Raw genomic sequence first — 114432 nt, forward strand, 5'->3', positions numbered from 1 at the left:
CGTCCACGGAGAGCACCGTGCCTTCGGCGAGCACGGTCCGGTCGGGTGCGGTGAGCGTCCGTGCCTCGACGTCCACCGTCAGTTCCTCGGCGCCGCACACGCACACCTTGCCCATGCCGCGCGCCACCACGGCCGCGTGGCTGGTCTTGCCGCCGCGACTGGTGAGAACGGCCTCGGCCGCGACCATCCCGGACAGATCGTCGGGGGTGGTCTCCCGGCGTACGAGGATCACCTTCTCCCCCGTCGCGGCGCGGCGCACCGCCTCGGCCGAGTCGAAGACGATCGCTCCGACGGCGGCGCCGGGAGAGGCCGGGACCCCGTGCGCCAGCGGCTTCGTCTCGGCGTGTGCCTCGAAGCGGGGGAACATCAGTCGGGCGAGCTGCGCCCCTCCGACGCGGGCGAGCGCTTCGTCCTCGCCGATCAGTTCCTCGTCGACGAGCGCCTCGGCGATACGGAAGGCCGCCTCGGCGGTGCGCTTGCCGACCCGGGTCTGGAGCATCCAGAGCGTGCCGCGCTCGATGGTGAACTCGATGTCGCACAGGTCGCGGTAGTGGTGCTCCAACGTGCCCATGTGGTCGATGAGTTGCCGGTACGAGGGCGGGTCGAGCCGCTCCAGCTCGGCAAGTGGCACGGCGTTGCGGATACCGGCGACGACGTCCTCGCCCTGGGCGTCCCGCAGGTAGTCGCCGTAGACACCCCGGGCGCCGGTGGCCGGGTCGCGGGTGAAGGCGACTCCCGTGCCGGAGTCCGGACCCCGGTTGCCGAAGACCATGACCTGGATGTTCACGGCGGTGCCCAGGTCGTCGGGGATGTGTTCACGACGGCGGTAGAGGCGGGCGCGCTCGCTGTTCCAGGAGCGGAAGACGGCCCGGATCGAGCGGTACAGCTGCGCGCCGGGGTCCTGCGGGAACTCCTCGCCCGTCGCGTCCCGGATCACCTGCTTGAAGTCCTCGACGAGCCGGGCGGGGTCGTCAGTGCTCCCGCGCCGGTCGAACAGTTCCGGGGCGATACCGAGGACCGTGCGGCCGTACATCTGGAGGAGACGACGGTAGGAGTCCCACGCGAAGTGCTCGCTGCCGGTGGCCTTGGCGAGCCCGAGGACGGATGCGTCACCGAGGCCGATGTCCAGGATCGTCTCCATCATCCCGGGCATCGAGAACTTGCTGCCCGAACGCACGGACAGCAGCAGGGGGTTGTCACGGCCGCCCAGCTCACGACCAGTGCGTCGTTCCAGCTCCACCAGCGCGTGGGCGACCTGGGCGGCCAGTTCTCCCGGCTCCTCGCCCGTTGCCAGGTATTCCCGGCAGGCGTCGGTGGTGACGGTGAAGCCGGGCGGTACCGGCAGTCCCAGGCGGGTCATCTCCGCCAGGTTGGCTCCCTTGCCGCCGAGCAGGTCCGCCATGTCACGGCCGCCCTCGGAGAATTCGTACACGTACCTGGTCATCTCTCTCATCCTCCGGGGCTGTTCAGGCGTGCGGGACGACGGCGACGGGGCAGGGTGCGTGGTGCAGTGCGGCGTGTACGACGGAGCCGAGGTGGTTGCCGAGGTGGTTGCCGAGGTGGTTGCCGCGCAGGGTCTCCCGCACCCGGCGGCCCACCACGAGGAGGGCCGCGCCGGCCGAGGCATGGATCAGCTCGCCGGCCGCGCGCCCTTCGGTGACGGTCTCGGTCACGGCGACCTCGGGGAACTTCTCGCACCAGGGGCGCAGCGTCGCGACCACGGCGCGCTCGTGCTCGGCGAGCAGCTCGGGGCCGTTCACCGGGGCGAGCCTGTCGATCGCCGCGTAGGCGGGCGGCGCGCTGAAGGCATGGACCACGCGAAGCGGGGTGGCACGGAGTCGGGCGGCGTCGAAGGCGAACTCGATGAGTTCGTCGCAGGGCCGGTCCGTGTCCAAGCCGAGCACGACATCGCGGTACGGGGTCTCGGGTATCTCGTCGGGGGAGATTCCGGGTACCGCCGAGAAGTGCTCGCGGGCGGTGCACTCCCCCGCCCGCACCAGCACCACGGGACGCGGTGACCTGGCGACCACCCGCTGTGACACCGACCCGGTCAGGAACCCCGTGACACCGCTGATCCAACGGGAGCCGAGGACCAGCAGATCGGCTTCCTCGGCCGCCGCGAGCAGGGCCCCGACCGGCGATTCGACGACCGACTGGGTAACGACCCGCAGGCCGGCGTGCGCAGCGCGCACGCTGTCCGACGCCTGCGCCAGCATGTCCTCGGCCCAGGACCGCTGCGACATGTCCGCGGGAACGGTCGGGGCGGGCCGCGGCTGCCACTCCCAGGCGTGCACCAGCCGCAGCGCCGTGCCTCGGCGCACGGCTTCCCCGGCCGCCCAGTGCGCGGCGGCCAGACCTTCGGGAGTCCCGTCGATCCCCGCGGCGACGTGTCGAAGCATGGTCCGCACCTCCTGCGTGCGTACCGGTGGATTCCTCTTCTCCCCATCGAGCCTGATACCGGGCTGGGCCCGGGTGCAGGGGCCGGGCAGGCCCTTCCGAAGGGCCCTATGGCCCCGGTGTCCTCCCGCCCCTCCACGCCCCGGGCAGCCTCGCTCCCGTGCGGCGCCACGAGCCACCGGACCGCATGCACCGGCCGATGCCGTACGGCCCGGCCCCGGGGCCGCTCGGCCCATGGTGAGGACGGGGTGTCAAGGAGAGATTGGAGGTGGCAGGATCGCGCTCCAGGAAGAGGACAGGATCATGAACGCTTCCCCCACTTCCAGCATGCTGCGGGCGTTGTCCGCCGAGCACGGCGAGCGCCTGATGCACGTAGCCCGGGAGGTGTCGTTCCCCCAGGGAACCCGCTTGTTCGAGGAGGGCCGGCGAGCCGACCGGTTCTGGATCATCCGTACCGGCACGGTGACCCTCGACATGCGCGTGCCCGGCCGCCGCGCGGCCGTCATCGAGACCGTCGGGCACAACGAACTCGTCGGCTGGTCCTGGCTGTTCGGACCGCACACCTGGCATCTGGGCGCCGAGGCCACGAGCCCGGTGCGCGCCTACGAGTTCGACGCCGACGTCGTACGCGGCATGTGCCGGGCCGATCCGGCGCTGGGCATGGCCGTGGGCCAGTGGGTGGGAGACATCGTCGCCCGCCGGCTGCGGTCGGCCAGGACCCGGCTGCTGGACATGTACGCGCCCTACGGCAGCGGAAGCCTTCGCTGACCGCGCCGCCATCCACCGAGGAGTCAGCATGCACGGCACCCCGCACATCGTCAGCGACGTGATGACCCACACCGTCGCCGCCGTCGGCCGCAAGGCCAACTTCAAGGAGATCGTGCGGTTGATGGAGCAGTGGAAAGTCAGTGCCCTGCCCGTCCTGGAGGGCGAGGACCGCGTGGTCGGCGTCGTCTCCGAGGCTGACCTGCTGCACAAGGAGGAGTTCCGGGACGGTGACCCGGACCGCAATACCCAGCTTCGGCGCCTTTCGGACCTCACCAAGGCCGGCGCGTTGACCGCCGAGGACCTGATGACGGTCCCGGTCGTCACCGTCCAGGCGGACGCGACCCTGGCGCAGGCCGCGCGGACCATGGCGCACGCCAAGGTCAAGCGGCTCCCCGTCGTCGACGACATGGGCAAACTCGAAGGCGTCGTCAGCCGCGGCGATCTCCTCAAGGTGTTCCTGCGGGACGACGAGGACATCGCCGAGGAGGTCCAACGGGAAATCGTGTCGTACCTGTTCCGTGCCCCCTTGTCCCCTGTCCGCGTACAGGTACGGGATGGTGTCGTCACACTCGCCGGTCAGATCCGGGACACCTCGTTGGTGCCTGTGGCAGCGCGCCTGGTGCGGGCCGTCGAAGGTGTGGTGGACGTGGAGTTCGAGCTGACGGGGCCGACCCGAGGACCGGAGCAGTGACCAGGGGCCGATTCGACGGCCGCACTCAAGTTGGGCCGGTCGGCCCTGGTGTGATGGACCCCTTCAGAGGCGAGGGGGAACGACGCGGTCGGCCCCCGTCCGTCCACGGCCGAAGAAGTCCGGACACCCGCGGCACCGACGGTCTCAGCCGTTCGGCGAGCCGCCGGCCGTCGCCGCGCCGGCCGGAACCACCGGTACCCACCACACCAGCCGCGTGCCACCGCCCTCGAGCCGTTCGGCGAGCGTCAGTGTTCCGCTGCCGTCACGGTACTGCCTGGGAGGCCTCGGCGGCACCACGCACCGCTCCGACGACGGGAATCCTGAACGCGGTTCAGACACCAGCCCCCGGTCGTCGGAGTCTCGTCCGGTCGCATCAGGCTTCAGGGCACGTCAGGGCGCAACGGGAAAGGTTCCGGTTGCCCCCGGTCCCGATACGGCGCGGGGTTCACTCCGCCGGTGCGCCGGACACCAGCTCGGTGCCGACGCGCGCGGCCCACGCCTCGATCTGCCCGAAGTCACGAAAGTCCCCGCCCTTCCCGGAGGAAACGATCTTCCGGGCGATGAATCCCTTGGCCCCTTCTTCCAGGCAGCCCCCGAACGTGACGTGTTCCCGGACGTTGAGCCGGGTCATGGCCCGCCGCACGCCAGGGACGGGTGGTATGTCCTTCTCCGTGGCCGAGGCGTCGAGGGGACCGCTGCTGAAGAACCACAGCGGTCGCCCGGCGAGTGCACGGCCGTGCCGACGGACGAAGCGGCGGGCGTCCTTGTGCCAGCGCCCCGCGTACAGCCCGCCGCCCACCACCAGGGCGTCGTACGACTCGATGTCCGTCACGAAGCGAGCGGGCACCGCTTCGGCGAGCACGCCCTCCTTGCGCAGGACTTCCGCGATGGTCTCCGCGATCCGCGCGGTCGATCCGTTCGTCGTCCCGTAGGCGACAACCACCTTGCTCAGCATGGCGGTACCCGTTCTCTCGCCTTGCTTCAGAGCTTTCGCAGCCATTCCTCGGTGACTCCGTGCAGGGCCGGCTCGTCCGGCCGCAGGTGCGAGTCGTCCATCCGGTAGGTGAGCTTGTCGGTCACGGCGACCACGCCGTCGATCCGGTCGGTCATGGAGACGGCGATCTCCGCCTCGCTCCGGCGCTCCACATGGCCGTCGAGGGTGACGACACCCTCGTGCACACCGACGTTGACGGCCGAGGGGGCCAGCCACAGCGTGCGGACCAGCACCTCGTCGATCACCTCGCGACGGATGACGTCGTCCGGTTGCAGAAAGACCTGTATCAGGTCGCGGCGGGTGACGATGCCGACCGGCCGGTCCTCCTCGTCGACCACTGGCAGCCGTTCCACGCAGCTGTGTGCCATGGTCCGGGCCGCCTCGGCGATGGTGTCGTCGGCATGCACGGTGACCGGCGGCACGGACATCAGCTGTCCGGCGGTACGGGCGTGCCCCTTCGCGGCCTGCCGACGGGCTCCGCGGGTCAATCCGGCGAACCGGGAGCTGCGCGGCGTCTCGTAGGGGTCGGGTACACCCGCCTGCCGGACCATGAGATCGGTCTCGGAAATCACACCGAGGACCTTGTCGTCCTCGTCGACCACCGGCAGCCCGCTGATGCGGTGCTCGGCAAGCAGCCGTGCCACTTCCTTGAACGGCGTGTCGTACCGGACCGTGACGACCACCGTCGCCATGACCGATCCAACCTTCTTCTGCCTCATGTCTGTTCCTCCTCAGCGCAGTCGGCGCAAATAGGGGTCCTGGGCCCGGCGCGGCAGCAGACGGACGCGTGCGTCCAGCACGGTGACCGCGGCCGGTGTCGCCAGGACTGGGTTGAAGTCGGCCTCGGCGAGCTGCGGCAGCTCGCCCGCCATACGGGACAGGCGCAGCAGAAGCTGTTCGAGGCCCTGGAGATCGGCCGGCCGGCTGCCGTGCGCGCCCAGCAGCAGCGGCGCACAGCGCGGCGCGGTGATCAGGTCGTGAACGTCGTGGTCGGTCAACGGGGCGAGCCGGGCGGCGTAGTCGGCCAGCACCTCGGTCGCCGTACCGCCGAGCCCGAACAGCACCAGGGGGCCGAAAACCTCGTCCTGCGTCACGCCGGCGAACAGCTCGGTGCCGCGCGCGGCCAGCGGCTGGACGACGACCCCGGTCATGAGTCCGGCGAAGCGGGTCTCGAAGTCCCGGAAGCCGGCGCGCACTTGGGCGTCGCCCTGGAGGTCGAGATGGACCGCGTGCTGTTCGGTCTTGTGGACCAGGCCGGGCCACTGTGCCTTCATGACCACGCGGCCGTCGGCACCGCGCAGTCGTTCGGCGGCGATGACGGCGTCGTCCTCGGTCTCGGCCCAGGCCCACGGGAGTTGCGGAATGCCGTAGCAGGCGAGGAGTCCGGCGCAGGTGCGCGGGTCGAGCCAGCCGCCGTCCGGATGGGCGGCGAGGTAGGTCTCGGCGACCGTGTGCGCTCGGGCCGTGTCGACCTCCGTCAGCTCCGGGATCGTGCCCGCGGGCCGGTTCAGCCAGGCCGTACGACGGGCGGCGTGCGCCAGGGCCCGCGCCACCGCGACCGGCTCGGCGTACGAGGGGATGGCACCACCCTCCGGCGTGGGCAGCAGCTTGACCGGCAGGTCCTGCTCAAGGCGTACGAGAGCGACCGGCCGTTCCCGCCGTCCGGGGCCGTCGGTGAGGGCGCGCACGAGGTCGTCGCCGGTCGCCTCGGCGACGGCTGTGGGGACAAGAGCCAGCAGCACGGCGTCGATACCCGGGTAGCGCAGAAGCCGGTCCACGCAGTCCCTGAGCTGGTCCTCCGTGACGGCCGCCGTGGCGTCGACGGGGTTGCCGACGGCGGCGCCCTCGGGCAGCACCGCGAGCAGATCGTCGATCAGTTCGGGGGTGGGGGCGGGCAGGGACAGCCCGGCCTCGGCGCAGGCGTCCGCCGCTAGGACACCCGCGCCGCCCGCGTTGGTGACGATCGCCACGCGGGTCCCGGCCGGTAGCGGCTGGGAGTGCAACAGGGCAGCGGTTTCGAGGAGTTCACCCACCGAGCCGGTGGCGGTGATGCCCGCCTGGGTGAACAGCGTCTGCCGGGTCACGGTCGGGGTCGCGGCGGCCGCGGTGTGCGAGGCGGCGGCACGGCGACCGGCCTCGGTACGGCCCGCGTCGACCGTCAGGACGGGCATACGGCGGGTCACGCGCCGGGCGGTGCGGGCGAACGCCCGCGGGTTGCCGAAGGACTCCAGGTGCAGCAGGGCGAGGTCGGTACGGCCGTCGCTCTCCCACCACTGGAGCATGTCGTTGCCGCTGACGTCGTACTTGTCGCCGAGCGACGCGAAGGACGAGACGCCGATGCCGAGCCGGGACAGCCCGTCGAGCAGGGCGATGCCCACTCCGCCGGACTGTACGGCGACGCCCGCCGTGCCGGGGCGCGGGTGGCCGGCGGCGAAGGTGGCGTCGAGGCGGAGCGTCGGGTCGGTGTTGGAGATGCCGAGGCAGTTGGGGCCGACCAGCCGCATGCCGTAAGTGCGGCACGCTGCCATGAGCGCTTCCGCCTGGTCGCTGTCGAGCCCGGCGGTCACCACGAGCAGCGCCCGGACACCGGCCTTGCCGCACTCTTCGGCCGTGGCGGGCAGGGCATCGGCCGGGATCGCGAGGACCGCGAGATCGGGGACCTTGGGCAGGGCACCGACCGACGCGTAGGACGGCACGCCGAGGATCGACGAGACGTGAGGGTTCACCGCGAAGAGCCGCCGGGTGAACCCGCCGGCGTGCAGATGGTGCAGGAGGGCCCGCCCCACCGATCCGGGCCTGCGGCCGGCGCCGACCACGGCGACCACGTCGGGGCGCAGCAGGGGTTCCAGGCTGGCGACGTCGGCGGCCCGGCCACGGGCCTCGACGGCCGAAAGATAGGTGTCGTCCTCGGCGAGTGCGATGGTGCAGCGCACTTCCGGGCCCTCGAACCGACGTGCGGCGCGCAGGCCCAGGTCGGTGAAGAGCCGGAGCACCTCGTAGTTCTCGCTGAGCGCGTCGGCGGTGAACGTGGTGACGTCGTCCGCACGGGCCGCGGAGACGAGGTGTTCGACAAGGAGGGTGCCGACGCCTCGGTGGTGCAGCCCGTCGGCCACGGCGATCGACATCTCGGCCGTGTGCGCGTCGTCGCCGGTCTCGTACTCGGCGAGGCCGATCACCCGGCCCTGGGTCTCGGCGAGCAGCGCGCGGTAACCGGGGCGTGCCGGCGCCGCGGCCCGTTCGGCGGCCAGGTCGGCGGAGCGGCGGCTCGCGGCGAAGAACCGCCGCCGGAGGTTCTCCGTCGACATCTCCTCGTAGAGTCCTCGCAGCTGCTCGTGGTCACCGGGCCGCACAGACCGTATGCACACAGTGGTGCCGTCCGCGAGCAGGGCGTGAACGGTCGGGCGGTCGCGCTCGTCGTCCATCATCTCGGGCCTCCTCGAAACCTCTTGGCCCTTCGAGCATCCAGCGCTGCGCGGCTCCGTCCCAGGGGCTGATCGGGTGCGCCGTATGGGCCGGTCGGCCCCTGCGTCAAAGGCCGGCCCACGGCGGATGGTGGACACCCTGGACTCCCGTACGCATGGAGGGACGAACTGTCATGACCGAGCCGATCGTTGTCGGGGTCGACGCCCGTGATCCGGTGAGCGCGGTCGTGGACTTCGCGTTCGACGTAGCCCGGCGCCGCGGTGGCCGACTGCACGCCGTGCACGCCTGGCGGCTCCCGTCCGCCGCCGAGCAGTGGATGCCCTACGTGGTGCCGGAGGAGGACCGTGGCGCGTGGGAGGACCAGGAGGTCCAACTGCAGTCGGACGCGCTGCGGCCGTGGCGGGAGAAGTATCCGCAGGTGAACGTCTACGAGGACGTCCGTCTGCAGAGCCCCTCGAACGCGCTGATCCAGGCGTCGGCCTCGGCGGGACTCCTGGTGGTCGGCCGCGCGGACCGTTCACTGGGGTCCACACTGCGGGCCGTGCTGGAACACGCCGAGTGCCCGGTGACCGTGGTTCCGCACTGACGCGGGACCGTCCGGTCACGGTCCGGCAGGGTGAGGGTCAGGGTGCAGGATTCGCCGGGCGCCACGGACATGGTGCGGTCCGCGCAGGCGACGTCGATCGGATCCCGGTCGGACGAGACACCGAGATCCTCAACTGTTCAGCAGTCAGGCGCAGTTGCACCCCGCGATGGCCTCGGTAGCGGATGGCGAAGCCGTACTCGGACAGCTCCGGCAGCGGCACCGGATGACGCCGTCGGTGTCGCGGACCACGGCCCGCACCCCCGCAGCAGACGGGGTACGCGGGCCGCGCCGCTCCGCTCTCAACGGTCGTCGGCCACCAGTGCGGTGAGATCGAGGAGCCGGTTGGTGTAGCCCCACTCGTTGTCGTACCAGCCGAAGACCTTCACCAGGGTGCCGTTGGCCTGGGTCAGGGCCGGGTCGAAGACGCAGGAGGCGGGGTCGCCGATGACGTCCCGGGAGACGATCGGCGCCTTCGAGACGCGGAGGATGCCGTTCAGTGGTCCCTCCGACGCCTCGGCGAAGGCGGCGTTGACCTCCTCTGCCGTCGCCGCCGTCCGCAGAACCACCGCGAGGTCGGTGAGCGAGCCGTCCTCGACGGGCACGCGCACCGCGATGCCGTCCAGGGCGCCGGCCAGTTCCGGTACCACCAGCCCGACGGCGCGGGCGGCTCCCGTGCTGGTCGGGATGATGCTGAGGGCCGCCGAGCGGGCCCGGCGCAGATCCTTGTGGGGGCCGTCCAGCAGGGACTGGTCGTTGGTGTAGCCGTGGATGGTGGTCATCACGCCGCGCTCGATGCCGAAGGCCTCGTGGAGCACCTTGACCATGGGCGCGACGCAGTTGGTGGTGCAGGAGGCGGCTGACACGATCCGGTCGCTGTGCCGGTCGTAGGTGTCGTCGTTGACACCCACCACGATGGTCGCGTCCGCGTTCCTGCCGGGCGCCGAGAGCAGCACCGTGTGAGCGCCGGCCTTCAGATGCAGGGCGGCGGCTTCCCGGTCACGGAAGCGGCCGGTGGACTCGATGACGATGTCGGCGCCATAGTCGGACCAGTGCAGGGCCCCCGGGTCACGCTCGGCGGAGACGGAGATGCGTCGCCCGTCGACGGTGATCGAGCTGTCGTCGTGCAGGACCTCGCGTCCGATGTGACCGAACGTCGAGTCGTACTCCAAGAGGTGGGCCAGGGTGGCGGGCGGCGCGATGTCGTTGACGGCGACCACCTCGACGTCCTGGGCACCCGCCTCCGCCCGGTCGAGTGCCGCGCGCAGATAGGTGCGGCCGATGCGGCCGAAGCCGTTGATGCCGACGCGTACGGTCATGGCGATGAACTCCTTCGCGGGGGTGGGGTTTTCAGCTGATGCGGGGTAGGGGTTTTCAGGCGGTCCAGGTCCAGCCGGTGACCTCGGGCAGGTCGGTGCCGTGTTCGCGGATCCAGGCGTGATGCCGGGTACGGTCGTCCGCCATCAGCTGACGTACGGCGGCAGCGCGGACGTCGAGGCCGGGGACGCGGTCGATGACGTCCATGACCAGGCGGTAGCGGTCCAGGTCGGTTGCTGCCAGGAACGTCCCACCGCCGCCCACCGCACGGGAAGTACCGACCGGACCCTCCCGCAGGGACCAGCAGGCCAGACTCCGGACCTGGAGGGGCCACTAGGCACTGCTGCCCGCTCTCGGTACCCACCCAGCCTCGGGTTGGGGCCGGACGGCCCCTTCGCCCCGCTCTTCTCACGGCAGCAGGCTCAGGGCATCGCACGCCCTGCAGCTCGCCTCGTCCGAGAGGAGGCCCCCATGTCTGCCAGATGTCTCGACTCATCAGCGTTGGAGAAGCTGATCTCGGCGGCCGTCGCCGCGCCCTCGATGCACAACACGCAGCCCTGGCGTTTCCGCCTCGACACCGACTCGACCACCATGGAGATCCACGCCGCCGCCGAGCGGGGGCTTCCGCACGAGGACCCGCACGGCCGGGCCCTGCACATCTCCGCCGGCGCGGCCCTGTTCAATCTGCGGGTCGCGGTGAGTCAGTTCGGCTGGAAGCCGGTCACTCGGCTGCTCCCGGATCCCCACCACCCCGGTCTGCTCGCCTCCATGCACATCACCATGCGCACCAGCCCGCGCACACTCCACGGCGACGATCTGTACGAGGCGATCTGGCACCGGCACAGCAGCCGCTTCCCCTTCGCCAACCAACCTGTTCCCGGAGCCGTGCTCCACGAACTTGCCGAAGCCGCCCACTCCGAAGGCGCGACGCTCGCGGTCACCGGACCGCGCGAGACGGCGCGGCTGCTACGGGTCACCGCCGAAGCGGAGCACCGCAACCACGCCGACCCGTCACGCAGCGCCGAAAGCCGCCGCTGGACGAACCGGGACGGAGCCGCGGACACAGGCATCCCGTCCACGGCGCTCGGACCCCAGGACACCTTTGAGCAGCTTCCCCTGCGTGACTTCAGCGCGCGGCGATCCCTGGAACAGCTACCGGCCCGGCCGTTCGAACGGACACCTACGCTCGTGTCGCTCAGCACCTGCCACGACCGGCGCATCGACTGGCTCCGGGCCGGACAGGCACTTGAGCGCGTCCTGCTCGTCGCAACAGCCCACGGAGTGCGCACCTCACTTCTGCACCAGGCACTGGAGTGGACCGACCTCCGCGACGAGCTGCGTTCCGCGACGTGTCCGTTCGACCACGTCCAGATGCTCATCCGACTCGGCTACGGCCCGGAAGGACCTCCCACTCCGCGCCGCACACCGCGCCTCTTCCTCGACCCGGACCCCTACCCCTACCTCGACCTCGACCTCGACGGCACTGGCCCTCAGCATCGACGTCTCGCGCCCACCGGGCCGGTCGGCCGTAGCCGGGGCCGACCGGCCCATGGGGCGACGGCCCAGGGCGCCGCACAGTGGAAAGGGGACACATGTGACGCAGGAGGCGGGAGTCATGCAGCACCGGATGGTGAGTGATCTGATGACGACATCGGTCGTACGAGTAAGCAAGAACGCCGGCTTCAAGGAGATCGCCAAGCTGCTCGCCGAGTACGACATCACGGCGGTACCGGTCGTGGACGACGACGACCGGCCCGTGGGTGTGGTCTCCGAGGCGGATCTACTGCGCAAGGAGGCGGGCCAGCTGGACCCCGCAGGGCTGCTGCCGGTCCTGCACTCGCGCCCCGTCGACCGGGCCAAGCGGGAGGCGACCACCGCTGAAGGCCTGATGAACAGCCCGGCCATCACGGCCCGGCCGCAATGGACGGTGGTGGAGGCCGCCCAGGTGATGGAGCGCTACCACATCAAGCGGCTGCCGGTGGTGGACGAGGCCGACCGGCTCATCGGACTGATCAGCCGCGCCGACCTGTTGCGGGTGTTCCTACGCGGTGACAGCGCCATCCGCGAGGAGATCTCCGGGAACGTACTGGTCCGCACGCTGGGCATCGCCCCCGACTCGGTGACCGTTCGTGTCGTGGACGGCCGGGTCTCCCTGAAGGGAACCGTCGAACGGAAATCCCTCATCCCCGTCGCCGTGCGGTTGTGCCAAGGTGTGGACGGAGTAGTGGATGTCACCGAACAGCTGAGCCACCGGACGGACGACACCGCCGAAACCCTGGACACCGGCTCACCACGCCGCGCTCAACTGGCACCTTGACGGGCAGCCGGATGCCGCCTCCCAATTGAAGCCGGCACGAGTACGGCACGACGTACTGGGCAGGTTGCTTGGTCTGCTCCGGCGGGCAGGCACAGGCGAAGTTCCGTGGCCGTCGGTACGCGCAGCAGGTCTTGCGCTGGACCTGGGTGACGCCGTCGCCGAGGGCGAGCAGGACCCGCAGATCAGTCTGGGCTCGCTCCAGAGCACCTGGGACACGACCGTGCCCCGAGCCGGTCGCGGACCAAGCCTCCCGACTCAGCCCGGTGGTCCATCGGCCACGACAGGTAGAACGGCCCCTGGTTGATGACACTCGTCGTCGTGTGGAACAGCTTCGGGCCCGCCTTCTCCTCCAGTTGACTTCCTGCTTCAGCGACCCTCGGTGACCGATCCCCAAGATCTGTGCCAGAACCGAGTTTTGATGTCACTGGGTGCCTATGACACGCGGAGTGGGCCGGGGACCAAGTCCCCGGCCCACGAAGCGTTTCTCGCCGAACGCGTCAGGAGTGCACCGACGTACGGTGGTCGTTCCGCTCCGGCCGGTACGGCGCCTGTGGCGGCGTCCTGTGTGCCCGACGGCGCAGGACCCGGACGGCGAGATCGTCGAAGACCGCGGCGAGGACACACGTCAGACCCGCCGCCAGCACGAGCAGCACCGCGAACCGCTCCCAAAACTCCGGTGTGAGACTGGTACCCACTGCCCTCGCCCTCCCTCGTCGACGTCCTTCTCTGTGCTTCCAGCCAACCCCGCCGCAGGCCGGGGGCACATGGGCCAAGACGGCCTGCCAGAGGTCCACAACGGCCCTTGCCCGCCGGGGCTCACTGGCCTTGGGCCGGCCCACCCGAGGGGGAAGAACGAGAGGGCCCAAGGTGGGCGGACGAGCGCGCGCTCCCCGGACCATGGCACCACCTCCGCCCAGCCCAGGATCCGATCGATCCGGTCGCAATCACCCGAGCCCACTCTCTCCAGAACCACGAACTGTTCGACGAACAGACCGTGTTCCCCACCCGACTCGCCCAGGTCGCGTAGCGCGGCCCGGAGGCTTCGGGGCCGGTCAGCCCGACAAAGGGACCAACGGGACCTGGGTCGGAGGACCGCGGACGAGAGACGGTGCTGGTGGGAGCGGTACCGGTCTTTCTCTCCGCCAGCCGTGCCGTTCCCTCCACGCGCCGCCGCCTCAGCGGCGGCGCCCTCTCGACAACGGAGGCTCGCCCCCATGACCCGCCACGACGGCCCAGGCGCGACCGCCGGCCCTGCCGCCACGCCGTCCGACATCGCCATCGCGGTGGACCGGCTGGTGACGAACGGGCTCAAGGCACTCGCCGACTATGAGGCGCTCGATCAGGAGCAGGTCGACCACATAGTGAAGACATCGAGGACATGATCGAGGTGGCTGAGCCCGTCGGCGTGGTGTGCGCCATCACTCCCGTGACCAACCCGACCTCCACCACGATCTTCAAGGCACTGATGGCGCTGAAGACACGCAACCCGGTCGTGTTCGCCTTCCACCCCTCCGCTCAGCGCTGCAGCGTGCAGGCGGCCCGCATCGTGCGCGACGCGGCGGTCGCAGCGGGTGCGCCCGAGTACTGCGTGCAGTGGATCGAGACCCCGTCCGTGGAGGCGGCCGGCGCCCTGATGCGACACCCGGGTGTCTCCCTGATCCTCGCCACCGGCGGCAACGCCATGGTCAAGGCCGCCTATTCGGCGGGCAAGCCCGCCCTGGGAGTGGGCGCGGGCAACGTCCCCGCCTATGTCCACCGGACCGCGAAGCTGCGCCGAGCCGTAAACGACCTGGTGCTGTCCAAGGCGTTCGACAACGGCATGATCTGCGCCTCCGAGCAGGCCGTCATCCTGGACGAGGAGATCTACGACTCGGCCCTCGCCGAATTCCTCACCCTGCACGCCCATCGGGCGACCGCCGAGGAGAAGGCGAAGCTGGAGGCGTTCCTGTTCCCCACAGGAGCCGCGGGCGCGGGCTGCGAGCCCAAGGTCAACTCCGCGGCCGTTGGCCAGAGCCCGGCCTGGATCGCCGAGCAGGCCGGATTCTCCGTGCCGGACGGCACGTCGCTCATCCTGGTCGAGGCCGACCGGGTCGGCGCGGACGAACCGCTCACCCGGGAGAAGCTCTGCCCGGTCCTCGCCGTGCTCCGCGCCGGCACCGAGCAGCAGGGCTTCGACCTGGCCGCCGACATGGTGGCCTTTCACGGGCAGGGGCACAGCGCCGTCATCCACACCGAGGACCTCGCGCTGGCGGAGGCGTACGGAAGGCGCATGAAGACCGTGCGGATCATCGTCAACGCCCCGTCCTCCCAGGGCGCGATCGGCGGCATCTACAACAGCCTGCTGCCGTCACTGACACTGGGGTGCGGCTCCTGGGGCAGCACGTCGGTGTCGAACAACGTGTCCGCCGCCCAGCTGCTGAACGTCAAGCGCGTCTCGGTGCGCCGCAACAACCTGCAGTGGTTCAAGGTCCCGCCGAAGATCTACTTCGAGCCACAGGCCATCCAGTACCTCGCCTCCATGCCGGAGGTTCACCGCGTCACCATCGTCACCGACGCGACGATGACCCGCCTCGGCCTCGTCGACCGGGTCCAGCGCGTGCTGCGGCGGCGCCGGGAACCGGTCACCATCCAGGTCATCGACAACGTCGAGCCCGAGCCCAGCATCGACTCCGTTCGGCGCGGCGCCCGGCTGATGGGCGACTTCCACCCGGACACGATCATCGCGCTCGGCGGCGGCTCTCCCATGGACGCGGCCAAGGTGATGTGGCTGCTGTACGAACAGCAGGCCGAGGGCAAGGACGTCGACTTCGCCGACATGCGGCACAAGTTCTCCGACATCCGCAAGCGCGCCTTCCGCTTCCCCGTCCTCGGCCGGCTCGCCCGCCTGGTGTGCATCCCCACCACCTCCGGCGCGGGTGCCGAGGTGACCCCGTTCGCCGTCATCTCCGACCCCGCCACCGGCAAGAAGTACCCGCTGGCCGACTACGCGCTCACTCCCAGTGTGGCCATCATCGACCCGCTCCTCACCACAGGGCTGCCCCGGGCGCTGGCCGCCGACAGCGGCTTCGATGCCCTCACTCACGCCATCGAGGCGTACGTGTCGGTCTACGCCAACGACTTCACCGACGGCCTCGCCCTGCACGCGATCCGGCTGATCTTCGACAACATCGAGGCAGCGGTGAACGACCGTGCGGCCCGGCCGGAGGCCCGGGAAAAGATGCACAACGCGGGCACCATCGCGGGCATGGCTTTCGGCAACGCCTTCCTCGGCATCGTCCACGCCATGTCCCACACCCTCGGCGCCACCTTCCACATCGCGCACGGCCGCACCAACGCCGTTCTGCTTCCGCACGTCATCCGCTACAACGGCACCGTCCCCACGAAGCTCACCGGCTGGCCCAAGTACGAGAACTACCGCGCCCCCGAACGCTTTCAGGACATCGCCCAGACCCTTGGACTGCCCGCCACCACCCCGGCCGAGGGCGTCGAGTCCCTCGCCTCAGCAGTGGAACACCTCCGCGACGCCTTGAGTATCGAGCCGACGTTCCAGGCTCTCGGCGTCGACGAGCAGTCCTTCCTGGACGCACTGCCCCAGCAGGCCCTGAACGCCTACGAGGACCAGTGCGCCCCGGCCAACCCGCGGATGCCCATGCTCGACGACATGCAGGAACTCATGCGTACGGCCTACTACGGCCGTGTGCAGGGCCCTCCGGACGACGAACCGGCGGACGGGCAGAACGACCGTAGCGTGCGCATCGCAGCCGCCGTTCCGATGAACTGACCAGGCCTGGCGTGTTCAGGCGGCCGTGTGGGCGGGCCTCGTGGCTCGTCGCCGCCCATACCGTCCGGGCGACGACTGCCTCGTAGGCGCCCCTCCACGAGGACCGCCGTGGCAGGGGCCGAGGGGGCAGCGCCACAGCGCCGTCCGACCCCGGCCGCACGGACCCGGTGGGGCCGATGCGCCCGAGGTGATAGGGCCTATCGGCCCCTCTTCGCCCACTGCCGCCAAACGGTTCCGAATCGCGGTCCGACGCCTGCTACACAGAAGACCGCCGCCCCAACGCGATGCGGCTCCTTTCCCCTTCATCCGCCCTGTCCGGGAGGCTCCATGCTGTCCTCAGAATCCGCCGCTCTCGTACGGGCCACCCTGCCCGCCGTGGCAGGGGCGCTCGACGAGATCACCACCCGCTTCTACGACACGATGTTCCACGACCGGCCGGAACTGCTCGACGGGATGTTCAACCGCGGAAACCAGGCCAGCGGCGCCCAGCGCCGCGCCTTGGCCGGCTCGATCGCCGCCTTCGCGACCGCGCTCCTCGACGATCCGGACACCCGCCCGGACGTACTGCTGGCCCGGATCGCGCACAAGCACACGGCCGTCGGCGTCACCGAGGACCAGTACACGATCGTGCACAAGTACCTGTTCGGCGCGATAGCCGAGGTCCTCGGCGGCGCGGTCACACCCGAGGTGGCGGCCGCCTGGGACGAGGTCTACTGGCTGATGGCCGGCGCCCTGATCAGCCAGGAAGCACGCCTCTACCAGGACGCCGGGGTGCAGCCCGGCAAGATCTGGCGGCAGTGGACGGTCGTCGAACGCCGCGCTGAGACCACCGACGTCGTGTCCTTCCTGCTCAGCCCGGCGGACGGCGAGCCGGCGCCGCGGGCCCGGGCGGGACAGTACGTGAGCGTACGCGTGCGGATGTCCGACGGAGTGCACCAGTTGCGTCAGTACAGCCTGTCCTCGGACCCGGGCGGAGAACTGCGGCGGATCACCGTGAAGCGAGTCACGGGCGACGCCGACGGTCCGGATGGTGAGGTCTCCAACCTGTTGCACGACCACATCCGTGAGGGGGACGAGCTGACGCTGTCCACGCCGTTCGGCGACGTCTTCCTCGACGACCAGGCCGACGCCAATGTCCCGCTCGTCCTGGTCTCGGCGGGAATCGGCTGCACTCCCATGGCCGGCATCCTGGCCCACCTCGCCGCTCACGGCTCGCCCCGCCCGGTACTGGTCCTGCACGCCGACCGCTCCCCCGCCGAACACGCCCTGCGCGCCGAGACACGCGACCTCGTCAGGCAGCTGCCGGGCGCCCAAGCCGTCTTCTGGTACGAGCGACCCGGACCGGAAGAACCCGCCTCCCGCACTGGCCTGATGGACCTGAGCGAGACCCAACTCCCTTACGGAGCCACGGTGTTCCTGTGCGGCCCGCTCCCCTTCATGCGCGAGGTACGCGGACAACTGCTGAGCACCGGGGTTCCCGCACGACGCATCCGTTACGAGGTCTTCGGGCCCGACCTCTGGCTGCCCGACACCGCGGCCTGAACCGCACCGAACGTTCCGATGTCCCCGAGGAGGAACCCGGCATGACCACCGACAACACCCAGGCGACACCCATGATTCAGCTGCGCTCCGATGGCGCCGTGGACGAGGAGACCCTGGCGTACGCCCGTACGAAGATCCACGCCGTCGTGAGCAGGCCGGGCCTGCCCGCCGTCACCGGCGAAGTGCGCATCGTGCGGGCAACCGCCCACCACGCCGACCGCCCGTGGTCGGCCACGGCCGACCTGCATGTCGGCGGTCACCAGGTGGTCGCCATGGCCGAAGACGCTACGGGCACGGGGGTCGTCGACCGGCTCCAGGACCGGCTGCGCCGCCAGACCGACAAGGCCACCCATGCCTGGGACAACGGCCACCGGACGACGGCCCCGCCGTGGCGCGGCGGAAGCCGGCGGTCGGGTCCCGCCACGGACTCCGGCAGCGCGGCAGAGGACTCCCGCACGGCATGAATCCGCGGTGAGAACAGGCCCGGTCCATGACGGTCCACCGACCGGGCCGCCGTCCTGCCCTCCACCTGCAAGGCGGACACCGCCGAAACCCACGTCGAGGGCCGTCCGGACCAATGAGGTGACCAACGGCCCACTGCGGAACCCCGGGCCGACGAAGACCGTGGGATGAGTGATTCCCGATCGACCTGCGAGAACGAGGAGTTGTGTGATGGCCAAGGCATATCTGGTGGGCAGCGGAATCGCGGCGCTGGCCGCTGCCACGTTCCTGATCCGCGACGGCGGCTTCAAAGGATCCGACATCCACCTCTTCGAGGAACAGCGGACCGTCGGCGGCAGCCTGGACGCGGCCGGCACGCCGGACGCCGGCTACACCATGCGCGGTGGGCGGATGTTCGAGGCCGAGTTCCGCTGCACGTACGACCTGCTGTCCGGCATCCCCACCCTCGACGACCCCTCCGTCTCCGTGACCGAGGAGATCCTGGCCGGACACGAGGAGTTCGCCTGGGACGACATCGCCCGTCTCGTCGACGGAGACGGCAAGATCCTCGACACGACCTCGATGGGATTCTCCGAGCGCGACCGGCTGGAGCTGATCCGCTGCCTGGCCACCCCCGAGGGGCGCCTGGACGGCAGGCGGATCACCGACTGCTTCGGCGAACACTTCTTCACCACCAACTTCTGGTTCATGTGGTGCACCACCTTCGCCTTCCAGCCCTGGCACAGCGCGATCGAGTTCCGCCGCTACCTGAGGCGCTTCATCCACCTCTTCCCCGGGTTCGCCACGATGTCGGGCATCCACCGGACCCGCTACCACCAGTACGACTCCATCGTGCGGCCGCTGACGACCTGGCTCCGCGAGCGCGGTGTCACCGTCCACACCGGCTGCCGTGTCATCGACCTCGGGTTCACTCCGGGAATCGACAGCGGCACAGTCGAGATTCTCTACCTGAGCCGGGGCGGCCACGACGAGAAGATCGCCGTCACTCCCGAGGACCTCGTCCTCGTCACCAACGGGTCCATGACCGATGCCTCCAGCCTCGGCTCGCACACCTCGGCACCCCCGCCGGCTCCGCATCGCTCGGACGCCTGGCTGCTGTGGCACCGGCTGGCCCGCGGACGCGACGACTTCGGCGACCCGGCCGTCTTCGACAAGGACGTCAAGGCGTCCCGCTGGGAGTCGTTCACGGTCACCGCGAAAGACCCCGCTTTCCTGAAGGCCCTCGAGGAGTTCAGCCGCCGTCCGGCCGGCAAGGGCGGCCTGATGACCTTCACCGAATCCAACTGGCTGCTCACCATCGTCGCCAACCGACAGCCCGTCTACCGGGACCAGCCCGAGGACGTCTCCGTCTGGTGGGGCTACGGCCTGTTCCCCGGCCGCGCAGGCAACCACACGCCCAAGCCGATGACCATGTGCTCCGGCCGGGAGATCCTCGAAGAGGTCCTGCACCACCTCCCGTTCGACGAGCGGACAGCGGCCCGGGTCCTGGAGACCTCCACCGTCGTGCCGTGCGTGATGCCGTACATCACCAGCCAGTTCCTGGCCCGTCGCGGCGGCGACCGGCCCCGGGTGGTGCCCGAGGGATCGGTGAACCTGGCCTTCATCGGGCAGTTCGCGGAGGTGCCCGACGATGTCGTCTTCACCGTCGAGTACTCCGTGCGAACCGCCTGGACGGCGGTGGCGCAGCTCCTGAACCTGGACAAGCGCCCCCCGGAGGTCTACAAGGGCCACCATGACCCCCACGTACTGACCGCCGCTCTGGAGACCATGCACCGCCGGTAGCCCAGAGCGAGATCACCGACGCGCTCCAGTCCGCCGGCAGGGAACACAGCCGCCGAGTCCGCTCGGACTCCAGGGAGGCCGGACAAGGCCCTGCGCATCCTGCCTGACTGCGAACCTGCGGGAATGAGGGCTCGTCCGGATCCGGGAGAAGGTCAGTGAGGCTTTCGACCGGCCGTGGCTCCGTCAGGTCGGCCGAGCCACCCCCCGGAGTGGCGGCGGGACCGGCGAGCCAACGCCCCAGCCAGGCCATGCATCCTCTGTCGATCCTTGGCGTGGCAGTCGGGGTTGGTGACCGGGTACAGGCTGGTGGTCGTCTGCTCCATGGGTTCCCGCGCAGGGTGACTCCGCCGTAGGGCGACGCGAACCCCGTCCCGCCCCGGCCGGCGGGCATCACACTCGTGATGATGGGCCGCGGCAACACCGGCCCGAGAACTGCGCACTGCTGCACCGCCTGTGGCACGAGAACGTCGTCGACTGGGAAGGCAAGTTCCGTACGCCGCTGCAGTCGTTCACGTCAACGCCCCGCCGCTGGACGGTGTACCACCGTTCGTCTGGCACGACTCCCTCCGCTCCCCCGAGATCGCCGAGCAGGCGGCCTACTACGGCGACGCCTTCTTCCACAGCAACGTCTTCTGGCCGGCCGACCACGTCAAGCGGCTGGTCGACCTGTACCGCACGCGGTACGCGCACCACGGGCACGGCACGCCCGAGCAGGCCATCGTCGGGCTCGCCGGGCGTGTGTTCATGCGGCGCAACTCGCGGGACGCGGTACGGGAGTTCCGGCCGTACTTCGACAACGCGCCGGTGTACGGACATGGGCCGTCCCTGGAGAACTACATGGACCAGACACCGCTGACCGTCGGCTCGCCTCAGCAGGTCATCGAGAAGACGCTGACCTTCCGCGAGTACGCCTGTGACTACCAGCGGCAGCTGTTCCTGGTGAACCACGCGGGGCTGCTGCTGAAGACCGTGCTCGAGCAGATCGACATGCTCGGCGAGGAGGTCGTACCGGTACTGCGCGAGGAGTTCGCGAAGGGCCGTCCGGCCGATGTGCCGGAGGCGCCGACCCATCGGTCCCTGGTCACGGCTGCTGTCCGGTAGGCGGCCGACGAACCAGGAGTTCACAGGCGTCCGAGCCGTCGGCAGTGCGGCGGCTCGGATGTCAGGCCGTGCGGCTGTCCGGCTCTATGCAGGGAGCAGTACGAGCTTGCCGCCCAGGTGCCCCGACTGGCTCACTGCCAGCGCGGCCGCCACCTCGTCGAGGGGGTACGTCCGCCAGATCGGCACCCGCAGCTGCCCTGCCTCGATGAGGGCGAGGATGTCCCGGAGCGCTTGGGGGCCGCCCGCTCCCGGCTCGGTCATGTGGATCTGGATACCGCTGTCGGCCGCGTCGAAGGCCACGAGAGAGAGGACGCGCGACGGGCCGCCGGCGAGTTCGATCGAGTCCGGGATCTCACCGCGGCCGGAGGCGTCGAGGACCGCGTCGACGCCCTGGGGGGAGATGGCCCGTACGCGCTCGACCAGCCCCTCGCCGTAGGTGACCGGTTCCGCGCCGAGGGAGCGGAGCTGCTCGTGGTTGCGCTCGCTCGCGGTGCCGATGACGCGCACCCCACGGGCGACGGCCAGCTGCGTGGCGAACGTGCCCACGCCACCGGCGGCGGCATGAATCAGCAGCGTCTCGCCCTTGGCGACCTTCAGCTTGTTCAGCACCTCCACGGCGGTGATGCCCGGGCCGGCCAGAGTCCCGGCCACCTCCCACGGAACGGGGGCCGGTTTGGCGACCAGCGCGGCGGGGTCGGCGAGCGCGGACTGGGCGTAGGACGGGGTGATGGAGGCCCCCAGCACCTCGTCACCGACGCTGAAGGCGGTCACGCCCTCGCCGACCTGGTCGACCACACCGGCCACGTCGGACCCGAGGCCGCCCGGAAGGTCGAGGGGCATCACCTGGCTCATGTAGCCATGCAGGATCTTCCAGTCGATCGGATTGACACCCGCGGCCCGCACCGCGAGCCGTACCTGGCCGGGGCCGGCGGTGGGCGGCGGAACATCGACGACACGCAGCACGTCGGTGCCGCCGTACTCGGAGAACTGCACTGCAAGGGACATCTGCTCGGCTCCAAGCTCTTGTGGTTTCTCGGGGACGACTACTTGCGAGCGGATGGAATGGGCGCACGGTCACGTCACTGACCGCAGGGCCCCGAGTGGTCGCAATACGGCTGAAGGCGGCTCTGCCCGCAGCCGCACAGCACGACCCTGGTCTCGGCGCGCAGGCCTTCCGGCGTGTCCACGCTCAACTCGCCGCGCATGGTCAGCTGTCCGGTGGAACCGCGCGTGATCCGCGTGGGCCGGTCCGGGGGTCTCCGTCCCGCCGTCCGCGAGTTGGTACTGCAGTGCGCCCGAGGGGCAGCGCCGCACCACTTCGGCCAGGCGATCGGCCGTGGCGTTGTCGGGCTGGATCCACGGTCGCTCGGCCGTGTCGAACACCTCGGGCAGACCACGGACACATTCGGCGGCGTGCAGGCAGCGCCCAGCCTCGAAGGTCACCGTGATCGACTGCCCCTCGTACGCCTTCTTCTAGGATCTGCCGCTCATACCGGTCTCCCTCACTGCCGTGCTCGGCCGTTCAGTCGCTGACCTTGCTGCGGGACTGGTACAGCAGGTCCTGGTACTCGGGGTGCCGGGCGATCCAGCCCGCAATGAAGGGGCAGGTGGCCAGCACTCGCAGGTTCGAGGCGCGCGCCTCGTCGAGGGCGGTGCGGGCCAGCGCGGACCCGACTCCCCTGCCCTCATACTCCGGGGGGACCTCGGTGTGTACGAACGCAACGAGTTCCGTCGTACGGATGTACTCCGCGACACCCGCGACCTTGGACTCCCCGTCGACCCGGGCCTCGTACCGCTTGGCCTCGGGAACGTTACTCACTTCCACTGCCATCTGTCCTCCTCGTGGACCTGATCCCGCTCGATCCGACGGGAGTCCGGCCGGTCTGAATCAAGACTAACCCCATCCAGTTGATGCATCAACTTATTCGCACTGCAAACGGGTTAATCGTGCTGGAGCACGATGCCTGAGCGAGCCGAAAACGGGTCGCCGGAAATCCGGCGACCCGTCTCGAAAGGCAGCGGTTGGCCTCCTTCACTCGGCAGTGAGAGCTTGCAACCATTGCCCGGGCTCAGTAGCCCACGGTGAAACGGCGGTTGAGGTGCTGGGGTTTGTCGATCTCGTCGACGAGGGCCACCGCATAGTCCTCGTAGGAGACACGGGCCTGGCCGTCGTCCCCGGTGACCGGATGGTCGAGGCCGGTGCGGTAGCAGCCGGTGCGCTCGCCGGGCGCGAAGTGCACCGGTGGCGGGGAGAGGTAGGTCCAGGTGCCGTCGTCGCCGAGGGCGAGGTAGGCGTCGAGCGCCTGGATCTGGCCGATCGCGTACGGCCTGAACTCCTCGGGGAAGCCCGGTGCGTCGTAGAAGCGGACGCCGTCCTCGTTCAGCAGGCTGGCGCCGCCGCCCATGTGAAGGATCCGGGGCCGCCCTGCCTGGCCGAGAGTACGGACCGCGGCGGCGACGGCGGCCACGGCGTCGGTGTACAGCTGGGCGTCAGGTCCGCCGACGGTCAGGACGAGAGCGTCGGCGCCCTTGGCCAGGGCGGCGACCGCGACGGGGTCGGTGACGTCCGCGGCCACCGCCCGCACGCCGTCGGGGAGTAGGCCGAGGCGGACGGTGTCGCGGGCGACGGCGGTGACTTCGTGGCCACGCGCGGCGGCCTCGGCGACGACTCGGGAGCCCGAGTTTCCGGCGGCTCCGAACACGACGATCCCGCTCATGGTTCTTCTCCTTACCGACTGACCGCCTACGGGAGTTCAGGCACCCTGCGCGCCGAAGAGGTACTGGTTGCCGATGTCGATCAGGAACGGGCCGCCGTAGGACGGGTAGCGCTCCAGGATCGCCTTCTTGTACGTCTCGCCGTCGTCGCCGAGCAGTTCGTGCGCGTCGGTGAGGTACTGGCGGAGTTCGGCGTACACCTCGGGCCCGGCGGGCAGCCCGTGTCCGGCCAGGATCGTGTCGTACGACGTGTCGGCGGCCAGGGTGTCCACGACACTGCGCCAGCCGGCGAGGTCGTTGTTGCCCAGGAACAGGTGGGTGCGGTGGTAGACGAGGTCCTGGGCGACCAGGACGCCCTGCTCGGGCAGCCTGACGACCAGCTCGTCGGCGGCCTCGCCGCCGGTGACGGCCTCGAAGACGAACGGCACACCGTCGATGACCTCGGTCCCCGGAATGATCTCGACCGTCGGGGTGATGTCCGCGGCCGGGATGACGGTGCCGGTCGGGTCCTGGCCATCGCCATGGGAGGCGATCTGGTCGCGGACCACGGGCAGCGCGTGCACGGGAGCGCCGAAGCGGGCGGCACCGTGGAAGTGGTCGGGGTGGGCGTGGGTGATGATCAGCCGGTCCAGCGGCTTGCCCAGGCCCTGGGCGTAGGCGACGACCTCGTCGGCGTAGCCAAGGGCGTACTGGGCATCGACGGCGATGATCCGGCCCGGGGTCTCGATCAGCTGGGTGGTGACGTTCAGGCTGTCGTCGGGGGCCATGTAGCTGTGGATGCGGACCGGGCCCTTGTCGATGACGGTGACGGTGCCGTGCATGGCGAGTGCTCCCTGTGGTGTTTCAACGTCCTGGTGTTTCCTGTCCCTTCCACTCTGGAGGCAAAGGCACAGGCAGGCGAGATACGCTGAAGACCCCTGATGGTCAGAAACGGACATGAGCGAGAACACCGTGGCGGTCACGCGCAACACGGCCGGTGTCGGCCGGGAGGGCGACGGGCCGATCCCCGGATTCGGCTTCAACCCGCCGGCTGCGCCCGTGACCGGCTTCGAGATCCTGGCATTGGCCGCGCTGCGCCACAGGATGCCGGACACCGTCCTGGAACGCGTCCACCGGGTCGACTTCCACACCCTCACACTGATCACCGAGGGCAGCGGGGAACACACCGTCGACTTCGTGACCCACCCCTGCCGCCCCGGAACGCTGCTGTGGGTGCGGCCGGGCCAGGTACAGCGCTTCGGCCCCGCCGGCACGATGAACGGCACGCATCTGCTCTTCACCCCCGCCTTCCCGCCCCGCTTCACCGGAGCCGAACGCCTGCTCACGGCCTGGCACGGCCCTGTCTGCCGACAGTTGGAAGCCGGCCGCGAGTACGCCACACTCTCCACGCTGCTCGCCCAGCTGACCGCCGAGTACACCCGCCCGGCCGGCACCGTCTCCCGCGAAATCCTGCAGTTCCTGATGGCCACGGTGCTGCTGCAGATCGACCGATTGCCGCACCCGGCGGGTACGGATCCCGGCGCGGGCGGCGGCGAGACCTACACCCGTTTCACTGCCGAACTGGAGCGGTCGTACGCCACCACACGCCGCGCCGAGGACTACGCCCACCGCCTCGGGTACACGGTCAAGACCCTCACCCGGGCCTGCCTCGCGGCCACCGGACAGTCCGTCAAACAGCTCATCGACGCCCGAGTCGCGCTGGAGGCCCAGCGCTTGCTGGCCCACACCGACGACCCGGTGGCCGTCATCGCCCACCGGCTGGGCTTCAGCGAACCCACCAACTTCGGCAAGTTCTTCACCCGCCTGACGGACACCACGCCCGGCGACTTCCGCCGCGAGCATCGCGACGGCGCGCCGCCCGGCGGGCACTGAGGGCGCCGGGCGGCGCGTCATCCTGCGTTGATGCAGCCGAATGACCTGGGCATCGAGCGGATCCACCACGTCAACGCAAGTAGATGAGCTGTCAACGATCTCGTTAGACTCGTTCCATGAACGCGACGCCGCGCTGGCTCACCCCGGAACAGAAGTCCGCCTGGGACGGCTTCATCCGCATGCAGGAGACGCTCATCGGCCGGCTGTCCCGGCGCGTTCAGGCCGACTCCAAAATGTCGGCTTCCGACTACATCGTGCTCGCGAATCTCACCGAGACAGGCGGCGGGCGCATGCGCTTCCTGGACCTGGCCAAGTTGGTGGAGTGGGAGAAGAGCCGGATGTCCCACCAGGTCACGCGGATGACGAAGCGCGGACTGGTGACCCGGGAGGAATGCCCCGACGACGGACGCGGAGCGTTCATCGTCGCCACCCCGGCCGGCTACAAGGCGATCGAAGAAGCCGCCCCCATACACGTCGAGCACGTCCGCCGACTGTTCATCGACGCCCTGACCCCGGAAGAGCTCAGCACACTCGCCCAGATCTCGAAACGGGTCCTGGACCACATGGAGAAGCAGCCCGACTGACCGACCGGGGGGGGCAGGAAGGGCATGACCTGAGGCTGTGGAGGCGCACCCCCGATGCCGTCGACGTGCGGAGCGGTCCACCGCGCGAGCGGCAACGGATGCTCGACGAGTGAGCGGCCGAGCAGGGTGAGGGAGCACTCCACGCGGGACGGGGCCTCGGGGCATGAGGCGCGCTCGACGAACCTGTCGACGCGAAGGAGCGCCGGTCCCGTTTGAGCGTCTCGCCGCACACGCCGTCGGCGCAGGAATACCCACACCCGGCGTGGGCGGGTGACGGCCGAAAGCCATCCCTGGAGGCATACGCCGAAGCGGCCGGACCGAGTGTCTCGGCCACCGGCGTCACGACCTGGATCCCTGCGGACTGAGTAAGCGAGCCGACGGGCACCGCAGCCAGCACACGGCGGAGCACCCGGGCAGCATCCTCCGTGGGCACAGTGGCTATGGCAGCGTCACCCAGCACCACCAAGCCGACCCATGAGGGTAGGCACAGACCTGATCCGGGCGAAGTCACCACGGTCAACCCCCCGGAGGGCGCGAACGACACAGGTACGGCGGCCAGCGTCTCCCACCGACCACGAGCACGGACCAGCAACGGATCAGCAGACATAACCCGATCCTGCCAGCCCAAGATCGCCTGATGCGGGGGAAATTGACCACCACAAGCGCGCCACAAGCACAGCACATCGGGCCTTGAGGTGCCCACCGGCACTGGCCGGAGAAACTGTCTGACAGATCAACAAATGGATCCTGGATCGGCAGTCGACTGGTTCCCGGCTCCGCCAACGAGGCCAGATGGGGCCAGTCAAGGGCTCTGGCTCAACCTCTGTGGTGTGGCATGAGTTGGCACGAGGTAAGCCGACGCAAGTCTGGCTATGGACTACTCGTAGATCTTCGCCGCTTGGAGCGCGCGGGCGATGAAGGTCCAGTCACCGCCTGCTGGTAGCTCTTTGCCGAAGTTCTGATACCAGCCTGGGGAGTCGTCCACCCACGCGGCGAGGGCTTCGAGGAAGTTGCCGAGTGTGTTGTTCTCCCACGCATCGCCTTGCTGCTGGAAGTCCTGGTGCAGCTTGCGAACGAAGACGACCAATTCCTCACGGCTGCGGATCTCATCGTCTGGAGTAAGAGACATGACGGCAAGGTATCCAATGAGCGTTTTCCAACGTCACGCTGACGTGATCAGGGGCCCATGGCGGGTTCTGGCAAGACCAGCGCAAGCAGTCGTGCGGTAGCACTGGTTGTGACGCAAGCTCCCTGTTGTCTAGGACAGGAGCTGACCTAACTCACGCCTATCGTCGCTGCCTGCCACCAACATCAGCGAAAGGACCGCGATGACTGAGCAGACCAACGTCGCGCCGGAGGGCTACACGACCGTTGCGCCCTGGGTCGTCACCGACGACACGGGGGCCTTCCTCGACTTCGTCACCCAGGCGTTCGGCGGCGAGGAACTCGGGCGGGTGCCGACCGAGGACGGCTTGATCGGTCACGGTGAGATCCGAGTCGGCGACACCATTGTGTTGGCCTTCGACCGGCACGCGGACTGGCCAACCATGCCGAGCCTGCTGCGCGTATTCGTCGCCGATGCGGACAAGACGTTCTCACAAGCCGTCGAAGCCGGCGGCCAAGTCGTCACCGCTCTGGCGAATGACGCCTTCGGACAGCGCGGAGGGCGCATCAAGGACCCCTTCGGCAACATCTGGTGGGTGGTCAGCCGCGTTGAGGACGTCTCTGAGGACGACATGTGGAAGCGGCTGCAGGACCCCGTGTACGCCGAGGCCATGCGCGTGGCTCAGGAGACACTCGACGCCGAGCTCAGCGGTCGACACCACGGGCGCAGCAGTGCACCCGTCAGGACAACCAACTGACCCATGACGTCGGGGTTCGCATGCGCCAGACCGGTAGCCAATGCGCGTTTCCAGCTTGCTTCGGCAGCTTGAAGTTGGAAAACGCTCAATGGCCCCGCCCTACTAGCGTGTGGCGAGCCGCTCCAGCAGGGCGGCGCTCCGTGCCAGCAACGCCCGCTCCTCATCCGTGAGTTCGGCCTCGATGGCCTGTGCGAGCCAGCCGACCCTGCGGCCGCGCTCCGCTTCGAGCGCGGCCCGGCCCGCGTCCGACAGCTCGACCAGCGACTTGCGGCCGTCCGTGGGGTGCGCCCGGCGCGTGATCAGGTTCTGTTCCATGAGCAGCCCCACCGCCCGGGCCATCGACTGAGGGCGTACGCGCTGATCGGCGGCGAGGTCGCTGGTGGTCATGGCGCCGTCGCGGTCGAGTGCACCGAGCACGGCGACCTGGCCCAGCGGGATGCGGTCCTCGTGTTTGACGCGTCGGGTGAGCTTGCCCATCGCAGTGCGCAGTTCGGCGGCGATGGCGGCGGCTTCCGAGGTGGGCATAGGGCACTTTAGCCCGTTGACCAGCATTGCTGTGCACCTGACCTGCACAGCAATGCTGTACAGCAAAACTGAGCAGCATTGCTGTAGAGTTTGGTGTTGTCGGGCTCAGCGCCAGCGTTGTCGCAGCCGGGGCCACGGCACACGACAACGGGAAGGGACTCCCATGTCCGTAAAGGCAGTCGGAACCGTCAACGCCGCCATCGAGACCGTCACCGCCCGCCGGATCATCGACAGCCGGGGCAACCCCACGGTCGAGGTCGACGTAGTCCTGGCGGACGGGTCCCTGGGGCGCGCGGCTGTCCCCTCCGGCGCCTCCACCGGTGCCCGGGAGGCGGTGGAACTGCGCGACGGAGACTCCGCGCGCTGGCACGGCAAGGGCGTCGACCGCGCGGTGGCCCACGTCAACGGGGAGATCGCGGCGTCCGTGTGCGGCCGGGACGCGGCGGACCAAGCGGGTCTCGACGCCGCGCTGGTCGCCCTCGACGGCACCGCCACGAAGTCCCGGCTCGGCGCCAACGCGATCCTCGGCGTCTCCCTCGCCGCCGCCAAGGCCGCCGCGGCGGCCCACCGCCAGCCCCTCTACCGCTACCTCGGCGGCGCCGACGCCCACCTCCTGCCGCTGCCGATGATGAACATCGTCAACGGCGGCGCCCACGCCGACAATCCGCTGGATTTCCAGGAGTTCATGATCGCGCCCGTGGGCGCGGACACCTTCGCCGAAGCCGTCCGCATGGGCAGCGAGGTCTTCCACACCCTGCGGCGCGATCTGCTGGCCGCCGGGCACTCCACGGGCGTCGGCGACGAGGGTGGCTTCGCGCCCGCGCTGCGTACCGCTGAGGAGGCGCTCGACTTCGTGATGACCGCCATCGAGCGCACCGGCTACCGCCCCGGCACGGACATCGGCCTGGTCATGGACCCGGCGTCGTCCGAGTTCTTCCGCGACGGGGTGTACGACTACGCGGGCGAGGGAGTGCGCCGCACCCCCGCCGAGAACGCCGACTACCTGGCCAAGCTCATCGACGCCTACCCGGTCGTCTCCATCGAGGACCCAATGGCGGAGAACGACCTGGACGGCTGGCGCGAGCTGACCGCCCGCGTCGGCGACCGCTGTCAGCTCACCGGCGACGACGTGTTCTGCACCAACGAGACGCTGCTGCGCGAGGGCATCCGCACCGGCGTCGGCAACTCGGTCCTGGTCAAGGTCAATCAGATCGGCACCCTGACCGAGGCGCTGGCCACGGTGGCCACGGCCCACCAGGCGGGCTGGACGGTTGTCATGTCGCACCGCTCGGGCGAGACGGAGGACACCACCATCGCGGATCTGGCGGTGGCGACCGGCTGCGGTCAGATCAAGACCGGCTCGCTCTCCCGCTCCGACCGCACGGCGAAGTACAACCAACTGATCCGGATCGAAGAGGAGTTGGGCGACTCGGCGCGCTTCGCGGGCCGCTCCGTACTGCGTCGGGCGTGATCAGCAGGCAGAGGTAGATTACGCGGGCCCCCGATCACGATCGGGGGCCCGCTCGCGTGCCGGGGAGACAAATCTTCCTGGGCTGATCACCCCCGTGTGACCTGCGCCTTCCCGGACCGGTCGGCATGGCCGGCCGAATGGAGCCAGCTAGCTACTTGCCCCTGAAGAAGTCGGGTTTGCCTCGACCGGCAGCTGCCGCGGCGCTCCAACAGCATCTCCCTCCAGGTGTCCTGCACCCCGCGCACCTAGCCAGGTTCGATGCGTTCTTGGACGACGAGCGGTGCATCGCCCCATGGCGGGCTGTGTTCGCCCAGCGGCCGGGCCGACTTTCGGTGCCGGTCGAGACACTGCTGCGATTGCTGTATCTCACGCTCGCTACGAGTGCTGTGCCGGGAGGTCGCGGACTCTTGAGCTGGCGGCGGTTCTGCTGTATTTCCCTGAGCTCCCCTGTGCCGTACCCAACGTTGTTGATCTAAATGATGCGCTGCGGCGGCTCGCAGACCGTGGAACAGCTCAACACTGTGGCCTTCGGGACAGCTGGCGCGAGTGGTCGGGGAGCTGCCGAGACGGCGGCTGGCCGGTCTTCACCTTCGCTGATCGGCCACACGACCGGCCCTCGCACCGCAAGCGGTCGAAGAAACCGGCCGCGCGGTAATGAGGGCGGGCCACAACGACGCCCGCGTCGTAGGAGCTCTGCCGTAGCTGTCAGAAGAGCTGGTCGAGCAGTTCCTGACGGTGTGCGGTGGCCCATGAGCCGAGGTGGATGGGCTCACGGCCGAGAAGGTCCTCGACCGTGCTGGTGGTGACCGCGGAGTAGTCGAAGCGGCCTTCGTAGGTCTGTCGCGCCCAGATCAGTGTGCTGGCCGCGTACGCGGCGTCCATGTTGGCGGGCGCGGTGTCCAGCCCGGAATCGATCATGCTCTGCAGATCGTCCGGGGTCAGGACCAGCGCGGGGATCTCTCGCCCGAGGGCGGCGGTGAGGACCTCGGCCACCTCGGCGCCGTTGAGGAGATCGGCGGACAGGTAGTAGTCCTTGCCCGCATGCGTGTCGGGGCCTTCGGCCAGGACCTTGGCCACGACCGCCGCGATGTCGTCGCCCGCGATCCAGCCGACCTGCTTGTCGCCCATCGGCCACACCATCTGGCCGTCCCGCAGCCGGTTGATGCCCAGCAGGTTCTCCATGAACACATGCGGATGCACATTCGCCCAGGCCACCTTGGAACCCGCGATGTAGCGCTCCACCAGTTCGTGCCACGCGAAGTGCGGGTCGGTGGAGCGTTTGTCGCTGAACACGCCCAGGTGCACCAGGAAGCTGACGCCGGCGTCCTCGGCGGCGTCCACCAGGGTCTTGGTCTGGTGGCTCATCGCCGAGGTGTAGCCGGTCATCAGGAATACCCGGTCGATGCCCTCCAGCGCGCCGGGGAAGGTGTCGGGGTCGTCGAGATCGATGCGGACCGCTTCCTTCCCCTCCTTGATCCACTGCTCGACGGTCGTCTCGCTGCGTGAAGCTCGCACGGGGACCGCTTGACCGGGTGTCGCCTCCAGTGCCTTCACGACCGCCGATCCGGTGCGGCCGGTGGCACCGAGGACCAGCACCCGCGGGGTGCCTGTATTCCGCATCTGTCGCTCCTTGCCTCATACGAAAGCAATCACTTTCGTATGACACGATAGTCATCGCTGTCGTATGCTCTGTCAAGTCGAACTGGAGACCGGAGGGAACCGTGCGGACCTGGGCCGAGAACGACCCCAAAGCGCGACTGATGACGCGCAAGCGCGAGGCGATCATCAACGCTGCACTCGCGGCCTTCCTCGAAGAGGGGTACGGCGGGAGCTCGGTCAACCGCATCGCCGCGAGCGCGGGCGTGTCCATCACCACCCTGTACCGGCACTTCGACAGCAAGGACGATCTCTTCGTCGCCGTCATCCAGGAGGCCTGCGACACCTCCGCGCAGACCGCAGACCCGCAATGGCTGAACCTGCCACCCCTGGAGGGCCTGACGGAAGCGGGCTGCGAGCTTCTCCAACACATCCTGTCCGAGCAGCAGTTGGCGCTGTTCAGGGTGGTGGCCCGGGATGCGCAGCGCTTCCCCGAGCTCGGCCGCCGCTACCAACAGGAGATCCTCGGAGACCGCATAGCCCTGTTCAAGCGCCACCTGTCCCACTGGCCGGAGGAGCTGCGTTCCAAGGTCAGCGACCCCACACGGGCCGCACACGTCTTCTCCGCCCTCCTCCAGGCGGAGATCGTGGACACCGCCCTGCTCGGCGGACCGCTCCCCGACCCGGCCGCCATCCGAATCCGCTCCCAGGAGGCTGCGAACGACCTGTTGGCCCTCGCCGAAGCCGGACGGCTCTAGCAACGTGCTCCTGAAGGAGTCGAGTCTGCCGCTGCGTTGACCTGTGGGGAGAGCTGGTGCGGGCCTGTCGGTGGCCGCGACAATCGACGCCTTCCTGGAAGACGAGCAGTTCATCGCTCCCTGGCGAGTGGTGTTCACCGAGCGGCTGGGCCGCCCGTCGGTACCGGTCGAGACGCTACTGCGGCTGCTGTATCTCAAGCACCGCTACCAGCTCGGGTACGAGACCCTGTGCCGCGAGGTCGCTGATTCGCTGAGCTGGCGCCCTCTGATCAAACTCATGCGCCGCAGCGGCCCGCAGACCGTGGAACAACGCAACGCCGCACTGCTGGGCAAGCTGGTCGAGGACAAGCTGCTGCGGTGCCGCAGACTGCGCATCGACACCACCGTGATCGAAGCCGACATCGACCACCCCACCGATGCCGATCTGCTGGAGCACGGGGTACGCAAGCTAGGCCGGCTGGTGCGCCGGATCAAGGCCGCCGGTGCTGCCAAGCGCACTCGTTTCCGAGACCGGCGCCGGTCGCCCGGGCGTCGGGCGAAGGAGATCTCGCGCACCCTGCGCCGACGCACAGGTCAGGCGCTGGGTGACATCGACCGGCTGACCGGCGAGGTCGCCGCCATCGCCCAGGCGACGCTGCGGAATGTGGCTGCGGTGGAGCGCAACGCGCTCCGGGCGTTGCGCACACGGCGCACCACGCTGCGTGGCGGCCACCAGTTCCTCACCCCGGCGGCTTGAACGGCGGAGACCGGCGGCTCGCTGTCGCAGATCAGGCACGTGATCCGCTGAGCGCTGACGCACCACCACAAGACTTGGGCCAAAACCATAGGACAGGTCTGACCAGGGGATCGTGACGACCGTCTTGACGTGCGAAAACCTCGGCGGAAGCAAAAGAAGTCAGTGGGCATGCGTTTCATGATCACCGGGTGAGGCGCGGAGTGATGAGGGGCCCTGTCACTCCCCGGCTCACTGCGGCCTGCCAGAAGGCAGACGGAGGCGCGAGGCTGGACGGCGTCACCCATTCCCACCCGAGGAGCGGAGCACCACTCCATGGCGGTCGAGCAGGACGTTGACGAGGTCGTCCGGGCCTTCCACGCGCACGTGCGGGCGCTGATCGAGGACGACACCGACGCTCCCGAAGACCTGCTCGACGAGGGCTTCACCCTCACCCACAGATCCGGGTACGTGCAGCCGAAGCAGGAATGGCTGGCGCTTCGCGCGGTCGGCACCAGCTGGTGACCGGGCCGCATCACCACCCGAACAGATCGAGACGGGTCCGAACAGCATGAGCGAGCAGAACAAGGAAATCGTCGTCGTCATCGGCCCTGGCAGCATCGGCCAGGCCATCGCCCGCCGGGTCGGATCCGGCCGTACGCTGCTGCTCGCCGCCCACAGCGAGGAGGCGACCAAGGCCGCCGCCGAACAGCTGCGCGGGGACGGATTCGAGGTGGCCACCCAGGCCACCGACATCTCCGATCCGGCCCAGGTCGAGGCGCTGGCGGCCACAGCCGCCGGGATGGGCGCGGTCACCCATGTGATCCAGGCCGCCGGCGTGTCGCCCACCCAGGCCGGCATCGAGCGGATTCTGCATGTGGACCTGCTGGGCACCGCCTACGTGCTCGACGCGTTCGCCCGGGTCGTCGCACCCGGCGGGGCCGGCATCGTCGTCGCCAGCATGGCCGGACACCGGGAGAGCCCCTACGAGCGCGAGATCGAGCACGCGCTCGCCACCACCCCGACCGACCAGCTGCTCGCCCTGCCCTTCCTGAAGTCCGACCAGATCGGCACCACCGTCCACGCCTACGCGCTGTCCAAGCGCGCCAACTCGTTGCGCGTGCAGACCGCCGCCGCTGCGTGGGGCAAGCGCGGGGGGCGCGTCAACGCCATCAGCCCGGGCGTGATCATCACTCCGCTGGCCCTGGACGAGCTGTCCGGCCCGCGCCGCGAGTGGTTCGAGCACGTGCGCGAGGTCTGCGCGGCCAAGAGGTTCGCCACCTCCGACGAGGTCGGCGACGCCGCGGCCTTCCTTCTTGGTCCGCAGGCCGGCTTCATCACCGGGACCGACCTCCTGATGGACGGCGGCGTGACCTCCGCCCTTCGTGTCGGGGAGCTGACGACCCCCTGATGGATGAAAGGTATCGACCGCGGATCGGCAAGGGCCGACCCGCATGGATGGGCGCGATGGCGCAGCTCACACAGATCACGAAGGAGGCAGAGGGGTGACCGAGTGGACCGACGGCGAGCTCGACCGGATCGGTTCGGCCGAGGAGCTGGACCTGGAGTCCGAGCGGGGCGACGGCACCCTGCGGGACCGGGTGACGATGTGGGTCGTACGCGACGGCGACAGCGTGTACGTACGCTCGGTCAAGGGCCGGGGCGGCCCCTGGTTCCGCGGCATCCAGACCCGCCACCAGGGCCGTATCCACGCGGGCGGGGTGAACAAGGACGTCACGTTCGAAGAGGCGGACCCAGGCGAGTACGCGGGGGTCGACGCCGCCTACCGCCGTAAGTACGGGCGCTACACCAGCATCGTCGAGCACGTCCTCACCGCGCAGTCGCGCGAGTCGACGCTCAAGCTCGTCCCCCGCTGAGACACACGACCGGCAGGCCTGGCCCGGGAAGTCCTCAAGTACCCGCTGACGGTCATGGCGCCGCGGACTTGTTCGGCGATGCCGGTGAGATGGGGGTGTCTGAGACCATTGGGCTCGGGCGTATGACCATCGGGAGGCACCATGACGCGGGAGACAGGGCGGGGCAGGAGTTCCACCCCGCCGCGCAGCGCGGACGTGGCCCAGTTGGCAGGGGTCTCCCAGAAGACGGTGTCGAGGGTCTTCAACGACGAGGCGTACGTCTCCGCGGACGTACGACGACGCGTACTCAAGGCCGCCGAGGAACTCGGCTACCGACGCAACAACGCGGCGCGCGCGCTCGCCTCGGGCCGGACACGTTCCATCGGTGTGGTGACGCTCGGCACCGCCTTGTACGGGCCCGCGTCGCTGCTCATGGGCGTCGAGCGGGCGGTCCGGGACACGGGATACGCGCTGCGTGTGGTCAACACCGTGGAAGGCGACCCGACGGGCATCGCCGGCGCCGTGGACTCGCTCCTGGACCAGGGTGTGGACGGCATCGTCATCTCCGAGCCGATCGACGAGGGCGGGGACGGGGACGGGACAGAGAGCTCCCTCCGCGTCGACGTGCCGGTCCTCGTCTGCGGCGCGCCACCGCCATTCGCCGCGCCCAGGGTGCTGGCCGCGGGGGTCGGCGCCGAGCAGATGGCGCGGACGGTCACCGAGCATCTGCTCGACCTGGGACATCTCACCGTCCACCACCTCGCCGGTCCTCAGCGGTGGTACGCCGCCCGGGACCGTCTCGACGGATGGCGGGCGGCACTCACGGCACACGGCCGGGACGAGCCGCCGGTCGTCGAGGGCGACTGGTCGGCCGCTTCCGGCTATGCGGCGGGCCGCGAACTGGCCTCCGACCCCGACGTGACGGCGGTCTTCGCAGCCAACGACGACATGGCCATCGGGCTGATCCGCGCGCTGACGGAAGCCGGCCGGCGGGTGCCCGAGGACGTGAGCGTCGTCGGTTTCGACGACATCCCGGTCGCCGCCTTTGTGACTCCTCCCCTGACCACGGTGCGTCAGCCGTTCGACGCCGTGGCCCAGGAAGGACTCAAACGTCTCGTGCACGCCATCGAGAACCCGCAGGCCGACCCCTTGGCGGCGAGTGACCCGCCGGTCGACCTCATCGTCCGCGCCTCGACGGCGCCTCCGTCGCCGTCGAACGGACGTACCTCCACCCAGCGCTGATCAGCTCAGCCGGAGGCAGCCATCTCCGGGTTCCCGTAGTACGCGTCGGGGCCGTGTTTGCGTGTGTAGTGCCGGTCCAGCAGGTGAGGGGGTGGCGGGCCTGCCGGGGCCAGCGCCAGGGTGTGGATGGCGATGTCGGCGACGGCTTCGCAGATGATGGCGTGTTCGAGGGACTTGCGGGCGGTGGCCCCCCAGGTGAAGGGGCCGTGGTTGGCGACGAGGGCGGCGGGGACCTCGGTGGCCTTCTGGTCGTCGCTCTTGAGCATGTCCACGATGACGCGACCGGTGTTGTACTCGTAGGCCTTGGCGCACTGCTCCGGCGTGAGGTCGGGGGTGCAGGGGATCGGGCCGTTGAAGGTGTCGGCGTGGGTGGTGCCCAGGACGGGGATGTCCCGGCGCGCCTGGGCGAAGGCGACGGCATGGGTGGAGTGGGTGTGAGTGACCCCGCCGATGGACGGGAAGGCGAGGTACAGGCAGCGGTGGGTCTCGGTGTCGGTGGAGGGGCGCAGGTCGCCCGCGACGACCGCTCCGTCGGACAGCCGTACCGTCACCAGGTGGTCGACGGTGAGGTCGTCGTACGGGACTCCGGAGGGCTTGATGACGAAGACCCCCGCCTCCCGGTCGATTCCGCTCACGTTGCCCCAGGTCAGGGTGGCGAGGCCGACCTGGGGAATCGCCAGGTTCGCGTCCAGTACCTCTTGCCGCAGGCCGTCGCGGACAGTGGCGGTCATCGGTCTTCTCCTTCAGCGCTGTTCATGGGTGTCACAGAGCCTGGGCGAGGCGGTGGTAGGCGGCGTTCCACCGCACCTCCTTGGCGAGCTGTCCGGACGTGGTGTGCTCGTCGATGGTGAGCAGTTCGACGCCGGTCATCGCCGCGAAGTCGGCCAGTGTCTCGATGTCCACGGCGGAGCTGAGCACGGTGTGGTGGGGGGCGCCGGCGAGCAGCCAGCCCTCGGCCGACTCGGCCAGCGAGGGACGTGGCTCCCATACGGCCCTGGCCACGGGGAGGCGGTGCAGCGGCTGGCTGGGAAGGACCACGTCTACGGTGTTGGCGGTCAGCCGGAACCGGTCGCCCAGGTCGGCGAGACCGACCACCAGGGCCGGGCCGGGGGCCGCGTCGAAGACCAGCCGGACAGGGTCCTCGCGGTCGCCGATCGACAGGGGGTGGATTTCACAACTGGGGCGGTCGGCCGCGATGGTGGGGCAGACCTCCAGCATGTGGGCGCCCAGGATGCGGGGGGTGCCCGGGCCGAGGTGGTAGGTGTAGTCCTCCATGAAACTGGTGCCGCCGGGCTGCCCGAGGCCCATGACCTTCATGGTGCGCAGCAGCGCGGAGGTCTTCCAGTCGCCTTCGCCGCCGAATCCGTAGCCGTCGGCCATCAGCCGCTGGACGGCCAGGCCGGGCAGTTGGCGCAGCCCGCCCAGGTCCTCGAAGTTGGTGGTGAACGCGGTGAATCCGCCGTCGGTGAGGAAGGCGCGCAGGCCCAACTCCTGGCGGGCCGCGTACAGGAGGGAGTCGTGGCGTATGCCGCCGGGGCGCAGGGCCGGGACCATGTCGTACGACTCGACGTAGGTGGCGGCGAGTTCGGCGGCTTCCTTGTCCTCGACGGCGTCGACGACGGCGACCAGGTCGTTGACTCCGTAGGTGTTCACGGAGTAGCCGAACCGCAGCTGTGCCTCGACCTTGTCGCCCTCGGTCACGGCGACATCGCGCATGTTGTCGCCGAACCGCGCGAGGCGCAGGGTGCGTGCCGCCTGGCGGCCGGCGGCGGCCCGGGACCAGGCGGCGACGCGCCCGATGACCCGGGGGTCGGTGGCGTGACCGGCGACGATCTTGCGCTGGACGCCGAGCCGCGCCTCGATGTGTCCGAACTCGCGGTCGCCGTGGGCGGCCTGGTTGAGGTTCATGAAGTCCATGTCGATGCTCGGCCAGGGCAGCGACAGGTTGTACTGGGTGTGCAGATGGAGCACCGGCCGGTCCAGTGTGCTGAGCCCGGCGATCCACATCTTCGCCGGTGAGAATGTGTGCATCCATACGATCACGCCCACGCACGCGTCGGAGGCTGTGGCTTGCAGGCACAGTCGCCGGATCGACTCGGCGTCGGTGAGGACCGGCTTCCAGACGACCCGCAGGGGAATCTCCGGGGCGGCGTCGAGTCTTTCGGCGATCTGCTGGGACTGGTGCGCGACCTGGCGCAGGGTGTCGTCGCCGTACATGCCTTGGCTGCCGGTGAGAAACCAGATCTCCTGGCCGGCGTGTGTCTGGGCTGGTGTCTGGGCTGGTGTCGTCATGACGGGGTTCCTTTCGGGCGTGAGCACACGTGGGTGGCTCAGGCGGATGCTGCTGCGCGGACGCGGCGCAGCCGGTGCATGACCTCGTTGGCCCCGCGGCCGAAGTAGTCGTGCAGGAGCCGGTATTCGGCGTACAGACGGTCGTAGGCGGCGGCGCGTTCGGGGTCGGGCTGGTAGGCCCCGCGGTGGACCTTGCCCATGGCGTGGGCCGCGGCCCGGATGTCGGGGTACGCTCCGGCGGCGACGGCGGCGTGCATCGCGGCGCCGAGTGCCGGGCCCTGGGCGGAGCCGATGACGCCGAGCGGACGGCGGGTGACGTCGGCGTAGATCTGCATCAGCAGCGCGTTCTTCGTCAGGCCACCGGCGACGATGACTTCCTGCACCGGTACGTCGGCTGCCTCGAAGGCGTCGATGATGGTGCGGGTGCCGAAGGCGGTGGCCTCCAGCAGGGCGCGGTAGATGTCCTCGGGCCGGGTGGAGAGCGTCAGTCCGACCAGCACACCGCTGAGGTCGTGGTCGACCAGGACGGAGCGGTTGCCGCTGTGCCAGTCCAGGGCGATCAGCCCGTGCTCCCCCACCTTCTGTTCGGCCGCCAGCGCGGTGAGGTGTTCGTGGGCGCTCCGTCCCAGGCTCGCGGCCCGCTCCGCGTACTCGGCCGGAAACCCGTTGCGGACGAACCAGGCGAAGATGTCGCCGACGCCGCTCTGTCCGGCCTCGTATCCCCAAAGACCCGGCAGGATGCCGCCGTCCACGACGCCGCACATGCCCGGCACGGTCGCCCGCTGGTCGGAGCTCATCACATGGCAGGTCGAGGTGCCCATGATGGCGACCATCTGTCCCGGCTCCACGGCTCCCGCCGCGGGCGCCGTCACATGGGCGTCGACATGGCCCACACACACGGTGATGCCCTCGGGCAGCCCCGTCCAGGCCGCGGCCTCGGCCGTCAACGTCCCGGCCGGAGCGCCCAGTTCGGCGATCGGCTGGTCCAGCTTGTCGGTCACGAAGTCGGCGAAGTCCGGGTTCAGCGCCGCGAGGTAGTCGCGGGAAGGATAGGCGCCGTCCTGGAGCTGGCCCTTGTAGCCGGCGGTGCAGGCGTTGCGGACGTACGTTCCGCACAGCCGCCACACGATCCAGTCCGCAGCCTCCACCCACCGCTCGGTCCGGCCGTAGACCTCCGGATCCTCCTCCAGCACCTGCAGCGCCTTGGCGAACTCCCACTCCGAGGAGATCTTCCCGCCGTACCGCGCCAGCCACGGCTCCCTGCGCTCCGCCGCGAGCGCGTTGATCCGGTCCGCGTGGCCCTGGGCGGCGTGGTGGCGCCACAGCTTGACGTAGGCGTGCGGGCGGCCGGTGAGGTCGGGCAGTTCGCACAGGGGGGTGCCGTCGGCCAGCACCGGCAGCACCGTGCAGGCGGTGAAGTCCGTGCCGACACCGATCACCTGCTCCGGGCGCACTCCGGCACGGAACAGCGCCTCGGGAACCGCGTGGCGCAGGACGTCGAGGTAGTCCGACGGAACCTGAAGGGCCCAGTCGGGCGGCAGCCTCGTACCGTCGGGCAGTTCGCGGTCCAGGACCGCGTGGGTGTACGCGTGTTCCGCCGTGCCCAGCTCCGCCCCGTCCCGGACGCGGACCACCACGGCCCGCCCGGACAGCGTGCCGAAGTCGACTCCGACGACGCAGGGTTCGAGGTTCGCGCGGTCATCGTGGTCTGTGTTCACGGCTGGCCGTCCTTTCGGTGAGGTGATCGTTGTGGCGGGCAATCTGGACTTGGCATTCGGGATGTCGGGCAACGTTCGATCTGGCGAATGAGGGTGGGGGGCCTGACAGCGAGTGCCAGGCCCCGGCTTCACGGTGACTACTGGACGAGTTCCCAGTCCTGCGAACCGTCGGTGGCCGTGGTCTGCAGGGTCAGCTGTGCCCCGGCGGACGCTCCTGTCAGGTAGAGGCTGGTGTTCTTGACGGACTGCAGTTTGTAGAACCCGTCGCTGGTCTTGACGAGGTTCCAGCTGCCGGTGTCGCTGTTGTCGACCCATTGGCCGATCTTCTGGCCTGCGGTCGCGCTGCCGGTCCAGATGGCCGCGGCCCGGCCGCCCGACTTGTTGAGCAGGGTCACGCCGCCGCTCGGCTCGGTCACCATGTGCCAGTACTGGGTGTCCGCGTTCGCCGCCGAGCCCGGGGCCTCCAGGCGGACGTCGGGGACGTCACCGTTGCCGATGTTCGCGTCGTTGGTCCTGTTGCCGGTGCCGATCACCTGGTCGGTCTTGTGGTTCACCAACTGGTAGTAGGCGCCGTCCGAGTGGCCGAGGTCGGTCTCGGCGTAGGCGATGGTGGAAGTGCCCTGGTTGTTGAGGATCGCGAGGCGGCCAGTGCCCTCCACGTACTGGAGGTTGCGGCTGTAGCCGGCCGGGGAGGTCGTCTGGTACTCCTTCCACGTGCCGTCGCTGCGCCCGCTGTCGTTGACCCAGACGTTGCCGCTGCCGGCCGCGTTGTAGACCAGGCGTCCCCCGGGAAGCCGGATGACGACCGGACTGCCGCCCGTCGCGAGCGCGTGGGAACCGGCGTCGAGAGACAGGGAGGTGACGCCCGTTCCCGTGGCGGAGCCGAGGAAGAACTTCAACGGGTTGTCGGCGAGCACGTACCGGGTGTTGACCCCTCCGCCCCAGTACTCGAAGGTCAGGAGCCACTTGCCGTCCGTGGTGCGGACGACGTTCGCCATGCCCGGCCGCCCGCCGCCGATCTCCGTCTTGCCGCCTCCCATGTCCTGGTTCAGTCCGGCGATGTCGACGACGGGGTCGCTCCACTGGGCGCTGGCGCCGTTCCAGGTCTTGTGGGCGAGGATCTGGCCGTGCGAGTCCGTGGCGGTGTCGTTGGCGGGGTCCAGTGTCGGGGCGCCGGTAGTCTCGTTGAAGCCGGTGTAGTCGTTCTCGTCGGAGTAGTAGCAGACGAGTTGGCCCTTGTAGACCATCAGGTACGGCTCCCAGACGGGGTCCACCTGCTTGTTCGTGTTGGCGGCCGCGATGTTCTGGCCGACCGCGCCCGCGCTGCCGCCCTGCCAGCCGCCGGTCGCGATGACGTTGACGACACTCCACGTCACACCGTCGTCGGTGCTGGAGTACAGAGCGATCGCCAGGTCCTTGCGGTCCCCGTCGTTGGACGGCGTCCAGTTGGGGTCGGCCGCCTTGTGCTCCTTGTAGTAGTAGTCGTCGCCCGAGACGACGCTGGCAAGGAGGAGCGTGCCCTGCTTCAGGTTCCCGACGTCCTGCGGAAGCGTGTAGAGGTACGGGTTGGTCCAGTTGCTCGTGTACTTGGCGTACTGGGGGTCGCTGGAAAGGTATGCCGGAGCCTTGACCTCGGACAGCGACTGCCAGGTCGTTCCATGGTCGTCGCTCTTGTAGACCGGGAGGGTCTGCTTGTCGGCGCTGCCCGTCGACGTCACGACGGTGGACTTCTCGAACGACGCGACCAGTCGCCCGCTGGGCAGCTCCGCCGACTTCGGGTAGACCGCGCAGTTGCCCCGGCCCTTCAGGCACGGCTCGCTGCCGAGCTGGTAGAGGATCCCGCCCGTCGGGTCGTAGGCCTGTGCACTGAACATGGGTGTCGCCAGGATCGCGGATGTCGCGGTGAAGATGCCGAGGGCTCGTCCAAGCCTTCTTCGCTGCATGGCCCCTCCTCAGGGGATGACTACGGTGAGGTGCTCACAAGGGGTGGATCAGGAGACGAACACGCGTACGTCCCAGGCGCCGAGGTCCAGCGGCGTGCCCGTGGGGTGGGACGTGCCGTTCAGGGCGTCGGAGAGGTCCGCCGGGGCGGGGACGCTCACCGGCTCCCAGCTCCAGTTGTGGACGATGTGGACGCGGCGGCCGTCGGGTGACGTGCCGGTGGTCGCGGTGACGGACCCGGGGAGGTCGCGCCACCCGCTGCTCGCGGCCGGGGCCAGCCACTCGGCCAGCGTCCGGGCGAGGTCGCGGCCCGGTATCGCGCCGACGCAGGTGACCCGGCCCTCGCCGTGGCGGCGGGTGGTGACGGCGGGCCAGCGGCCGTAGTGCGGGTGCTCGTACGTGGCGAGGACATCCGCGTCGACGACCGTGAGGCCCTCGATCCACTGCGTCGCCGTGGCGTCCGCGGACACGTCGAGCGGGCTGCCCGGCACGGCGCGGACCGGGACCTCGCGCGTGAGGTTGCTGAACTCGTCGTACCGGACGCCCGCGGCGGGGACGAGGCGTCCGGGGGTCGGCTCGTGGCGCGCCCGTGCCTCGTGGTCGGCGTAGGCGCTGCGCGGGCCGAGGACCAGGTGGCCGCCTGCTCGGGCGTAGGCCTCCAGCCAGTCGAGCGTGGTGTCGTCGACGACGTACAGGGCCGGGGCGACAAGGACGGGGTGACGCTGGACGGCCTCCTCCGGTGTCATCCCCTCCCGTTCACCGCGCGGGTCGTGCAGTTGGCGGGCGTGGACGATACGGACCTGGCGGCCGGCGTCGAAGGCGCCGCGGTAGAAGGGGTCGAAGAACCGGTGGTAGGCGGCGGCGTCCGGTTCGCCGTCGGCGGTCGCGAGCGGCGGGTACTTCTGCATCAGCCACTTGCTCGGCATCGAGTAGACCATCGTGATGTCGGCGTCCGGTTCCAGACCGGCGACCAGCGGGCCGGCCGCCTCGAACTCCGCGCCGAGACGGGCGACTTCGGCATAGGTACGGCCGGGCAGGCCGCTGTGCGGGAGGACTCCGCCCCAGTAGGTCTCCGCGCCGAAGCGCAGGGTCTGCCACTGCCAGTACTCGATCATGCGGGCACCGCGGCCGACGAGGGCCCAGGCGGCCTGGCGCCACTGGCCGTCGTAGCCGGGCCGGTTGTCCCACGGGAAACCGATGCTCTGGGCGTTGGTCTCGGTGACCAGGAACGGCTCCTGGCGCGAGGAGAACATCCAGTCGGCGGTCTGATACATCGACCACACCCCGGTGGTCTTCCACTGCTGCTCATGGGTGTCGGGAGTCGGATCGGGCAGCAGCAGGCCGTCCTGCATGTCGTAGTACGGGTTGCCCGACGCGATGTCGAGGCGGTCCGTCATCTCATCGTCCTCCACCCCTTGGCGGGTGTAGGAGATGCAGGTGGTGACGAAGTGGTCGGGGCGGGCGTACTCGCGGACGATGTCGGCCTGCCAGCCGATGAACTCGGTCACCTGCCGGGCCTGGAACTCCCGCCATGCGACGTCGTACTGGGGCTGTTCGTTGCCGTCCGGGGTCCACAGGTCGGCCCAGGTAGACAGCCGATGGGACCAATACACCAGGCCCCACTCGCGGTTCAGGGTCTCGACGTCCCCGTACTTCTCCCGCAGGTGGTCCACGAAGCGCTGGAAGACACCGTGGTTGTGGAAGAGGTGCAGGCCCGGCTCGTTGTCCACCTGCCATCCGATGACCGCCGGGTGGTCGGCGTACCGGGCCACCATCTTGCGGATCACCCGCTCGGCGTGGAACCGGAAGGCGGGGTGGGTGAAGTCGATCTCCTGGCGGGCGCCCCAGCCGAGGCGCTGCCCGGTGGCGTGCTCCGCGGTGATCTCCGGGTACTGACGGGCCAGCCACTGCGGCGCGGCGTACGTCGGGGTCCCGATGATGACGGAGATGCCGCGCTCGTGGGCGCCGTCCAGCACCGGCTGGAGCCAGTCGAGGTCGAAGCGACCGTTCTCCGGCTCCCAGGTCGACCACACCGACTCGCCGACCCGGATCACGGTGAAGTTCGCCTCGGCCATCAGGTCCAGGTCGGTCTTGAGGCGTTCGTCGGGCGGCAGTTGGGAGCCGTAGGCCGGCGTGTACTCGTGGTAGTACGCGGCGCCGAAGAGAACGCGGGCAGGCAGAGCCGCCATGAAGGGAAACCTCCGGGGATACGGGGAGTGGTGTGAGGAATGCGCGGGCTACTGCTTGACGCCGCCGGTGGCCAGGCCGCTCTGCCAGTACCGCTGGAGCAGCAGGAAGGCCAGGACGAGCGGGATGATCGAGATCAGGGAGCCGGTCACGACGAGCGCGAGCATGTCGCTGCTGGCTCCGGCGCCGCCGTTCTGCGCCTGGGCGGCCCAGGAGGAGAGCCCGACCGTGATGGGGTACAGGTTCGGGTCGTTGAGCATGATCAGCGGCAGGAAGTAGTTGTTCCAGGTGGCGACGAGCGTGAAGAGGATGACGGTCACCAGGCCGGGGGCAAGGAGTCGCAGCGCGATCGTGCAGAAGATCCTGAGTTCTCCGGCGCCGTCCATGCGGGCGGCCTCGATGAGGCTGTCGGGGATGGCGTCCTCGGCGTAGATCCGCATGAGGTAGAGGCCGAAGGGACTGATCAGGGACGGCAGGATGACGGCCCAAGGGGTGTTGACCAGGCCCGCCTTGGCGAACAGCAGGTAGGTGGGAATCGCCAGGGCGGTGGTCGGGATCATGATGGCGCCGAGGATGAGGTTGAAGGCGGCGCCATGGCCTCGGAAGCGGTACTTGGCGAAGCCGTAGCCGGCCGCCGCCGCGAGCAGTGCGGCGCCGAGCGCGCTCACCCCGGCGTAGAGGACCGTGTTGAGCAGCCAGCGCCCATAGACGCCGTCGTCCTGGGTGAAGGTGGCCTTGATGTTGGACAGCAGCTGCGGGGCGTGCGAGAACCACAGGCCGAAGCTGTTGAAGAGATCCTGGGTGCTCTTGGTCGAGGCGATCAGCAGCCAGAACAGCGGGAGCAGGAAGTACGCGAGGACGGCCAGCATGGCGATCGTCAGCGGGGTGCTGCGCCGGCGGGCCGACGACCGGCGCCGTGTGCGGGCCTCGGCGGGCAGCCGCTTACCCGTCGAAGCCGGCGAGTGTGCGGGGGTCACGGTGGTCATGAGGTCCTCCTGCGGTTCGCGGTGAGCAGGAAGGCGTACGACACGATCACGATGACAAGACCGAGGATGAAGGACACCGTGGCCGCGTAGTTGGTCTGCTGGCTGATGAAGGCGACGGAGTAGGCGTAGAGGTTGGCGGTGTAGGAACTGCTGATCACGTCCGGGGCGACGCTCATCAGCAGCTTCGGTTCGTTGAACAGCTGGAAGCTGCCGATCACCGAGAACAGCAGAGTGAGGGTCAACGCCGGGCGCAGCGCCGGGAGTTTGATGGACCAGGCGATCCGCCAGGCGCCTGCGCCGTCCATGGCGGCGGCCTCGTAGAGCTCGGCGGGGATCGTGCGCAGGGCGGCGTACAGGATGATCATGTTGTAGCCGACGAACTCCCAGGTCACGATGTTCGCGAGGCTGCCGAGCATCCAGCTGTCGCTGAGGAAGTGCGGGGCCGGCAGGTGGAGATGGCGGCTGATCTGGGCGAAGGGGCCGAAGTCGGGGCCGTAGAGGTAGCCCCACATGAGGGTGGCGATCACGCTCGGGACGGCGTACGGGACGAAGATGCCGAGACGGATCACGCGGGCGAGGCGGAGCAGACCGCTGTCCAGGGCGAGCGCGAAGAACAGGGCCAGCAGCAGCATCACCGGGACCTGGATGACGAAGAACAGGGCTACCCGGCCGATGCCCTTGAGGAGGAGCGGGTCCTTCAGCGCGGTGACGTAGTTGTCCAGGCCGACGAACGTCGAGCCGCCGATCAACTTCTCCTGGAACAAGCTCAGGTAGGCGGCGTAGCCGAGCGGAGCGAGGAAGAGCAGGAGGAACAGCACCATGAACGGTGCGACGAACAGTGGCCCTGCCGACCGGCGGCGGCGCGTGCCGCCGCGCCCGGGGCGTGTCGGCCCGTCTCGGCGCCGGCCCTTGGGGGAGGCCGCGGTTGTGGCAGTCATCATCGGGCCTTTCTGAGGGGTGGGATCGTGCGGGTGGAGGACGGCCGGGTCCCGCGCCGCGGCGCGGGACCCGACGAACCGTCAGGAGGTCTTGACCGTGAAGCCCTGGCTCTTGGCGTAGGTGGTGAGCCGTGTCTGCCATGCGCCGAGCGCGCGGACGGTGTCGGACTTGCCGGCGAGGGACTTGCCGACGGTCTCGGTCCAGTCCGTGGCCACCTGGTCGAGGAACGGCGGCCACTGGAAGGAGGGGTTGACCGTGCTGCTGACGTCGGCGAAGACCTGGTTGACCTTCTGGCCGCCGTAGAAGGACGGCGCGTCCCCGACGAAGTCGGCGTCCGCGAGCACGGCCTTCGTCGCCGGGAAGAAGAACTGCTCAGTGGCGAACATCTTGGCGCTGGCGGGGTCGCTGTTGAGGAACTGGGCGAACTGGGCCGCCGCGATCGGGTTCTTGGTGGAGCGGATGACCGCGGTCGTCGAGCCGCCCCAGTTGCCCGAGCTCGGCTTGGCGGCGTCCCACTGCGGCAGCGGGGCCGCGCGCCACTTGCCCGCGGTGGACTTGGCCGAGCCGGAGAGGAAGGCGGGCCCCCAGGCGGCGGTGAGCCAGGTGGCGTACTTGCCCTTGTTCAGTCCGGCGTACCAGGAGTCGGTGAAGTCCGGGTCGACGCCGATCACGCCTTCCTTCGCCAGTCCGCCCCAGTACGCGCCGAGCTTCCGGGAGACGGCGTCGTCGACGCTGATGGCGATGTCGCTCTTCCCCGAGGTCACGTACGGCTTGGCGCCCGCCTGCCAGAGCAGGCCGTGCCACGCGGCGGCCTGGTTCGCCGCCAGGTTGGTGAGGTACACGTCCGGGTCGGCCTTGTGGAGCTTGCGGGCCGCGGCGGCGAACTCGTCCCAGGTGGTGGGCACTTGGATGCCGTGCTTGTCGAAGATGTCCTTGCGGTACAGCATGCCCATGGGCCCGGTGTCCTGCGGGATCGCCCAGACCTCGCCCTTACTGCCGCTGACCTGGCCCCAGGTCCAGTCGACGAACCGGCTCTTCAGCGCGGAGGCGCCGTAGGGCCGCAGGTCCAGCAGGCTGTTGGTGATGGTGAAGGTCGGGATGGCCTGGTACTCGATCTGCACCATGTCCGGGGCGCCGCTGCCGGCTTTCAGGGCGGTACGCAGCTTGGTGTACTGCGGGGTTCCCTGGCCGGCGTTGACGACCTTGACCTTGATGGCCGGGTACTTCTTCTCGAAGAGCGCGACCTCCTGGGCGATGTTCGGGACCCAGGTCCAGAACGTCAGCTCGGTCGGGGTCTTCATGGCCTTGTCGATGTCGGCCTGGCTGACCGGCTTGGCGGACGTAGCGGACGAGCCGCCCGAGTCGCCGCCACCGCAGGCGGCCAGCGTGCTCGCCAGCGTCAGGGCTCCGGTCGCGGCGAGGAAGCCACGACGGTTCAGGGAGGCCGAGGAGGAGGCTGTGGAAGATCTGGACATGGTGAACTCCGCAGAGAGGCGTAAGGGATCCGCGCGCCGGGCGACGGCGTGCTGAAGGGATGCCGGGAGGTGCGTTCAGGCGTGAGGAGCGGGGCAAGGCCGGCGGGACGAACGCGTTCCTCGCGGATCCCGGGGCCGAGCACGTCACGCTCGTTGACCGAATGGGGGGCTCGCGCCGGTGAGGGCGTGAGACGGGGCGCCGGCCTGGGCGGCGATCGGCTCAAGGGGAGGTGCCCAGGCCGCGGCGCTGGTGAGTGGGAGGTGCGACGACCTGATGCAGGTGGGTCGGCTCGCTCACTCGAGTACGGGTGTCGCAGCAGGTGGGAGGGGTGGACGGGCTGTGGTTGGGCGGAACTCCCCTCGTGGTCGGGGTCGGAGAACAGGGTTCTGCGGAGTCAGTCGGTGGTCCGTCGGCGTTCCGTAGTCCCTTGGCGTCCCGGGGTCGTCCGGTTCGGCGGGGGTGCGGTCGACTCGCGGACGACGAGGTTGACCGGCGGGTTGTCCACCGTTACCGGGTCCGCGTCCGGGTTCTCGATGGCGTGCACGAGAAGCTTGAGGCCGTCCTGCGCCGTCGCGTCGAACGGCTGTCGGACCGTCGTCAGGGGCGGTGTCACATAGGCGGCGACCGGAATGTCGTCGAGACCGACAACACTGATGTCCTCCGGTACGCGCCGGCCGGCTTCCAGCAGTGCGCGGATCAGACCGATGGCCATGTCGTCGTTGGCGGCGAAGACGGCCGTCACGCTGTCGTCGGCGGCCAGCCGGCGACCGGCCGCGTAGCCGGAGGCAGCCGACCAGTCGCCCTCGATGACAGGCGGTTCCCGTCTGCCGTGCGCGGCCAGCGTCGCCCGCCATCCCTCAAGACGGTCCCGGGCGGCGTACCAGCGTTGGGGACCGGCGAGGTGATGGACGGTCGTGTGCCCCAGTTCGAGCAGGTGCTCGGTGACGGCCTGGGCCAGCTGGTGGGAGACGAGCCCCGCGGTCACCACCTGGGAGGCGGCGAACGGCGGTGGTGCGCCGAGGATCAGGACCGGGACCTCGACGCGGACGGAGAGGTTCGCGCCTCCCTCCTCGTCGATCGGCTCGGAGATGACGATGCCGTCCACGCCCTGATCGAGGAGCGAGTCGACGGCACCGGCGATGCCCGCGGCGTCGCCCTCCATCGTGTTGACCACGCGAAGCGCGTAACCGGTGTCCCGCACGGCACGTTCGACGCCCATCAGCAGTGAGGCGGGCCCGTACAGAGCCGTTCCGAGCGTCACCACACCGATGGTCTGGGTCCGTCCGGAGGCCAGCGCCCGGGCGGCATGGTTCAGCCGGTAACCGAGGGTGTCGGCGGCTTCCAGGACACGTCTGCGTACGTCGTCGGAGACGTACTGCTCACCGTTCATGACCCGGGACACCGTCTTCTGCGAGACACCCGCCAGACGCGCCACGTCGATACTGCGCGGCGCGGTGCCTGTGCTGCGGCCTGTCAGTCGTGCCATGGGGTGTCTCCTGATCTCCGGTGATCTCCGGCAGGTGACAACGTGGCCAGTTCCCGTCTGACTGCGCTGCCATGACTGCGCAGACATATCTACGCAACGGAACGAGACGCGTCAAGGGGTTGCGCAACATCTCTGCCATCGAGGCGCGCTGTCGAGTGGCGGCGGCCAGGATGCGAGGAGGCGTCCGCCGTGCACTGCCACGGCCGGACGGTGGGGAGTTGAGACGAGGGCCGGCTCGGGCACCGCCTCATGGCTGACGGCGCCTGCGAGAGCGGTTGCTAGCATCCCGCAACGTGAACGACAGCGTGTACGTAGGCAATGCGGGCAAGGACGCGCCACTGGACCGGGGGTGGCTTCTCGGCCACTTCAAGGACGTCGACGATCCGCGTCACAGCGAGGCCGTGGAGATCAAATGGGGCGTCCATCCTCGCGGCGACGAGCGATTGCAATGGGTCAGAGGCGAGGAACGCACGGCTCTCCTGGTTCTTGTCAGCGGCCGCTTCCGCGTTGAACTACCCGGCCGCAGCGTTGTTCTGCAGGAGCAGGGCGATTACGTCGTGTGGGGGCACGGAGTCGACCACTCATGGTTCGCGGAGGAGGAGTCGGTGGTGCTGACAGTCCGGTGGCCGTCCGTACCGGGCTACGCGGTGACGGAGACGGACCGGGCGCGACGGGAGAGCTGAGCACGGAGGTCGGTCTGCGCGGGTTCCAGTCCATGGACCTGCGACTCCATCGCCCTGCCTCAACCGGAGGCGCGGCCGGCTGCCGATGTGGCCGGCGGGAGTGGCGACGGCACTCAGCACGCAGACCCGGAGGGGTCACGGGGCTGCCGCGCTGAAAAGCATGGAACGTGAGCAGCACGGCGGTGGCAGCGGCGGTACCGAGCTGGGGCGTTTCCTGCGCGCCCGCCGCTCCCGGTGACACCCGACGACGTCGGTCTGCCGGTCAGCGGCGGGCCGCGCCGCACGCCCGGCCCGCGCCGCGAGGAAGTGGCCACCCTCGCCGGGATCAGCAATGACTACTACGCACGACTCGAACGCGGCACGGAGACCCGCCCCAGCCCCTCCGTCGTCGACGCCCTCGCCCGCGCTCTTCGCCCGGGCGAGGCCGAACACAAGCACCTGCGGGACCTCGCCACCTGTGCCGACGGGCAGCCGGCCGCACCAACGGCCGGATGCAGCCGGTCCGTGCCTGCCGGTACCGAGCTGCCGCCGGAGAGCCCGCGCCCCAACCCCCTGTACGTGGTCGGCCGCACGCGTCCACAGCGACAACTCGGACTGCACCGGAGACCGGTGGACCCTGCGGACTCAGGCGCCCACGGTCCCGTCGACACCCTCACGTAGAAAGTCCGCGTGCCCGTTGTGGCGGCCGTACTCCAGGAGCACGTGCACCATCACCATCCGCAGCGACACCTCCTCCTCCCATCTTGGCTGATATCCGGCCAGGTCCATGGACTCAGCCTCCCTCTCGATACGGCGCGAGTTCTCCACCTCGGCCTCCCAGGCTTCGAACGCCTCACTCCGGGTCGACGCGCTCGCGTCGTACGCCGCCTGGAAGTCGATCTTGTCGGACCAGACCATGGGCGCATCGTTGTCCTCGAACACCCGCCGGAACCAAGCACGCTCGACCTCCGCCATATGCCGCACCAGGCCCAGCAGCGAGAGCGTCGACGGCGGCATCGACTGCTGTCGCAACTCCTCGTCGGTAAGCCCTTCGCACTTCATGGCGAGGGTCGCGCGGTGATAGTCGAGAAAAGCCCGCAGCATGTCGCGTTCGCTGCCAAAATTGGGCGGTCCTATGCGGTTGTCGCTGGTCACTGACCGTGCTCCTCATTCGCGCCTGCATTCAGGGCCAGTATCCACTCCCGTTCGCCGTCCCCGTACGACGACCTGCTCCCAGAGTTGCGGCCAGTTGAACGACGCCCGCTCCCCCCGTCGGGGGTCGCCAGTCGGCCGGCAGGCCGGCCTCACCGCGTCAGCGCACGGACAACGTCCGCGCGCGTCAAGGGGCCCCTTGCTGAAGCTGACGGGTCGTCATACATTCTGTGGGCTCCTCTGGGGCAGGCGCGACTTCCTCCGCAGACTCATGGTGAGGTCATGTGAGCAGTCAACCGCCCACGCGACGCAGGCTCGTTGCCGCTGTCACCCTCGTCGCGGCCTTCATGGCGTTCCTGGACGCGACGATCGTGAACATCGCCATTCCGGACATCGCCCGGTCGTTTCCGGACGATTCCCTGGGCGACCTTTCGTGGGTGCTGAACGCCTACAACGTCGCTTTCGCCGCCTTCCTCATGCCGTTCGGGCGGCTGGCCGACCGTTGGGGTCGCAAACGCTCGTTCCTGCTGGGGCTGGCGCTGTTCACTCTGGCCTCGTGCTGGTGCGCGCTGGCGGGCAGTCTGCCGGTGCTCGTCGCGGCCCGGGTCGTCCAGGCGATGGGAGGGGCGCTGCTCGTACCGACGTCTCTGGCTCTGCTCATGGCCGTCTTCCCCGTCGAGCGCCGGGCCGCGGCCGTAGCCGCCTACGGTGCGACCTCTGCCGCCGCGGCCGGCATCGGCCCTTCGGTGGGCGGTGTGCTGGTCGACGTGAAGTGCTGGGAGCTGGTGTTCCTGGTCAATCTGCCGTTGGGCATCGTCGCGGCCGCCCTCGGGTGGCGGGTGCTCGGGGAGAGCCGGGAACCGCGCGGGCTGCCGTTCCCGGACCTCGTGGGCGCCGTCGCCCTCGGGGCCGGCGTCGGGGCCCTGGCCGTCGCCGCGGTCAAGGGCGGCGACTGGGGGTGGACCGGGGCGACGACACTCGGTGCGCTGGCACTGGCCGTCGTGGCGCTGGGCTTCGTGGTGTGGCGCTCCGCCCGGCATCCGGCTCCGGTGGTGGATCCGGCCCTGCTGCGGCTGCGCTCTTTCTCCGTGGCCAACGCCGCCTCGCTGGTCTTCGCGGTCGCCTTCTTCGCGACGCTGCTGTGCAACGTGCTGTACCTGACCTCCATATGGGGCTACTCACCCCTGCGTACGGGGCTGGCGGTCACCCCCGCCCCCATCGCCGCCACCCTGGTCGCGCTGCCCACCGAGCGGCTCGCACGCCGTTATGGAACCCGGGCGGTCTGCGCCGCCGGACTGATCGTCTTCGCGGTGGGCACCTGCCTGTACGCGACCTGGATCGGCCCGCACCCGCACTTCGTCACCCAGTGGCTGCCGGTCAGCGCGCTCACCGGCCTCGGCGCCGGAGCGGCCCTGCCCGCGCTGGGCGCCGCGGCGCTCGCCGAGGTTCCGGCGGCGCGCTTCGCCATCGGCACGGCCGGTAACTCCACGGCACGGCAGACCGGCGCGGTGTTCGGTGTCGCCCTGCTGGTGGCCGTGGTGGGAACGCCCGGGCCGCAGTCTCTGCGCCACGCCCTGCAGCAGGGCTGGCTGTTCGCCGCCGCCTGCACGGTGCCGGCGATCGCGCTCACCCTCTGCCTCGGGGCACGGACGGGCCGCCAGAGCCCCGAGCGGGCCGATGCCGTCAGCGCCCCTGGAAGTCGGGCCACTCTCCGTCGAGCAGGGCAGTGATCCCGTGCCGCATGTCCCGGGAGGCGACTCCGGCGGCGAAGTCCTGGCGCTCCGCTTCGAGACATTCTTCGAGACCGCTGGACAGGCTGCGGTCGAGCAGGCGCTTGGCACTGCGGATCGAGTGGGGCGCCGCGTCCGCCAGGTCGCGCAGCCTCTTCAGGCCCGTTTCGATCAGTTCCCCCGGCTCCACTATGGCGCTGACCAGTCCCTCCCGCTGCGCCTGCGCGGCCCGGAGTACGGGCTGCTCCAGGAGGAGTTCGAGGGCGCGCGGGTAGCCGACGATCCGCGGCAGGAACCAGGCCATCCCCGCATCGGTGGACGCGCCGATCGCGCCGTACGCAAAGTGGAACGAGGCCTTGCGGGTCGCCAGCCGGAAGTCGCAGGCGAGCGCCAGCGAGAAACCGGCCCCCGCCGCCTGCCCGTTGACCGCGGCGAGGACCGGGCAGCCGATGCCCCGCACCGAGCGGACGACCCCGGCGAGCAGTGACGTGAGCCGGTCGCCGTACGCGACGGAGTCGAAGTCGTCCGAGGACAGCATCCGCCGGTACTCGCGGATGTCGCCGCCGAGCGAGAAGGCCTTCCCCGCACCGGTGATCAGCACGCCGCGCAGCTCCGGATCGGCCGCCAACTTCTCGAGGGCGGCGAGGAGTTCCTCCAGCAGCCCGGTGTTCATCGCGTTGCCCGCCGCCGGGCGGTTCAGCGTCAGCACGGCGATACGATCCTGAGTTCGCACCCGCACACAGGGAAGCCCGTCGGGCATCTCCCCCTCCGACTGTGTCATGAAAGGGAGCGTAGGGAGCCCGCCCACGACTGACAAGCCGTCAGTTTGCTGATGACATTTCAAGATCCCTGGCCTACATTGCAGCGCTGTTCGCACCGACAGGCGCTATCGCACGGGGGAGATCGATGCCGAACGACGCCCTGCCACGGCCGTTACCGGACGGCTGTGCCCTGGTGACCGGTGCCTCACGCGGCATCGGCGCCGCCGTCGCCCGCGACCTGGCCGGCACGCACCGGCCGGTCGTCGTGGGCTACCGGCAGGACGAGACGGGCGCGAAGCAGACCGTGGCGGCCATCCAGGAGTCGGGCGGCACCGCCTTCGCGTTCCGGGCGGACGTCACCGACCCGGCAGCCGTGGAAGAGCTCTTCACGGCCGCCGAGGAGGCCTACGGGCCAGTGCTCGTCCTGGTGAACAACGCGGGCATCAGATCCGACCAGGTGTTCGCCGCCATGGACGACAGCGACTGGCACCCGGTGCTCGACACCAACCTGAGCGCGGTCTACCGCACCATGCGACGGGCGCTGTCCGGCATGTCCCGGGCCCGCTTCGGCCGCATCGTCAACATGGGCTCGGTACTCGGCCGGCAGTCCCTGCCAGGGGTCGCCAACTACGCCGCCGCCAAAGCGGGTCTGGAGGGTCTCACCCGGTCCGTCGCGGTGGAGGTCGCCCGCCGTGGCATCACGGTGAACGCTCTGGCACCCGGCCTGGTCGAGACGGATCTCGTACGTGACGTCGCATTCCTCGAACGCGCCGCCCGCACCGCGATCCCCGTACGCCGGGCCGCCCAGCCCGCCGAGATCGCCGCCTGCGTCCGCTTCCTGACCTCGCCCGAGGCCGGATACGTGACCGGCACCACGCTGACCGTCGACGGCGGCCTCTCCGCGGCCGCGTTCGTTCCCCAGGTGCCCCGGGACTGATCACCAGCGCCCACCAAGCCCGTACGCACCGCCACCACACCCCCCAACAGATCGGAGAGATTCCCATGACCACCACGACTGCCACGCGCGAGTCCCTCACCGCATTCGTCCTGGAGTCACTCGCGGACTTCGGCGCCGATCCCGACGCGATCACCCTGGACGCCGCCTTCGACGATCTGGAGATCGACTCCCTCGATCTCGTCGAACTCGGCCAGTCGGTGAAGAAGAGGTTCGGCGTCCATGTCCGTCCCAAGGACATGGACGACGTCAAGACGGTCGGTGAGGCGCTCGACGTCATGTTCGCTACTGCGGGTCTCTGATGCCACGATCCGTCGTCGTCACCGGCGTGGGCGCCGTCACCCCGCTCGGTACCGGCGCCGAAGCACTTCACCGGCGGGCCGTCGCCGGACAGAGCGGGCTGGTCGGGGGTGAGGGACGATGCCTGGACTTCGACCCCGCCGCGGCCCTCACCCGGCGTGAGGCGCGCAGAACCGACCGGTTCTCCCAGTTCGCGATCGTGGCCGCGCAGGAGGCGCTCGCCCAGGCGGGCTGGGCGGGCGGACTTCCGTACGCACCGGAGCGGGTGGCCTGCGTCATCGGCTCGGGCGTGGGCGGCCTGGGCACCTTCGAGGCCCAGCAGGATGTGCTCGCCGAGGAGGGTGCGGAGTCCGTGTCGCCGCTCATGGTCCCGATGATGATGGCCAACGCGGCGGCCGCCCAGATCGCCCTGCGATACGGGCTGCGCGGCGAGAGCCACTGCGTCATCTCCGCGTGCTCCGCCGCCGCCCAGGCCATCGGCGCCGGGCTGCGCCTGATCCGGTGCGGCGAGGCCGACGCCGTCGTGGTGGGCGGGTCGGAGGCCGCGACCTCGGCGATCGTGCGCGCCGCCTTCCTCAACGCGGGCGCGCTCTCGCCGTCGGGCACCTCCGTGCCGTTCGACCGCGACCGCGACGGGTTCCTGCTCGGTGAGGGCGCGGGGATCCTCGTACTGGAGGATGCCGGGGCGGCCCGGGCCCGTGGTGCGAGACCGCTCGTGGAGCTTGCCGGATACGGGGCCAGCAGCGACGCCCATCACCTGACTGCTCCGGAACCGACCGGCGAAGGAGCCGCGCGCGCCGTCGACCGTGCGCTCGCCGATGCCGGTACGGCCCCCGGCGATCTGCACTACATCAACGCCCACGGCACCGGGACCGCTCTCAACGACCACGCCGAGGTGGTGGCGCTGCGCCGCAGTCTCGGCCCGCTCATGGCGGACATCCCGCTGTCCTCGACCAAGTCGGCCATCGGTCATCTGCTCGGCGCCGCCGGCGCGGTGGAAGCGGTCGCCACGGTCATGGCGCTGCGCCACCGGCTCGCGCCGCCGACGGTCGGTCTGCGCACGCCGGATCCCGAACTGGGCGCGGTCGCGCACATCCGGACCGCCCGCCCTCTCGCCGCCGGCACGGCCGGACCACTGACCGCGCTCTCCACGTCCTTCGGCTTCGGCGGCCACAATGCGGCACTCGTGCTGCGCACGTGCCCGGAAGAGGGCTCACCATGATCCGTCTGTCCGGTCGTCGCTACCTGGTCACCGGCGTACTGAGCGGCGACTCCATCGCCTGGCACATCGCCCACGCCCTCCAACTGGCCGATGCCGAGGTCATGTTGACGAGCTATGGGCGCAGTCGGCGTATCACCGAACTCGCGGCCGCCGATCTGCCCCGGCCCGCGGAAGTCCTGGAACTGGACGCGTCCCGACCGGAGGACTTCCCGCTGCTCGCCTCGGCCGTGGGCGAGCGCTGGCAGTGCCTGGACGGTGTCGTCCATGCCATCGCGGGCGCCCCGCCCGACGCCATCGGCGGTACGTTCCTCACGGCGCCGGCACAGAGCGCCGAAGCGGCGTTCCGTACCAGCGCGGTGTCCCTGCACGCGCTGGCCACCGCTCTCTCGCCGCTCCTGGTGCGCAGCCCGGGGCGCGGCAGCGTCGTGGGCCTCGACTTCGACGCGTCGGTGGCCTGGCCGGGCTACGACTGGATGGGCGTGGCCAAGGCCGCCCTGGAGTCGGTCTGCCGCTATCTCGCCCTCTACCTGGGCCCGCAGGGGATCCGCGTCAACCTGGTGGCGACGGGCCCTGTCGAGACCGTCTCGGGGCGCGGCGTCTCCACGTTCGAAGCGCTCAACCGGCGGTGGGAGCATGACGCGCCCCTGGGCTGGAACAGCGCGGCCGCGGCGGCGGACGTCGTGGTGGGGCCCGTGCTGTTCCTGCTCTCCGAACTGGCGCGCGGCATCACCGGCGAAGTGATCCACGCGGATGGCGGCATGCGCGGCGCCGGTATGGGCCTGGCGGCGCGCGACGACCACGATCTGGCCACCGACCGTGCCACCAAGGGGAGTTGAGATGACCGCCCACACGGTGCAGGCGCCTGCTCCGGTCCTGTCCACCGACCGGACCGTACCGAAACAACTGGTCCACAAGCGGGCCGTCGAGCAGGTGCTCACCACCGCCGTGGCCCGGGCCGGTGACCGGCTGCTCGGCTCGGCCCAACTCCCCCGGCTGCACCGCCACTACAACGACACGACCGTCCCGTACTTCGACCTCCTGCTCGTCGGCGAGGCTGCCCGGCAGACCGTCGAGGCCATCGTCCACGAGTTGTTGGAGGTTCCGCTCGACAGCCGGTTCGTGCTCAGCGACCTGAGGATCGAGTTCACCGATCCGGAGGCGGTACGCATCCCCCGCGTCCCCGCCGACCTGCTGGTGGAGCTGCATGTCGCGCGACTGCGACGGCGACGCGACGGATCGGTGCGCACCCTGGAGGGGACCGCCCTCTGCCGGATCGGGGACCGGGAGGCCGCCCGGTTCTCCGGCACGCTGCTCTTCCTGGCCGCCGACGCGTACGAGATCCTGCGAACGGACGACGCCTTACCCGGGGAGCCCTTACCCAAGGAGCCCATGCCCGGGAAGCCCATGCCCGGGGAGCCAGTGCGCGCCACGAACCCGGCGCGCGCCGACCCGCCCTCGGTCGGCAGGAACGACCCCCGCAACGTCGTCATCGGCGGCCTGCGGACGAACGGGGCCGAAGCCGAGGCGGACCTCGTGTTCGATCCGGACGACCCCGTCTTCTTCGACCATCCGCTGGACCATCTGCCCGGCATGCTCCTGCTGGAGGCGGGCCGTCAACTCGCGCTGGCCACCTGGTCCCACATCCATCGGGTTCCGGCCACCCGCCTGCTCGCCACCTCCTGCCACGCCCGCTTCCAGGAGTTCGCGGATCTCGCGGACCCGGTGGTGTGCCGGGCCCGGCTCACACCGGATTCGACGGTCGAGGTCGTGGTGGAGCAACGCGGCACGACAGCGGCGCTGTTGGAGATCGCGGTTGTCTCCGTACCGGACCCGCCGGACGGTGCGGGCGAGCCAGAGCCGAAGGACACCTCATGACCGTGACCATCGCCGGTGTCGGGGCTGCCCTGCCCTCCGCCGTACTCGGCAACGACCACTTCGCCCCGCTCGACACCTCGCACGAGTGGATCGTCAAGCGCACCGGCATCCACACCCGCCACTGGCTGGGCCCCGGCGAGACCCTCGCCGACCTGGCCGAGCAGGCGTCACGAGAGGCCCTCGCCGACGCCGGGCGCAGCGCTCACGAGATCGACCACGTCGTGGTCTCCACCGTCACACCCGACCGCGTAACCCCCGGTATCGCGCCCGAACTCGCGACCCGTCTGGGTGCACCGGGGCCACCGGCACTCGACCTCAACGCGGCCTGCGCGGGCTTCCTCTACGCACTCGACTACGGCTGCGCACTGATCGAGACGGGCCGGGCCCACTGCGTCCTGGTGTGTGCGGCGGAAGCACTGTCCCGGATCACCGACCGCACCGACCGTTCGACGGCCGTGCTGTTCGGTGACGCGGCGGGAGCCGTGGTGCTCTCCTCGACCGGGGCGGACGGCAGCGAGCGGCCACGTTTCCTGCTCGGCTCGGACGGCAGGCACACCGACCTGCTGTACGCAGACCTGGAGGACCGGGTCCTGCGGATGAGCGGCCGCGAAGTGTACGAGTTCGCCGTGGACACCATGGCCGGGCAGACCCGCAAGGTGCTCGCCGAGTGCGGACTGACCACGGCCGACATCGACTGTTTCATCGGCCACCAGGCGAACGTGCGCATCCTGCGGGCGGTCGCCGCCGCACTCGACATTCCCCAGGCGCGCTCCCAGATCAGTATCGACAAGGTCGGCAACACCTCGTCGGCGTCCATTCCGTTCGCGCTGTGGCAGGCCCGCGGTGCCGGACGGCTGCGTCCCGGGGACCGGATCGTCATGGCGGCTTTCGGCGCCGGCTTCGTGTGGGGAGCCGGCGTCATCCGCTGGAAGGCAACGCCCAACACGGCAGTTCAGACCCAGGAGGAAACATGTCCGACGTGACCCGTGACTCCGAGAACTACTACCTCGGCGACAGTCCCTCACGCCCCGTTCCGTTCGACGGCGTCATGACCGTCTCGCACTACATCATGCCCAACTTCGCCACGATGGACTGGCATCAGGTCGCGCGCGAGCAGGTCGTGGAGAACATCAAGAGCCTTCAGGACCCGGGCGGCAATCTGAACGACCGGATCATGATGTACATCCATGTTCCGTACTGCAAGTCGTTCTGCCACTACTGCAACTTCAACCGGTTCCACTACCCGAAACAGGACTCCGAGCGCCTGGAGAAGTACACCGACTACCTGATCAAGGAAATCGACTGGTACATGCGCCAGCCGTACGTCCAGGCAAGGGAGTTCACCGGCATCTACATCGGCGGCGGCAGCCCGTCCACGCTGCCGGTGTCCGCCGTGGAGCGGCTGAGCGAGCATCTGCGCAAGGTCGTCCCGAACTTCGACTCGATCGAGAAGAGCTTCACCGGAGAGCCGCGCACCCTTCGCCGCCCCGGCCTGCTGGAGGTGCTCAAGGACCACGGCTGGGACCGCGTCACGTTCGGCATCGAGACCCTCAACGAGAAGATCCACCGCAAGATCGGACGGCTCGACACCCGGGACGACGTGGACGCGGTCTTCAACCGCATGCGCGACATCGGCTACACCGCGGACACCTGTGTCGACATGATGTACGACCTGCCGGGCCAGACCCTGGAAGGGTTCCAGGCCGAGCTCACCGAGCTGCTCGACTGCTACGACCCGACGGAGATCGACCTCTTCACCACGATCTACCTGCCCTACCGCCCGCTGCACAAGATGATCATGGACGGCCGCGTCGAACAGCCGGGCAGCCCCTGGCAGTTGCTGGCCATGCGCGAGCACCTGTACGACAGGCTCAGCGGCGCGGGCTACCACAACACCATCGCCGAGACCTGGTCCAAGCGTCCGGAGCGGTCCGTGTACCAGACGGCGCACTGCGCACGGCAGGACATCATCGGCGTGGGCTGCGCGGCGCGCGGCAACCTCCGCGACATGGTGTCGATCAACCCGGAGAAGGTCGACGACTGGCAGCGCAACGTCGACGAACAGGGCGCCTCCACCGAGACCCTCCAGTCGATCGGGTACGAAGGCGTGCTCGACCGGGTCATGGTCATGTTCCCCCGCTACAAGTCCCTGGACAAGGAACTCCTGGCCGACTTCGCCGCGGAGGTCGACGAGGACACCTTCGCGCGCGTGCGCGCCGTGCTCGACGGACACCTGGCCTCCGGGGTCATCGACGACGAGGGCGACCGGTTCACCGTCAACAAGCTCGGCGTGATCTGGCACGGCAACCTCCAGACCGACTATCTGCGCCACACGCTCAACACCAAGGGCGAGGTGCTGATGAACCACCTCACCGAGTCCCGGCAGGACTTCGACAACGAGGACCGCTTCGCGGTGACGACGGAGACCGTCTACATCAAGGAGCACGACGCGGAGTACCCCCGGCTGATGAAGTAGCGCCACCCGCTCCACGACGTGCCCCGACATCTTCCGAGAGGTGTGAGACATGAACGGCGAGACCCCGGACAGCGTCAGCGAGGAAGGGGCGGGCACCACCCCACAACCGCCGCCGGTGCTGACCCGGGTCCAGTCGTCGGACGGCGTGGTCCTCGTGGCCCGAGTGCTCCGCCATCCGGAACCCGGCCGCCCCGTCGCCGTACTGCTGCCCGCGATGGGCGCGGCCGCCCGGTTCTATCTGCCGCTGGCGCGGGCCCTGCTGCGCGAGGGCCTGACCGTGGTGACGGTGGACCTGCGCGGGCACGGCGAAGCCCTCCCCGCGGTGACCAGGGGCACCCGGTTCGGATACCGCGAGATGGTCGAGGAGGACCTGCCGGCGGTGCTCGCGGCGGTACGCTCCGCACTCCCCGGGGCGCCCGTGGTGCTGGTCGGCCACAGCCTCGGCGGCCAGCTCGCGCTGTTGCACGCGGCGACGGCCCCCGACGGGATCGATGCCCTGGCCCTGGTCGCCAGCGGCTCGGTCTGGTACCGCGGCTTCGGCGGACTGCGCGCCGTCCGCAACCTCGTGGCGAGCCAGATCTTCGCCACGCTCGCCACCCTGATCGGCTACTGGCCCGGCAAACGTTTCGGCTTCGGCGGCAACGAGGCGACCGGTGTCATGCGCGACTGGGCCCGGCAGGGCCGTACCGGCGTCTATCGCGTCAAGGGCAGCACCGTCGACTACGAGCGGGCGCTTGGTGAACTCGCCCTGCCGCTCCTCGCGATCGGCGTCGACAACGACGTGCTGGCCCCGGCCGGCGCCCGCGAGCATCTGCTCTCCAAGGTTCCCCGGACCGCACTCGACCGCTGGCAGTACACCGGGGAGGCCGCGGGCGGCAAACACATCGACCACTTCCGGTGGGTACGCCACAACGCCGCGCTGAGCGCCCACCTCGCCGAGTGGGTGCTGAAGACGACACACTCCGCCACGGACCGCCGGAACGGGGGCGCACCCGATGAACAGTGAACGCGACGTCGCCGATGTGATCGTCGTGGGCGGCGGGTGGTCAGGCATCGCCACCGCCTGGCGGCTGCACCGCCACGGTCTCCGGCCGGTCCTCATCGACGACCGGCCCACACTCGGCGGGCGGTCCGCCCAGACATCGCTGGGCTCGCGTACCGTCACGCTCGGCGGCAAGAACATCGGCCGCAAGTACACCCACTTCCGGGAGTTCGCCGCCGAACTCGGCCTCGGGGCATCCGACTTCGAGCACTTCGGCATCAACTCCTCCCGCATCGAGGACAGCCGTCTCCGGACCGTCGACAGCACCGGCAGAGCAGCGAGTGTCTACGGCCTGCTGCGCGGCATCCCCCCGCGCGACCTCGCCAGAATCCTGCGGCTGGCCTGGTACACCCGGCGGGAGCGGGCGAACGCCTTCTGCTCGGGCCCCGACTTCGACCGTCTCGCGGCCCGCACGGGCGACCCGTCGCTGGCCGAGTACTTCGGCACGACGCTGCGGCAGCGCCTGGTCCGCCCGGCCGTGGTGCGCATGAACGGCGCCGAACCCGACGAAACCCATCTGGGGAACTTCGGCACCAACCTCGGCATGCTGCTCGACAGCTTCGACCAGCTGACCCACGGCTTCACCCCGCTGCTCGACGGCTTCCGCGGGCAGATCGCCACCCATACCGCCACCCGCGTCACGGGCCTGACGGTGGACTCCGGCCGTGTCACCGGAGTGCGTGCCACCACCGAGGCCGGGGAGCAGCTCACGCTGACCGCCGACGCCGTCGTACTCGCCGTGCCGGCACCCGCAGCCGCCGCCCTGACAGCCGAACACCAGCCCGCGCTGGCTGAACAGCTGGGCGCCGTACGGTACTTCCCTGTCGCCGTCGTCATCGCGGAGTACGACCGCCCGGTGTTCGACGAACGGGTCCGGGCCCTCACGTTTCCGCCCGACTGCCCCCTGAGCAACGCCGGAGCGTACGGCGTGACCGACCGGCACATCGTGCGCTACACCTTCAGCGGCCGCGCCGCCCGCTCCCTGCCCCCCGGGAACGACGACCTGATCACGCTCGCCGAGAAGGAACTCGGCGCCCATCTCGACCTCACCACCCCACGGCGCACCGGGGCGGTGACCGCCCGCTGGGAGCACGGCCTGTGCGCCTACTCCCCCTTCCACTCCTCGACCCTGACGAAGATCAACACCCTGTCGAAGGAGCTCGCCGGGCTGACCCTGACCGGCGACTACGTCCGGGGAGCCTCCATCGAGGCCTGCTTCCGAGCGGCGTACGAGCGCACGGACGCCGTCATCCGCACTCTCACCCCCAGAATTCCCTGACCACCGGCCGGGCGGCGGCAGGAGCCCTCCAGGCCACTGCCCGGTTACCGTCCGACGCCGGCGGATCGTCCAGCACATGTCCGGCCCAGCCTGCCGTCACCCGTCCGGATCGGTGGTGCAGCACGTCGTTAAGCTCCCGGCCATGGCTAACGATCTCGGCTTCACCTGCTCCTGCTGCGGTGAATACCATGCAGAACTCCCGATGGGGTTCTCCACCATGGCGCCCGACGTCTGGTCCGAGAGCTTTGCAGAGGATTCCGCCAGCATGCTCTCCTCAGACCAGTGCATCATCAAGAACGCGCACTTTTTCATCAGAGGCCTGATCGAGATACCCGTGGTCGACAGCGATGACGTCTTCTCCTGGGGTGTCTGGGTCTCCCTCAGCAGGGACAACTTCGCCCGTACCCTCGACCTCTGGGAGGCACCCGGCCGAGAAGCCGAACCCCCCTATTTCGGCTGGCTGACCACCGAGTTGGGGCTCTACTCACCCAGCACCACCAACCTGAAAACGCACGCTCACACGCGTCCTGTCGGCCGCCGTCCGTTCATCGAGCTGGAGCCCACTGACCACCCCCTCGCGGTCGAACAGCGGACCGGCATCACCATGGACCGTGTCCGAGAGATCGCCGAGGCAGTCCTGCATCCGAAGAGCGGAAACGCCTGACCTGGCATCGCTCCGCCCTACTGCGGGCTGCCCGCCTGTCCGGCAAGTGTGAGGTTGTGCAGGCAGGCGATGTCGAGCGCACGGGCTGGAAGTAGGCTGCCCCAGGCTCGGCCTAGTCACTGGGGCAGGCGCGCCTGGGGGTGATCGACCTGATAATTCGTCATGGGTCCGCGGATGCGGCATCGGTGGCTCGCCGAGCCGGTAGAGCTCTGGGGCTGATCGCCGCCGCGGCGGCTGCGTTGACGGTGGTGCTGTTGTCGCCTTTCGCGCTGGAGGAGATGTCCGGCTCCAGGGGCGTGGACTGGAACAGGTTGAGCCAGATCGGCGCGGCGTACGGCTTCACGTCGGCGATCGTCTCGGCGCTGGCATTGGCCGGAGTCGCCATTTCCCTGATCGTTCAGAACCGGCAGGCCAGGGCGGACCAGGTCCAGGGGATCCGCAGCTACTACCTTGAGCTGGTCCGCCTGGAACTCGACGACATGGCGCTCTTCCAGCCCGTTTGGGGCGACACGGACATCATCGATCCTCACGAGCAGAAGCGGCATGTCTACGCCGACCTCATGATGAACTACGCGTGGATGGGCTTCGAGATCGGGACCATACGCGAGAGTCTGCTGCGGGACATGCTCGCCGGGATGTTCACCGGAGAGGCCGGGCGGCACTACTGGAGCAGGGCCCACACCTCGTGGATCGCCAGTTCGTCCGGAAGCCGTGTCGGTCGTCGCTTCCTGGCCGTTGTGGGCGAGGAGCATGCTCGGGCTGTCGCCTCCGGACCGCCGACTCGCTCGCCCCTTGCCTCCCGTCCGCCTGCCGTGCCCGGCGCGGGTGCGTCGCCCGCGTTGCGGACATCGGTGGGCGCGTTGATCGGCCTCGGCGCCGGCCTGGCGCTCGGATCGCTGGTGCGCAGGCGACGTTAGGGTGTCGGTCGCATGCGAGATGATCGCAGTGTGGCTGGTGTAGTTGCAGAACTCCTCAGTACTGCTGCACCACTTGGCGCATCTTGATCGCTTTCTGAGGTGCGTCTAGGCTCCCGGGCCATGGGGGAACCGGATCATGGGCGTCGGCCGTGGCGCGAGCGGCCGGTGGGTCGTCGTGCGGTCGTGGCACTGCTCGGGGCGGTGGGACTGACCGTTCTGGGAACCGTTTTCGTCGTTCTGCCGGGTGTGGTGGTCGACCACGATCTCGCCGGGGCTGTCGTCACGCCGCAGGATCGGCTGAAGGCCGTGAACGAAGTCCGGACAACTCTCCTGCAGGTGATCGGCGGCCTGGTGGTGCTCTTCGGCGCGTATGCCACCTGGCGGCAACTTCGGGTCAGCCAGGATGGCTTGCGTGCTACCCAGGAGGGCTACGTCACCGACCGGTTCAGCCGGGCCGTCGATCAGCTCGGCAGCGACAAACTGGATGTGCGCGTCGGCGGGCTCCACGCGCTGTGGCGGGTCGCGGAGCAGTCCGCTCGTGACCGCGAGGCCGTCATCTCCATCCAGGCCGCGTATCTGCGGACGCACCTGCCCTGGCCGCCCACCGGGCCGGAGGCGCCGGCTGCGGACGTGCCCATTAACGACATTGCACCGCTGGAGGCCCGTGCCGCCGACTCGCAGGTGGCACTGACCGGCCTCGGCGTGCTGTGCCAGCGCCGGGAGAAGTCCTGGGTCAATCTCAGCGCCACCGACTTGCGACGGGCCGACTGCGACGGGCTGTGGCTGCCGGAGGTCAATCTCGACCGCTCCTGCATGGAGGCAGCGGGCCTGTACCACGCCAACCTGACCCAGGCGTCCCTGGTCTCGGTCAACCTGCGGCACGCCGACCTCAAGACCGCGATCCTCCGCCGGGCCCGCTGTGCACTGGCCGACCTGCGCGGTGCGCGGCTGGCCGAGACGGATCTGCGGGACTCCGACTTCACCGGGGCCGACCTGCGCGAGGCGAACCTCCGCAAGGCTAACGCGCGCGGTGCGATCTTCCGCCGGGCCGACCTGCGCCTGGCCGACCTGCGCGGCACCGACTTGAGCACGGCCGACCTTCTCCAGGCCCGCCTGACCGGCGCCCGGGCCAGCGCTCACACCCGCTGGCCCGCCGACTTCGACCATGCGGCCGCCGGCATCGTCGTCACCGAGGACCCCGGCCCTGAGCCCCCGCCGCTGCTCCAGCCGCCTGGGATAACGGCGCAGCACCCCCCGCTGCGATCCATGCCGTGACGCACGGACAGAGGGGCACAACCGCTCGCACCGATGAGGCGTTGTGGTGGGACCAACTCATCCGGTGAGGGCTAGGAGCGTGTCTCAGTAACGGGCAAGCGGACCTGCTGTCCGTGATCGGTGGATCGGTCGCGGCCGCCGCGTCGGCATCTGTGAGGGTCTGGCGGGTCCTGACCCGCCCCCGGACACAGGCGGGTTGACACAAATCGCGTCGCTCCTCGCCGGAGAACCGCTCCTTCGCGGACTGGCGGGTGATCCCGAGAGCTTCCCCGATCCTGACCCAGGTGATGCTGCGCCGGCGCAGTTCCTGCGCCCACGCGCGGAGGTCAGCCTCGGCCTGGTCGATGTGCGCGGCGACGCGCGGAATGCGGCTAAGCATCTCCTCATCGGTCAGCGACTCCCACACGGGCACGTCCGATCCTGCGGGGGTATTGAGGCTCCCGTCGATGATCGACGCGGACAGAGCCACGCACTCGTTGCAGATGTACGCTCCAGCGCCGACGACCAGCTTGTCGACACCGGTGTTCGGCTTGCCGCAGAAGGAACACCGAGCCACCAGCGGGGACCGGGTCCGGGACGTGATCCACAACTTCAATGCCGACGGCTTCGATTCGCTCTACTCGAAGTACAAAGGCGGTCGGCCAAGGACATTCACCTTGCCCAAGCGGCGCGAGATCAAGAAGATCGCCAAGTCCAAGCCGGCCAAGCACGGCCTACCGTTTTCGACCTGGAGCCTGGCCGAACTGGCCGACTTCCTGGTCTCCGAGGGGGTGGTCGACGACATCAGCCACGAGGGTCTGCGCATCCTGCTCAGCGAGGAGAGCGTCTCGTTTCAACGCATAACGACCTGGAAGACCTCCCACGACCCCAACTATGCCGCCAAGAAGGCCCGAGCCGAGCACCTCTACGCCATCGCTGACGGCGAGGTCATACCCGAGGACGGCGAGCCCGAAGTCGTCTTCTGCCTGGACGAGTTCGGCCCGCTCAACCTCCAGCCCCACTCCGGTCGGCAGTGGGCCGAGATCGGCGGGTAGCACAAGGACCCCGACTGGGAGCCGAGGCCCCGACGCCGGGCGACCTACACCCGCCCGCACGGGGTCAGACACCTGCTTGGCCGCATACGACCTGGGCAAGGACAGGCTCTACGGGCACATCAAGCCGAAGAAGAACCCCACGAAATTCCTGGGGTTCTGCCGCTACTTGCGCAGCCTCTACCCGCCCAAGGTCCGGATCGCGATCGTGCTCGACAGCTTCTCCCCGCACTTGACCACGAAGAAGGACACCCGGGTCGGTGAATGGGCCGTAGCCAGCAACGTCGAGTTCGCCTACACGCCTACCGCCAGCTCGTGGCTGAACGGATCGAGGCCCAGTTCACCGCCCTGCGGTACTTCGCTCTGGACGGCACCGACCACGCCAGCCACAAGGAACACGGCAGCATGATCCGCCGCTACATCATCCGGCGGAACAAGCACACTGCCGATATTCGCTTGCGCGCCCTCGTCACTCGCGTCAACGTCGCCTGACACCTGACGAAGGCAGACAAGATGACCACGCAGACCCACCCCGTCGACCACGAACTCATCGAGGCCGCGGCGCACGTCGCTCGCACTCGCTGCCGGGGCGACAACCACACCATGGCAGCCGCGGCCCGCGCTCAGGACGGCCGGATCGTCACGGCGGTGAACGCCTACCACTTCACCGGAGGCCCCTGCGCCGAGCTGGTCCTCATCGGCGCGGCAGCCGCCCAGGGCGCCTATGAGCTGGACACGATCGTCGCCGTGGGCGACCGCGACCGGGGGGTTGTCCCCCCGTGCGGCCGGTGCCGTCAGGTCCTTCTCGACTACTTCCCCGCCCTCAAGGTCATCGTCGGCGAAGACGACCGCGTCCGAACCGTCCTTATCACCGACTTGCTCCCCGAAAGCTACGTCTGGGCCGACCACCAGCTCGACGCCGAATAAACCGCCACTCAACTCGAGCTGGCACCGCCGGCCGACAACAGGGCGAACGTTGTCTGATGCGGCACCAGGTTGTGCAGCCACGGCGTCGCCGCCCTGCGACGTCGTCGCGAACCAGATGCCCCTGCGCGTCGGAAAGCTCGTTTCCGGAAGCCTGTTCGTGAGGCATGCTCACCGGCATGGGCGAACCGAAGCCGGACCTGCTCTCACGGCTGTGGGACGAGTTCAGGATCATGCCGTTTCCTCGGGGCTCCTACCGTCGGGAATCCGACGGCGAGTCCGGGCGGGATGCGCGTCAGGCTTACCCCCGGCACGACTACGCGGCCGAACCCGTGCCGGGTCGGGCTTGGCCCAGGTGGTCAAGGGGCTGGGTGTCTGAGGCGAGGAAGAGGTCCCCCGGTGGTACGTCGGTGGTGAACAACGGCCGTATGTCCTGTCCAGACGGATCGGTCTGGACATACGCGTAAGGGCCGTGGTTGAAGCCCCGGTATACGACGATCCGGTCGTGCAGGGCGCCGGCTGTACCTCCGGAGGATTGGCCGGGATCCCAGGGAATCTCGATATTCCGCAGTGCGCCGGAACCCGTGTCGAGGACGGTCACCTCGGGGTCGAACGTCCAGGTGAGCAGGTCACGGTTGTTGAGCCAGCCCACGTGGCCGTGGAAGTCGAGCCGGTGCAGCGCGGCGCCTGTGGCGGCGTCGATGACGACGACCGTTTCCCAGTCATCGTCACTGGCCTTGTGGTCGAAGCACATATGCGTGATCGAGATCAGCTGCCCGTCCGGCGACCAGACGACGCCGCACTCCCAACTGCTCCATGATTGCGTCGGCGAGGTCCACAAGCGTTCACAGGTTCCCGAAGCGATGTCGACCACATCCAGGCATGCCCGCCCGGGGCCGTCTGCTTCCTCTCGCTCGGCGTCGGACAGGACAGCGATGCTGCCACCGTCCGGTGAAAGGGCGATCGCGGTATCGCGAGGCGTGTGCGCCGTGAGCTCACGCCACGTCTCATCTCCAGTGGGCAGATGCAGTAGGCACAACCGAGTGAGAGAAGTGTCGAACTCACGCGAGGAGTTGAACAGGATCTTCGTGCCGTCGGAACTCAGGCCGCACACTCTCGGATCGGGCATGTCCGGAAGCCCCTCGAGGCGTACGAACGCTCCATCGGCGTCGTCCACGCCGACGACTGCCACCCCCTCGACGGACTGGACGCAGTCGAACACCAGCCGCGTACGCTCGGCCCGCCGCTGAGGCAAGTCGCCCATCCGTACGTTGATTCCGTAGCCCACCAAGGCCCTGCCTCTCTCAAACCGAACCCTCTCTCCCTGGCGCCCCGCCTCAACGAAGTGCCGGCCTGCGAGGGAAGAACGTGGGCTGCTTCATGCCATTGCTCGGGAGCGCCCGAGGCTCCGAGGCCATGATCGCCTGGAACCCGGATATGAGGCTGCTGTGAATCTGTGAGGCGATTGAACGCGACCGGGCTCATCTACGTATGGGACGGGGGATTTTCATGCCTCGCCTGCTACGAAGCGTAGGAGCACACACGTGAGACGCAACACACGCAGACGCCCCACGGGTGCGCGTCGCGCGACATTTGCCGCAGCCGCGCTGATATTGGGCGGAGGTGGGCTGGTAGCGGTCAACGTCTACGCTTCAGCGACGGAAGGAGGCTGGGGCGGCGCGCCCAGTCAGGAGGGGAACCCGACTGGCAGTAACCAGACCCGGGCATCGGGAGCCGCCACGATCGACTGCCCCGACGTGGGCAGCCAACTCACGGAGGTGCCGCAGCAAGCGAGGGCGGACACCGACAAGCAACTCGCCCTCCTCGACGAGCAGATCTCCGAAGCGTATGCCCGACTGGCCTCGACGCAGCAGGCACAGGCGGAGGATGCGAACTTCGTGCAGAACTCGATCCTCGGCCCGCTGAACGAGAAGCGGGGCGCGGTCATCGACCGCATCAAAACCGGCTTCAAGGACGCGGGCGCCGAGGCGCCGAATTCCCTCGACGGTCTCGCCTCTTGCACCGCGATCCCCGCCGACCAGGCCCAGAACAACGCGGGTGGCCAGAGCGACAACGGCCAGCAGCAGAACAACAACGGCAATCAGAACAACGGGCAGCAGGGCGGCAACGCGAACGGCGTCAGCAGTCCCGTCGCCGCGGACTTCGTGGACATCACGACGGTTCAGCCGAACGTGCAGCAGAAGCCGCGCAGCGGCGGCGACGCCTCGACCGGCACGTTCACCAGTTCGTGTGGTGTGAACGCCAACAAGAAGTTCAACACCGACAACGTGATCGTGGCGCCCGGTGTCGCCAACGGCGCCCACCACCTGCACGACTACGTCGGCAACCAGTCGAACGACGCGTTCGCCAGCAACGACGATCTCGCCAACGCCTCGACCACGTGCCAGAACCAGGGCGACAAGTCCACGTACTACTGGCCGGTGGTCCGGCTGCAGGACGGTACGCAGGAGTTCGACGCCGACAAGAACGGTGGCGGCCTGGAGGGCAACGTCGGGAAGGTCCTGCAGGCAAAGCAGGCGCAGATCGAGTTCATCGGCAACCCGCAGAGCAAGGTCGTCGAGATGCCGACGTTCCTGCGCATCATCACCGGCGACGCGAAGGCGTTCATCAACGGCACCGCGAACGCCAACGCCCACTGGAGCTGCACCGGCTTCGAGGACAAGGTGCAGTTGACGGACAAGTATCCGATCTGTCCCCAGAGCAGCAGCGTGGTGCGGACGTTCGCCTTCCAGAGCTGCTGGGACGGTCAGAACATCGACAGCGCCAACCACCGTGCGCACGTTGCCTTCACCGACGCCGACGGCAACTGCTCAGGCGGCTTCAAGGCGATTCCGCAGCTGACCATGCGGCTGGTCTACGACGTTCCGGCGCCGACCATCGAGAACGGCCAAGTGAAGAACCCGTACGCCGTGGACGGGTTCCCCGAGCAGCTGCACAAGGCGATCACCGACCACGACGACTTCATCAACGTCTTCGACGCGTCCCTCATGCGGGAGATGGTGGACTGCATCAACTCCGGCCGACAGTGCGGCGACGGTGCCGGCGGTGGCGACGACGGTGACGGTGACGGTGCGGGCAACGGTGGCGGTGGCGGTGGCGGTTCTGCCACAGCTGAGCCGTCGCAGGACGAGCCGACGCCGAGTCCTGACGCCTCGTCCGGTGGCGACGAAGCGACGGACCCCGGCACCCCCGCGGGCACCCAGACTCCGCCGCCCCCGACCAGTACGCGCGGCACCGAACCGACAGGCGGCGGCTCGGCCACCGGCGACGGTGGCGTGGTACCCAAGGCGGACACGAAGCCCTCGGCCGCAGGAAGCGACGCGGCCGCCGCACCGCAGGGTGGCACGGACGACGACCACAGCAGCGAAGCGACCCACCGCGGGCAGACGCCGGCCGCGGGCGTAGACGCTCCGTCCGCGCAGGCGACGGCGCAGTCCACGTCGCAGGCGCAGACCGAACCGCAAGCGGTCACGGGCGATCTGGCCGACACCGGCACGAATCTGTGGCCGGCTGCGGCCGGAGGGATTCTCGTGATCGCGGGCTTGGTGCTCCTGCGCCGTATCAGGCGCGGCTCTGTGTGACCCATTGGCGGGTGGCCGGCCGCCACCCGCTGGATGGGCACTGGCTCGGGAGAGCTCATGCACTGATCCGCTCCGAGGCACAGGCCGGGTCTCCCCCGCGGCATGACCGTCAGGTCGTGATCGAACTGCATGAAGTTCCAGAGCTCGCCTGGGAGACGGGGAACAGCGCGCTCAGGGGAGGCAGCCGACGGCTTGCCTCCTCGTCGCGACGCCCGTCCCACCACTCCCCAGCCGGATCCCTGTGCTCGCGATCCTCTCTGGTCCGTTCCCCGCATCGTCCGCTTCAGGTGAGTGGCGGTGCCAGGGTTGCGGGGGTGGGCCCGTCGGGGCGGACGGTGATGCCGTACACCGCCTTCGTCGGGGTGGAGTGGAAGGCCACGCTGTGGACCGGCAGCAGGTGTTCGAGAAGGACCGTCGATTCACGGAGCGCGAATTGCAGACCGAGGCAGGCGCGGGGACCGATACCGAAGGGGAAATAGGCACCTGGGTGGGTGGGCCGGCCGGCCGGGGTGATGAAGCGCCGGGGGTCGAATTGCTCTGGGTCTGGCAACAGTTCGGGATCGCGGTGCGTGAGGTACGGGCAGACCAAGATGTCGGTGCCCGCCTCGACGGCGTAACCGGCAAGCATGTCGTCCTCGGTGGCGTGGCGGGGCAGGATCCAGGCGGACGGGTAGAGCCGGAGCGTCTCGTGGACCAGGGCCTGGATGGCCTGGCGGCGTTGCGCTGAGCCTTCGTCGCCGGCGGCGAGAGCTTGTTCGCGTGCGGCGGGGTTCCGGTCGAGGAGCAGGTAGAGCCAGGTCAGGGTGGTGGCGGTGGTCTCGTGCCCGGCCACGAGCAACGTGACCAGCTCGTCGCGGATCAGCCGGTCGGTGTACTCGGGGCGCTCGGTGGCGGCGTCGATCAGGACGTGCAGCAGGCCGGGGCCGTCGGGGCCGGCCGCCCCGTTGCGGGCGGCCTCGATGGCGTGCTGGGCAACCGCATCGATCCGGGCGAGATCGGCGGCAACGGCGTCCTGGGCGTCGGTGACATCAGCGGGCAGAGTCGGAAGGGCGGCCGCCACGGCTGCCACGGCCGCCAATTCGCGCTCGGTCTCTTCGTGGAGAGGGTGCCCGGTAAGGGAACGCCAGATGGCGTCCAGGGCGAAGCGGCGCATCTCCCGCCCGACATCGAGGGCCTGCCCGGTACGGGCGTACCCGTCCCAGCGCCCGGCGGTGGTCCGGGCAGCCTCGGTGATCCGCTGTTCGTAGCGGCGCATGCCGGTACCGGTGAACTGGGACTGCAACAAGCGGCGTTGCCGCTTCCACGCCGTACCCGTGGCGGCGAGGACGCCGTCGCCGATCAGCACACGGGCACGGTGTGAGCGCTTGACGTACCGCTCCGGGTGCCGGGCGAGTACGTGCTGGACCGCCCGCGGGTCGGTGACGAGAACGGTGGGGGCCGGCCCGAGGCGGAACGCGGCGATGCCGCCGACCCGCTCGCGCACCTGGGACAGCAGCTCAACCAGTTCGCCTCCCCCTGATCGCCACCGCTCCACGACTCCAGGCTCGGCTTCGGGAACCGGCCGCCCCGTTCCGGGAACGTACGGAGGGGAGCCGAGACTGGCTTCGGTGTCCATGTTTCCTCTCCTGGTCAACCGCTGGGCTTGGCCGTAACGGAGCTCTGGCACCACGGACTGTACGGGAGCAGGAACATCCGGTGACAGCCCGCCTCGGCGCGGGAACTGTCCGGGTATGGCTCCAACGGCGGGCGTACCCTTTCCACTTGGTCTCCTTGCACTGCTCCTGGGGCCTGTCCGGAGCTCTGGTCACGTGGCAGGAAAAAGGGTTGGGCGGGATAGGGGAAAAGGGTTGGGCGGGATGATGTTCGCGCTGGTAGCTTGCAGACGACCGAGACACCGCCCGAGGAGGTGAGACCCATGAACGCTGTATTCGTGTGGGTGCTCCCCCAGTTCGTCACGGTCGGGCGATTGACGTAGATGTCGCCGGGAGCGCCGCAACAACAAGGCACTCCCGAAAGGCAACAACCTATGCATTCTGTGCAGTTCACTGCGGAGACATCGTCGAACGGTGTCGTCGAACGCGACTTCACCGTGGGCGACATCCCCGGAGTCCTCTGGTCGCCCGCATCCGGCGCCGATCGCGCGCCCCTGGTGCTGATGGGCCACGGCGGCGGCACGCACAAAAAGGCACCGGCGATGACGGGCCGTGCACACCTCCTCGTGACCGGCTGCGGCTTCCACGTCGCCTGCATCGACGCGCCCGGGCACGGCGGCCGGCCGCGCACGGCGCACGACGAGCAGGAGATCGCCGTGATGCAGCGGGCGATGGCGGCGGGAGAGCCGGTCGGCCCGATCGTCGTCCGCTACAACGCCCACCTGGCAGAGCGCGCCGTGCCCGAGTGGCAGGCGACCCTGGACGCCCTCCAGGAACTGCCGGAGATCGGCACCGAAGGGCCGGTCGGCTACTTCGGCCTGAACATGGGCACAGCTATCGGAGTGCCGTTCACGGCGATCGAACCCAGGATCACCGCCGCGGTCTTCGGTCTCTTCTGGCCCGATCCCCTGGCCGAAACGGCGAAGCGGATCACCATCCCCATCCAGTTCGCGCTCCAGTGGGACGACGAGCACATCCCGCGCCAGTCCGGTCTCGCGCTGTTCGACGCCTTCGCCTCGAAGGACAAGACGTTGCACGCCAACGCGGGCCGGCACAAGGAACTGCCCAGGTTCGAGGCCGACAGCGCGGTCCGGTTCTTCGCCCGGCACCTCGGCCGAGCGGTCGCCGCGCCGGCCTGACGTGAGCGGTAGCGGCGTCCGGCCTGCCAGCCGGACGCCGCTACCGCGGCCCGGGTCGAGGCCGCGCATCCACCTGACGGATCCACGCAACTGAAGCCCCGCCAGGCCACCGTCTTCATCGCTGCCATCAACGAAGGGTTGTGATCGGCCGTGTTGTGGAGCAATCGTCAAGAGTTGTGGTTTCGGGCTCACGGGTGGATCCGGTGATCTCGGCTGCTGCGACTCCTGTTTCCTCGCGCACGTCCGAGTCGGGGTGGTTGAGGAACGGCTCGATCAGCGGGCTGGCCTGCGAATCGCGCGTGGCGCCGAGGATGTGGATCGTGTGAGAGAGGGGTTCGCTTCCCATCGTCGGCATGGCCACAGCCGGCGGTTCGACCAGGTTCAAAGGCAGGCGGTGGTGGTTGAACGCCTCGCCGATCGAGTGCAGGACGGACTCGCGCACCTTGGTCACCGGTTCGTCAACGCCATAGCAGGAGTTGGCTTTAGGCGCCGGGAAGCTCGCCCGGCGCCACTACTCGCCGTGGGTGGAGTCGGTCTCCCAGAAGTCGGGTTTGCCCTGCGACATGGGGGGGCCTGGGATGTGTGACTTGCACCGGCTATCAGTGCAGGTCACAGGGTATGCGGGTCACCTGCTGGTATCCAGCCTGAGGGCGAGGTCGTGGGCGGTGGCGCTGGTGAGGTCCCCGACGAAGGCCCCCACAATTTCGAGACGGCCGCCGGTGATCGAGGAGGTCACGTAGGGGTTGCCCCAGAGCTTGCCGTCGATGACGATGGCGAATCCGTTGCGCGGGGACGGGGCCGCGGCGATGGAGCCGGTGAGGGCGGCGAAACGGGTCCGGTCGGCGGAGCTGAGGGTCACCTCGACCTGCCAGGTGCCGTCGATGCTGCTTTTCTCAGCCTTCGCGGAGGTGACACGGACGTCGGCCATGCCCCTGGCCCGGTCGGCGCGGATGCAGAACGCCGGGTGGGCCGCGCTCGCGTGCACGGTGTAGCCGCCGCTGCCAGGGGTGCAGGCGTGCTCCGTGGACGAGGTGACCGGCAGGATGGAGATCAGGGCCACCTTCTCGGTGTTCCCAGTGCCCCCTGCGGCGGGCTGAACTACCTGCGCATGCTGGGTCGCGCCGTCCGCGACGGCCACCCAGGCGGTGGCGACCACGGCGGCGGCGGCGATGCCGACCGCAGCGCGGGCCAGCCGCTGCCGCCGCCGGGCGACCTGCAATGCGCCGTCGGCCAGGCCGACCAGATAGGGACCGGCGGCATTACCGCCGCTCTCCCGGACCTGGGCGTGCAAGGCATCGTGCAGCAACGTTTCGTGCAGCAGGTGTTCGGTCGAGTCGTTCATGCGATGACGCTTCTTCCTGAGGCAGTGGAGGAGGAGGCCGACGGCCCTGCCTCGGCCAAGGTGGTGCGGAGGGAGGCGAGGGCCTTGTGGGTCTGGCTGCGGACCGTCCCCTGGGCGACGCCCAGAATCGCGGCGATCTCGGTATCCGGCCTGTCCTCGAAGTAGCGCAGAACAATCACCGCGCGCTGGCGCTTGGGCAGCCGCCGCAGCGCGGCCATGATGTCCTGCCGCTGGACCACGGTGTCGGCCCAGTCGGCGACCTGCGCGGACGGCTGGTCCGGCAGGGTGTCGGTGACCGTCTCCCGTCCCCAGCTGAGTAGTCGGAAGCGGTCCACCTGGGCGTGGTAAATCGCCCGGCGCACATAGATCTCCGGCTGCTGCCGGTCGCGCAGCTGCGACCAACGCCGAGCGGTGGAGGCAAGCGCGGTCTGGAGCAGGTCACGGCCCTGCTCCCAGTCCCCGGTCAGCAGGTAGGCCGTGTGCAGCAGCGATCTCGACCGCGCCGCCACGAACTCGCGGAACTGGCGTTCCTCGTCGGCGTTCAATGCGCCCTCCCTCGTTCCCCGGTAAAGACGGGCACGGAAGGGGGTTCGACTGCCCTGCCGGTCAGACTTTCTCGACCACGACGCTGCCAGGCTCCTCGCGCGGAGCGTCGTGGCGGTTCATGCGGCCTGGTCCTGTCGCTCGACCAGGACACCGTTCTCGAACCTGGCGCCTGTCCGGACCAGCGGCACCAGGATCGGCGTGGGCGCGGTCCTCGGCGTTGTAGATCTCCTGCATGGCCTTGATCGCACCGGGCTACGCGGACTTCGGCAGGGCGTTCGAGACATTGCGGGCCTTGTGAACCCAGCAGCTCTGATGCCTCGCGGCGGGGAGCACCTCGGCCAAGGCCTTCCACAATCCCATCGCGCCGTCGCCGACGACCAGTTCGGGGTCGCGCATGCCGCGTCGGCGGCAGTCGCGCAGCAGGTCGGCCCACGACTCGGTGGACTCGCGCAGCCCCTCGGCCGACGCGATCAACTCTTTGGTGCCGCCCAGGCGGACGCCAAGCAGGACCAGCACGCACGAGTGTGCCTGGCCAAGCCGCACCTTGGAATGCACCCCGGCCGCCCACACGTAGACAAAGTCGCGGTCGGACAGGTCCCGGTCGCAGAAGGCGCCGCGGTCGTCCTGCCACTGCTTCGTCAGCCGGGTCACCGTCGCGTGGGACAGCCCGGCCGCGCTGCCAAGGAAGTGCTCCAACGCCGGGACGAAGTCGCCGCTGCACAGCCCGTGCAGGGAGAGCAGCGGCAGTACCTCGGAAACCTTCGGCGATGTGCGGCACCACGGCGGCACGATCTTCGGTGACTACGCTGAGCACGGGCGTGCCCTCCCAACCCGCGCTGTGAACGCGGGCCAACTCGGCGACCATCACAGGATCAATCGGGAAGGTACGCCCTCCGCGTGCCTCCCGGGCCGATCCACGGGTCTTGAGCATGGCTCCGTGTTGTGGCGGCGCATGGGCTTCCTCGAAGCGAAGCGTTCTGCTGTCGGCCAAGACTGTCGCGGCTCCGATGACACGGGCGACAGGATCGTCACATGCAGCCGACCTTCGTTCTCGTGCACAGTCCGTCCGTAGGACCCTCGACCTGGCACCCGGTGGCCGAACACCTGACGGCGGCGGGACACCGCGTACGGGTGCCGTCCCTGCTGCACATAGGCGCCGGTGCTCCGCCCTTCTGGCCCCGCATCGTCGATGCCGTCCGCGACGACCTCCGGCAGGTCCCGGCCGGCACCCCCGTCACGTTGGTGGCCCACAGCAACGCAGGCTTGTTCCTCCCGGCGATTCGCTCGGGCCTCGACCATCCGGTGACCAGCTCGGTCTTCGTCGACGCCGCGCTGCCGGCCCGGATCGGACCAACCCCTGTCGCCTCACCCGAGTTGCTGGCGTTCCTCGGCCCGATGGCTGTGAACGGCAGACTGCCACGCTGGACCGACTGGTGGGACGAGGCAGACGTCGCGCCCATGTTCTCTGATCCGATGGTGCGACAGACAGTCATTGAGGAGCAGCCCACCCTGCCGCTGTCCTACTACGAGCAGCACATTCCGGTCCCCGACGGATGGGACGACCATCCCTGCTCCTACCTGCTGTTCGGCCCTCCGTATGACGACTTCTCCGCCGAAGCGCGCGAACGCGGCTGGCGTGTGGCACACCTGCCCGGCGCGCACCTCCATCAGATCATCGATCCTGCCGGCACAGCCCGGCATCTCGTCGAACTCGCCACTGCGACTTGATCCACTTCCGATACGCGCCCCAACAGCAAAGCGGCGAGAATGCGATTCTTCTAATCCGGTAACCATCATTGCGGCTCCGCCGGGAAGTGTCCTAGCGTGGTATCAGAGGTACCCGCGCCGGCTGGTCCCGGACCATCCGGGTGTCCCCCGGCAAGTACTCACAGCCTCCTGACGAGGAACCGTGCCTCGCCCGAGGCCGCCGACCGGATCGTCTCGACCAGCTCGGCGAATGCCGTGGCGCCGACAACCTTTGTCGCATTGACGTCTGCATCTGCGCCGCGATTGTTGGAATGGTTTGCCGGCCGATGGCAACCATCCCTGCCTGGGCGGCCACTTGGGTCTGACATCCCGAGACCTTCCCGAAGGATCCACCTCATGAGACCGCCCCGTACGACCCACCGCCTGCGCAAACGCCTCATGCGCCCGATCCCTGTCGCGGTCGCCGCCACACTCGTGGCGGCGACCGGTGCTCTGGTGCCCATGCTGGCGAACGGCGCTGAGTCCAGTTGCAAGGTGGACTACCGCGTGACCGGCGAGTGGGCCGATGGCTTCCAGGGGGCCGTCGAGATCGCCAACTCCGGTAAGCCGCTCACCCGTTGGAAGCTCACCTTCGAACTCGCCGGCGGCGAGAAGATCACCCAGGGCTGGAACGGGTCCTGGACCCAGTCCGGTACGACCGTCACGGTGAAGAACGTGAGCTGGAACGGCTCGCTGGCCACCGGAGGCACGGTCTCCACCGGCTTCGTGGGATCGCGGTCCGGCGCCACCTCGGTGCCCGGGTCGTTCAAGCTCAATGGCAAGGCCTGCGACTCCGGCGTGGACTCGAGCCCAAGTGCCGGTTCGACCGTCGCCCCCAGTTTCAGTGAGTCCAGCTCCCCCACGGCCACCCCGACCGCCGCGGCCACGCCGTCGGTGACCGCCACCCCCAAGGCCAGTACTACGGCCACCGCCACCGCCACCGCCGCCCCCTCCGCGGCGGCCACGGCGACGGCGACGAGCGCGGCCGAGTGGAACCCGCCGTCCGGCCTCGTCACGCCGCTCGGCCAGGTCTGGGACCACATGGCGTCGACGTACCCCGACATCTACGGCTTCAAGAATTACGGCTTCGACCAGATCATGGCCAACAAGGGCAGCATCAACTACTGCGTCCGCTGGGACTCCGACAACCCGGTCACCGCCACCCTCCGCGACCGGATCGAGTCGACCCTGCAGAAGCAGTTCGGGAAGTGGATGGCCGCCCTCACCGAGGACGGCAAGGGCTACAACCAATGGCCGTACGCCAAGGTCTCGGTCAGGGTCGTCGGCTGGGCCGTCAAGGACCGCTCCACCCTGAAGTGGACCGACGACTCCGTCGACATCTACGCCGGCAACCTCGACGAGGGAGGCGCCCCCCAATGTGCCCCGCCCTGCGGCCGGTTCTTCCACCAGGACGGCGACTACTCCCAGTGCCCCGGCAAGGAAGAGCACCACTACGACCAGTCCCTCTGGCTCACCAAGGGGATGGGCTTCGGCGGCGCCGGCGGTGACTGGGGCCAGCGCGTCGACCAGGAGTATTTCACGGACGCCCTGGACGAGGAGAACCTGCACATCTATCTCCACGAGGTCGGCCACACCTTCGGCCTGGACGACTTCTACGACTGGACCCCGACAGGCGTCGGCGGCTTCATCATGAACGCAGGCAGCGCGACGGAGATCACCGAGTTCGACAAGTGGATGGTCCGCGACTTCTGGCGCCACATCAAGAGTCGTTACGGATACTGATCCACCCCCGTCCTCCGGGAGTGTGAGGGGTGGTGGTACGGGATTCGGACCCCGGACCGCCACCCCTGACGCGTGGGAGTCGGCCGCACCGAACAGCGGCCGGTGGTGCAGGCACAGTTGCTCTGCGACTGCACCTGCGACTGGAGTGCGCCTGTCGAACACCACCACCGGCGTGCCGAGCCCCCGGCGACAAGCGGCAGACGCTGGCCGAACTCGGGCTGGACTGGACTGGACGGAAACCGTGACGCCGTCACGTGCCTCAGTACGGGCCCCGATCCGGGTGGCTTCCGACGGAACCGCCCCCGGCACGAGCCGCTGCACAGCCGTCCCACGCCCGTACGGCAGGATGGGGCCATGAGCGTAGTCAAGATCAACGTACTGACCGTCCCCGCCGAGCAGCGAGAGACGCTGGAGAAGCGCTTCGCCTCTCGCGCCCATGCCGTGGAGAACTCCGACGGGTTCGAGTGGTTCGAACTCCTCCGCCCCGTCGAAGGCACCGACAGCTATCTCGTCTACACACGGTGGCGTGACGAGGAATCCTTCCAAGCGTGGATGGAAGGCCCCATGAAGGCAGCCCACCAGGGCGGTGACACGGCCGGCGGCGAACGTCCCAAGCCGGCCGCGAGCGGGTCCACACTGTGGTCCTTCGAGGTCGTGCAGCAGGCGGCGCCGACAAGCGCGTAGGGCGAATCTCGGGTCCGACGAGCCTAGGTCGGGCCATCAGATGATGCGTTCCGTAGGGGAACAGGGTGTCGCCCGCGAAGGCCTTTCCGTCGACCGGGTCGCTGACACCTCGTCGCTCCATGGTCCCGAGCGACACGACGCATGATCGACCCGGATCACGCGCCCACCTCCTCCGCCTCCTACCCTGGGGGGGCAACCATTCGAATCCAGAGGAGCAGAGCAATGAGCGACAACGTCTTTTTTGAGGTGTCCGCCAACGGCGAGCTGATCGGCCGTATCGAGTTCAAGCTGTTCGACGACGTCGTCCCGAAGACCGCGCAGAACTTCCGCGAACTGGCCACCGGCGTGCACGGCTACGGTTACAAGGGCTCGCCGTTCCACCGGGTCATCCCGAACTTCATGCTCCAGGGCGGCGACTTCACCAAGCAGAACGGCACGGGCGGCAAGAGCATCTACGGCGAGAAGTTCGCCGACGAGAACTTCCAGCTCAAGCACACCAAGCCGGGCCTGCTGTCCATGGCCAACGCGGGCCCGAACACCAACGGTTCGCAGTTCTTCATCACCACCATCGTCACCGACTGGCTGGACGGCAAGCACGTCGTCTTCGGTGAGGTAGTCGAGGGCATGGACGTCGTGAAGGCGATCGAGGGGCTCGGCAGCGGTTCCGGGACCACCTCCAAGAAGATCGTCATCTCGGACTGCGGCACCGTCTGAGGGGCCTGACGGCCCAGGATTTGTCCGGCCGACCATGTGCCTGCCCCCTGTCCGGGTCGTTGATGTGGACAGGGGGCTTCAACGCGCATGGTGGCCAGTGACGGGACCACCGGCAGGTGATCGACGGGATATTGCACCGGGTTCAGACCCGTGTGCAGTGGCGTGACCTGCCTGAACGGTTCGGGCCGTAGAAGACCGTAGCGGTGATGCGTCGAGATGCGCGGTTCGACGTGACGCTCACCGCTGCGGTGCGGTGTTGACGGTGACGGCGGGTGGATCACCAGGTCGTGGCGACTGAGCGGAGGGCGGTCCAGGTGTCGCTCTCGCGGGCGTAGTCCATGGCCAGTTGCAGTGGCCACGCCGCGTGCGCGCCGTAGACGGTCGCGTCGGTGACGATACGGCCGACGAGGTGGGCGGTGTCGCCGTCGACGCCGACGGTCACGCTCTTCTCATCGACCTTGTGGTAGACGAACCTCCCGGCTCGCATCTGTGACAGCCACTCGGCCTTCGGCTGCTGGTACCCGGTGATGTGGGTCAGGGTGAAGCCGTCGTCGAGCAGGTCGTCGAGAGTGTCGGTGTCGCCGTCTGCCATCGCTTGCAGGTGGGCGCGGTAGGCCTCGATGGCCTGATCTCGGGGGCTCTGGTCGGGTGATGTGGGCACGGTGGCTCCTGTCGTAGTGATGGTTGTCGGCCCTGTCCGGTGAGGTGGCCGTATCAAGTGGCTTGTCCGCGCACTCTTCGCCGCAGCTCCGCGTACCACCAGGTCTCTGCTGCCGCCACAGCGGCCAGGATCACGTCGACCCCAGCCAGCGCGGCGACCGGTGGCAGCCTGGAAGCCGCCGGCACTGCCGCGAGCAGGAGGCACAGTGCCGCCAGGCGGAATCCGCCCCACGCCCTCAGCATGATCCGGCCGAACAGCAGGAGTCCGGCCACGTACAGGGCCGCGCCGCCGCACAGGGCCCAGGCGTAGAAGTCGCCGAGCGCCTCGCCGTCGTCCGCGTGGGCGACGACGCCCTCCACGCCCAGGGCGGTCAGGACGACACCGGCGGTGATGGGGAAGTGGGCGTAGCCGTAGGCGTTGACCGCCAGGCTGAGGCGGGCCGGGCCGTGAGTCTTGCCCAGTTGGCGTTTGCCGATCAGGGTCGCCAGGTCGAAGTACAGCCACCACAAGCCCGTGGCAACGGCGACGCCCAGTACCGCGGCGGTGAGCTGCGGCGGTTGCCGACGCGCCGCTCGGTGCCGATGCCTGCTTCGCGGGCTGGTCCTGCCCGAGCAGGTCGAGGAGGATCATCGCGTCGTACTCAGGGGTGCCCGGTTCGGCGTAGTACGTGATCAGGCGGTGGCTGGGAGTGCCTTCCAGTTCCATGGACTCGTAGCCGAGGGTGAGGTCGGTGGCGTCGGGATCGGTGCCGCCAGGGTGCGATGGGGCCCCCAGCGGCAGTCTCACCCCGGGCCGCACGGTCCGGCTCGGCGCCGCCGGGGGCTCCGGCACGGTGCGGGCGCGCCCCGGAGCCGACTGTGAGACCGGCCTCGGCGGGGGGTCACCCCGGCCCGGCGGGCGCGTAGGAAGCGCCCCAGCTCGGTACCCCTGCCGGACTGGTGCTCACGTGTCATGTCTTCGAGTGTGCGGGCACCATTGACCTGCGCGGTAGGCGCGAAGGGGGCCGTGTCGCACCCCGGAACCGCGCTCCCCGGCACAACTCGGTCTGCCACGCGCAGGCCATCGCGGGCAGCGCTGAGGGCGGTGCCCACCCCACTCTCGGCTTCGCTCGAGCGGGGGGGGACCCCCATCGCGCTCCGCACCGGAGCCAACGCCGACAACGAGGAAGGCGTACGGGCCGGGCCGTCCACCGCGGTCTAGGGCTCGCTGGAGCGGCTCGGCACCGACGACGTCGACCTGTACCCACCGTCAACCGTCACCAGGCCGAGCCCACTGTGAAGGGTCTCTAGACCCAATGCCGTTGCGTTAGCTTGCGGGCGTACGCTGAAGTTCAGTGGTCCCGGGGGTGGTTCGGGTGGCTGCAAGCGTCTCTGAGTTATCGGGTTTAGGCCTGCTGACCTGGGTCTATCCGCCAGGTCTGGTGGATCGGGTGGTGGCTGCCTGTGGTCGTGTGGAGCAACGCAAGCGCCTGCTCCCGGCCCGGCTGGTGGTGTATTTCGTGCTGGGGCTGGCCCTGTTCTCGCCCGCTCCGTATCTGGACGTGATGCGGCATCTGGTCGAGGGACTGCGCGGTCTGCGCCTGCTGGGCACCTGGCATGTCCCGGCGAAGTCGTCGCTGTTTCGGGCCCGGCAGCGGCTGGGCCCGGAACCACTGCGGGTGCTGTTCACCACGACCGCGAAACCGATGGGCACCGAAGCCACCCCGGGCGCCTTCTGGCGCGGACTGCGGCTGCTGGCGGTGGACGGGACCTGCTGGGACGTCGCCGACAGCCCGGCCAATGAGGCTGCCTTCGCACGCCCCGGAAACACCCGCGGCCACGACAAAAGCGCCTTTCCCCAGGTGCGGATGGCCTGCCTGGTGGAGGTCGGCACGCACCTCGTACTGGACGCCGAACTCGCCGGCTGCCGCACCGGGGAAGTGACCTTGGTGAGCCGTCTGCCCCGTTCCTGCGGCCCCGGGCAACTGGTCCTGGCCGACCGCGAGTTCCTCGGTGTGCCGTTGTGGCGGTCCTTCACCGCCACCGGCGCTCAGCTGCTGTGGCGGGTGCCCGCCAACCGGGTCCTGCCCGTCGAGCGGCAGTTGCGGGACGGGTCCTGGCTTTCGCGCATCCACGCCCACACCGATCCGGCCCACACCGACCCGGTCACCGTGCGGGTAATGGCCTACCGGCTGAACGGCACCGGCCATGCTGCCGAGGGCTACCGGCTGGTGACCAGTCTGCTCGACGCCCGCCGCTATCCCGCCCGCCAGCTGGCCGCGCTCTACCAGGAGCGCTGGGAAGTAGAGAGCGTCTTCGCCGAGATCAAGACCCATCAACGCGGAGCCCACGTCGTCCTCAGCAGCAAAACCCCCGACGGCGCCCTGCAGCAGATCTGGGCACACCTGCTGGTCCACCACGCCCTGCGCGAACTGATGGTGAGAACGGCCGCGACCCGGGGCCTGGACCCCGACCGGATTTCCTTCACCGAAACTCTGCGCTCCGCCCGACGCAGTGTGACCGTCACGCCGGGCAGTTTTTCCCCCTGACCTCCTGGTCAGAACGCTCGTCCTGCTCCAGCACGACCTACTCGAACGACTCCTGCCGGCCAGACGCCTGCGCAGCCAGCCCCGCGTCATCAAACGCAAGATGTCCAACTACCGGCTCAAACGGGCCGAACACCACACCTGGCCCCAACCCACCCGAACCGGCACCCGAGCAATCACCATTCAACGACCCCAACCCGCAAACCCGTAACGCAACGGCATTGTCTCTAGACCACTGAGCTCAGCGGAGTCGCCGGGACCTCGGGAGCGTGAGGGTAGGCGGCTGACCGGTGCTGGAAAGAGAGGATCTTCGGGTTCTGGACGACGCCGTCGCGGATCTCGATGGCCTTTCTGACCGTGACGTCGGTGTCCCATGCCGCGGGGCCGCTCATGACCTTGCGCAGGTAGGGAAGGAGCGCCTCGCTGATTTCCCAAGTGGCGGAGTTCCACAGGTGGGACGGGCTGTGATCCACCGCGTAGTAGTGGCAGCCCGACCCCACCGCGGGCATGGGCTCGCCGAAGGTGGTCGGGCGGGCCCATTCGAAGCCCATGCCCTCGTCGCAGGCGACGTCGATGAAGAAGGTCCCCGGCCGGAACAGGGCGAGTTCCTCGTCGGTGACGAACATGAGCGGCGCGTCGGTGTCCTGCAGGACGCAGTTGACGATGATGTCGAACCCGGCCAGGTACTCCGCCAGCGGCATGGAACCGGCCGCGGTGACTGCACGCAGGCGCGTCGGATCGTCCTCCTGCTCCTCGAAGTGGGCCATCACGACCGAGGGCATCGGCGAGGCCACCGCTGCGGCGGCGCGCTGGGTGAGCACCGTGACGTCGGTGACCCCCATGGCGCCCAGGCCCGTGACCGCTCCGCGCGCCGTGGCGCCGAAGCTGATGACCACCGCGCGCAGGCGGCGCCCGTAGCTGCCGGTCAGCCCGCCGAGTTGCAGGGCGTGCAGCACCGAGCAGTAGCCGGCGAGTTCGTTGTTCTTGTGGAAGACATGGACGCTGAAGGCGCCCGTTGACGTCCAGTGGTTCATGGCTTCCCAGGCGATCAGGGTCAGCCGTCGGTCGATGCCGATCTGGGTCATCTTCTCGTCCTGCACGCAGTGCGGCCATCCCCACAGCACCTGGCCCTCGCGCAGCTCGGCGATGTCGTCGTGCATCGGTTTGGGCAGCAGCAGGACGTCGCACTCGGCGAGGAGCTGCTCGCGGGAGCGCAGGCCGGCCACGAGTGGTCGCAGCGCGTCGTCGGCGACGCCGAACCGTTGGCCGTAGCCCTGTTCGAGGAAGATCCTCTCGCGTACGTCCGGGGCGATACGGTCGAGGTGGCGGGGGTGCAGCGGCAGCCGGAACTCGTTCTCCTTGCGGGAGGAGGCGAGTACTCCGAGACTCATCAGGCTCATGTGGGGCGGCTCATTTCCGACCGGACGCTATGTGCTCCGGCCTTGCCGTTCCCCGAGGGCGACGCCGACATGGATGACGGCGTGCGAGGTGCGCTCGGTACCGCCACCGTACTCCCGCCCCGGCCGCGGACCGCCCACCGCTCGTTTGAGCTCGAAGGATCCGCAGGTCCAGGTCTGGAGATCATTCATGGTGGGCGTTCTCGGCCTAGTGACGGTTGACGGTGTGCTCGCTGTGCATGCGCGGTTCCGCCGCACCCATCTGCACGAAGACGGCTGATCAAGACCCGGCTCAAACGGATGCCGTAGCGACCCGCAGCCGGCAGGAAAGCACCGCTGCCGATGCATTCAGTCGCTGCGCTCAGTCGTCGTGCTCGCCCGCAGCGGCCGGGTCGATGTCATCACCGACGGAGTAGGTGTCTTTGACCTTCACTTGAGCGACACCGCGGCCTTCCGCGAAGACACCGCGCCAGTCACCGATGACGTGCAGTTCGTCGGTGCCCATCGCGCGGACGACGGTGAGGCCCTCGTCGTATGCCTTGTAGGCCTTCATCCAGAGATTGGCGAAGGCCTGGGAGCGGATGAGGTGCATCCAGTCGGGTCGGTACAACTCACGGTTGTAGTTCGACTCCCCCATCGTGGAGACGAACTTCGAGTACATCGCCTTCACGTACTCCAGCGTCACCTCGTCCTGCTCCGCGATCGCCGCGTCCCGGGCGTCTTTGAGGCTGATGCGGAACTTCTCCAGCAGGCCCTCGGTCGCTCCGGAGGTGAACGACTCGTGGATTTCGGGCGGGTCGCACAGTGCGTAGGCGGGTGAGGACAGGCGGAGCAGGAGGCGGAGGGTGGGTTCGGTGACCCACAACGGGCCGGGTTCGTCGCGGTTGCCGAGCGGGCTGGGAAGGACGGTGTCATGGTCCCAGGCCGGTGGGGTGATGAGGTGGACCCCGGCGCGGCGGCGGTCGTGGGTGGGGTCGGTGGAGTGTTCCAGCTGGCCGATGGGCAGGTGGGTCTTGAGTGCGGACAGGTAGGCGCCGTTGATGTCGAGTGCGGTCACCTCGTGGCGTCCGGAGGGGAGTTCGGGGCGGGTCCATTTCGGACGGGCCTCCCAGATCCGGTCGGCGCCGCGGGCGGTCTGTTTGCGCAGGATCTCCGGGATCCAGGGGTGGGCGACGATGTCGTAGCGGCCGCCCTTGCGGGTCTCGTCCAGCAGCGCCATCGCGTCCGGGATCGCCCGCTTCACCAGCGCCGCGGTCGCTTCCTCGACATCGCCGGCGTGCTGGGCGAGCGCGGCCACGACGGCCTCACCGATCAAGTCGGGAGTGTCGGAGGCGGCCTGGATGCGGCGTCCGACGGGGACGATTTTCACCTGCTTGCGCAGACCGGAGCCTTCCGGCTTCACGTGCGTGCGCGGACCCGGGCTTTCCGAATCGCCCTCACGCAGGGCCGGTTGGGACGGTCGCGGCGCCTGTGCGGGCTCTGCCGTGCCGCAGTCGGCGGGGTCCAGGTGCTGCGGGAAGCCGGCGACCTGGTCGTAGGCCGGACTGCCGCACAGCACGCAGGGCCGGGGCTCCGCGAGGGTCTCCACCTCGTCCGCGATGCCGTCGGCCGCCGCGGCCTCGGCTTCACCCTCGTCTTCGCCGGCATCGGAGCCGACGTCCGCGCCCTCGACCGCGACAACGACCGCTTCCGGGGCCAGGTCCTGGGCCTGGGCCTGGGCCTGCAGTTTGGCGTGTGCGCTCTCAAGGAAGTACGCGTACTTTTCCCGGACCTCGCCGCCCGGGTCCCGGCCCGACTCCCAGCCACCCACCGTGGAAGGGCTCACCCCGAGAGCCTGTGCCACCTGCGTGCGCGACAGGTTCAACTCCTCGCGCAGCCCTCGTCGTACCTCGACGGGCGGCAGCGGAACCTCCTGCTTGGCGGCTGCCAACAACGCGTCGATCGCGTCGAAGTTCGTCATCGGGCGACCCCCTCCTGCACAACCGAGCCATCGCCAGGGCCACGCCGGCCGAGCGCGCGGCGCCGGAGGTCCGGCAGGGATTCGGAGGCCCGGGTCGGCCCGGCCATCAGGTCCAGCACATCGATACCGAAGTGTTCGGCGACCGCCTCGCAGTCGTCCAGGCTCCATGCGGCCGCACCGGACTGACGGCGGCTCACCTGGCCCTGACTCACCCCCAGAGCGGCAGCGAGATCGGTCTGCGACTCGCCCGTGGCGTGCATGAGCGCCGCCACCGCCGAACGGACCCGGTCGGCCAGAGACATCCCCATGCCACCGAACCTACCACCCAAACCTCATGAACTATGCGAGTTGAGCATGACCCTGCGAGTTGGGCATGGCTTGATCACAGCTGCCGTGTGGACCATGCCCCATCCGGCGACACCGATGTTCGCGGGGGCGATACCTGCGGCCGGCAGGAAGAGAGGCAGGCCGACAGCCGGCACCACACTGCTCGCCCTCCCCGGGCAGGGCGAGCAGTGCCTAGGCGCAGGACGGGCACAGCCCTCGGTAGGTGACCTCGACCTCCGACACCGTGAAACCGAACCGCTCCTCCGCAGGGAGGTCGGACAGCGGATTGCCTGCCGGGTGGACGTCGCGGATGGTGCCGCAGCTGGAGCAGACTAGGTGTTGGTGCGGGTGGTGCGCGTTGGGGTCGTAGCGCTTGGCGCGGCCGTCGGTGGAGACCTCCGTGACCTCACCGAGCGACACCAGTTCGCCCAGGGCGTTGTAGACGGTCGCCCGCGAGATCTCGGGCAGCCGCTGTGCCGCGCGGGCGTGCACTTCGTCGGCCGTGAGATGCACGTGGTCGCCGTCGAGGACCTCCGCAACGACACGCCGCTGGGACGTCAACCGCCAGCCACGCGCTCGCAGCCGCTCCAGCAGGTCACTCATATCGGTTCACCTATTCAGGTTCGGTGGGATACCGGAAGTTTACCTATGGACATCCGGGTTCCGATTGGATATGGGTTTGGCGCGCTTCTTGACTTGGACTCTGTCCATCGTAGGATCAGTTCTGGCGATAGCCAAGGGACAGGAAGATTCCAGTACGGCAGGAGACAGAGACGTGACGGGACCACCGCCGAGCAGTCGCGGCGGTGCCGGCCTGCGGGTGACGGCCCCGCGCGTCGCGCTGCCCGGGACCGTCCGGGACCTCCACGCGCTCACCGCGGCGGGAACCGTACGCCGCGTCGAACAGGCCGGTAGCCCGGCCCGGTTCGAGGGACGCGCCGAGGACAACCACCATCACGTCGTGTACCGGTCGTACGGTGTCGTCGCTGACGTCGACCGCGCGGCCGGCGAAGCGCCCTGCCCCACCGCGTCCGAAGACCATGGCTTCTCGACCGACGAGGCCGGGGTCTTCCACGGGGGCCCCGCGCCCCGCCCGTTCCATCGCCCGCAGTTCTTGAGCACCGTGATCCGCCTGGTCCGGAAGGATTCCCATGTCTGACAACCAAGATGCAAACGTCGTAGACGCGAACACGGAGGGCGGAGGTGGTTGCCCGGTCGCGCACGGACGCGCCCCGCACCCGACCCAGGGCGGCGGAAACCGCCAGTGGTGGCCGGAGCAGCTCAACCTGAAGATCCTCGCCAAGAACCCCGCCGTGGCCAACCCCTTCGGCGAGGAGTTCGACTACGCCGCGGCGTTCAAGACCCTTGACCTCCCGGCCGTCAAGCAGGACATCGCGGAGGTGCTGACCACCTCGCAGGACTGGTGGCCGGCGGACTTCGGCCACTACGGCCCGCTGATGATCCGCATGGCGTGGCACAGCGCGGGCACCTACCGGATCAGCGACGGCCGCGGTGGCGGCGGCGCCGGTCAGCAGCGCTTCGCCCCCCTGAACAGCTGGCCGGACAACGGCAACCTCGACAAGGCCCGCCGTCTGCTGTGGCCGGTCAAGAAGAAGTACGGCCAGAGCCTGTCGTGGGCCGACCTCATGATCCTCGCCGGCAACGTCGCCCTGGAGTCGATGGGCTTCGAGACCTTCGGCTTCGCCGGCGGCCGCGCCGACGTGTGGGAGCCCGACGAGGACGTCTACTGGGGCCCGGAGCAGGTCTGGCTCGACGACCAGCGCTACACCGGCGACCGTGAGCTGGAGGACCCGCTCGGCGCGGTCCAGATGGGCCTCATCTACGTCAACCCGGAGGGCCCGAACGGGAACCCGGACCCGATCGCCGCGGCCCGCGACATCCGTGAGACGTTCCGCCGGATGGCGATGAACGACGAGGAGACGGTCGCCCTCATCGCCGGTGGCCACACCTTCGGCAAGACCCATGGCGCGGGCGACGCCGCGCTCGTCGGTGTCGAGCCCGAGGGCGCCCCGATCGAGCAGCAGGGCCTCGGCTGGAAGAGCACCTTCGGCACCGGCAAGGGCGGCGACGCCATCACCAGTGGCCTCGAGGTGACCTGGACCGCCACCCCGACCCAGTGGGGCAACGGGTTCTTCAAGAACCTCTTCGAGTACGAGTACGAGCTCACCCAGAGCCCGGCCGGTGCGAACCAGTGGGTGGCGACGAACGCCGAGGCGATCATCCCCGACGCTCACGACGCGTCGAAGACGAAGCTCCCGACGATGCTCACCACCGACCTCTCGCTGAAGTTCGACCCGATCTACGAGCCGATCTCGCGCCGCTTCTACGAGAACCCGGACCAGTTCGCGGACGCGTTCGCCCGCGCCTGGTACAAGCTGACGCACCGCGACATGGGCCCGATCCAGCGCTACCTCGGCCCGGAGGTCCCCTCCGAGGTGCTGCTGTGGCAGGACCCGCTGCCGGCGCGCGAGGGCGCGGTCATCGACGCCGCCGACATCGCCTCCCTCAAGGAGCAGATCCTCGGCTCGGACCTGACGATCGCGCAGCTCGTCTCCGCGGCCTGGGCCTCGGCGTCCTCCTTCCGCGGCAGCGACAAGCGCGGTGGCGCAAACGGCGCCCGCATCCGCCTCGAGCCGCAGCGCGGCTGGGAGGTCAACAACCCGGACGACCTCTCGCAGGTGCTCCGTACGCTGGAGGGCATCCAGGAGTCCTTCAACGCCGGCGGCAAGCAGGTCTCCCTCGCCGACCTGATCGTGCTCGCGGGCTCCGCGGCCGTCGAGCAGGCGGCCAAGGCCGCCGGCGTCGAGGTCGAGGTGCCGTTCACGCCGGGCCGTGTGGACGCTTCGCAGGAGCAGACGGACGTCGAGTCGTTCGCCGCGCTCGAGCCGAAGGCCGACGGCTTCCGGAACTATGTCGGCAAGGGCAACCGCCTGCCGGCCGAGTTCCTGCTGACGGACAAGGCGAACCTGCTGAACCTCAGCGCGCCCGAGATGACGGTCCTCGTCGGTGGTCTGCGCGTCCTCGGCGCCAACTCCGGCCAGTCCAAGCACGGCGTCTTCACGAACCGGCCGGGCACGCTGACCAATGACTTCTTCGTCAACCTGCTCGACCTGGGTACGGAGTGGACGTCGACGTCCGCCGCGCAGGACGAGTTCGAGAGCCGCGACGCCTCCGGCGCCGTCAAGTGGACCGGCACCCGTGCCGACCTCGTCTTCGGCTCGAACTCCGAGCTGCGCGCGCTCGCGGAGGTCTACGCGAGCGATGACGCGAAGGCGAAGTTCGTGAACGACTTCGTCGCGGCGTGGGGCAAGGTCATGAAGCTGGACCGGTTCGACCTCGTCTGACACGACGGTCTGATCAGGACCCTCTGATCAGACCGTCCCATCAGGTGCTCCTGATCACGAGCGCCTGATCAGGACGCCCAGGTCGGCCCGCGCGGGCCGACCTGGGCGTCCTCAGCCCGAAGAATCCCGACACCGTCCGCCCCCACTGCGAACCGGCTCCGCTCATCCCACAGATAGCCCTAAAGCCCGATATCTCGCCATTTCTGCGGTGAGCCCTTGAACGTCCTATGCTGATCTCGGGAGGGCTCGGGCATTTGTGACGGCCGGTCCTGGGCCGGCGGGAAGCGGGCTTCCATGGCTGAGCGTTTCAAAAACTCTGGGCTGATCGGCGAGCTGTCGGCTGAATTCGCCGGCACCATGATCCTCATCCTCTTCGGTGTCGGCGTGGTGGCCCAAGTGGTCGCCGGCGGAGGACTCACGACGCCACCGGGCGGCCTTGGAAACCACGACAGCATCGCCTGGGCGTGGGGTATCGGCGTCACCATGGGTGTCTATGTCGCAGCACGGCTGAGCGGCGCCCATCTCAACCCCGCGGTGACCCTCGGCCTGGCCGCATTCAAGGGTTTCCCTTGGAAAAAGGTGGCGCCCTACATGGTGGCCCAGACGATCGGCGCGTTCGTCGCGGCCCTCATCGTGCGCTGGAACTACACCGAAGCGCTGGGGACGTACGACCCCGGTCACACCATCAAGACGCAGGGTGTCTTCTCCACGCTGCCCGCCAACGGCAACCCGAACCTGCCGGTTCACGAGTGGGGCGCGTTCCGCGACCAGGTCATCGGCACCGCCATCCTGCTGCTGATGATCCTGGCCATCACGGACCTGCTCAACACACCTCCTGGCGCCAACATGGCCCCGTTCATCATCGGCCTGGTCGTGGTGGGCATCGGCATGGCCTGGGGTACCGACGCGGGCTACGCGATCAACCCGGCACGTGACTTCGGTCCCCGGCTGGCCAGCTTCCTCACGGGCTACGGCGGAGCATGGCGAGATCAGTACGGGAACTTCTACTTCTGGGTGCCGATCATCGGTCCGCTGATCGGCGGTCTGGTCGGCGCGGGCCTGTACAAGACCTTCATCGGTCGGTTCCTGCCGACAGCGGAGCCGGAGCCTCCCGGGCGCATCGCCGTCCCCGAGGACTGACACCGACAACAGAGGCGGTAACCCATGGCTGACTTCGTAGGCGCGGTGGACCAAGGCACCACCAGTACCCGATTCATGATCTTCGACCACGCCGGCAACGAGGTGGCGAAGCACCAGCTGGAACACGCCCAGATCCTTCCGCGCTCCGGGTGGGTCGAGCACGACCCGGTGGAGATCTGGGAGCGCACCAACTCGGTGATGCAGAACGCCCTGCGGCACGGGAACGTGGCCCCGACCGACCTGGCGGCGATCGGCATCACCAACCAGCGGGAGACCACCGTGGTCTGGGACCCGCGCAACGGCCGTCCCTACTACAACGCCATCGTCTGGCAGGACACCCGCACCGACTCCATAGCCGCGGCCCTGGAACGCTCGGGCCAGGGCGACGTCATCCGCCGTAAGGCGGGCCTGCCGCCGGCGACCTACTTCTCCGGCGGCAAGATCCAGTGGATCCTGGAGAACGTCGACGGTGTCCGTGAGGCGGCGGAGCAAGGACACGCCCTCTTCGGCAACACCGACTGCTGGGTCCTGTGGAACCTGACCGGCGGCCCCGACGGCGGCATCCACGCCACCGACGTGACCAACGCCAGCCGCACCATGCTCATGGACCTGGAGACCCTCGACTGGGACGACGAGTTGCTGGGCTTCTTCGGTGTCCCCCGGGCGATGCTGCCCAAAATCAACCCCTCGTCCCACCGGGAGGCGTTCGGGGTGACCCGCACCTCCCGGCCGCTGCGCGCCGCCATCCCCATCGCCGGGGTGCTCGGCGACCAGCAGGCGGCCACCGTCGGTCAGGTCTGCTACGCGCCCGGCGAGGCCAAGAACACCTACGGCACCGGCAACTTCCTGGTGCTCAACACCGGCACGGAGCTGGTCCGCTCGCAGCACGGCCTGCTCACCACCGTGGCGTACCAGTTCGGCGACAGCCCGGCGATCTACGCGCTGGAGGGCTCCATCGCGGTCACCGGATCCGCGGTGCAGTGGCTGCGCGACCAGATGAAGGTCATCAGCGACGCGGCCGAGAGCGAGACTCTCGCCCGCACCGTCGAGGACAACGGCGGCATGTACTTCGTCCCCGCGTTCTCGGGCCTGTTCGCCCCGTACTGGCGCTCCGACGCCCGCGGCGCGATCGTCGGCCTCGCCCGGTACAACGACAACGGCCACCTGGCCCGGGCGACCCTGGAAGCCATCTGCTACCAGAGCCGCGACGTCGTCGAGGCCATGGAGCAGGACTCCGGAGTCCACCTCGACGTGCTCAAGGTCGACGGCGGTGTGACCGCCAACGACCTGTGCATGCAGATCCAGGCCGACGTTCTCGGCGTACCGGTCAGCCGTCCGGTGGTCGCCGAGACCACCGCGCTCGGCGCCGCCTACGCGGCCGGTCTGGCCACCGGCTTCTGGCAGGACACTGACGAACTGCGCACCCACTGGCAGGAGTCCAAGCGCTGGGAGCCCCAATGGTCCGAAGACCAGCGCGCGGAGGGTTACGCGGGCTGGAAGAAGGCGGTGGAGCGCACGCTCGACTGGGCCAAGGTCGAATAGACCGGCCGCGCCACCAGCGCCCACTGCCGCGGCCCCGTCCCGCACCGCTATGCCCTGCCCGACGGGGGCGCGGCCGTCCCCGGCTCATCATTGCCGGCGGGCACGAGGGCTGTGATGCCGACATGAGAAATTCCCGCGCTGACGACGACCCTGCGAACCGCGCGTGCCGGAGAGGAGCCCGTCCCGGGACCTCGCGCGCTGCCCGGCGTACGGCTCTGCCCGCAGCGTGCGCGGCCCTGCTGATCGGCGGGTGCGCCCTGCCCCCGGGGGCGAGCGGCATGGCGCTCTCGGCCGCGTCGGCCACGCCATCGGCTACGGCGAGCGCCTCCGCCCCCACTCCGTCGGCGCTGAAGCCCATCGATCCGGCCGCGCTCCAGTCCGCCGTGGAGCGTGCGGCGAGGGAGCTCATGGTCCCCGGCGCGGTGGTCCTGCTCCGCACCCCGCAGGGAACCTTCCGGGCGATCGTCGGCACGACCGAGCTGGGCACGGCCACACCGCCCACCACGGGTGACCACTTCCGGATCGCCTCCAACACCAAGACCATGACCTCGGCGTTGATCACCCTCCTCGCCCAGGACGGCAAGCTCCGGCTGGACGACCCGGTGTCCGCCTACGTCGCGGGAGTGCCCAACGGCGACCACATCACCATCGCCGAGCTGCTGAAGATGCGCAGCGGGCTCTACAACTACACCAGCGCACCCGAACTGGCCGCGAGCATGGACGCCGACCCGGGGAAGGCCGAGACGCCGCAGGCGCTGCTGGACATCGCGTTCCGACGCCCGCCGGACTTCGCGCCCGACGCGTCCTACGAATACAACAACACCAACTACGTACTGCTGGGCCTGGTCGCCGAAAAGGCGGGTGGCCGCCCCCTGGCCGAGCAGTTCCGGGACCGGCTGTTCGCCCCGCTCGGACTGGAGGGTACGTCGCTGCCGGGCGCCGACGACCTGTCCCTCCCCGCCCCCTACTCACACGGCTACATGTACGGCGGATCGGCCTACGCGCTGGTCGACCAGCCCTACCCCGCCGACATGCAGGCGGCGGCACGGTCGGGAAAGCTCCGGCCCCTGGACTACACCCACCAGAACCCCTCCTACGCCACAGCCGCCGGAGGAGCCGTCTCCACCGCGGAGGACCTGGCCACATGGATCAAGGCCCTGGTGACGGGCAAGGTCTTGAACGCCGCATACCAGCAGCAATGGCTCCACAGCCCGCAAGCCGAGGACCCGGCCGCGCCCGACGGGAAGAAGTACGGCTACGGCATCGCCTACCAGCGCTTCGGTCCGAACGCCTCGATGTACTACCACGGCGGTGAACTCCCCGGCTTCAACTCCTTCATCGGCCACGACCCGGTCAACGACGTCACGCTCGTGATCTGGACGAACCTGACCCTGTCGCCCGACGGCCGGACCACGGCCCAAGCCCTGCTGCCCACCGTCCTCAACCAGATCTACGGCCTCTCTCTGCCCACCGGCATCGGCTAGTGCTGTTTGCTGCTTGTCCGGGGCAGCCTTACGCCTCCGCGGGGGTGGCCGGTCGTGTCGCGTAACGGTGACGCATGCCGTCGCTGGCCGCGGGACCTGCCGTGAAGACGTAGGTGTCGCTGTCGTCGAGTCGGCGGCCGGTCTTGGCGTCGACGACGACGGGCTCGACCTCCTCGCCGCTGTGTGCGTCGACGAGGATCATGCTGCGTTCGGCCGGTGTGAGGCGGGAGTTGCCCCAGGCGGCCAGGGCGACGATCACCGGTCGCAGGGAGCGCCCGAGTTCGGTGAGGACGTACTCGTGGCGTACCGGGTTGGTCTGGTAGGGCCGGCGCTCCAAGAGCCCGTCCGCGACGAGGGTCTTCAGCCGGGTGGTGAGCATGCTGGAGGAGATGCCCAGGCTCTCCTGGAACTGGTCGAAGCGGGTGTAGCCGTCAAAGGCGTCGTGGAGGATCAGCAGCGTCCACCACTCGCCCACGTGTTCCACCGTCGTGGACAGCGGGCACTCCCGGTCCTCCAGCCTGATCCGGCTCGCCATGGCGACCACCCCTCCAGTTACTGCTAAAGTCGAAGTTAGTAGCTTCTATTTTAGCAGTATTGACGGGAGCGGTGCCTTCCGCGCCCGCACCCGGGAACGGAGCACGCCGTGACCACATCCATCAGCGAATCCCTCGAAGGCCGACGCGCTCTGGTCACCGGCGGTACCAAGGGCACCGGAGCCGCCATCGCCCGACGTCTCGCCCAGGCCGGCGCAACCGTACTGGTCACCGCCCGCAGCCGCCCCGACGACGTCGAGGAGAAGGCGTTCATCACCGCCGACCTGTCCACCGCCCAGGGCGCGGCCCACGTGGCCGCCGAGGTGGACGCCCGCGTGGGAGGCGTCGACATCCTGGTCAACACCCTCGGCGGGTCCGAGGCACCGGCCGGGGGGTTCGGGGCGCTCGGTGAGGACGACTGGGCCAGGGAGCTGAACACCAACCTGCTGGCCGCCGTCCGCCTGGACCGCGCACTCCTGCCGCACATGATCGCCACGGGCAAGGGGGCCGTCGTGCACGTCACCTCGATCCAGCGCCGCATGCCGCTGTGGAACGGCACCCTGGCCTACGCCGCCGCCAAGGCCGCCCTGACCACCTACAGCAAGGGCCTGGCCAACGAGGTCGCCCCGCACGGCGTCCGAGTCAACACCGTCTCACCGGGCTTCGTGCAGACCTCGGCCGCCGACCACCTCGTCGCCCGGATCGCCCACGACGCGGACATCACCCAGGAAGCGGCACTGGGCCGGCTCATGGACTCGCTGGGAGGCATCCCGCTCGGTCGTCCCAACCGGCCCGAGGAAGTCGCCGAACTCGTCGCCTTCCTCGTCTCCGACCGCGCCTCGGCCATCGTCGGCGCCGAACACGTCATCGACGGCGGCACCACCCCCACCGTCTGAAGCCGCCACCACCCCAAGGAGCGTCATGCACGACAACCAGCCCCGAACCAGCACCCCGGACACCCTGCCCGAGGTGATCACCCGCTACCTGAAAGCGCACCGCGCCCACGACACCGCCACCGCCATCACGGCGTTCACCGGCGAAGCCACGGTGATCGACGACGGCAACACCTACGACGGCACCGAGGCGATCGAGGGATGGCTCGACCGGTCCGCCACCGAATTCACCTACACCATCCACCTCACCGACGCCCAGCAGACCGACGCAACCCGCTACATCGCCACGCATCACCTCGAAGGCAACTTCCCCGGCGGCACCATCGATCTGCGCTACCAGTTCACCCTCCGCGACGGCCTCATCGAACGCCTCGTCATCGAACCCTGAGTCCCCTCCCACGCCACGCGTTGCCGCCTCGCGCGAGAGGCCCCTCCGAGGCCATCAAATGGGGACTCCCCTCTCCCACTCCCTCCCGCCCGGCGGCTCGATGGGCGTGGTCGGCGAGTCCTGCTCGGGCAAGACCACGGTGGCCGGATGTTCGTCGGCCTGGAGACTGCGACGGCCGGCACGATCCGTATCGACGGCGAGGCGGTCACCACCGGCCGGGGCACGCGCCCCGACCGCCCTGTCCGCGCCGAACGGCTGCGTCACGGCCGCCGTAGCCAGCGCGTCTTCCAGGATCCGTACGCCTCCCTCGACCCGCGCCAGACCATCGGCGACGGCATCGACGAGCTCCTAGTGCGCTCTCCGGGGGGGCAGCGCCAGCGGGTGGCCATCGCCCGCGCCATGGTGTCCCGGCCTCGTTTGGGAACGCCCAGCGGAATGATCTGGAAGCAGGCACTCTCGCCCGCCGGTCCCCGGCTCGACGTGTCCGTGTGGTTCACACGGACACGGGCGGCCTTTCCCGGCCGACTCCCTCCAGGAGCAGTTTCGCGGCCACCGTCGCCCCGTCGGTGCGGATCGTGCCGGCCACGGCCCTCGCCCGTGCTCGGGTCTCGGGGGTCAGGGCCGTGGTGAGCACGGCGGACAAGGAGTCGAGGGTCGGCGTCGGTCCGTAGTGAGCCGAGCCGATGCCCAGCTCGGCCACCCGGCGGGCCCAGTACGGCTGGTCCGCGATCCGGGGGATCACCACCTGAGGCGCGCCGACCCGGGCCGCCGCCGTCGTGGTGCCCGCGCCGCCGTGGTGCACTACGACGGCCACGCGGCGGAACAGTGCCTGCTGGTTGACCTCGCCGACGACGAAGCAGTCGTCGGCGTCGTCGATCGGGGCCAGGTCCGCCCAGCCGCGGGCGAGGAGTACGCGGCGGCCTTGCGCACGGCTCGCTTCGATGGCCACTCGGGCGATGTCCTTCGGCGCGTGTGCGGCCATGCTGCCGAAGCCCACGTAGACCGGTGGTGCGCCCGCGTCCAGGAACGCCTCCAGCTCTTCCGGGAGCGAGCGGTCGTCGGGCAGGATCCACGCCCCGGTCTGCACAAGGTCGAGGTCCGTCATGCCCTGCGACGGACACAGCGTCGCGTCTGCCGCCAGCCACGGCCGGTCGGTGAGGACGTGGTCGCGGACGTTGTCCACCGGTGGCAGGCCGATCGCCGCCCGATGGCTGTTGAGCGCCTCGCCGTACAACGCGTTCACCCGCTGGGCGTCCTGCTCCCACAACACCCGGTTGTCGGTCTCGTCCTGCGGGGATGGCGTGCCCGGCCGCCTCCCCGGAGGGAAGTGCCGCGACGGCAGCCCGAGGGTGTGAAAGCACGCCAGCACGTAGCGGATGCCCAGCTTCTCGGCCACATCCCGTGCGCCGGCCGGCATCAGACCGGTTGCCACCAGCGCGTCACATCCCTCGGCCGCCGCGGTGAGCGTGTCGAACCGCGCGGCGACCAGCTCGGGGGCGAGCCGGAACGCGTCTTCGGCCGTCGGTGGTTTCGGGCCGGCGACCACCGAGTGCACCGTCGGGCCGAGCGGCACCAGCGGCACACCGGCACGCGCCAGCAGCGCCGCGAACTCCTCGTCCGGCGGCGCACACACCCGCGCCTCCGCACCGAGTTCCCGCAACGCCACCGCCAGTCCCGCCAGCGGTTCGACGTCCCCCCGCGACCCCCACGTCGTCAACAACACTCGCACTTCGCAACTCCCCGTCTGTTTCCGCAGGTTCTGGCTTTCGGCCGCCGATTCTGCGGGACAACCCGGGTCTTGCCGCAAGCCCCCCGGTGCGCTATAAGTTGAGAGAGGCAAGGAGAGGGATCTCCTTGCCTTTGCTTTTTGTCGTCCCTTGTGGACGGACAGACTCCTCGCGAAGCGGCGACCCGCCGCGTACGGCGGTACATCGGGCGGGAGGATCTCCGAAACCTCCACCACAGCTCGGTTGATCCACCAGACTTGCTCTTGTTTCCCAACGGGAAGGGACGGCAAGCATGGCGAACAGCGCCTTACTCGTGATGGATGTTCAACGGGACATCGTGGACATCGCCGACGACGGCTCCGGATACCTGCCGCGCCTGCGCAAGGCGATCGACGGTGCCCGCGCGGCGGGCATCCCCGTGATCTACGTGGTCATCGGGTTACGGCCGGGCGATCCAGAAGTCAGCCCTCGCAACAGGGTGATCACAAACGCCGTGCGGGCCGGCCTGTTCACCGAGGGTGCCCCTGGCACCGAGATCCATCACGACGTCGCGCCCCAGCAGGGCGACGTCGTGGTCACCAAGAGGCGGGGCAGCGCGTTCTCGGGCAGCGACCTCGACTTGGTACTCAGGGCTCGCGATATCGACAGCCTTGTTCTCACCGGCATCGCCACCAGCGCTGTAGTGCTGTCCACCCTGTGGCACGCCATCGACCTGGACTTCGGCCTCACCGTCCTGGCGGATGGCTGCCTCGACACCGACCCCGAGGTGCACCGGGTCCTCACCGAAAAGCTGTTCCCGCAGTGGGCAGATGTCCTTGCCGTCGAGGACTGGCTCAACGCCATCAGCCGCGGCAGCGCAGCCAAGCAGTGATGCGACACAACTCAAACCAGTTCGGGTTGCGGTTCCGGTTCCCGCGCCGGTGCGGGCTTCGGTTCCCACAGCTTGGTGGTCCGTACGTAGCGGTGGACCACTGAGGTCATCGCCAGGATGAGAAGTGGTCCAGCCACCCACGGATGTTGGGCCATCTCCATCGGCAGATAGCGATAGGACACCAAGAGCGCGGCGAAGACCGTTGCGCCGTAGGTGACCAGCTGGATTCCCGGCCGGTCCCAGCCGCGGTCGTGCGCGCGCAGAGCCGCCTCGATCGTGAGCGCGAAGACCACGCCGGCGATGAGATCCGCGCCGTAGTGGTAGCCGAATCCCAGCGTTGCGCTGAGCGTGGCGATCAGCCAGAACGCGCCTGCCCATTGCAGAATCCGTGGGCCTTTGCGGGAATGAACGAAGATCACGGTGGCCCACGCCGTGTGCAGGCTGGGCATGCAGTTGCGTGGGGTGATCTCGTCGAATCGCATCGGGTGCGGGGTAGTGATCGGCGGCGGCGTGTCCGGCCACAGGTTGGCCACCGGCCAGTGCCCGCCGCCGGTGCCGAAGGCGCCGTGGCCGTAGGCGAAGACCGGTCCGACCACTGGGAAGATCATGTAGATGGCCGGCCCGAGGAGGCCGATGACCAGAAAGGTGCGCACCAGATGGTGGCGCGGGAAGCGGCGCTCGACCGCCACGTTACGTAGCTGGTACAGCGCGACGACGACCGCGGCCACCGCGAGCTGAACGTAGACGTAGTCGAGAACATGGGCGCCGATCGGGCCGGTGGCCTCGACCATCCGGCCTGCCAGCCACGACGGGTTGCCCAGCGCGTGATCGGCGGTCGCCACGTACTGGTCGAGCACCGCCGGGCGGGTCTTCGAGGTGACGAGCAGCCAGGTGTCGCCGGTCTTGCGGCCGGCCACCAGCAGCAGGGCCAGCCCGACGCCCTTCAGCAGCAGGACACGTTCCCGGCCGGTGCGGCGCGTGACGGCGATGACCGCGTAGCCCAGAATCACCCACAACGCGCCGTTGCCGAAGGGCTGGCCGTCGGTCGTCCTGGCATCGACCGACCACCGCACCAGCGAGAGGACGACGTCGATGCCGATCGCGGCACCAGCGGCGATGAACCGTTGCCGCCAGGTGAGCACCACCATCATCAACGCCATACTGGCGTACAACAGCGGCCCCGATTTGGGGGCCAGCATCAGCTCTCGCACCTGGTTGGTGATCGGCCCGGGCAGGCCGTAGCGACGCGCGGCGATCTCCAGCATGATGAGGAATCCGAGGGCCGCCACACCCGCCGTGGCCCACAATATCGCCCGTGGTTGACGCCACGCGGCGAACGTATTTCTGCACTTTATTCGCGAAAACATCCGCGACGCTATAGATATCAATTGTTGTTTGGCCGATTTGTAGATGTTGGTCAAGACGCTCGCCGTGAGTTCGAACATGCTAGCGGAGCGGTGCGGGAGTGGGCGTACGTCCCGCCGACGTCAGGAGTTTGCGAGGATGACGAGTTGCTGGGTCGCCCGGGTCATCGCGACATAGCGGTCGACCGCTCCCTCGATGCCCTTGCCGAACGCCTCTGGGTCGATGAGGACGACCAGGTCGAACTCGAGCCCCTTCGACAGCTCCGGGGTCAGCGCCCGGACACGGGACGTCGTGCGGAATGTCGGATCGCCGATGACGCAGGCGATCCCGTCGGCATGTGCGGCGAGCCAGGTGTCGAGGATCGAGCTCAGATCCGAAGCGGATCCGTGGACGACGGGGACGCCGCCGCTGCGGATGGAGGTCGGCACGTTGGCGTCCGGGAGCACGGCCCGGATGACCGGCTCGGCTTCCGTCATGATTTCTTCCGGCGTCCGGTAGTTGATGCTCAGGGAGGCCAGGTTGATCCGGTCGAGCCCGATCCGTTCGAGCCGTTCCTGCCACGACTCCGTGAACCCGTGCCTCGCCTGGGCGCGGTCCCCGACGATGGTGAAGCTCCGGGACGGGCACCGGAGCAGTAGCATCTGCCACTCCGCGTCGGTCAGTTCCTGGGCCTCGTCCACGACGATGTGCGCGAACGGGCCGGCGAGCAGGTCCGGTTCGGTGCCGGGCAGTGCGCTCTCGTCGATCAGGGTGTCCTGCAGGTCCCTTCCGCGCAGCATCCCCACCGCGCCTTGGCTCTCGTCGATCTCGGTGTCCCGCAGCAGGATCTCGATGACATCGGCCCTGCCCGCGCGTTCGGCGGCGACAGCGGCCTCGTTCCGACGCTTGCGTCGGGACGCCTCCGGGTCGCCGAGCCGCTGCCGTGCCGCGTCCAGGAGCGGCAGGTCGGACACCGTCCAGGCCTGGGCTTCCCCGCGCTGCAGCAGCGACACGTCATCGGGGCTGAGCCAGGGAGCGCACATCCGCAGGTAGGCGGGTACCGACCACAGGTCTCCGACCAGGTCGGCCGCTTCGAGGAGCGGCCACGCGCGGTTGAAGACCGTGAGCAGCTCCCTGTTCCGCAGCAGCGACTTGCGGAGCAGGTCATCAGGGGCGTCGCCGTCGTGCTTGTCCACCAGGATGGTGAGCAGCTCCTCCAGGACCTGGTCGCGCGCCTCGTTGTGCGGAATGCCGGGTTCTGCCGCTTCGAACGCTGTGGCCCATTCAGCGGCGCTCAGCCAGATGTCGGACCAGTGGGTCGTGACCGTCATCCCCTTGGTGGGCGGCTCCTCGTAGAACCTGACGGCCGTCTCGATCGCTTTCACCATGTGCGCGGACGACTTGAGGAGGGCCACGTCCGGGTCGGCCTCGATCGCCGCTGCGGCTCCCTCGTCGACCAGGTCCCGCAGGGTGCAGGTCTGCACGCCCTCCTCTCCGAGGCTGGGGAGGACGTCGGCGACGTAGGCCAAGTAGGGCCGGTGCGGTCCGACGAACAGCACGCGGCCCCGGTGGTGACCGAGGCGAGGGTCGGAGTAGAGGAGGTAGGCGGAGCGGTGCAGGGCGACGACGGTCTTCCCGGTGCCCGGACCGCCGTCGACGACGAGAGCGCCGCGGGATCCCGCGCGGATGATGGCGTCCTGGTCGGCCTGGATGGTGCCGAGCACGTCTCGCATCCGTGGCGACCGGTTGCTGCCCAGGCTGGCGATGAAGGCGGACTGGTCGTCGAGCGCGGCGTGCCCGGCAATCCCGTCCGAGGTGAACACCTCGTCCCAGTAGTCGCTGATGCGGCCGCCGGTCCAGCGATACCTGCGGCGGCTTGCCAGACCCATCGGGTTGCCGTGGGTGGCTCCGAAGAACGGTTCGGCCGCGGGCGAGCGCCAGTCGACCAGCAGCCGACGACCCGCGCTGTCCGTGAGGCCAAGTCGTCCGACGTACACGGGCTCGAGGTCGTCCGCGTCGACCATGTGTCCGAGGCACAGGTCTAGACCGAAGCGGCGCAGTGCGCGCAGGCGAGCGGTCAGCCGATGGATCTCCATGTCCCGGTCCATCCCTTGCCGGCCCAGGCCTCCGGGCGCCTTGCGCGCGGCTTCGAGGCGGTCGGACAGCTCGGCGATCGACTGCTCGAGGCACTCCGCGATGGCAGCGAAGTGCTGGTCATCGCCGGCGATCAGCGTCGGGTCGGCCTTTGCGGAGAGGTGGTCGGGAAGGTCAAACGCCCTGGTGGTCAGGGGGTTCACGTGATGGGCTCCGATCTGAGGTCGCTTGCGACCATTGCGTGCGGCAGGGGGTCTGGGCAGGGCGTGTCGAACCTGGTGGCCATGACGAGCGACGCGCCGCCTGAGGTGGACTCCGTGGCCTTGCCTGGCCAGGTCGCCGGCGTTTGCAGGTTCTCGTGTTCTGGGTCCTGGCTCGACGATCCCGCGTGGTTCACGCGGGCACGGGCGGCCCTTCTCAGCTGACCGCGTCGAGCAGCAGCTTCGCGGCCACCGTCGCCCCGTCGGTGCGGACCGTGGCGGCCACGGCCCTCGCCCGTGCGCGGGTCTCGGGGGTGAGGGCGGTGGTGAGCGCGGCCGACAGGGACTCGAAGGTCGGAGTCGGACCGTCGTGTGCCGCGCCGATGCCCAGCTCGGCCACCCGTGCGGCCCAGTACGGCTGGTCCACGATCTGGGGTACCACCACCTGCGGCGCGCCGGTCCGGGCGGCCGTCGTCGTCGTACCCGCGCCGCCGTGGTGCACGACGGCGGCCACGCGGCCGAACAGTGCCTGGTGGTTGACGTCGCCGACGGCGAAGCAGTCGTCCCCCCTGTCGATCAGGCCGAGGTCGGCCCAGCCCTGGGCGACGATCGCGCGGCGGCCCTGCGCGCGCACCGCCTCGATGGCCACCTGGGCGACGTCCGGCGACTCGCGCATGGGCATGCTGCCGAAGCCCACGTACACCGGCGGTTCGCCGGCCTCCAGGAACGCCGACAACTCGGCCGGCAGCGGGCGTTCGTCCGGCAGGATCCACGCGCCGGTCTGTACGACGTCGAGGTCCGCCGGCTGCTGCCACGGGCTCAGGACCGGGTCCGCCGCCAGCCACGGCCGGTCGGTGTAGACGTGGCTGCGGACGTCGTCCACCGGTGGCCGGCCGAGCGACGCCCGATGGGCGTTGAGCCCTGGGCCGTACAGCAGGTTGAAGCTCTGGTCGTTCCAGTCCCACAGCGCCCGGTTGTCGGTCACGCCCGGCGGAAACGGCCGGCCCGGCAGCGCGTGCGGCGCGTGGTGCGGCGACGGCAGCATGGTCGGGAAGTAGGCCACGTACACGAAGGGGATGCCCAGTTCCTCGGCCACCGACTGCGCGCCGGCCACGGCCGGGATCAGGCCGGTCGCCACCACCGCGTCGCATCCCTCGGCCGCCGCGGCGACCGCCTCGTACTGCGCGGCGACCAACGCGGCCGCGCGCTGGGGCAAGCCCTCGGGCGTCAGCGGCGCCGTCCCGGTCACCAGTGTGCGCACCGGCTCGGCGGCCGGCACCAGCTCCACGCCGACACCGGCCAGCAGCTTCGCGAACTCCTCGTCCGACGGCGCGCACACCCGCACCTCCGCGCCAAGTTCCCGCAACCGCACCGCGAGTCCCGCCATCGGCTGGACATCCCCGCGCGACCCATACGTCGACAACAACACACGCACTGTGCGACTCCCGATTTCCGCGAATTCTGGCCTCGGCCGGAGATTCTGCGCCACGACCGGGGCCTTGCCGCAAGCCCCCCGGTGCGCTATAAGTTGAGACAGGCAAGGAGAGGGATCTCCTTGCCTTTGCTTTTTGTCGCCCCCTATGGACGGACAGACTCCTCGCGAAGCGGCGACCCGCCGCATACGTCGGTGCCATCGGCTCGACTCCGGACAGACCCGCTGTCGCCGTGTGGATCGGTGGTAGCGGGCGAGGTTCCTCGACCGGCTGCACCGGTCATCTTGCTTGAGTGGGAAAACGCCGCGCCGCGCAGTGGGCGCCACTGAGCGCAGCCCTCCGAGTGCGTACGGCTTCCGCGTGCGTACGGACCGCTGATGCGCCGAGGTGAAGCCGCCGGGCCGCCGTGATCACCGTGATGGCTCTGCCGCCGTTGGCACGCGGACCGGAGTGCGCGGTGGGACCGAACGGAGGAGCGTGGTGGTGTAGGGAGGAGCGCCATGGCCAGCAGGGCCGCTTCCGGGCGGCGGGACGGTGAGGAGCGGGGCTGGCTGCGTGGCTCGCCGCCTCCGCGCTGGGTTCGGATGCTGCCGCCGGCGCTGCTGGTGGGGGTCTGCGCGGCGGGGTTCGTGAGTAGCCAGCCGCTGGACATCGGCTTTCTGCTGGGCACCATTCCGTCGCTGGCCGTGCTCTCCTACGGGCCCGTGGCGACGGCACTGTTCGGCTGCGCCGTCGTCGTTCTGATGAACGTGCCCGCTCTGCAGCTCAACCACCCGGGCAACACCGACCTGCTGACCATCACCTTCATCGCCGTGCTGAGCGTGTTCGTGTCCCTGGTGCGCAGCCGGCGGGACGCCCACCTGGTCACGGTGCGAACGGTCGCGGAAGCCGCCCAGCTCGCGGTCCTGCCGCCGCTTCCCGAGCGCGTCGGCCGGGTGCGCTGCGCCGGTCTGTACCGGGCGGCACAGCGCGGGACGCTGGTCGGCGGCGACTTCTTCGAGGTGCGCGAGGGACCCTACGGGGTCCGGGCCGTCATGGGTGATGTGCAGGGACACGGGCTGTCGGCCGTCGGCACGGTCGCGTCGCTTCTCGGAGCGTTCCGGGAGGCGGTTCTCGACCAGCCCGAGCTGGAGGCGGCCGCGGCCCGCCTCGATCGGAGGCTGGTCGTGGACTCGGCGGGAACCGAACACGCCGAGTTGTTCGCGACCGCCCTACTCCTGGAGTTCTCGCCCGGCGCGGATGAGGTGCGACTGATGTCCTGCGGGCATCCGCATCCGCTGCTTCTGAGGGGAGCGGAGGCCGTCGAACTCGCTCTTGAGCCGGGGGCTCCGCTGGGTCTCGGGCTCTTGGACGTCTCCACGCCGAAGGGGCGCACCGTCCGGCTGGAGCGCGGTGACCGGCTGTTCCTGGCATCCGACGGGGTGACGGAGAGCCGGGACAAGAGCGGCGCCTTCTACCCGTTGGCCGAGCGTCTGCCCAAGTTCGACGAGGAGACGCCGGCCGCCCTGATCGACAGCGTGTGGGAGGACCTTGTCCGGTTCTGCACCACGGTGCGTGACGACGTCACCATGCTGGTCCTCACACCGCTGCCGGAGAGCACGGAAGATGGCCCGGCGGGCACCGCGGTTGAGGACTCAGCACGCCCCTGGGGCTGTACCTACTAGTATGTACGGCCGCGGTCACGGAAGCGTGGGACCTCCGCGAAGCGCGCCCGTCGCCGTCAGCCCGCCGCCCCCGCCGCGATGTCCAGCGCCGCGATGTAGCCGAACGTCATCGCCGGACCGATCGTCGAGCCCGCGCCCGCGTAGCTGTGCCCCATGACCGCCGCGCTGGCGTTCCCGGCCGCGTACAGGCCGGGGATCACGGTGCCGTCCGAGCGCAGCACGCGTGCCCGGGCGTCGGTGCGCATCCCGCCCTTGGTGCCGAGGTCGCCCGGGACGATCTTGAAGGCGTAGTACGGGGCGAGCCACAGGGGTGCCAGACAGGAGTTGGGGAGGATCGCGGGATCCGTGTAGTAGTGGTCGTAGACGCTGTCCCCGCGGTGGAAGTCGGTGTCCTTGCCGTTCTGGGCGAGGCCGTTGAAGCGGCTGACGGTGGTGCGCAGGGCGGCCGCGGGTACGCCGATGGCGGTGGCCAGGGCGTCCAGCGTCCAGGCCTTGTACGCGGCGCCGGAGGTGTACCACGCGTCCGGGAACGTGAACGTGGGTGCGACGTCCTTGAAGAGGTAGCGGTTGCGGTAGTTCTGGTCGACGATCAGCCAGGCCGGGATGTCGGGCGCGGCCGCGTTGCGCTCGTACATGGTGTGCACGACGTCGCTGTAGGGGGCGGCCTCGTTGACGAAGCGCGCTCCAGCGGCGTTGATCAACAGGCCACCGGGCAGGGTGCGTTCGGCGAGGCAGAAGTAGGGCTCGTCGGGGAGCGGGATGGCCGGGCCCCACCAGGCGTCGTCCATCAGGTCGAGTGCGGCGCCGGCCCGCTGTCCCGCCCGGATGCCGTCGCCGGTGTTCTCCTTGGCGCCGACCGTCCAGGCGGTGCCGATGGGCTGCTGCTGGTACTGGGCGCGCATGGCCGCGTTGTGCTCGAAGCCGCCGGAGCCGACGATGACTCCGCGCCGGGCGCGGACCAGGCCGGATACGCCGTTCTGGGTGACCACCGCGCCGGTGACGGCGCCGCTCTCCACGTACAGGTCGGACAGCGGGGTGTTCAGCCATACCGGCACCTGGGCGGCGAGCAGCCCGGCGCGCAGCCCGGCCGCCAGTGACTGGCCCATCGTCAGAGGCTTCTGGCCGAGGAGTGCCGCCTTGGTGCCGCGGGCGAGGCATTCGGTGGCGACGGCGGCGCCCTTCACGCTGACCAGGGAGAGCGTGAGCCATTTGTAGTCGGCGCTGAAGACGACCATGCCGCTCGGGACCGCCATGTACGGCGGGTTCAGATGGGCGAGTTCGGCGCCCAGGATGTTCCCGTCGAGCTGGTCCGGCTCCATGGAACGGCCATTGGGCAGCCCGCCCGGCAGCTCGGGGTAGTAGTCGCTGTAGCCCTCCATCCAGCGGAAGCGGAGTGGGCTGTTGGCCATGACGAAGGAGATCATGGCGGGTCCGTTGCCGAGGAAGGCCTGTTGGCGGTCGGCGGAGACGCCGGAGCCGACCACCGCGGCGAGGTAGGTGGCGGCCTTCGCCGGGGTGTCGGGGACGCCGGCGGCGAGGATCACCGGGTTGTTCGGGATCCAGATGCCCGCGCCGGAGCGTGCCGCCGAGCCCCCGAAGGTGGCCGCCTTCTCCACGACCACGCAGCTGAGGCCCTGTTTCGCGGCGGTCAGCGCGGCGGTCATCCCCGCCGCTCCGGAACCGATCACCACGACGTCGTACGTGCCGAGCAGGGGCAGATCGGCCGCCTCGGTGACACCCGGGAGGCCGGCCGCGAGCGCGAGCCCGGCTCCTGTCGCGGCGCCGAGCACGCGGCGCCGCGAGGGGCCGGGTGCGGCGGGGGTTTCGGTACGTCTTGCGGGGTCCGCGCTCGTGGACATGGCAGGGCGCTCCAGCAGGGCGAAGGAATGTGAGGCGTGCTGTGCTCCGGGAACCAACGAGCCCCCGCCGTACCGGTTCTGATGCAGCGTCAGGAATGTGGCGCGGGGGTCTTGTGAAGTCAAGAGGCCCGGACCGCAACTCACCTACCACCCCAAGATCGGGCAGAAGTTACCAACCGGTATGTAGTGACTTAACACGCAAGCAACAGTAGAACGTGTTCCCACTCAAAGAGAGTGAGGAGCGTCACATGAGTGACACTACCCAGCAAAACAAGGACTCCAGGGGTGTCTCCCGCCGAAGATTCATTGCTGGAACAAGTTCTATTCTTGGAGCCATGACCCTTGCGGGTCACACCGCGGCGGCCGCGGAACAGGTCGTCACGGCGGCCGGACCGATCGCCTCCGGGGCCCACGTTCCCGTCCTCGTGATCGGCACCGGATACGGCGGCTCCGTCGCCGCCCTGCGCCTCGCCCAGGCCGGTGTCGACGTACAGATGATCGAGATGGGGATGGCCTGGGACACCCCGGGCTCGGACGGCAAGATCTTCGCCAACACAACGAGTCCGGACTACCGGTCGTACTGGCTGCGCACCAGGACCAAGCAGCCCCTCAGCAACTTCCTCGGCTTCCCGATCGACAAGGACGTCCCCCTCTACACCGGGATCCTGGACGCCGAGGAGATGGGCGGCATCATCGTGTACCAGGGCCGCGGCGTCGGCGGCGGTTCGCTGGTCAACGGCGGTATGGCGGTCACGCCCAAGCGCGAGAACTTCGGCGCCATCCTCCCGTCGGTCGACGCCGACGAGATGTACGGCACCTACTACCCGCGCGCAAACGCCGGGCTCGGAGTCGGCACCGTCGATCCCACGTGGTTCGAGAGCGCCGACTGCTACCAGTACGCGCGAGTCGGCCGCAAACAGGCCCAGCGTTCCGGCTTCCCCTTCGTCTTCGTGCCCGACGTGTACGACTGGGACTACATGGAGCAGGAGGCCGCCGGGACCGTACCCAAGTCGGCGCTGGCGGGCGAGATCCTCTACGGCAACAACTACGGCAAGAAGTCGCTGCAGAAGACCTACCTCGCCCAGGCGTCGGCCACCGGCAAGGTCACCATCTCGCCGCTGCACAAAGTCACTTCGGTCTCCCCGGCCGCCGGCGGCGGCTACACGGTCGTCATCGACCAGCTCAACACCACCGGCGGCACCACGGCCACCAAGACGGTGACCGCGGACCGGGTGTTCTTCGCGGCGGGCAGCGTCGGCACCAGCAAGCTTCTGGTCAAGCTGAAGGCCACCGGGGCGCTGCCCAGCCTCAACTCCGAGATCGGCCAGGGCTGGGGCGACAACGGCAACGTCATGTGCGGCCGCGCCAACCACCTGTGGGACCCCACCGGCGCACTCCAGGCGAGCATTCCCTGCGGCGGCGTCGACAACTGGACCGCCGGGGGCGCGTTCGCCGAGGTCGCTCCGCTGCCGACCGGCATCGAGACCTACGCGTCGTTCTATCTGTCCATCACCAAGAACCCGAACCGCGCCCAGTTCTCCTGGAACGCCGCCACCAACAGCGTCGACCTGAACTGGCAGACCGCCTGGAAGCAGCCGGCCATCGACATGGCCAAGTCGATCTTCGACAAGATCAACGCGAAGGAAGGGACGATCTACCGGACCGACCTCTTCGGCGTCTACAAGATCTGGGGCGACCACCTCACGTACCACCCGCTCGGCGGCGCGGTACTCAACAAGGCCACCGACAACTACGGCCGTCTGCAGGGCTATTCGGGCCTGTACGTGATCGACGGCTCACTCATCCCCGGCAACACCAGCGTCAACCCGTTCGTCACCATCACGGCGCTCGCCGAACGGAACATCGAGAAGATCATCGCCACCGACCTCTAGCGCGTCCGGGCCGACCGGGCGGCCCGGACCCCGCTCAGTGGGTGGGCAGCACGCACACGGTGTCCAGGCCCAGCACATGGTTGAGCCGGCCGAAGGCCAGCCAGGATCCGATGCTCATGCTCAGCTCCACGATCTCGCGCTGGCTGTAGAGCGCGGTCATCCGAGTCCAGAACTCGTCGTCGAGACCGTGGTGATCCAGGGCGTACCGCTCGGCGTACTCCGCGGCCAGCCGGGTGCGGTCGTCGAAGGCGTCGGTGGTACGCCACTGGGTCACCGCGTCCGCGAACTCCTCCTCGACCTTTTGCCCCTCGCGCTCCGTGCGCCAGTCGAGACAGAACTGGCACCCGTTGATCTGCGCGACGCGCAGCCGCGCGGCCTCGAACTCGCGCAGGCCCAGGGTCGAGTGCTCGTACACCGACAGCGAGAAGTTCGCGGCGGCCATGCCGATACCGGGGACCATCTCGCCCCACACGTACCCGATCGGCTCCTGGTCCTCGGGAATGTCGATGCGCATGGTCATTGGGTCACTTCCTTCCGAGTCTGCCGGCTGCGGGGCGCAGCGGGACGTCGAGCGCGTCATACAGTCCGGGTGCCGCGTCGACGAGCCAGTCGATGGCGCTCACCAGCCGGCCGACCGCGGTGGCGTTCCCGCCCGCGGAGCGGTTCTCGCCCTCGTCGGTGGCCTCGACGGTGACCTGGATGCGCGGGCGGCCCTCGATGATCACGCGGTGGGCGCCGTCGCCGTCGGGCGGCGTCGGCCAGTCCGGCGCGCAGGACGGGTGGATGCGGGTGACGTGCTCGATGACGATCCGGGGTTCGCCCCCGACGATCCCCCGCACCTCGAACCGCACCGCGCCCTGGGTGCCCGCCGCGAACTCGCCCATCGTCCGGGTGCGCACCGTGGTCTCCAGCGGGCGCCGGTCCAGCGTCTCGCGGATGTCGTCGAGTTCGACGCCGAGGGCCCGGGCCATCAGCCGTATCTGCCCGCCCCACACCATGGTGGGGATGGAGGGCGCGAGCATCAGCGGCTCGTAGTCCATCGGCTGCCCCATGCCGACCAGATACCGTACGGACTCCTCCTGTTCGTACGTGGAGTAGTCGAAGATCTCCTGGCAGCGGATGGCGTCCACCTCGGTGCCAAGACCGCTGATCAGCAAGGGCAGTACGTCATTGCCCCAGCCGGGGTCGACGCCGGAGACGAAGAGTGAGCCGCCGCCGTCCTCGATGGCGGCGAGCACCGGATCGCGGAACTCCGGCGGGGCGTTGCGCTGATCGTAGAGCGGGTAGAGCGCGGGGGTGACGACCACCGCACCGGTCCGGATCGCCCTGCCGATGTCGGCGAGTGCCTCGTCGGGCCGGATGTCGCCGGACGCCGCGTACACCACGGCCCTGGGACCAAGGGCCAGTACCGCGTCGATGTCGTCGGTCGCGGCGACCCCCAACTCCTGGTCGAGCCCGGCGAGTTCGCCCGCGTCGCGGCCGACCTTGCCGGGGTTGTGGACGAGCACGGCCGCGAGTTTCAGCGCCGGGTGGGCCTCTACGGCGCGGATGGCCGCGCGGCCGACATTGCCGGTACCCCAGACCACCGTGGAAATCATGCGGCGGAGGGTAGCGAGAGGACCTCAAGGTTCCTATAGCCGTGACCGGTGAAGATGCCGGAGCCGGGCGCCGGCCGCCCCGGCGGTTCACCGGCGTCGGTGGTCCGGGGAGGGGCCCGCGCGGTCCTAAGCTCGGCGTATGGCCAAGTACTTCGACGTGCACCCGGAAAACCCGCAGCGACGCATCATCAGCCAGGTGGCCGAGATCGTCCGTGGTGGCGGGCTGATCGCCTACCCGACGGACTCCTGCTTCGCGCTCGGATGCGCGCTGGGCAACCGGGACGGGCTCGACCGCATCCGCTCGATCCGCCAGCTCGACGAGCGGCACCACTTCACCCTGATGTGCCAGGACTTCGCGCAGCTGGGCCACTTCGTACGCGTCGACAACGCGGTGTTCCGCGCGGTCAAGGCGGCGACCCCCGGCAGCTACACCTTCATCCTCCCCGCGACGAAGGAGGCGCCGCGCAGGCTGCTGCACCCGAAGAAGAAGACGGTCGGGGTCAGGATCCCCGACCACGTCGTGACCCAGGCGCTCCTCGCCGAGCTCGGCGAGCCGCTGCTGTCGAGCACCCTGCTGCTGCCCCACGAGGACAAGCCCCTCACCCAGGGCTGGGAGATCAAGGAAGAGCTCGACCACGTGGTGGACGCGGTCATCGACTCCGGTGACTGCGGCACCGAGCCGACGACCGTCATCGACTTCTCCGGCGCGGAGCCGGAAATCGTCCGCCTCGGGGCGGGCGACCCCTCACGGTTCGAGTAGCCGGCCCATGGACTTCGAACCGTACCGCGGCGAACTGGTCACGTACTGCTATCGGATGCTGGGGTCGTTCCACGAAGCCGAGGACCTGGCGCAGGAGACATTGCTGCGCGCGTGGAAGGCCCGCGACCGGTACGACAGTACGCGCGCGTCCCCGCGGACCTGGCTCTACCGCATCGCCACCAACGTGTGCCTGACCGCGTTGGAGGGGCGCGCGCGGCGTCCGTTGCCGTCCGGGCTGGGCGCCCCGAGCGACGATCCCGGGGCCCCGCTCACACCGGCGTACGACATCCCCTGGTTGCAGCCGTTCCCCGACACGCGGTTCGGCACAGAGGCACGGGCCGACCTGCGGCTCGCGTGGGTCGCGGCGGTGCAGGTCCTGCCGCCGCGGCAGCGGGCCGTGCTCGTGCTCCGCGAGGTGCTGGAGTTCACCGCCGCCGAGGTGGCCACGCAGCTGGGAACCACGGTCCCGGCCGTCAACAGCGCGCTGCAGCGGGCCCGCGCCGCCCTCGTGAAGGTGGGTGAGGCGGACGAGGTCACGGAGCCGGACGATCCCGAGGTACGCGCGGTGGTCCAGCGGTACCTGCGGGCGTTCGAGGCGGCCGACGTCCCCGCGCTCGTACGGCTCCTCACCGACGACGCCATCCTGGAAATGCCGCCGGTCCCGCTGTGGTACCGGGGCCGTCACGACTACGGCCTGTTCATGCGCCGCGTGTTCGACCTGCGCGGGACGGGCTGGCACATGCGGCGCCTGGCCGCCAACGGCCAGCCCGCGCTCGCCGCGTACGCGCCGGAACCGGGCGGCGGCCATCGGCTGCACACGCTCCAGGTGCTCACGATCAGCGGCGGCCGGGTCGCGCACAACGTCGTGTTCGCCGATCCACACGTGTTCCAGGCATTCGACCTGCCCCCGGGGATCTCCTCCGACGAATCGCGCCGGGCGCGATGAGTTCGGCCGATGCCGCCGGTATGTACGGGTAAGCATCGACCGAAGGGACATTCGCCGTGAGCGTCATCGTCATTCAGTTCATCACCCTGGACGGAATCGTGTCCGACCCGGACGGGTCCGGGGGCACAGCGCCCGGAGGCTGGGCGTTCCGGCACGGGCCCGGGACGGCCGCCGGGGACAAGTTCCGGCTCGGGAGCACGCTGGACAACGGGGTCATGCTGCTGGGCCGGACGACCTGGCAGCTGTTCTCCCGGATCTGGCCGGGACGCGACGACGCGTTCTCGGCGCGGATGAACGCCGCGCCGAAACTGGTCGCCACCCGCACGCTGACCAGCACATCGGCATGGGCGAACTCCCGGGTCCTCGACCACGACCTCGTCGACGCCGTCAAGCACGAACAACGCGATGTGATCGTCACCGGCAGCCTGAGCGTCGTACGCGCGCTGATGGCCGCGGACCTGATCGACGAGTTCCGGCTCCTGACCTTCCCCACGGTCCTCGGCACCGGCGACCGGCTCTTCCCCGCCGGCGGTCCGCCCGCATACCTGGAGTGCCTGTCGGCCGAGCGGGCGGGCGCCGCCGTCCTCGCGCGATACGCGCGGCCGACGCGATGACCGTGCGCGTGGCCCGGGGCGTCCTCGCGGACGCCCCGGGCCACGGCCGGTTCGGAAGGGATCAGGTGGTGCCGGTCAGCTCGTCGTGACGGCGGTGTCGTCGACGACGAAGCTGGTCTGGAGCGAGGAGTCCTCGACGCCGCTGAACTTCAGCGCGACGGTGGTACCGGCGAAGGAGGACAGGTCGAACGTCTTCTGGGTGTACCCGGTGGCCTTGTTGAGGTTGGAGTACGTCGCCAGAGTCGTCGACCCCGCGGTGACCGTCAGCTTGTCGTACTGGGTGCTGGTCGTGGTCTCCGCGCTGTCGATGTGCAGGTAGAAGGTGAAGCTGGCCTTGCAGCCGGACGGGATGGTCACCGACTGGGAGAGCGTGTCGGTGTGCGTCGAGCCGTAGCCGTCCAGCCAGG

At 69.3% G+C, this 114432-nt stretch carries 100 protein-coding genes and 10 pseudogenes (2 of these 110 running past the window's edge); 59 read left to right on the plus strand and 51 right to left on the minus strand.

The annotated features are described in order from the left end of the window. Both ppdK and OG975_RS02325 read right to left on the minus strand, forming a co-directional pair. Nucleotides 1-1444, minus strand: the 5' portion of a protein-coding gene (ppdK, locus tag OG975_RS02320; RefSeq protein WP_406326991.1) for a pyruvate, phosphate dikinase. The gene continues 1187 nt to the left of window position 1, outside the view; only the first 1444 of its 2631 coding nucleotides appear in the window; its start codon is at nt 1442-1444; its stop codon lies beyond the left edge, outside the window. A 22-nt stretch (nt 1445-1466) separates the two neighbouring features. Further along, nucleotides 1467-2399, minus strand: a complete 933-nt coding sequence (locus OG975_RS02325; protein ID WP_406326993.1) for a universal stress protein — start codon at nt 2397-2399, stop codon at nt 1467-1469. Nucleotides 2400-2700: 301 nt separating this feature from the next. Here OG975_RS02325 and OG975_RS02330 point away from each other — a divergent pair, with 301 nt between their 5' ends. Together OG975_RS02330 and OG975_RS02335 are read left to right on the plus strand one after the other, a co-directional pair. Beyond that, on the plus strand, nt 2701-3165 hold the full coding sequence (locus OG975_RS02330) for a Crp/Fnr family transcriptional regulator (protein ID WP_406326995.1): 465 nt from the start codon (nt 2701-2703) through the stop codon (nt 3163-3165). A gap of 28 nt (nt 3166-3193) precedes the next feature. Continuing rightward, the gene (locus OG975_RS02335) at nt 3194-3856 is read left to right on the plus strand and encodes a CBS domain-containing protein (protein ID WP_406326997.1); all 663 of its coding nucleotides are present in this window, start codon (nt 3194-3196) and stop codon (nt 3854-3856) included. 445 nt (nt 3857-4301) lie between these two features. On the opposite strand, the gene OG975_RS02340 is transcribed toward OG975_RS02335, so the two are convergent. From OG975_RS02340 to OG975_RS02350, 3 genes are read right to left on the minus strand one after another with little or no spacing between them, the layout of a single operon-like run. Next, nucleotides 4302-4811, minus strand: a complete 510-nt coding sequence (locus tag OG975_RS02340) for a flavodoxin domain-containing protein (RefSeq protein ID WP_406326999.1) — start codon at nt 4809-4811, stop codon at nt 4302-4304. Nucleotides 4812-4837: 26 nt separating this feature from the next. Further along, on the minus strand, nt 4838-5569 hold the full coding sequence (locus OG975_RS02345) for a CBS domain-containing protein (protein ID WP_406327001.1): 732 nt from the start codon (nt 5567-5569) through the stop codon (nt 4838-4840). A 12-nt stretch (nt 5570-5581) separates the two neighbouring features. Continuing rightward, the gene (locus OG975_RS02350; protein WP_406327003.1) at nt 5582-8275 is read right to left on the minus strand and encodes a GNAT family N-acetyltransferase; all 2694 of its coding nucleotides are present in this window, start codon (nt 8273-8275) and stop codon (nt 5582-5584) included. A gap of 170 nt (nt 8276-8445) precedes the next feature. On the opposite strand from OG975_RS02350, the gene OG975_RS02355 reads away from it, so the two are divergent. Next, entirely contained in the window at nt 8446-8859 is a 414-nt protein-coding gene (locus OG975_RS02355; RefSeq protein WP_406327005.1) for a universal stress protein, read from the plus strand. 37 nt (nt 8860-8896) lie between these two features. Here the strand turns inward: OG975_RS02355 and OG975_RS02360 are convergent, their stop codons facing one another. From OG975_RS02360 to OG975_RS02370, 3 genes and pseudogenes are all read right to left on the minus strand, one after another. Then, complete coding sequence (locus OG975_RS02360) at nt 8897-9079, minus strand: glycosyl hydrolase family 65 protein (RefSeq protein WP_406327007.1); 183 nt, start codon at nt 9077-9079, stop codon at nt 8897-8899. Nucleotides 9080-9158: 79 nt separating this feature from the next. Next, nucleotides 9159-10175, minus strand: a complete 1017-nt coding sequence (gap, locus tag OG975_RS02365) for a type I glyceraldehyde-3-phosphate dehydrogenase (protein WP_406327009.1) — start codon at nt 10173-10175, stop codon at nt 9159-9161. 55 nt (nt 10176-10230) lie between these two features. Then, nucleotides 10231-10404, minus strand: a pseudogene (locus OG975_RS02370) (hypothetical protein); the annotation flags it as partial. 240 nt (nt 10405-10644) lie between these two features. Between OG975_RS02370 and OG975_RS02375 the strand changes: the two are divergent. Together OG975_RS02375 and OG975_RS02380 are read left to right on the plus strand one after the other, a co-directional pair. Then, a complete protein-coding gene (locus OG975_RS02375) occupies nt 10645-11811 on the plus strand; it encodes an Acg family FMN-binding oxidoreductase (protein ID WP_406327011.1) in 1167 nt (388 codons plus the stop codon). Then, nucleotides 11789-12490, plus strand: coding sequence for a CBS domain-containing protein (locus OG975_RS02380; protein WP_406327013.1), 702 nt, complete (start codon nt 11789-11791; stop codon nt 12488-12490). The genes OG975_RS02375 and OG975_RS02380 overlap by 23 nt, the downstream gene beginning before the upstream one ends. A 497-nt stretch (nt 12491-12987) precedes the next feature. Here OG975_RS02380 and OG975_RS02385 read toward each other — a convergent pair whose 3' ends face one another. Further along, nucleotides 12988-13185: a hypothetical protein gene (locus OG975_RS02385; RefSeq protein WP_406327015.1), complete on the minus strand. Its 198-nt coding sequence runs from the start codon at nt 13183-13185 to the stop codon at nt 12988-12990. 519 nt (nt 13186-13704) lie between these two features. On the opposite strand from OG975_RS02385, the pseudogene adhE reads away from it, so the two are divergent. The 5 genes and pseudogenes from adhE to OG975_RS02410 form a co-directional block, all read left to right on the plus strand. Continuing rightward, nucleotides 13705-16271: pseudogene (adhE, locus tag OG975_RS02390) on the plus strand (bifunctional acetaldehyde-CoA/alcohol dehydrogenase). A gap of 327 nt (nt 16272-16598) precedes the next feature. Next, nucleotides 16599-17813 (plus strand): globin domain-containing protein, encoded by a 1215-nt coding sequence (locus tag OG975_RS02395; RefSeq protein WP_406327017.1) that lies wholly within the window; start codon nt 16599-16601, stop codon nt 17811-17813. A 41-nt stretch (nt 17814-17854) separates the two neighbouring features. Next, nucleotides 17855-18277 carry a hypothetical protein gene (locus OG975_RS02400; protein ID WP_406327019.1) on the plus strand — a complete coding sequence of 141 codons (423 nt, stop codon included), beginning with the start codon at nt 17855-17857 and terminating at the stop codon, nt 18275-18277. 169 nt (nt 18278-18446) lie between these two features. Further along, entirely contained in the window at nt 18447-20057 is a 1611-nt protein-coding gene (locus OG975_RS02405) for an oleate hydratase (RefSeq protein ID WP_406327021.1), read from the plus strand. Between the two features lie 427 nt (nt 20058-20484). Then, nucleotides 20485-21158: pseudogene (locus OG975_RS02410) on the plus strand (LLM class flavin-dependent oxidoreductase); the annotation flags it as partial. An 84-nt stretch (nt 21159-21242) separates the two neighbouring features. On the opposite strand, the gene OG975_RS02415 reads toward OG975_RS02410, so the two are convergent. The 5 genes and pseudogenes from OG975_RS02415 to OG975_RS02435 form a co-directional block, all read right to left on the minus strand. After that, nucleotides 21243-22163, minus strand: coding sequence for an NADP-dependent oxidoreductase (locus OG975_RS02415; protein ID WP_406327022.1), 921 nt, complete (start codon nt 22161-22163; stop codon nt 21243-21245). Nucleotides 22164-22237: 74 nt separating this feature from the next. Then, nucleotides 22238-22607 (minus strand): annotated as a pseudogene (locus OG975_RS02420) ((4Fe-4S)-binding protein). 73 nt (nt 22608-22680) lie between these two features. Then, nucleotides 22681-22989 (minus strand): GNAT family N-acetyltransferase, encoded by a 309-nt coding sequence (locus OG975_RS02425; RefSeq protein ID WP_406327024.1) that lies wholly within the window; start codon nt 22987-22989, stop codon nt 22681-22683. A gap of 238 nt (nt 22990-23227) precedes the next feature. After that, on the minus strand, nt 23228-23875 hold the full coding sequence (locus OG975_RS02430; protein ID WP_406327026.1) for an NAD(P)-dependent oxidoreductase: 648 nt from the start codon (nt 23873-23875) through the stop codon (nt 23228-23230). Between the two features lie 36 nt (nt 23876-23911). Further along, the gene (locus OG975_RS02435) at nt 23912-24694 is read right to left on the minus strand and encodes an MBL fold metallo-hydrolase (protein ID WP_406327027.1); all 783 of its coding nucleotides are present in this window, start codon (nt 24692-24694) and stop codon (nt 23912-23914) included. Between the two features lie 115 nt (nt 24695-24809). On the opposite strand from OG975_RS02435, the gene OG975_RS02440 reads away from it, so the two are divergent. Both OG975_RS02440 and OG975_RS02445 read left to right on the plus strand, forming a co-directional pair. Beyond that, complete coding sequence (locus OG975_RS02440) at nt 24810-25745, plus strand: helix-turn-helix domain-containing protein (RefSeq protein WP_406327029.1); 936 nt, start codon at nt 24810-24812, stop codon at nt 25743-25745. A gap of 116 nt (nt 25746-25861) precedes the next feature. Then, entirely contained in the window at nt 25862-26329 is a 468-nt protein-coding gene (locus tag OG975_RS02445; RefSeq protein WP_406327030.1) for a MarR family winged helix-turn-helix transcriptional regulator, read from the plus strand. 877 nt (nt 26330-27206) lie between these two features. Here the strand turns inward: OG975_RS02445 and OG975_RS02450 are convergent. Continuing rightward, nucleotides 27207-27458, minus strand: coding sequence for a hypothetical protein (locus tag OG975_RS02450; protein WP_406327031.1), 252 nt, complete (start codon nt 27456-27458; stop codon nt 27207-27209). A 199-nt stretch (nt 27459-27657) separates the two neighbouring features. Between OG975_RS02450 and OG975_RS02455 the strand changes: the two genes are divergently transcribed. Then, nucleotides 27658-28191, plus strand: coding sequence for a VOC family protein (locus OG975_RS02455; RefSeq protein WP_406327033.1), 534 nt, complete (start codon nt 27658-27660; stop codon nt 28189-28191). Nucleotides 28192-28293: 102 nt separating this feature from the next. Here the strand turns inward: OG975_RS02455 and OG975_RS02460 are convergent, their stop codons facing one another. After that, on the minus strand, nt 28294-28716 hold the full coding sequence (locus OG975_RS02460) for a MarR family winged helix-turn-helix transcriptional regulator (protein WP_046930253.1): 423 nt from the start codon (nt 28714-28716) through the stop codon (nt 28294-28296). Nucleotides 28717-28879: 163 nt separating this feature from the next. Between OG975_RS02460 and eno the strand changes: the two genes are divergently transcribed. Continuing rightward, the gene (eno, locus tag OG975_RS02465; RefSeq protein ID WP_406327035.1) at nt 28880-30187 is read left to right on the plus strand and encodes a phosphopyruvate hydratase; all 1308 of its coding nucleotides are present in this window, start codon (nt 28880-28882) and stop codon (nt 30185-30187) included. 236 nt (nt 30188-30423) lie between these two features. Further along, nucleotides 30424-30660: pseudogene (locus OG975_RS02470) on the plus strand (transposase); the annotation flags it as partial. A gap of 232 nt (nt 30661-30892) precedes the next feature. On the opposite strand, the gene OG975_RS02475 reads toward OG975_RS02470, so the two are convergent. Further along, nucleotides 30893-31807: an NmrA family NAD(P)-binding protein gene (locus OG975_RS02475; protein ID WP_406327037.1), complete on the minus strand. Its 915-nt coding sequence runs from the start codon at nt 31805-31807 to the stop codon at nt 30893-30895. A 101-nt stretch (nt 31808-31908) separates the two neighbouring features. Here OG975_RS02475 and OG975_RS02480 point away from each other — a divergent pair, with 101 nt between their 5' ends. The 6 genes and pseudogenes from OG975_RS02480 (at nt 31909) to OG975_RS02505 (ending at nt 36351) form a co-directional block, all read left to right on the plus strand. Then, nucleotides 31909-32541 (plus strand): TetR/AcrR family transcriptional regulator, encoded by a 633-nt coding sequence (locus OG975_RS02480; protein ID WP_406327039.1) that lies wholly within the window; start codon nt 31909-31911, stop codon nt 32539-32541. Nucleotides 32542-32617: 76 nt separating this feature from the next. Continuing rightward, nucleotides 32618-33229: pseudogene (locus OG975_RS02485) on the plus strand (transposase); the annotation flags it as partial. Between the two features lie 360 nt (nt 33230-33589). Further along, nucleotides 33590-33778 (plus strand): hypothetical protein, encoded by a 189-nt coding sequence (locus tag OG975_RS02490; RefSeq protein ID WP_406327040.1) that lies wholly within the window; start codon nt 33590-33592, stop codon nt 33776-33778. Nucleotides 33779-33824: 46 nt separating this feature from the next. Further along, nucleotides 33825-34664 carry an SDR family oxidoreductase gene (locus tag OG975_RS02495; RefSeq protein WP_406327042.1) on the plus strand — a complete coding sequence of 280 codons (840 nt, stop codon included), beginning with the start codon at nt 33825-33827 and terminating at the stop codon, nt 34662-34664. Nucleotides 34665-34758: 94 nt separating this feature from the next. Further along, complete coding sequence (locus OG975_RS02500; RefSeq protein WP_406327043.1) at nt 34759-35130, plus strand: DUF2255 family protein; 372 nt, start codon at nt 34759-34761, stop codon at nt 35128-35130. 141 nt (nt 35131-35271) lie between these two features. Next, nucleotides 35272-36351 (plus strand): LacI family DNA-binding transcriptional regulator, encoded by a 1080-nt coding sequence (locus OG975_RS02505; protein WP_406327044.1) that lies wholly within the window; start codon nt 35272-35274, stop codon nt 36349-36351. Nucleotides 36352-36356: 5 nt separating this feature from the next. Here the strand turns inward: OG975_RS02505 and araD are convergent, their stop codons facing one another. The 9 genes from araD to OG975_RS02550 form a co-directional block, all read right to left on the minus strand. Then, complete coding sequence (gene araD, locus OG975_RS02510) at nt 36357-37082, minus strand: L-ribulose-5-phosphate 4-epimerase AraD (protein ID WP_406327046.1); 726 nt, start codon at nt 37080-37082, stop codon at nt 36357-36359. Nucleotides 37083-37113: 31 nt separating this feature from the next. Beyond that, nucleotides 37114-38643 (minus strand): L-arabinose isomerase, encoded by a 1530-nt coding sequence (gene araA, locus OG975_RS02515; RefSeq protein WP_406327047.1) that lies wholly within the window; start codon nt 38641-38643, stop codon nt 37114-37116. A 38-nt stretch (nt 38644-38681) separates the two neighbouring features. Continuing rightward, on the minus strand, nt 38682-40361 hold the full coding sequence (gene araB, locus OG975_RS02520; RefSeq protein ID WP_406327048.1) for a ribulokinase: 1680 nt from the start codon (nt 40359-40361) through the stop codon (nt 38682-38684). Between the two features lie 137 nt (nt 40362-40498). Continuing rightward, the gene (locus OG975_RS02525; protein ID WP_406327049.1) at nt 40499-42304 is read right to left on the minus strand and encodes an RICIN domain-containing protein; all 1806 of its coding nucleotides are present in this window, start codon (nt 42302-42304) and stop codon (nt 40499-40501) included. A 48-nt stretch (nt 42305-42352) separates the two neighbouring features. Next, nucleotides 42353-44491, minus strand: coding sequence for a beta-galactosidase (locus tag OG975_RS02530; protein WP_406327051.1), 2139 nt, complete (start codon nt 44489-44491; stop codon nt 42353-42355). A 48-nt stretch (nt 44492-44539) separates the two neighbouring features. Further along, nucleotides 44540-45475, minus strand: a complete 936-nt coding sequence (locus OG975_RS02535; RefSeq protein WP_406327053.1) for a carbohydrate ABC transporter permease — start codon at nt 45473-45475, stop codon at nt 44540-44542. Next, complete coding sequence (locus OG975_RS02540; protein WP_406327054.1) at nt 45472-46416, minus strand: carbohydrate ABC transporter permease; 945 nt, start codon at nt 46414-46416, stop codon at nt 45472-45474. Before OG975_RS02540 ends, OG975_RS02535 begins: the two co-directional genes overlap by 4 nt. Before the next feature lie 78 nt (nt 46417-46494). Then, a complete protein-coding gene (locus OG975_RS02545; RefSeq protein ID WP_406327055.1) occupies nt 46495-47889 on the minus strand; it encodes an ABC transporter substrate-binding protein in 1395 nt (464 codons plus the stop codon). 395 nt (nt 47890-48284) lie between these two features. Next, on the minus strand, nt 48285-49376 hold the full coding sequence (locus OG975_RS02550) for a LacI family DNA-binding transcriptional regulator (protein ID WP_406327057.1): 1092 nt from the start codon (nt 49374-49376) through the stop codon (nt 48285-48287). Nucleotides 49377-49669: 293 nt separating this feature from the next. Here OG975_RS02550 and OG975_RS02555 point away from each other — a divergent pair, with 293 nt between their 5' ends. Both OG975_RS02555 and OG975_RS02560 read left to right on the plus strand, forming a co-directional pair. Further along, the gene (locus tag OG975_RS02555) at nt 49670-50059 is read left to right on the plus strand and encodes a signal peptidase I (RefSeq protein WP_406327059.1); all 390 of its coding nucleotides are present in this window, start codon (nt 49670-49672) and stop codon (nt 50057-50059) included. Nucleotides 50060-50293: 234 nt separating this feature from the next. Then, nucleotides 50294-50719: a helix-turn-helix domain-containing protein gene (locus OG975_RS02560; protein WP_406327061.1), complete on the plus strand. Its 426-nt coding sequence runs from the start codon at nt 50294-50296 to the stop codon at nt 50717-50719. Here the strand turns inward: OG975_RS02560 and OG975_RS02565 are convergent. Further along, nucleotides 50684-51193: a DinB family protein gene (locus OG975_RS02565; RefSeq protein ID WP_406327063.1), complete on the minus strand. Its 510-nt coding sequence runs from the start codon at nt 51191-51193 to the stop codon at nt 50684-50686. The genes OG975_RS02560 and OG975_RS02565 overlap by 36 nt on opposite strands. A gap of 281 nt (nt 51194-51474) precedes the next feature. Between OG975_RS02565 and OG975_RS02570 the strand changes: the two genes are divergently transcribed. Beyond that, entirely contained in the window at nt 51475-52920 is a 1446-nt protein-coding gene (locus OG975_RS02570) for an MFS transporter (protein ID WP_406327065.1), read from the plus strand. On the opposite strand, the gene OG975_RS02575 is transcribed toward OG975_RS02570, so the two are convergent. Next, nucleotides 52874-53701 carry an enoyl-CoA hydratase/isomerase family protein gene (locus OG975_RS02575; protein ID WP_406327067.1) on the minus strand — a complete coding sequence of 276 codons (828 nt, stop codon included), beginning with the start codon at nt 53699-53701 and terminating at the stop codon, nt 52874-52876. The genes OG975_RS02570 and OG975_RS02575 overlap by 47 nt on opposite strands. Nucleotides 53702-53826: 125 nt before the next feature. On the opposite strand from OG975_RS02575, the gene fabG reads away from it, so the two are divergent. The 12 genes from fabG to OG975_RS02635 all read left to right on the plus strand — a co-directional run bounded on the left by fabG (nt 53827) and on the right by OG975_RS02635 (nt 65686). Then, nucleotides 53827-54618 carry a 3-oxoacyl-ACP reductase FabG gene (gene fabG / locus OG975_RS02580; protein WP_406327069.1) on the plus strand — a complete coding sequence of 264 codons (792 nt, stop codon included), beginning with the start codon at nt 53827-53829 and terminating at the stop codon, nt 54616-54618. Nucleotides 54619-54683: 65 nt separating this feature from the next. Beyond that, on the plus strand, nt 54684-54938 hold the full coding sequence (locus tag OG975_RS02585) for an acyl carrier protein (RefSeq protein WP_406327071.1): 255 nt from the start codon (nt 54684-54686) through the stop codon (nt 54936-54938). Continuing rightward, nucleotides 54938-56158 (plus strand): beta-ketoacyl-[acyl-carrier-protein] synthase family protein, encoded by a 1221-nt coding sequence (locus OG975_RS02590; RefSeq protein WP_406327072.1) that lies wholly within the window; start codon nt 54938-54940, stop codon nt 56156-56158. Before OG975_RS02585 ends, OG975_RS02590 begins: the two co-directional genes overlap by 1 nt. Beyond that, nucleotides 56155-56994 carry an SDR family oxidoreductase gene (locus OG975_RS02595; protein WP_406327073.1) on the plus strand — a complete coding sequence of 280 codons (840 nt, stop codon included), beginning with the start codon at nt 56155-56157 and terminating at the stop codon, nt 56992-56994. Before OG975_RS02590 ends, OG975_RS02595 begins: the two co-directional genes overlap by 4 nt. A gap of 1 nt (nt 56995) precedes the next feature. Next, nucleotides 56996-58033, plus strand: coding sequence for an AfsA-related hotdog domain-containing protein (locus tag OG975_RS02600; RefSeq protein ID WP_406327074.1), 1038 nt, complete (start codon nt 56996-56998; stop codon nt 58031-58033). Then, on the plus strand, nt 58030-59016 hold the full coding sequence (locus OG975_RS02605) for a 3-oxoacyl-ACP synthase III family protein (protein ID WP_406327076.1): 987 nt from the start codon (nt 58030-58032) through the stop codon (nt 59014-59016). Before OG975_RS02600 ends, OG975_RS02605 begins: the two co-directional genes overlap by 4 nt. Then, nucleotides 59004-60509 carry a coproporphyrinogen-III oxidase family protein gene (locus OG975_RS02610; protein ID WP_406327078.1) on the plus strand — a complete coding sequence of 502 codons (1506 nt, stop codon included), beginning with the start codon at nt 59004-59006 and terminating at the stop codon, nt 60507-60509. The genes OG975_RS02605 and OG975_RS02610 overlap by 13 nt, the downstream gene beginning before the upstream one ends. Nucleotides 60510-60558: 49 nt before the next feature. Next, nucleotides 60559-61515 carry an alpha/beta fold hydrolase gene (locus OG975_RS02615; RefSeq protein WP_406327079.1) on the plus strand — a complete coding sequence of 319 codons (957 nt, stop codon included), beginning with the start codon at nt 60559-60561 and terminating at the stop codon, nt 61513-61515. Continuing rightward, nucleotides 61505-62830 (plus strand): protoporphyrinogen/coproporphyrinogen oxidase, encoded by a 1326-nt coding sequence (locus OG975_RS02620; protein WP_406327081.1) that lies wholly within the window; start codon nt 61505-61507, stop codon nt 62828-62830. Before OG975_RS02615 ends, OG975_RS02620 begins: the two co-directional genes overlap by 11 nt. Nucleotides 62831-62972: 142 nt before the next feature. Beyond that, the gene (locus tag OG975_RS02625; RefSeq protein ID WP_406327082.1) at nt 62973-63494 is read left to right on the plus strand and encodes a DUF2199 domain-containing protein; all 522 of its coding nucleotides are present in this window, start codon (nt 62973-62975) and stop codon (nt 63492-63494) included. 185 nt (nt 63495-63679) lie between these two features. After that, nucleotides 63680-64411 (plus strand): DUF6082 family protein, encoded by a 732-nt coding sequence (locus OG975_RS02630; protein WP_406327083.1) that lies wholly within the window; start codon nt 63680-63682, stop codon nt 64409-64411. Between the two features lie 183 nt (nt 64412-64594). Then, nucleotides 64595-65686, plus strand: a complete 1092-nt coding sequence (locus tag OG975_RS02635) for a pentapeptide repeat-containing protein (RefSeq protein WP_406327085.1) — start codon at nt 64595-64597, stop codon at nt 65684-65686. On the opposite strand, the gene OG975_RS02640 is transcribed toward OG975_RS02635, so the two are convergent. Beyond that, nucleotides 65598-66242, minus strand: a complete 645-nt coding sequence (locus tag OG975_RS02640; protein WP_406327086.1) for a ClpX C4-type zinc finger protein — start codon at nt 66240-66242, stop codon at nt 65598-65600. The genes OG975_RS02635 and OG975_RS02640 overlap by 89 nt on opposite strands. Between OG975_RS02640 and OG975_RS02645 the strand changes: the two are divergent. Together OG975_RS02645 and OG975_RS02650 are read left to right on the plus strand one after the other, a co-directional pair. Continuing rightward, nucleotides 66241-67209, plus strand: a pseudogene (locus OG975_RS02645) (IS630 family transposase); the annotation flags it as partial. The gene OG975_RS02640 and the pseudogene OG975_RS02645 sit on opposite strands and share 2 nt — an antisense overlap. Nucleotides 67210-67230: 21 nt before the next feature. Further along, a complete protein-coding gene (locus OG975_RS02650) occupies nt 67231-67644 on the plus strand; it encodes a cytidine deaminase family protein (RefSeq protein ID WP_406327088.1) in 414 nt (137 codons plus the stop codon). Between the two features lie 313 nt (nt 67645-67957). On the opposite strand, the gene OG975_RS02655 is transcribed toward OG975_RS02650, so the two are convergent. Continuing rightward, nucleotides 67958-68905, minus strand: coding sequence for a WD40 repeat domain-containing protein (locus OG975_RS02655; protein ID WP_406327090.1), 948 nt, complete (start codon nt 68903-68905; stop codon nt 67958-67960). A 280-nt stretch (nt 68906-69185) separates the two neighbouring features. Between OG975_RS02655 and OG975_RS02660 the strand changes: the two genes are divergently transcribed. Then, nucleotides 69186-71243, plus strand: coding sequence for a DUF1996 domain-containing protein (locus OG975_RS02660; protein ID WP_406327092.1), 2058 nt, complete (start codon nt 69186-69188; stop codon nt 71241-71243). Nucleotides 71244-71526: 283 nt separating this feature from the next. Here the strand turns inward: OG975_RS02660 and OG975_RS02665 are convergent, their stop codons facing one another. Then, on the minus strand, nt 71527-72858 hold the full coding sequence (locus tag OG975_RS02665) for a cytochrome P450 (protein ID WP_406327094.1): 1332 nt from the start codon (nt 72856-72858) through the stop codon (nt 71527-71529). Nucleotides 72859-73269: 411 nt separating this feature from the next. Between OG975_RS02665 and OG975_RS02670 the strand changes: the two genes are divergently transcribed. Next, nucleotides 73270-74034: an alpha/beta hydrolase gene (locus OG975_RS02670; protein ID WP_406327095.1), complete on the plus strand. Its 765-nt coding sequence runs from the start codon at nt 73270-73272 to the stop codon at nt 74032-74034. A 127-nt stretch (nt 74035-74161) separates the two neighbouring features. Here the strand turns inward: OG975_RS02670 and OG975_RS02675 are convergent, their stop codons facing one another. From OG975_RS02675 to OG975_RS02690, 4 genes and pseudogenes are all read right to left on the minus strand, one after another. Then, nucleotides 74162-74485, minus strand: coding sequence for a hypothetical protein (locus tag OG975_RS02675; RefSeq protein ID WP_406327097.1), 324 nt, complete (start codon nt 74483-74485; stop codon nt 74162-74164). A 174-nt stretch (nt 74486-74659) separates the two neighbouring features. Beyond that, entirely contained in the window at nt 74660-75376 is a 717-nt protein-coding gene (locus tag OG975_RS02680) for a SecDF P1 head subdomain-containing protein (protein ID WP_406327098.1), read from the minus strand. Continuing rightward, complete coding sequence (locus OG975_RS02685; protein WP_406327100.1) at nt 75373-75921, minus strand: SigE family RNA polymerase sigma factor; 549 nt, start codon at nt 75919-75921, stop codon at nt 75373-75375. The genes OG975_RS02680 and OG975_RS02685 overlap by 4 nt, the downstream gene beginning before the upstream one ends. Nucleotides 75922-76177: 256 nt before the next feature. Next, nucleotides 76178-76723, minus strand: a pseudogene (locus OG975_RS02690) (transposase); the annotation flags it as partial. A gap of 231 nt (nt 76724-76954) precedes the next feature. Between OG975_RS02690 and OG975_RS02695 the strand changes: the two are divergent. The 5 genes and pseudogenes from OG975_RS02695 to OG975_RS02715 form a co-directional block, all read left to right on the plus strand. Beyond that, nucleotides 76955-77650 carry an alpha/beta hydrolase gene (locus tag OG975_RS02695; protein WP_406327102.1) on the plus strand — a complete coding sequence of 232 codons (696 nt, stop codon included), beginning with the start codon at nt 76955-76957 and terminating at the stop codon, nt 77648-77650. Nucleotides 77651-78025: 375 nt separating this feature from the next. Next, nucleotides 78026-79411 carry a cellulose binding domain-containing protein gene (locus tag OG975_RS02700; RefSeq protein ID WP_406327104.1) on the plus strand — a complete coding sequence of 462 codons (1386 nt, stop codon included), beginning with the start codon at nt 78026-78028 and terminating at the stop codon, nt 79409-79411. A gap of 354 nt (nt 79412-79765) precedes the next feature. Beyond that, on the plus strand, nt 79766-80095 hold the full coding sequence (locus OG975_RS02705) for an antibiotic biosynthesis monooxygenase family protein (RefSeq protein WP_406327105.1): 330 nt from the start codon (nt 79766-79768) through the stop codon (nt 80093-80095). Between the two features lie 222 nt (nt 80096-80317). Then, nucleotides 80318-80809: a peptidylprolyl isomerase gene (locus OG975_RS02710; protein WP_406327107.1), complete on the plus strand. Its 492-nt coding sequence runs from the start codon at nt 80318-80320 to the stop codon at nt 80807-80809. Between the two features lie 101 nt (nt 80810-80910). Beyond that, nucleotides 80911-80997, plus strand: a pseudogene (locus tag OG975_RS02715) (transposase); the annotation flags it as partial. An 89-nt stretch (nt 80998-81086) separates the two neighbouring features. Here the strand turns inward: OG975_RS02715 and OG975_RS02720 are convergent. Together OG975_RS02720 and OG975_RS02725 are read right to left on the minus strand one after the other, a co-directional pair. Continuing rightward, on the minus strand, nt 81087-81470 hold the full coding sequence (locus tag OG975_RS02720) for a nuclear transport factor 2 family protein (RefSeq protein ID WP_406327108.1): 384 nt from the start codon (nt 81468-81470) through the stop codon (nt 81087-81089). A gap of 53 nt (nt 81471-81523) precedes the next feature. Further along, nucleotides 81524-82015 (minus strand): annotated as a pseudogene (locus OG975_RS02725) (low temperature requirement protein A); the annotation flags it as partial. An 809-nt stretch (nt 82016-82824) separates the two neighbouring features. Between OG975_RS02725 and OG975_RS02730 the strand changes: the two are divergent. Further along, on the plus strand, nt 82825-83997 hold the full coding sequence (locus OG975_RS02730; RefSeq protein WP_405868176.1) for an IS4 family transposase: 1173 nt from the start codon (nt 82825-82827) through the stop codon (nt 83995-83997). A gap of 224 nt (nt 83998-84221) precedes the next feature. Here the strand turns inward: OG975_RS02730 and OG975_RS02735 are convergent, their stop codons facing one another. From OG975_RS02735 to OG975_RS02755, 5 genes are all read right to left on the minus strand, one after another. Beyond that, entirely contained in the window at nt 84222-85394 is a 1173-nt protein-coding gene (locus OG975_RS02735) for a N(5)-(carboxyethyl)ornithine synthase (protein WP_406327110.1), read from the minus strand. A 27-nt stretch (nt 85395-85421) separates the two neighbouring features. Further along, entirely contained in the window at nt 85422-85583 is a 162-nt protein-coding gene (locus OG975_RS02740; protein WP_406327112.1) for a hypothetical protein, read from the minus strand. Nucleotides 85584-85752: 169 nt separating this feature from the next. Then, the gene (locus OG975_RS02745; RefSeq protein WP_406327113.1) at nt 85753-87351 is read right to left on the minus strand and encodes a helix-turn-helix domain-containing protein; all 1599 of its coding nucleotides are present in this window, start codon (nt 87349-87351) and stop codon (nt 85753-85755) included. Then, nucleotides 87348-87659: a helix-turn-helix domain-containing protein gene (locus OG975_RS02750; protein WP_406327114.1), complete on the minus strand. Its 312-nt coding sequence runs from the start codon at nt 87657-87659 to the stop codon at nt 87348-87350. Before OG975_RS02750 ends, OG975_RS02745 begins: the two co-directional genes overlap by 4 nt. 211 nt (nt 87660-87870) lie before the next feature. Further along, nucleotides 87871-88281, minus strand: coding sequence for a Fur family transcriptional regulator (locus tag OG975_RS02755; RefSeq protein WP_327426164.1), 411 nt, complete (start codon nt 88279-88281; stop codon nt 87871-87873). Nucleotides 88282-88453: 172 nt separating this feature from the next. On the opposite strand from OG975_RS02755, the gene OG975_RS02760 reads away from it, so the two are divergent. The 5 genes from OG975_RS02760 (at nt 88454) to OG975_RS02780 (ending at nt 95209) form a co-directional block, all read left to right on the plus strand. Continuing rightward, the gene (locus tag OG975_RS02760; RefSeq protein WP_406327115.1) at nt 88454-88837 is read left to right on the plus strand and encodes a Fur family transcriptional regulator; all 384 of its coding nucleotides are present in this window, start codon (nt 88454-88456) and stop codon (nt 88835-88837) included. Continuing rightward, nucleotides 88830-91043 carry a catalase/peroxidase HPI gene (katG, locus tag OG975_RS02765; RefSeq protein WP_406327117.1) on the plus strand — a complete coding sequence of 738 codons (2214 nt, stop codon included), beginning with the start codon at nt 88830-88832 and terminating at the stop codon, nt 91041-91043. Before OG975_RS02760 ends, katG begins: the two co-directional genes overlap by 8 nt. Before the next feature lie 294 nt (nt 91044-91337). Continuing rightward, a complete protein-coding gene (locus OG975_RS02770; RefSeq protein WP_406327118.1) occupies nt 91338-92183 on the plus strand; it encodes an MIP/aquaporin family protein in 846 nt (281 codons plus the stop codon). A 24-nt stretch (nt 92184-92207) separates the two neighbouring features. After that, nucleotides 92208-93725 (plus strand): glycerol kinase GlpK, encoded by a 1518-nt coding sequence (glpK, locus tag OG975_RS02775; protein ID WP_406327120.1) that lies wholly within the window; start codon nt 92208-92210, stop codon nt 93723-93725. Between the two features lie 278 nt (nt 93726-94003). After that, entirely contained in the window at nt 94004-95209 is a 1206-nt protein-coding gene (locus tag OG975_RS02780; RefSeq protein WP_406327122.1) for a serine hydrolase domain-containing protein, read from the plus strand. A 28-nt stretch (nt 95210-95237) separates the two neighbouring features. Here OG975_RS02780 and OG975_RS02785 read toward each other — a convergent pair whose 3' ends face one another. Further along, nucleotides 95238-95744 (minus strand): winged helix-turn-helix transcriptional regulator, encoded by a 507-nt coding sequence (locus tag OG975_RS02785; protein ID WP_406327123.1) that lies wholly within the window; start codon nt 95742-95744, stop codon nt 95238-95240. Nucleotides 95745-95852: 108 nt separating this feature from the next. Here OG975_RS02785 and OG975_RS02790 point away from each other — a divergent pair, with 108 nt between their 5' ends. Continuing rightward, entirely contained in the window at nt 95853-96638 is a 786-nt protein-coding gene (locus OG975_RS02790) for an SDR family oxidoreductase (RefSeq protein WP_406327124.1), read from the plus strand. Nucleotides 96639-96663: 25 nt separating this feature from the next. Beyond that, complete coding sequence (locus tag OG975_RS02795; RefSeq protein ID WP_406327126.1) at nt 96664-97023, plus strand: nuclear transport factor 2 family protein; 360 nt, start codon at nt 96664-96666, stop codon at nt 97021-97023. Between the two features lie 493 nt (nt 97024-97516). On the opposite strand, the gene OG975_RS02800 is transcribed toward OG975_RS02795, so the two are convergent. Further along, a complete protein-coding gene (locus OG975_RS02800; protein ID WP_406327128.1) occupies nt 97517-98752 on the minus strand; it encodes a glycosyltransferase in 1236 nt (411 codons plus the stop codon). Nucleotides 98753-99042: 290 nt separating this feature from the next. Between OG975_RS02800 and OG975_RS02805 the strand changes: the two genes are divergently transcribed. Further along, the gene (locus tag OG975_RS02805) at nt 99043-99621 is read left to right on the plus strand and encodes a cysteine hydrolase family protein (protein WP_406327129.1); all 579 of its coding nucleotides are present in this window, start codon (nt 99043-99045) and stop codon (nt 99619-99621) included. Between the two features lie 11 nt (nt 99622-99632). Here the strand turns inward: OG975_RS02805 and OG975_RS02810 are convergent, their stop codons facing one another. The 3 genes from OG975_RS02810 to OG975_RS02820 form a co-directional block, all read right to left on the minus strand. Continuing rightward, entirely contained in the window at nt 99633-100988 is a 1356-nt protein-coding gene (locus OG975_RS02810; RefSeq protein WP_406336123.1) for a phosphatase PAP2 family protein, read from the minus strand. A 120-nt stretch (nt 100989-101108) separates the two neighbouring features. Then, complete coding sequence (gene helR / locus OG975_RS02815; protein WP_406327130.1) at nt 101109-103262, minus strand: RNA polymerase recycling motor ATPase HelR; 2154 nt, start codon at nt 103260-103262, stop codon at nt 101109-101111. A 214-nt stretch (nt 103263-103476) separates the two neighbouring features. Next, nucleotides 103477-104694, minus strand: a complete 1218-nt coding sequence (locus tag OG975_RS02820) for a glycosyltransferase (protein WP_406327132.1) — start codon at nt 104692-104694, stop codon at nt 103477-103479. A 498-nt stretch (nt 104695-105192) separates the two neighbouring features. Here OG975_RS02820 and OG975_RS02825 point away from each other — a divergent pair, with 498 nt between their 5' ends. Further along, nucleotides 105193-106356, plus strand: a complete 1164-nt coding sequence (locus OG975_RS02825) for a PP2C family protein-serine/threonine phosphatase (protein WP_406327133.1) — start codon at nt 105193-105195, stop codon at nt 106354-106356. A 56-nt stretch (nt 106357-106412) separates the two neighbouring features. On the opposite strand, the gene kstD is transcribed toward OG975_RS02825, so the two are convergent. Beyond that, nucleotides 106413-108215: a 3-oxosteroid 1-dehydrogenase gene (kstD, locus tag OG975_RS02830; RefSeq protein WP_406327135.1), complete on the minus strand. Its 1803-nt coding sequence runs from the start codon at nt 108213-108215 to the stop codon at nt 106413-106415. Nucleotides 108216-108463: 248 nt separating this feature from the next. On the opposite strand from kstD, the gene OG975_RS02835 reads away from it, so the two are divergent. After that, the gene (locus tag OG975_RS02835) at nt 108464-110107 is read left to right on the plus strand and encodes a GMC oxidoreductase (RefSeq protein ID WP_406327137.1); all 1644 of its coding nucleotides are present in this window, start codon (nt 108464-108466) and stop codon (nt 110105-110107) included. Between the two features lie 34 nt (nt 110108-110141). Here OG975_RS02835 and OG975_RS02840 read toward each other — a convergent pair whose 3' ends face one another. Together OG975_RS02840 and OG975_RS02845 are read right to left on the minus strand one after the other, a co-directional pair. Then, on the minus strand, nt 110142-110621 hold the full coding sequence (locus OG975_RS02840; RefSeq protein WP_330309958.1) for a carboxymuconolactone decarboxylase family protein: 480 nt from the start codon (nt 110619-110621) through the stop codon (nt 110142-110144). 10 nt (nt 110622-110631) lie between these two features. Then, a complete protein-coding gene (locus tag OG975_RS02845; RefSeq protein ID WP_406327138.1) occupies nt 110632-111705 on the minus strand; it encodes a dihydrodipicolinate reductase in 1074 nt (357 codons plus the stop codon). A 139-nt stretch (nt 111706-111844) separates the two neighbouring features. Between OG975_RS02845 and OG975_RS02850 the strand changes: the two genes are divergently transcribed. Genes OG975_RS02850 through OG975_RS02860 form a run of 3 tightly spaced genes read left to right on the plus strand, consistent with a single transcriptional unit; the run spans nt 111845 to nt 114025 of the window. Further along, nucleotides 111845-112465: an L-threonylcarbamoyladenylate synthase gene (locus OG975_RS02850; RefSeq protein ID WP_406327140.1), complete on the plus strand. Its 621-nt coding sequence runs from the start codon at nt 111845-111847 to the stop codon at nt 112463-112465. Nucleotides 112466-112472: 7 nt separating this feature from the next. After that, nucleotides 112473-113411, plus strand: a complete 939-nt coding sequence (locus OG975_RS02855) for a sigma-70 family RNA polymerase sigma factor (protein WP_406327141.1) — start codon at nt 112473-112475, stop codon at nt 113409-113411. Nucleotides 113412-113467: 56 nt separating this feature from the next. Next, nucleotides 113468-114025: a dihydrofolate reductase family protein gene (locus OG975_RS02860; RefSeq protein ID WP_406327142.1), complete on the plus strand. Its 558-nt coding sequence runs from the start codon at nt 113468-113470 to the stop codon at nt 114023-114025. A 75-nt stretch (nt 114026-114100) separates the two neighbouring features. Here OG975_RS02860 and OG975_RS02865 read toward each other — a convergent pair whose 3' ends face one another. After that, nucleotides 114101-114432, minus strand: the 3' portion of a protein-coding gene (locus OG975_RS02865) for a M4 family metallopeptidase (protein WP_406327143.1). 2056 nt of this gene lie beyond the right edge of the window; the window shows 332 of its 2388 coding nt (coding positions 2057-2388); the start codon falls outside the window, past its right edge — the gene reads right to left on this strand; it ends in the stop codon at nt 114101-114103.

The organism is Streptomyces sp. NBC_00203 (assembly GCF_045206325.1).
GTDB lineage: Bacteria > Actinomycetota > Actinomycetes > Streptomycetales > Streptomycetaceae > Streptomyces > Streptomyces lutosisoli.

Excerpts from the sequence above, each read along its gene's own strand:
- OG975_RS02325 (WP_406326993.1), bottom strand. The coding sequence starts at position 2,399 with ATGCTTCGACACGTCGCCGCGGGGATCGACGGGACTCCCGAAGGTCTG.
- OG975_RS02330 (WP_406326995.1), top strand. The coding sequence starts at position 2,701 with ATGAACGCTTCCCCCACTTCCAGCATGCTGCGGGCGTTGTCCGCCGAG.
- OG975_RS02335 (WP_406326997.1), top strand. The coding sequence starts at position 3,194 with ATGCACGGCACCCCGCACATCGTCAGCGACGTGATGACCCACACCGTC.
- OG975_RS02340 (WP_406326999.1), bottom strand. The coding sequence starts at position 4,811 with ATGCTGAGCAAGGTGGTTGTCGCCTACGGGACGACGAACGGATCGACC.
- OG975_RS02345 (WP_406327001.1), bottom strand. The coding sequence starts at position 5,569 with ATGAGGCAGAAGAAGGTTGGATCGGTCATGGCGACGGTGGTCGTCACG.
- OG975_RS02350 (WP_406327003.1), bottom strand. The coding sequence starts at position 8,275 with ATGATGGACGACGAGCGCGACCGCCCGACCGTTCACGCCCTGCTCGCG.
- OG975_RS02355 (WP_406327005.1), top strand. The coding sequence starts at position 8,446 with ATGACCGAGCCGATCGTTGTCGGGGTCGACGCCCGTGATCCGGTGAGC.
- gap (WP_406327009.1), bottom strand. The coding sequence starts at position 10,175 with ATGACCGTACGCGTCGGCATCAACGGCTTCGGCCGCATCGGCCGCACC.
- OG975_RS02375 (WP_406327011.1), top strand. The coding sequence starts at position 10,645 with ATGTCTGCCAGATGTCTCGACTCATCAGCGTTGGAGAAGCTGATCTCG.
- OG975_RS02380 (WP_406327013.1), top strand. The coding sequence starts at position 11,789 with ATGCAGCACCGGATGGTGAGTGATCTGATGACGACATCGGTCGTACGA.
- OG975_RS02395 (WP_406327017.1), top strand. The coding sequence starts at position 16,599 with ATGCTGTCCTCAGAATCCGCCGCTCTCGTACGGGCCACCCTGCCCGCC.
- OG975_RS02400 (WP_406327019.1), top strand. The coding sequence starts at position 17,855 with ATGACCACCGACAACACCCAGGCGACACCCATGATTCAGCTGCGCTCC.
- OG975_RS02415 (WP_406327022.1), bottom strand. The coding sequence starts at position 22,163 with ATGTCCCTTGCAGTGCAGTTCTCCGAGTACGGCGGCACCGACGTGCTG.
- OG975_RS02425 (WP_406327024.1), bottom strand. The coding sequence starts at position 22,989 with ATGGCAGTGGAAGTGAGTAACGTTCCCGAGGCCAAGCGGTACGAGGCC.
- OG975_RS02430 (WP_406327026.1), bottom strand. The coding sequence starts at position 23,875 with ATGAGCGGGATCGTCGTGTTCGGAGCCGCCGGAAACTCGGGCTCCCGA.
- OG975_RS02435 (WP_406327027.1), bottom strand. The coding sequence starts at position 24,694 with ATGCACGGCACCGTCACCGTCATCGACAAGGGCCCGGTCCGCATCCAC.
- OG975_RS02440 (WP_406327029.1), top strand. The coding sequence starts at position 24,810 with ATGAGCGAGAACACCGTGGCGGTCACGCGCAACACGGCCGGTGTCGGC.
- OG975_RS02445 (WP_406327030.1), top strand. The coding sequence starts at position 25,862 with ATGAACGCGACGCCGCGCTGGCTCACCCCGGAACAGAAGTCCGCCTGG.
- OG975_RS02450 (WP_406327031.1), bottom strand. The coding sequence starts at position 27,458 with ATGTCTCTTACTCCAGACGATGAGATCCGCAGCCGTGAGGAATTGGTC.
- OG975_RS02455 (WP_406327033.1), top strand. The coding sequence starts at position 27,658 with ATGACTGAGCAGACCAACGTCGCGCCGGAGGGCTACACGACCGTTGCG.
- OG975_RS02460 (WP_046930253.1), bottom strand. The coding sequence starts at position 28,716 with ATGCCCACCTCGGAAGCCGCCGCCATCGCCGCCGAACTGCGCACTGCG.
- eno (WP_406327035.1), top strand. The coding sequence starts at position 28,880 with ATGTCCGTAAAGGCAGTCGGAACCGTCAACGCCGCCATCGAGACCGTC.
- OG975_RS02475 (WP_406327037.1), bottom strand. The coding sequence starts at position 31,807 with ATGCGGAATACAGGCACCCCGCGGGTGCTGGTCCTCGGTGCCACCGGC.
- OG975_RS02490 (WP_406327040.1), top strand. The coding sequence starts at position 33,590 with ATGGCGGTCGAGCAGGACGTTGACGAGGTCGTCCGGGCCTTCCACGCG.
- OG975_RS02495 (WP_406327042.1), top strand. The coding sequence starts at position 33,825 with ATGAGCGAGCAGAACAAGGAAATCGTCGTCGTCATCGGCCCTGGCAGC.
- OG975_RS02505 (WP_406327044.1), top strand. The coding sequence starts at position 35,272 with ATGACGCGGGAGACAGGGCGGGGCAGGAGTTCCACCCCGCCGCGCAGC.
- araD (WP_406327046.1), bottom strand. The coding sequence starts at position 37,082 with ATGACCGCCACTGTCCGCGACGGCCTGCGGCAAGAGGTACTGGACGCG.
- araA (WP_406327047.1), bottom strand. The coding sequence starts at position 38,643 with ATGACGACACCAGCCCAGACACCAGCCCAGACACACGCCGGCCAGGAG.
- OG975_RS02525 (WP_406327049.1), bottom strand. The coding sequence starts at position 42,304 with ATGCAGCGAAGAAGGCTTGGACGAGCCCTCGGCATCTTCACCGCGACA.
- OG975_RS02530 (WP_406327051.1), bottom strand. The coding sequence starts at position 44,491 with ATGGCGGCTCTGCCTGCCCGCGTTCTCTTCGGCGCCGCGTACTACCAC.
- OG975_RS02535 (WP_406327053.1), bottom strand. The coding sequence starts at position 45,475 with ATGACCACCGTGACCCCCGCACACTCGCCGGCTTCGACGGGTAAGCGG.
- OG975_RS02540 (WP_406327054.1), bottom strand. The coding sequence starts at position 46,416 with ATGATGACTGCCACAACCGCGGCCTCCCCCAAGGGCCGGCGCCGAGAC.
- OG975_RS02545 (WP_406327055.1), bottom strand. The coding sequence starts at position 47,889 with ATGTCCAGATCTTCCACAGCCTCCTCCTCGGCCTCCCTGAACCGTCGT.
- OG975_RS02550 (WP_406327057.1), bottom strand. The coding sequence starts at position 49,376 with ATGGCACGACTGACAGGCCGCAGCACAGGCACCGCGCCGCGCAGTATC.
- OG975_RS02575 (WP_406327067.1), bottom strand. The coding sequence starts at position 53,701 with ATGACACAGTCGGAGGGGGAGATGCCCGACGGGCTTCCCTGTGTGCGG.
- fabG (WP_406327069.1), top strand. The coding sequence starts at position 53,827 with ATGCCGAACGACGCCCTGCCACGGCCGTTACCGGACGGCTGTGCCCTG.
- OG975_RS02585 (WP_406327071.1), top strand. The coding sequence starts at position 54,684 with ATGACCACCACGACTGCCACGCGCGAGTCCCTCACCGCATTCGTCCTG.
- OG975_RS02590 (WP_406327072.1), top strand. The coding sequence starts at position 54,938 with ATGCCACGATCCGTCGTCGTCACCGGCGTGGGCGCCGTCACCCCGCTC.
- OG975_RS02595 (WP_406327073.1), top strand. The coding sequence starts at position 56,155 with ATGATCCGTCTGTCCGGTCGTCGCTACCTGGTCACCGGCGTACTGAGC.
- OG975_RS02600 (WP_406327074.1), top strand. The coding sequence starts at position 56,996 with ATGACCGCCCACACGGTGCAGGCGCCTGCTCCGGTCCTGTCCACCGAC.
- OG975_RS02605 (WP_406327076.1), top strand. The coding sequence starts at position 58,030 with ATGACCGTGACCATCGCCGGTGTCGGGGCTGCCCTGCCCTCCGCCGTA.
- OG975_RS02610 (WP_406327078.1), top strand. The coding sequence starts at position 59,004 with ATGTCCGACGTGACCCGTGACTCCGAGAACTACTACCTCGGCGACAGT.
- OG975_RS02615 (WP_406327079.1), top strand. The coding sequence starts at position 60,559 with ATGAACGGCGAGACCCCGGACAGCGTCAGCGAGGAAGGGGCGGGCACC.
- OG975_RS02620 (WP_406327081.1), top strand. The coding sequence starts at position 61,505 with ATGAACAGTGAACGCGACGTCGCCGATGTGATCGTCGTGGGCGGCGGG.
- OG975_RS02625 (WP_406327082.1), top strand. The coding sequence starts at position 62,973 with ATGGCTAACGATCTCGGCTTCACCTGCTCCTGCTGCGGTGAATACCAT.
- OG975_RS02650 (WP_406327088.1), top strand. The coding sequence starts at position 67,231 with ATGACCACGCAGACCCACCCCGTCGACCACGAACTCATCGAGGCCGCG.
- OG975_RS02655 (WP_406327090.1), bottom strand. The coding sequence starts at position 68,905 with ATGGGCGACTTGCCTCAGCGGCGGGCCGAGCGTACGCGGCTGGTGTTC.
- OG975_RS02665 (WP_406327094.1), bottom strand. The coding sequence starts at position 72,858 with ATGGACACCGAAGCCAGTCTCGGCTCCCCTCCGTACGTTCCCGGAACG.
- OG975_RS02670 (WP_406327095.1), top strand. The coding sequence starts at position 73,270 with ATGCATTCTGTGCAGTTCACTGCGGAGACATCGTCGAACGGTGTCGTC.
- OG975_RS02680 (WP_406327098.1), bottom strand. The coding sequence starts at position 75,376 with ATGAACGACTCGACCGAACACCTGCTGCACGAAACGTTGCTGCACGAT.
- OG975_RS02695 (WP_406327102.1), top strand. The coding sequence starts at position 76,955 with ATGCAGCCGACCTTCGTTCTCGTGCACAGTCCGTCCGTAGGACCCTCG.
- OG975_RS02700 (WP_406327104.1), top strand. The coding sequence starts at position 78,026 with ATGAGACCGCCCCGTACGACCCACCGCCTGCGCAAACGCCTCATGCGC.
- OG975_RS02705 (WP_406327105.1), top strand. The coding sequence starts at position 79,766 with ATGAGCGTAGTCAAGATCAACGTACTGACCGTCCCCGCCGAGCAGCGA.
- OG975_RS02710 (WP_406327107.1), top strand. The coding sequence starts at position 80,318 with ATGAGCGACAACGTCTTTTTTGAGGTGTCCGCCAACGGCGAGCTGATC.
- OG975_RS02735 (WP_406327110.1), bottom strand. The coding sequence starts at position 85,394 with ATGAGCCTGATGAGTCTCGGAGTACTCGCCTCCTCCCGCAAGGAGAAC.
- OG975_RS02740 (WP_406327112.1), bottom strand. The coding sequence starts at position 85,583 with ATGAATGATCTCCAGACCTGGACCTGCGGATCCTTCGAGCTCAAACGA.
- OG975_RS02745 (WP_406327113.1), bottom strand. The coding sequence starts at position 87,351 with ATGACGAACTTCGACGCGATCGACGCGTTGTTGGCAGCCGCCAAGCAG.
- OG975_RS02750 (WP_406327114.1), bottom strand. The coding sequence starts at position 87,659 with ATGGGGATGTCTCTGGCCGACCGGGTCCGTTCGGCGGTGGCGGCGCTC.
- OG975_RS02755 (WP_327426164.1), bottom strand. The coding sequence starts at position 88,281 with ATGAGTGACCTGCTGGAGCGGCTGCGAGCGCGTGGCTGGCGGTTGACG.
- katG (WP_406327117.1), top strand. The coding sequence starts at position 88,830 with ATGTCTGACAACCAAGATGCAAACGTCGTAGACGCGAACACGGAGGGC.
- OG975_RS02770 (WP_406327118.1), top strand. The coding sequence starts at position 91,338 with ATGGCTGAGCGTTTCAAAAACTCTGGGCTGATCGGCGAGCTGTCGGCT.
- glpK (WP_406327120.1), top strand. The coding sequence starts at position 92,208 with ATGGCTGACTTCGTAGGCGCGGTGGACCAAGGCACCACCAGTACCCGA.
- OG975_RS02780 (WP_406327122.1), top strand. The coding sequence starts at position 94,004 with ATGGCGCTCTCGGCCGCGTCGGCCACGCCATCGGCTACGGCGAGCGCC.
- OG975_RS02785 (WP_406327123.1), bottom strand. The coding sequence starts at position 95,744 with ATGGCGAGCCGGATCAGGCTGGAGGACCGGGAGTGCCCGCTGTCCACG.
- OG975_RS02795 (WP_406327126.1), top strand. The coding sequence starts at position 96,664 with ATGCACGACAACCAGCCCCGAACCAGCACCCCGGACACCCTGCCCGAG.
- OG975_RS02805 (WP_406327129.1), top strand. The coding sequence starts at position 99,043 with ATGGCGAACAGCGCCTTACTCGTGATGGATGTTCAACGGGACATCGTG.
- OG975_RS02810 (WP_406336123.1), bottom strand. The coding sequence starts at position 100,988 with ATGTTTTCGCGAATAAAGTGCAGAAATACGTTCGCCGCGTGGCGTCAA.
- OG975_RS02825 (WP_406327133.1), top strand. The coding sequence starts at position 105,193 with ATGGCCAGCAGGGCCGCTTCCGGGCGGCGGGACGGTGAGGAGCGGGGC.
- kstD (WP_406327135.1), bottom strand. The coding sequence starts at position 108,215 with ATGTCCACGAGCGCGGACCCCGCAAGACGTACCGAAACCCCCGCCGCA.
- OG975_RS02835 (WP_406327137.1), top strand. The coding sequence starts at position 108,464 with ATGAGTGACACTACCCAGCAAAACAAGGACTCCAGGGGTGTCTCCCGC.
- OG975_RS02840 (WP_330309958.1), bottom strand. The coding sequence starts at position 110,621 with ATGCGCATCGACATTCCCGAGGACCAGGAGCCGATCGGGTACGTGTGG.
- OG975_RS02845 (WP_406327138.1), bottom strand. The coding sequence starts at position 111,705 with ATGATTTCCACGGTGGTCTGGGGTACCGGCAATGTCGGCCGCGCGGCC.
- OG975_RS02850 (WP_406327140.1), top strand. The coding sequence starts at position 111,845 with ATGGCCAAGTACTTCGACGTGCACCCGGAAAACCCGCAGCGACGCATC.
- OG975_RS02855 (WP_406327141.1), top strand. The coding sequence starts at position 112,473 with ATGGACTTCGAACCGTACCGCGGCGAACTGGTCACGTACTGCTATCGG.